The organism is Billgrantia lactosivorans (genome assembly GCF_003254665.1).
GTDB classification, from domain to species: domain Bacteria; phylum Pseudomonadota; class Gammaproteobacteria; order Pseudomonadales; family Halomonadaceae; genus Halomonas; species Halomonas lactosivorans.
Map to the genome: position 1 here is coordinate 55,243 of NZ_QHGY01000003.1, position 111,006 is coordinate 166,248.

Annotated in this window: 107 protein-coding genes and 2 tRNA genes (1 of these 109 only partly in view); 48 read left to right on the forward strand and 61 right to left on the reverse strand. The window is 66.8% G+C overall.

Annotation, left to right across the window (positions count from 1 at the left end):
* From DIS04_RS08670 to ispB, 6 genes are all read right to left on the reverse strand, one after another.
* Positions 1-174: the start of a sensor domain-containing diguanylate cyclase gene (locus DIS04_RS08670; RefSeq protein WP_111413369.1), read on the reverse strand. Its footprint begins 1,158 nt before the window's first position; only the first 174 of its 1,332 coding nucleotides appear in the window; its start codon is at positions 172-174; the stop codon falls past the left edge of the window.
* 175 nt (positions 175-349) lie between these two features.
* Entirely contained in the window at positions 350-2,611 is a 2,262-nt protein-coding gene (locus DIS04_RS08675; protein WP_218938144.1) for a putative bifunctional diguanylate cyclase/phosphodiesterase, read from the reverse strand.
* Between the two features lie 55 nt (positions 2,612-2,666).
* A complete protein-coding gene (locus DIS04_RS08680) occupies positions 2,667-3,092 on the reverse strand; it encodes a type 2 periplasmic-binding domain-containing protein (protein ID WP_111413370.1) in 426 nt (141 codons plus the stop codon).
* Between the two features lie 10 nt (positions 3,093-3,102).
* Positions 3,103-4,338, reverse strand: coding sequence for a porin (locus DIS04_RS08685; RefSeq protein WP_111413371.1), 1,236 nt, complete (start codon positions 4,336-4,338; stop codon positions 3,103-3,105).
* 244 nt (positions 4,339-4,582) lie between these two features.
* Positions 4,583-4,659, reverse strand: a tRNA-Pro gene (locus DIS04_RS08690).
* A gap of 108 nt (positions 4,660-4,767) precedes the next feature.
* Positions 4,768-5,775 (reverse strand): octaprenyl diphosphate synthase, encoded by a 1,008-nt coding sequence (gene ispB / locus DIS04_RS08695; protein WP_111413372.1) that lies wholly within the window; start codon positions 5,773-5,775, stop codon positions 4,768-4,770.
* A gap of 290 nt (positions 5,776-6,065) precedes the next feature.
* On the opposite strand from ispB, the gene rplU reads away from it, so the two are divergent.
* The 16 genes from rplU to DIS04_RS08775 all read left to right on the forward strand — a co-directional run bounded on the left by rplU (position 6,066) and on the right by DIS04_RS08775 (position 20,737).
* On the forward strand, positions 6,066-6,377 hold the full coding sequence (gene rplU / locus DIS04_RS08700) for a 50S ribosomal protein L21 (RefSeq protein WP_111413373.1): 312 nt from the start codon (positions 6,066-6,068) through the stop codon (positions 6,375-6,377).
* A 32-nt stretch (positions 6,378-6,409) separates the two neighbouring features.
* Positions 6,410-6,667 (forward strand): 50S ribosomal protein L27, encoded by a 258-nt coding sequence (gene rpmA / locus DIS04_RS08705; RefSeq protein ID WP_111413374.1) that lies wholly within the window; start codon positions 6,410-6,412, stop codon positions 6,665-6,667.
* 84 nt (positions 6,668-6,751) lie between these two features.
* Positions 6,752-7,939, forward strand: a complete 1,188-nt coding sequence (gene cgtA, locus DIS04_RS08710) for an Obg family GTPase CgtA (protein ID WP_111413375.1) — start codon at positions 6,752-6,754, stop codon at positions 7,937-7,939.
* A 51-nt stretch (positions 7,940-7,990) separates the two neighbouring features.
* Positions 7,991-9,127: a glutamate 5-kinase gene (proB, locus tag DIS04_RS08715; RefSeq protein ID WP_111413376.1), complete on the forward strand. Its 1,137-nt coding sequence runs from the start codon at positions 7,991-7,993 to the stop codon at positions 9,125-9,127.
* A 197-nt stretch (positions 9,128-9,324) separates the two neighbouring features.
* On the forward strand, positions 9,325-9,591 hold the full coding sequence (gene rpsT, locus DIS04_RS08720) for a 30S ribosomal protein S20 (RefSeq protein WP_111413377.1): 267 nt from the start codon (positions 9,325-9,327) through the stop codon (positions 9,589-9,591).
* A gap of 237 nt (positions 9,592-9,828) precedes the next feature.
* Positions 9,829-11,352 carry a murein biosynthesis integral membrane protein MurJ gene (gene murJ, locus DIS04_RS08725; RefSeq protein WP_179951251.1) on the forward strand — a complete coding sequence of 508 codons (1,524 nt, stop codon included), beginning with the start codon at positions 9,829-9,831 and terminating at the stop codon, positions 11,350-11,352.
* A 105-nt stretch (positions 11,353-11,457) separates the two neighbouring features.
* The gene (gene ribF / locus DIS04_RS08730) at positions 11,458-12,516 is read left to right on the forward strand and encodes a bifunctional riboflavin kinase/FAD synthetase (protein WP_111413379.1); all 1,059 of its coding nucleotides are present in this window, start codon (positions 11,458-11,460) and stop codon (positions 12,514-12,516) included.
* 10 nt (positions 12,517-12,526) lie between these two features.
* Positions 12,527-15,361, forward strand: coding sequence for an isoleucine--tRNA ligase (ileS, locus tag DIS04_RS08735; RefSeq protein ID WP_111413380.1), 2,835 nt, complete (start codon positions 12,527-12,529; stop codon positions 15,359-15,361).
* Positions 15,354-15,884 carry a signal peptidase II gene (gene lspA, locus DIS04_RS08740; RefSeq protein WP_111413381.1) on the forward strand — a complete coding sequence of 177 codons (531 nt, stop codon included), beginning with the start codon at positions 15,354-15,356 and terminating at the stop codon, positions 15,882-15,884. The genes ileS and lspA overlap by 8 nt, the downstream gene beginning before the upstream one ends.
* A 47-nt stretch (positions 15,885-15,931) precedes the next feature.
* Positions 15,932-16,378, forward strand: coding sequence for an FKBP-type peptidyl-prolyl cis-trans isomerase (gene fkpB, locus DIS04_RS08745; protein ID WP_111413382.1), 447 nt, complete (start codon positions 15,932-15,934; stop codon positions 16,376-16,378).
* Between the two features lie 187 nt (positions 16,379-16,565).
* Positions 16,566-17,543: a 4-hydroxy-3-methylbut-2-enyl diphosphate reductase gene (gene ispH / locus DIS04_RS08750; RefSeq protein ID WP_111413383.1), complete on the forward strand. Its 978-nt coding sequence runs from the start codon at positions 16,566-16,568 to the stop codon at positions 17,541-17,543.
* Positions 17,544-17,709: 166 nt separating this feature from the next.
* Positions 17,710-18,123, forward strand: coding sequence for a type IV pilin protein (locus DIS04_RS08755; RefSeq protein WP_281270182.1), 414 nt, complete (start codon positions 17,710-17,712; stop codon positions 18,121-18,123).
* Positions 18,124-18,130: 7 nt separating this feature from the next.
* Positions 18,131-18,565, forward strand: a complete 435-nt coding sequence (locus tag DIS04_RS08760) for a GspH/FimT family pseudopilin (RefSeq protein WP_111413705.1) — start codon at positions 18,131-18,133, stop codon at positions 18,563-18,565.
* 8 nt (positions 18,566-18,573) lie between these two features.
* Positions 18,574-18,981, forward strand: a complete 408-nt coding sequence (gene pilV / locus DIS04_RS08765) for a type IV pilus modification protein PilV (protein ID WP_111413384.1) — start codon at positions 18,574-18,576, stop codon at positions 18,979-18,981.
* The gene (locus tag DIS04_RS08770) at positions 18,978-19,577 is read left to right on the forward strand and encodes a PilW family protein (RefSeq protein ID WP_111413385.1); all 600 of its coding nucleotides are present in this window, start codon (positions 18,978-18,980) and stop codon (positions 19,575-19,577) included. Before pilV ends, DIS04_RS08770 begins: the two co-directional genes overlap by 4 nt.
* Before the next feature lie 29 nt (positions 19,578-19,606).
* On the forward strand, positions 19,607-20,737 hold the full coding sequence (locus DIS04_RS08775; protein WP_111413386.1) for a pilus assembly PilX family protein: 1,131 nt from the start codon (positions 19,607-19,609) through the stop codon (positions 20,735-20,737).
* Positions 20,738-20,799: 62 nt separating this feature from the next.
* Here the strand turns inward: DIS04_RS08775 and DIS04_RS20840 are convergent, their stop codons facing one another.
* The gene (locus DIS04_RS20840; RefSeq protein WP_281270183.1) at positions 20,800-20,925 is read right to left on the reverse strand and encodes a hypothetical protein; all 126 of its coding nucleotides are present in this window, start codon (positions 20,923-20,925) and stop codon (positions 20,800-20,802) included.
* Between the two features lie 150 nt (positions 20,926-21,075).
* Here DIS04_RS20840 and DIS04_RS08780 point away from each other — a divergent pair, with 150 nt between their 5' ends.
* Positions 21,076-22,317 (forward strand): cation:proton antiporter domain-containing protein, encoded by a 1,242-nt coding sequence (locus DIS04_RS08780; protein WP_111413387.1) that lies wholly within the window; start codon positions 21,076-21,078, stop codon positions 22,315-22,317.
* Positions 22,318-22,520: 203 nt separating this feature from the next.
* Here DIS04_RS08780 and DIS04_RS08785 read toward each other — a convergent pair whose 3' ends face one another.
* The 3 genes from DIS04_RS08785 to DIS04_RS08795 form a co-directional block, all read right to left on the reverse strand.
* Positions 22,521-22,850 carry a hypothetical protein gene (locus tag DIS04_RS08785; protein ID WP_111413388.1) on the reverse strand — a complete coding sequence of 110 codons (330 nt, stop codon included), beginning with the start codon at positions 22,848-22,850 and terminating at the stop codon, positions 22,521-22,523.
* A 295-nt stretch (positions 22,851-23,145) separates the two neighbouring features.
* Complete coding sequence (locus tag DIS04_RS08790; protein ID WP_111413389.1) at positions 23,146-24,393, reverse strand: ribonucleotide-diphosphate reductase subunit beta; 1,248 nt, start codon at positions 24,391-24,393, stop codon at positions 23,146-23,148.
* 195 nt (positions 24,394-24,588) lie between these two features.
* Positions 24,589-27,483, reverse strand: a complete 2,895-nt coding sequence (locus tag DIS04_RS08795; RefSeq protein WP_111413390.1) for a ribonucleoside-diphosphate reductase subunit alpha — start codon at positions 27,481-27,483, stop codon at positions 24,589-24,591.
* 351 nt (positions 27,484-27,834) lie between these two features.
* On the opposite strand from DIS04_RS08795, the gene DIS04_RS08800 reads away from it, so the two are divergent.
* Both DIS04_RS08800 and DIS04_RS08805 read left to right on the forward strand, forming a co-directional pair.
* The gene (locus DIS04_RS08800) at positions 27,835-28,548 is read left to right on the forward strand and encodes a winged helix-turn-helix domain-containing protein (RefSeq protein ID WP_111413391.1); all 714 of its coding nucleotides are present in this window, start codon (positions 27,835-27,837) and stop codon (positions 28,546-28,548) included.
* 3 nt (positions 28,549-28,551) lie between these two features.
* Positions 28,552-30,189 (forward strand): ATP-binding protein, encoded by a 1,638-nt coding sequence (locus DIS04_RS08805; RefSeq protein ID WP_111413392.1) that lies wholly within the window; start codon positions 28,552-28,554, stop codon positions 30,187-30,189.
* On the opposite strand, the gene DIS04_RS08810 is transcribed toward DIS04_RS08805, so the two are convergent.
* Positions 30,176-31,090, reverse strand: a complete 915-nt coding sequence (locus DIS04_RS08810; RefSeq protein ID WP_111413393.1) for a LysR family transcriptional regulator — start codon at positions 31,088-31,090, stop codon at positions 30,176-30,178. The two genes, DIS04_RS08805 and DIS04_RS08810, sit on opposite strands and share 14 nt — an antisense overlap.
* A gap of 97 nt (positions 31,091-31,187) precedes the next feature.
* Between DIS04_RS08810 and metE the strand changes: the two genes are divergently transcribed.
* Both metE and DIS04_RS08820 read left to right on the forward strand, forming a co-directional pair.
* Complete coding sequence (metE, locus tag DIS04_RS08815; RefSeq protein WP_111413394.1) at positions 31,188-33,485, forward strand: 5-methyltetrahydropteroyltriglutamate--homocysteine S-methyltransferase; 2,298 nt, start codon at positions 31,188-31,190, stop codon at positions 33,483-33,485.
* Between the two features lie 102 nt (positions 33,486-33,587).
* Positions 33,588-34,313, forward strand: a complete 726-nt coding sequence (locus tag DIS04_RS08820) for an MliC family protein (RefSeq protein ID WP_111413395.1) — start codon at positions 33,588-33,590, stop codon at positions 34,311-34,313.
* 11 nt (positions 34,314-34,324) lie between these two features.
* Here DIS04_RS08820 and DIS04_RS08825 read toward each other — a convergent pair whose 3' ends face one another.
* Positions 34,325-34,984 (reverse strand): helix-turn-helix transcriptional regulator, encoded by a 660-nt coding sequence (locus DIS04_RS08825; protein ID WP_111413396.1) that lies wholly within the window; start codon positions 34,982-34,984, stop codon positions 34,325-34,327.
* A 134-nt stretch (positions 34,985-35,118) separates the two neighbouring features.
* Between DIS04_RS08825 and DIS04_RS08830 the strand changes: the two genes are divergently transcribed.
* Positions 35,119-35,697, forward strand: coding sequence for a superoxide dismutase (locus DIS04_RS08830; protein WP_111413397.1), 579 nt, complete (start codon positions 35,119-35,121; stop codon positions 35,695-35,697).
* A gap of 178 nt (positions 35,698-35,875) precedes the next feature.
* Positions 35,876-36,484, forward strand: a complete 609-nt coding sequence (locus DIS04_RS08835; RefSeq protein WP_111413398.1) for an FMN-dependent NADH-azoreductase — start codon at positions 35,876-35,878, stop codon at positions 36,482-36,484.
* A 3-nt stretch (positions 36,485-36,487) separates the two neighbouring features.
* Here DIS04_RS08835 and DIS04_RS08840 read toward each other — a convergent pair whose 3' ends face one another.
* On the reverse strand, positions 36,488-37,555 hold the full coding sequence (locus tag DIS04_RS08840; protein WP_111413399.1) for a metal-dependent hydrolase: 1,068 nt from the start codon (positions 37,553-37,555) through the stop codon (positions 36,488-36,490).
* A 33-nt stretch (positions 37,556-37,588) separates the two neighbouring features.
* Entirely contained in the window at positions 37,589-38,125 is a 537-nt protein-coding gene (locus DIS04_RS08845; protein ID WP_111413400.1) for a DNA-3-methyladenine glycosylase I, read from the reverse strand.
* Between the two features lie 92 nt (positions 38,126-38,217).
* On the opposite strand from DIS04_RS08845, the gene DIS04_RS08850 reads away from it, so the two are divergent.
* The 3 genes from DIS04_RS08850 (at position 38,218) to DIS04_RS08860 (ending at position 39,692) form a co-directional block, all read left to right on the forward strand.
* On the forward strand, positions 38,218-38,703 hold the full coding sequence (locus tag DIS04_RS08850; protein WP_111413401.1) for a DUF411 domain-containing protein: 486 nt from the start codon (positions 38,218-38,220) through the stop codon (positions 38,701-38,703).
* Positions 38,704-38,728: 25 nt separating this feature from the next.
* A complete protein-coding gene (gene gloA / locus DIS04_RS08855; protein WP_111413402.1) occupies positions 38,729-39,169 on the forward strand; it encodes a lactoylglutathione lyase in 441 nt (146 codons plus the stop codon).
* A gap of 67 nt (positions 39,170-39,236) precedes the next feature.
* Positions 39,237-39,692: an META domain-containing protein gene (locus DIS04_RS08860; RefSeq protein WP_111413403.1), complete on the forward strand. Its 456-nt coding sequence runs from the start codon at positions 39,237-39,239 to the stop codon at positions 39,690-39,692.
* Positions 39,693-39,743: 51 nt separating this feature from the next.
* Here DIS04_RS08860 and DIS04_RS08865 read toward each other — a convergent pair whose 3' ends face one another.
* The 10 genes from DIS04_RS08865 to DIS04_RS08910 form a co-directional block, all read right to left on the reverse strand.
* Positions 39,744-40,478 (reverse strand): phosphatase PAP2 family protein, encoded by a 735-nt coding sequence (locus tag DIS04_RS08865; protein ID WP_111413404.1) that lies wholly within the window; start codon positions 40,476-40,478, stop codon positions 39,744-39,746.
* Positions 40,479-40,558: 80 nt separating this feature from the next.
* Positions 40,559-41,341 carry a 3-hydroxybutyrate dehydrogenase gene (locus DIS04_RS08870; RefSeq protein ID WP_111413405.1) on the reverse strand — a complete coding sequence of 261 codons (783 nt, stop codon included), beginning with the start codon at positions 41,339-41,341 and terminating at the stop codon, positions 40,559-40,561.
* A 22-nt stretch (positions 41,342-41,363) separates the two neighbouring features.
* Complete coding sequence (locus tag DIS04_RS08875; RefSeq protein WP_111413406.1) at positions 41,364-42,734, reverse strand: TRAP transporter large permease; 1,371 nt, start codon at positions 42,732-42,734, stop codon at positions 41,364-41,366.
* A 49-nt stretch (positions 42,735-42,783) separates the two neighbouring features.
* On the reverse strand, positions 42,784-43,380 hold the full coding sequence (locus DIS04_RS08880; RefSeq protein ID WP_111413407.1) for a TRAP transporter small permease subunit: 597 nt from the start codon (positions 43,378-43,380) through the stop codon (positions 42,784-42,786).
* A gap of 78 nt (positions 43,381-43,458) precedes the next feature.
* Positions 43,459-44,562 carry a TRAP transporter substrate-binding protein gene (locus DIS04_RS08885; protein ID WP_111413408.1) on the reverse strand — a complete coding sequence of 368 codons (1,104 nt, stop codon included), beginning with the start codon at positions 44,560-44,562 and terminating at the stop codon, positions 43,459-43,461.
* Between the two features lie 271 nt (positions 44,563-44,833).
* Positions 44,834-46,234 (reverse strand): sigma-54 interaction domain-containing protein, encoded by a 1,401-nt coding sequence (locus DIS04_RS08890; protein WP_111413409.1) that lies wholly within the window; start codon positions 46,232-46,234, stop codon positions 44,834-44,836.
* A gap of 57 nt (positions 46,235-46,291) precedes the next feature.
* Complete coding sequence (locus tag DIS04_RS08895) at positions 46,292-49,141, reverse strand: valine--tRNA ligase (RefSeq protein WP_111413410.1); 2,850 nt, start codon at positions 49,139-49,141, stop codon at positions 46,292-46,294.
* A 378-nt stretch (positions 49,142-49,519) separates the two neighbouring features.
* Positions 49,520-49,960, reverse strand: coding sequence for a DNA polymerase III subunit chi (locus tag DIS04_RS08900; RefSeq protein WP_111413411.1), 441 nt, complete (start codon positions 49,958-49,960; stop codon positions 49,520-49,522).
* Between the two features lie 167 nt (positions 49,961-50,127).
* Positions 50,128-51,189 carry a branched-chain amino acid aminotransferase gene (locus DIS04_RS08905; protein WP_111413706.1) on the reverse strand — a complete coding sequence of 354 codons (1,062 nt, stop codon included), beginning with the start codon at positions 51,187-51,189 and terminating at the stop codon, positions 50,128-50,130.
* 168 nt (positions 51,190-51,357) lie between these two features.
* The gene (locus DIS04_RS08910; protein WP_111413412.1) at positions 51,358-52,878 is read right to left on the reverse strand and encodes a leucyl aminopeptidase; all 1,521 of its coding nucleotides are present in this window, start codon (positions 52,876-52,878) and stop codon (positions 51,358-51,360) included.
* 117 nt (positions 52,879-52,995) lie between these two features.
* On the opposite strand from DIS04_RS08910, the gene lptF reads away from it, so the two are divergent.
* The 5 genes from lptF (at position 52,996) to bfr (ending at position 56,621) form a co-directional block, all read left to right on the forward strand.
* Positions 52,996-54,075 (forward strand): LPS export ABC transporter permease LptF, encoded by a 1,080-nt coding sequence (lptF, locus tag DIS04_RS08915; protein ID WP_111413413.1) that lies wholly within the window; start codon positions 52,996-52,998, stop codon positions 54,073-54,075.
* On the forward strand, positions 54,075-55,139 hold the full coding sequence (gene lptG, locus DIS04_RS08920; RefSeq protein ID WP_111413414.1) for an LPS export ABC transporter permease LptG: 1,065 nt from the start codon (positions 54,075-54,077) through the stop codon (positions 55,137-55,139). Before lptF ends, lptG begins: the two co-directional genes overlap by 1 nt.
* A gap of 37 nt (positions 55,140-55,176) precedes the next feature.
* Positions 55,177-55,668 (forward strand): RDD family protein, encoded by a 492-nt coding sequence (locus tag DIS04_RS08925; protein WP_111413707.1) that lies wholly within the window; start codon positions 55,177-55,179, stop codon positions 55,666-55,668.
* 89 nt (positions 55,669-55,757) lie between these two features.
* Complete coding sequence (locus DIS04_RS08930; protein WP_111413415.1) at positions 55,758-55,964, forward strand: (2Fe-2S)-binding protein; 207 nt, start codon at positions 55,758-55,760, stop codon at positions 55,962-55,964.
* Positions 55,965-56,138: 174 nt separating this feature from the next.
* Positions 56,139-56,621, forward strand: coding sequence for a bacterioferritin (gene bfr, locus DIS04_RS08935; protein WP_111413416.1), 483 nt, complete (start codon positions 56,139-56,141; stop codon positions 56,619-56,621).
* 77 nt (positions 56,622-56,698) lie between these two features.
* Here the strand turns inward: bfr and DIS04_RS08940 are convergent, their stop codons facing one another.
* From DIS04_RS08940 to DIS04_RS08960, 5 genes are all read right to left on the reverse strand, one after another.
* Positions 56,699-56,923, reverse strand: a complete 225-nt coding sequence (locus tag DIS04_RS08940) for a DUF1653 domain-containing protein (protein ID WP_111413417.1) — start codon at positions 56,921-56,923, stop codon at positions 56,699-56,701.
* Positions 56,924-56,938: 15 nt separating this feature from the next.
* A complete protein-coding gene (tcdA, locus tag DIS04_RS08945) occupies positions 56,939-57,793 on the reverse strand; it encodes a tRNA cyclic N6-threonylcarbamoyladenosine(37) synthase TcdA (protein ID WP_111413708.1) in 855 nt (284 codons plus the stop codon).
* Between the two features lie 31 nt (positions 57,794-57,824).
* Positions 57,825-58,592 carry a pseudouridine synthase gene (locus DIS04_RS08950; RefSeq protein ID WP_111413418.1) on the reverse strand — a complete coding sequence of 256 codons (768 nt, stop codon included), beginning with the start codon at positions 58,590-58,592 and terminating at the stop codon, positions 57,825-57,827.
* Positions 58,593-58,674: 82 nt separating this feature from the next.
* Complete coding sequence (locus DIS04_RS08955; protein ID WP_111413419.1) at positions 58,675-59,973, reverse strand: Glu/Leu/Phe/Val family dehydrogenase; 1,299 nt, start codon at positions 59,971-59,973, stop codon at positions 58,675-58,677.
* A 154-nt stretch (positions 59,974-60,127) separates the two neighbouring features.
* Positions 60,128-61,558 (reverse strand): hypothetical protein, encoded by a 1,431-nt coding sequence (locus DIS04_RS08960; protein WP_111413420.1) that lies wholly within the window; start codon positions 61,556-61,558, stop codon positions 60,128-60,130.
* A 177-nt stretch (positions 61,559-61,735) separates the two neighbouring features.
* Here DIS04_RS08960 and DIS04_RS08965 point away from each other — a divergent pair, with 177 nt between their 5' ends.
* Entirely contained in the window at positions 61,736-62,401 is a 666-nt protein-coding gene (locus DIS04_RS08965) for an SDR family oxidoreductase (RefSeq protein ID WP_111413421.1), read from the forward strand.
* 2 nt (positions 62,402-62,403) lie between these two features.
* On the opposite strand, the gene DIS04_RS08970 is transcribed toward DIS04_RS08965, so the two are convergent.
* Complete coding sequence (locus tag DIS04_RS08970; protein ID WP_111413422.1) at positions 62,404-62,946, reverse strand: phosphatase PAP2 family protein; 543 nt, start codon at positions 62,944-62,946, stop codon at positions 62,404-62,406.
* On the reverse strand, positions 62,918-64,081 hold the full coding sequence (locus DIS04_RS08975) for a glycosyltransferase family 4 protein (RefSeq protein ID WP_111413423.1): 1,164 nt from the start codon (positions 64,079-64,081) through the stop codon (positions 62,918-62,920). Before DIS04_RS08975 ends, DIS04_RS08970 begins: the two co-directional genes overlap by 29 nt.
* A gap of 183 nt (positions 64,082-64,264) precedes the next feature.
* Here DIS04_RS08975 and aceK point away from each other — a divergent pair, with 183 nt between their 5' ends.
* The 3 genes from aceK (at position 64,265) to DIS04_RS08990 (ending at position 67,645) form a co-directional block, all read left to right on the forward strand.
* On the forward strand, positions 64,265-66,010 hold the full coding sequence (gene aceK / locus DIS04_RS08980; protein WP_111413424.1) for a bifunctional isocitrate dehydrogenase kinase/phosphatase: 1,746 nt from the start codon (positions 64,265-64,267) through the stop codon (positions 66,008-66,010).
* Positions 66,011-66,043: 33 nt separating this feature from the next.
* On the forward strand, positions 66,044-66,775 hold the full coding sequence (locus tag DIS04_RS08985; RefSeq protein ID WP_111413425.1) for an SIR2 family NAD-dependent protein deacylase: 732 nt from the start codon (positions 66,044-66,046) through the stop codon (positions 66,773-66,775).
* Between the two features lie 93 nt (positions 66,776-66,868).
* Complete coding sequence (locus DIS04_RS08990; RefSeq protein WP_111413426.1) at positions 66,869-67,645, forward strand: tRNA-uridine aminocarboxypropyltransferase; 777 nt, start codon at positions 66,869-66,871, stop codon at positions 67,643-67,645.
* A 7-nt stretch (positions 67,646-67,652) separates the two neighbouring features.
* Here DIS04_RS08990 and DIS04_RS08995 read toward each other — a convergent pair whose 3' ends face one another.
* Positions 67,653-69,083, reverse strand: coding sequence for a sensor domain-containing diguanylate cyclase (locus DIS04_RS08995; RefSeq protein WP_111413427.1), 1,431 nt, complete (start codon positions 69,081-69,083; stop codon positions 67,653-67,655).
* Positions 69,084-69,263: 180 nt separating this feature from the next.
* On the opposite strand from DIS04_RS08995, the gene DIS04_RS09000 reads away from it, so the two are divergent.
* Positions 69,264-69,698 (forward strand): transcriptional regulator, encoded by a 435-nt coding sequence (locus DIS04_RS09000; protein WP_111413428.1) that lies wholly within the window; start codon positions 69,264-69,266, stop codon positions 69,696-69,698.
* On the opposite strand, the gene DIS04_RS09005 is transcribed toward DIS04_RS09000, so the two are convergent.
* From DIS04_RS09005 to def, 7 genes are all read right to left on the reverse strand, one after another.
* A complete protein-coding gene (locus DIS04_RS09005; RefSeq protein ID WP_111413429.1) occupies positions 69,695-70,939 on the reverse strand; it encodes a TraB/GumN family protein in 1,245 nt (414 codons plus the stop codon). The genes DIS04_RS09000 and DIS04_RS09005 overlap by 4 nt on opposite strands.
* 79 nt (positions 70,940-71,018) lie before the next feature.
* Positions 71,019-72,467 carry a TrkH family potassium uptake protein gene (locus DIS04_RS09010; protein ID WP_111413430.1) on the reverse strand — a complete coding sequence of 483 codons (1,449 nt, stop codon included), beginning with the start codon at positions 72,465-72,467 and terminating at the stop codon, positions 71,019-71,021.
* Between the two features lie 43 nt (positions 72,468-72,510).
* A complete protein-coding gene (gene trkA, locus DIS04_RS09015) occupies positions 72,511-73,884 on the reverse strand; it encodes a Trk system potassium transporter TrkA (RefSeq protein ID WP_111413431.1) in 1,374 nt (457 codons plus the stop codon).
* Positions 73,885-73,997: 113 nt separating this feature from the next.
* The gene (locus DIS04_RS09020) at positions 73,998-74,204 is read right to left on the reverse strand and encodes a dodecin (RefSeq protein WP_111413432.1); all 207 of its coding nucleotides are present in this window, start codon (positions 74,202-74,204) and stop codon (positions 73,998-74,000) included.
* 35 nt (positions 74,205-74,239) lie between these two features.
* On the reverse strand, positions 74,240-75,589 hold the full coding sequence (rsmB, locus tag DIS04_RS09025; protein WP_111413433.1) for a 16S rRNA (cytosine(967)-C(5))-methyltransferase RsmB: 1,350 nt from the start codon (positions 75,587-75,589) through the stop codon (positions 74,240-74,242).
* Entirely contained in the window at positions 75,589-76,575 is a 987-nt protein-coding gene (gene fmt / locus DIS04_RS09030) for a methionyl-tRNA formyltransferase (RefSeq protein WP_111413434.1), read from the reverse strand. Before fmt ends, rsmB begins: the two co-directional genes overlap by 1 nt.
* 105 nt (positions 76,576-76,680) lie before the next feature.
* Complete coding sequence (gene def, locus DIS04_RS09035; RefSeq protein ID WP_111413435.1) at positions 76,681-77,193, reverse strand: peptide deformylase; 513 nt, start codon at positions 77,191-77,193, stop codon at positions 76,681-76,683.
* Between the two features lie 181 nt (positions 77,194-77,374).
* Between def and DIS04_RS09040 the strand changes: the two genes are divergently transcribed.
* The 5 genes from DIS04_RS09040 (at position 77,375) to aroE (ending at position 82,041) form a co-directional block, all read left to right on the forward strand.
* A complete protein-coding gene (locus DIS04_RS09040; RefSeq protein ID WP_111413436.1) occupies positions 77,375-78,478 on the forward strand; it encodes a LysM peptidoglycan-binding domain-containing protein in 1,104 nt (367 codons plus the stop codon).
* Positions 78,479-78,522: 44 nt separating this feature from the next.
* Complete coding sequence (gene dprA, locus DIS04_RS09045; protein WP_111413437.1) at positions 78,523-79,593, forward strand: DNA-processing protein DprA; 1,071 nt, start codon at positions 78,523-78,525, stop codon at positions 79,591-79,593.
* An 81-nt stretch (positions 79,594-79,674) separates the two neighbouring features.
* Positions 79,675-80,232, forward strand: a complete 558-nt coding sequence (gene tsaC / locus DIS04_RS09050) for an L-threonylcarbamoyladenylate synthase type 1 TsaC (RefSeq protein ID WP_111413438.1) — start codon at positions 79,675-79,677, stop codon at positions 80,230-80,232.
* A gap of 70 nt (positions 80,233-80,302) precedes the next feature.
* Positions 80,303-81,232 carry an oxygen-dependent coproporphyrinogen oxidase gene (hemF, locus tag DIS04_RS09055; RefSeq protein WP_111413439.1) on the forward strand — a complete coding sequence of 310 codons (930 nt, stop codon included), beginning with the start codon at positions 80,303-80,305 and terminating at the stop codon, positions 81,230-81,232.
* Positions 81,229-82,041 (forward strand): shikimate dehydrogenase, encoded by an 813-nt coding sequence (gene aroE, locus DIS04_RS09060; protein ID WP_111413440.1) that lies wholly within the window; start codon positions 81,229-81,231, stop codon positions 82,039-82,041. Before hemF ends, aroE begins: the two co-directional genes overlap by 4 nt.
* A gap of 28 nt (positions 82,042-82,069) precedes the next feature.
* Here the strand turns inward: aroE and DIS04_RS09065 are convergent, their stop codons facing one another.
* Together DIS04_RS09065 and DIS04_RS09070 are read right to left on the reverse strand one after the other, a co-directional pair.
* A complete protein-coding gene (locus tag DIS04_RS09065; RefSeq protein ID WP_111413441.1) occupies positions 82,070-82,330 on the reverse strand; it encodes a hypothetical protein in 261 nt (86 codons plus the stop codon).
* 50 nt (positions 82,331-82,380) lie between these two features.
* Positions 82,381-83,181, reverse strand: coding sequence for a M48 family metallopeptidase (locus tag DIS04_RS09070; protein ID WP_111413442.1), 801 nt, complete (start codon positions 83,179-83,181; stop codon positions 82,381-82,383).
* A gap of 105 nt (positions 83,182-83,286) precedes the next feature.
* On the opposite strand from DIS04_RS09070, the gene DIS04_RS09075 reads away from it, so the two are divergent.
* The gene (locus tag DIS04_RS09075; RefSeq protein ID WP_111413443.1) at positions 83,287-84,156 is read left to right on the forward strand and encodes an ATP-binding protein; all 870 of its coding nucleotides are present in this window, start codon (positions 83,287-83,289) and stop codon (positions 84,154-84,156) included.
* Here the strand turns inward: DIS04_RS09075 and DIS04_RS09080 are convergent, their stop codons facing one another.
* The 15 genes from DIS04_RS09080 to trmJ form a co-directional block, all read right to left on the reverse strand.
* A complete protein-coding gene (locus DIS04_RS09080; protein ID WP_111413444.1) occupies positions 84,157-84,795 on the reverse strand; it encodes a hypothetical protein in 639 nt (212 codons plus the stop codon). It abuts the gene before it with no gap.
* Positions 84,796-84,911: 116 nt separating this feature from the next.
* Positions 84,912-86,315 carry a ribosome biogenesis GTPase Der gene (gene der, locus DIS04_RS09085; RefSeq protein WP_111413445.1) on the reverse strand — a complete coding sequence of 468 codons (1,404 nt, stop codon included), beginning with the start codon at positions 86,313-86,315 and terminating at the stop codon, positions 84,912-84,914.
* Positions 86,312-87,478, reverse strand: a complete 1,167-nt coding sequence (gene bamB / locus DIS04_RS09090; protein WP_111413446.1) for an outer membrane protein assembly factor BamB — start codon at positions 87,476-87,478, stop codon at positions 86,312-86,314. The genes der and bamB overlap by 4 nt, the downstream gene beginning before the upstream one ends.
* Complete coding sequence (locus tag DIS04_RS09095) at positions 87,475-88,119, reverse strand: YfgM family protein (RefSeq protein WP_111413447.1); 645 nt, start codon at positions 88,117-88,119, stop codon at positions 87,475-87,477. The genes bamB and DIS04_RS09095 overlap by 4 nt, the downstream gene beginning before the upstream one ends.
* Positions 88,120-88,153: 34 nt before the next feature.
* A complete protein-coding gene (gene hisS, locus DIS04_RS09100) occupies positions 88,154-89,446 on the reverse strand; it encodes a histidine--tRNA ligase (protein ID WP_111413709.1) in 1,293 nt (430 codons plus the stop codon).
* Positions 89,447-89,492: 46 nt separating this feature from the next.
* Entirely contained in the window at positions 89,493-90,608 is a 1,116-nt protein-coding gene (ispG, locus tag DIS04_RS09105) for a flavodoxin-dependent (E)-4-hydroxy-3-methylbut-2-enyl-diphosphate synthase (RefSeq protein WP_111413448.1), read from the reverse strand.
* A gap of 5 nt (positions 90,609-90,613) precedes the next feature.
* On the reverse strand, positions 90,614-91,609 hold the full coding sequence (locus DIS04_RS09110; RefSeq protein WP_111413449.1) for a RodZ domain-containing protein: 996 nt from the start codon (positions 91,607-91,609) through the stop codon (positions 90,614-90,616).
* A gap of 31 nt (positions 91,610-91,640) precedes the next feature.
* Positions 91,641-92,366, reverse strand: coding sequence for a type IV pilus biogenesis/stability protein PilW (gene pilW / locus DIS04_RS09115; RefSeq protein WP_111413450.1), 726 nt, complete (start codon positions 92,364-92,366; stop codon positions 91,641-91,643).
* 133 nt (positions 92,367-92,499) lie between these two features.
* On the reverse strand, positions 92,500-93,624 hold the full coding sequence (gene rlmN / locus DIS04_RS09120) for a dual-specificity RNA methyltransferase RlmN (protein WP_111413710.1): 1,125 nt from the start codon (positions 93,622-93,624) through the stop codon (positions 92,500-92,502).
* A 76-nt stretch (positions 93,625-93,700) separates the two neighbouring features.
* The gene (ndk, locus tag DIS04_RS09125; protein ID WP_111413451.1) at positions 93,701-94,126 is read right to left on the reverse strand and encodes a nucleoside-diphosphate kinase; all 426 of its coding nucleotides are present in this window, start codon (positions 94,124-94,126) and stop codon (positions 93,701-93,703) included.
* Positions 94,127-94,340: 214 nt separating this feature from the next.
* Positions 94,341-94,667 carry a HesB/IscA family protein gene (locus DIS04_RS09130; protein ID WP_111413452.1) on the reverse strand — a complete coding sequence of 109 codons (327 nt, stop codon included), beginning with the start codon at positions 94,665-94,667 and terminating at the stop codon, positions 94,341-94,343.
* A 36-nt stretch (positions 94,668-94,703) separates the two neighbouring features.
* A complete protein-coding gene (locus DIS04_RS09135) occupies positions 94,704-95,852 on the reverse strand; it encodes an aminotransferase class V-fold PLP-dependent enzyme (protein WP_111413453.1) in 1,149 nt (382 codons plus the stop codon).
* Between the two features lie 40 nt (positions 95,853-95,892).
* Positions 95,893-96,363: a Fe-S cluster assembly transcriptional regulator IscR gene (gene iscR / locus DIS04_RS09140; RefSeq protein ID WP_111413454.1), complete on the reverse strand. Its 471-nt coding sequence runs from the start codon at positions 96,361-96,363 to the stop codon at positions 95,893-95,895.
* Positions 96,364-96,493: 130 nt separating this feature from the next.
* Positions 96,494-97,360 carry a serine O-acetyltransferase gene (gene cysE / locus DIS04_RS09145; protein WP_111413455.1) on the reverse strand — a complete coding sequence of 289 codons (867 nt, stop codon included), beginning with the start codon at positions 97,358-97,360 and terminating at the stop codon, positions 96,494-96,496.
* A gap of 89 nt (positions 97,361-97,449) precedes the next feature.
* Positions 97,450-98,289 carry a tRNA (cytosine(32)/uridine(32)-2'-O)-methyltransferase TrmJ gene (gene trmJ / locus DIS04_RS09150; protein ID WP_111413456.1) on the reverse strand — a complete coding sequence of 280 codons (840 nt, stop codon included), beginning with the start codon at positions 98,287-98,289 and terminating at the stop codon, positions 97,450-97,452.
* Positions 98,290-98,490: 201 nt separating this feature from the next.
* Here trmJ and DIS04_RS09155 point away from each other — a divergent pair, with 201 nt between their 5' ends.
* Entirely contained in the window at positions 98,491-99,285 is a 795-nt protein-coding gene (locus DIS04_RS09155; RefSeq protein ID WP_111413457.1) for an inositol monophosphatase family protein, read from the forward strand.
* Positions 99,286-99,406: 121 nt separating this feature from the next.
* Here DIS04_RS09155 and secF read toward each other — a convergent pair whose 3' ends face one another.
* From secF to queA, 5 genes are all read right to left on the reverse strand, one after another.
* Complete coding sequence (gene secF / locus DIS04_RS09160; protein ID WP_111413458.1) at positions 99,407-100,333, reverse strand: protein translocase subunit SecF; 927 nt, start codon at positions 100,331-100,333, stop codon at positions 99,407-99,409.
* 22 nt (positions 100,334-100,355) lie between these two features.
* The gene (gene secD, locus DIS04_RS09165; RefSeq protein ID WP_111413459.1) at positions 100,356-102,206 is read right to left on the reverse strand and encodes a protein translocase subunit SecD; all 1,851 of its coding nucleotides are present in this window, start codon (positions 102,204-102,206) and stop codon (positions 100,356-100,358) included.
* Between the two features lie 148 nt (positions 102,207-102,354).
* The gene (gene yajC, locus DIS04_RS09170) at positions 102,355-102,684 is read right to left on the reverse strand and encodes a preprotein translocase subunit YajC (protein WP_111413460.1); all 330 of its coding nucleotides are present in this window, start codon (positions 102,682-102,684) and stop codon (positions 102,355-102,357) included.
* A gap of 92 nt (positions 102,685-102,776) precedes the next feature.
* Complete coding sequence (gene tgt / locus DIS04_RS09175; RefSeq protein ID WP_218938156.1) at positions 102,777-103,895, reverse strand: tRNA guanosine(34) transglycosylase Tgt; 1,119 nt, start codon at positions 103,893-103,895, stop codon at positions 102,777-102,779.
* A 75-nt stretch (positions 103,896-103,970) separates the two neighbouring features.
* Complete coding sequence (gene queA / locus DIS04_RS09180; RefSeq protein ID WP_111413462.1) at positions 103,971-105,011, reverse strand: tRNA preQ1(34) S-adenosylmethionine ribosyltransferase-isomerase QueA; 1,041 nt, start codon at positions 105,009-105,011, stop codon at positions 103,971-103,973.
* A 136-nt stretch (positions 105,012-105,147) separates the two neighbouring features.
* Between queA and DIS04_RS09185 the strand changes: the two genes are divergently transcribed.
* The 5 genes from DIS04_RS09185 to DIS04_RS09205 all read left to right on the forward strand — a co-directional run bounded on the left by DIS04_RS09185 (position 105,148) and on the right by DIS04_RS09205 (position 110,748).
* Positions 105,148-105,234: transfer RNA gene (locus tag DIS04_RS09185), tRNA-Leu, on the forward strand.
* Positions 105,235-105,396: 162 nt separating this feature from the next.
* A complete protein-coding gene (locus DIS04_RS09190; protein WP_111413463.1) occupies positions 105,397-106,614 on the forward strand; it encodes a tyrosine-type recombinase/integrase in 1,218 nt (405 codons plus the stop codon).
* A gap of 176 nt (positions 106,615-106,790) precedes the next feature.
* On the forward strand, positions 106,791-106,979 hold the full coding sequence (locus DIS04_RS09195; protein WP_111413464.1) for a helix-turn-helix transcriptional regulator: 189 nt from the start codon (positions 106,791-106,793) through the stop codon (positions 106,977-106,979).
* A gap of 159 nt (positions 106,980-107,138) precedes the next feature.
* Positions 107,139-108,902, forward strand: coding sequence for an ATP-dependent nuclease (locus tag DIS04_RS09200; RefSeq protein WP_111413465.1), 1,764 nt, complete (start codon positions 107,139-107,141; stop codon positions 108,900-108,902).
* The gene (locus tag DIS04_RS09205) at positions 108,895-110,748 is read left to right on the forward strand and encodes an ATP-dependent helicase (protein ID WP_111413466.1); all 1,854 of its coding nucleotides are present in this window, start codon (positions 108,895-108,897) and stop codon (positions 110,746-110,748) included. Before DIS04_RS09200 ends, DIS04_RS09205 begins: the two co-directional genes overlap by 8 nt.
* Positions 110,749-111,006 lie beyond the last annotated feature (258 nt).

Consider the following 111,006-nt stretch of genomic DNA (forward strand, 5'->3'; position numbering starts at 1 on the left):
GCGCCCCTCGCTATCGGTGATCGCCGTGGCGGCCGGGCTCTGCTCGACGGCGATGTGGAGCTGGTAGTATTTGGCACGCAGCGTGTCCAGATCGCTGCCGGCCCACTGGGGGGTGGGCATGGCGGCGGCATTGCCGGCCTTGCCATGCACAGCCTCGAGCTCGCTGTTGTTCACGAGCGCCCTCCGTACGAGTAGGACTTGTTCTGGGGCAAGTCTCTTATGGATATGCTTGAGCCGTGGGCCTGATCAGTACGCCCTGCGGCCGACCGCGCAGCATAGCGTCTTTTCGCGACACGTTCACGCTGAAGTTGGGAATCGCCGGCAGAAGCAGAGGTGGCGCGCGGGGACACTAGGAAGTGGATTCGCTGCCAAACCACTTTTTCATCGACAGCGCGGCTTCCTCGGCCGGCTGCGGTTCGTGCATGTAAAACCCCTGAATCTGATCGCAAGCATGACGACGCAGGTACTCTACATGCGCTGCCGACTCGACGCCTTCGGCGACGACCGTCAGGCCCAGGTTCTTGCCGAGGTCGATGATGGCCTCCGTGAGGCTGCGGTCGCCGGCGTTGTCGAGAAGGTCATGGATGAACGAGCCGTCTATCTTGATCGTGTCGAGAGGAAACGCCTGCAGCTTGGAGAGCGAGGAGTAGCCGGTGCCGAAGTCATCGATCGCGATGCGCACACCGATTCCTCTCAGCTCCTGCAGGACTCTGACGGCTTTTGGCATGTCCTGCATCATCATGCTCTCGGTGATCTCTACTTCGAGCAATTCGGGGGCCATGCCGCTGGCCTGAAGCGCACCCTTGATGTCTCTGAGCAGACCATCGTCGAGGAACTGACGGGCCGAGAGATTGACCGCCATGCTCAAAGCCGGGAAGCCGGCCTTCTGCCAGGCGACATTCTGTCGGCATGCCGTGTAAATGACCCAGCGGCCGATGGGCACAATGAGGCCATTTTCTTCCGCCAGCGGTATGAACTGCTTGGGCAGTATCGGCCCGAGTTCCGGATGTTGCCAGCGAAGCAGCGCTTCCATGCCGATGACGCGGCCGCTCGCCATGTCGAGTTTCGACTGGTAGTAAAGCAAGAGCTCTTGACGCTCCAGCGCCTTGCGCAGGCTCGACTCGAGAGCCAGTCGCTCCAAGGAATCCGTCTTCAACTGCTCGGAGTAGTACTGGGCATTGTTCTTGCCCTCTTCCTTGGCGTGATACATCGCCACGTCAGCATGCTTTATCAGGGTTTGCTCGTCCTCGCCATCGGCGGGATAGCGAGCAATGCCGATGCTGACCGTGATACGAAACTCCTGGCCCACCAGTGTGAACGGGGTACTGACGGAGGCAAGGATCTTGTCGGCAACCTGGTTGATCTGGTTCGGCTCCGTGATCTCCGGGAGCAGAATGACGAACTCGTCACCACCCAGCCGGGCGACGGTGTCGCTTTCCCGTACCGCGCGGCCAAGTCGCTGGCTGACCTCCCGAAGCAGCTCATCCCCCGTGTCGTGGCCAAGCGAGTCGTTGATCGCCTTGAATCGGTCCAGATCGAGAAAGAGCAGCGTCAACGGCTTGTCGTAGCGGCGAGCGTGCTGCATCCCTTTGGTCAACAGGCGGCTGAAGTAGGCTCGGTTCGGCAGCCCCGTCAGGTTGTCGTGGAAGGCAAGATATTCGGCACGCCTGGCGTGGTCCAGGCGCTCTTCGAGTACCTTGGTCTGGGCCCTGCGGAGCTTCCAGCTCAGCCGGCCGAGCAGTGTCAGTACGGCGAGCGCAACGCAGCTGACCAGCATCGCGCGCCAATAGTAGGTGTGCCGAAGCTCAGCGGCGGCGGCCATCTGCTCGTTCTGGGAGAGACCGACGACGATGGCGATCGGAAACTCGAACAGGGGCCTGGCCACCAGGTAACGCGGCACGCCGTCCCATTCGCTGATGCTTACCCGGGCGGGCTGTTCGAGGCCGCTGTTGCCTTCCAGCAGATGTGCATAGTCGATCTGTTCACCCGTATGCACCGTTTCGCCGGTACGGCGAACCAGAAAAATTCCCTCTTCCCCTGCCAGGGCCAGTACACCTTGTTTTTCCAGCGTATCCGGCTCGTAGCCGCTGACGAAGTACTCTGCACTGACGAGCACGGATACCCAGCCCGGCGCTTGCTGTCCGTTTTCAGACAGGCTTCGGTGGAAGGCCAGCCTGCTGTCCTGCGCGGACGTGGCCTGATGGTGAAGCTCGACCCTCAGGCCCTCCTGCCCAGCAACGGGGGTCGTGTCATTCGTGTGCGAGGGCCCGTGCGTGCTGGCGATGACGTTGCCCTCGGCATCGCTCAGGCGGACCTCGAACAGCAAAGCGGGAGGGAGCATGTCCTGCTGGCTCAGTTCATCCAGGACGACCTGCGGCGGGCGTTCGTCGAGACTGTAGCGCACCAGCTTGAGGGTGGTATCGATCTCGCGCAGCGCCCGGACGACCTGGGCCTCGTAGGTCCCCGCCATGTCTGCGGCCAGTACCGCCGCCCGGCGGTCGGCAGCTGACTGCTCCCTTGCGGCCAGGTTCCACGTGACCAGCCAGATGGCTGCCAGCGCCAGCAGGGCGAGGCCCATGAAGAGAGTGCCGGGCTCGACGAGGCGATGCATCCAATGCCGCCTGGTGAAGGGTGGGCCCGTAGCGGTGCCGGCGTCTGAGGCGTATTCAATCAATGGCCACCACCCGCAGGCGCTCGTCGACGTAGGCGTCGTCCAAATAGCCGATGGCAGTGGCCTGCCCCGCCACGAAGTCGGCCATGGCTTGGTGATCTGCCAGGCTGCGTGGTGGCTGGCCGCGGCCGGTGAAGATCAGGCGCGACCAGTGCATCTTGATTTGGGCGGGCGTCTGGCCCAGATAGTTGCGATAGAACGCGACGTAAGCCGGGGAGTTTTCGCGCTGGTCCACTGGCATGGCGGGTTGCCCGCCATGGAAGCGGTTGGTCCGGCCCAGGTAGATGTCGGCCAGCTCGCTGCGGGTGAGGGTGCTCACTGGGCTTTGGGCGGAAACCACCACCACGGCATCGGCCAGGGCAAGGCTCGATGCCAGACCGACGAGCAGGATGCAGCCGATCTTCGTGAGTCGCGAAGGCATTCTTGTCTCCTCAGAACACGAAGTCGAGCGCTAGGCTGAACAGATTGACCGAACCGCCAGGCTCGTAGCCTGGCTGCGAGTTGACCAGGTAGCCGCGCGATCCCCCCTCGTGATTCATGTGGTCGAACTGGGCCTTGACCGCCATGTTGCTGCTGAAATCCCAGCGTACGCCGATAGACACGCTTTCTTGCTGTGGCTGCCCCTGGAGCATGGAGTTGAGCATCGCATCCAGTGGTTCGCTGCCGGGCTGTGATAGGCCCGGGGTGGATGTCTTGCTGAGAATGCGCTGACTGGCATATGTCAGATAGGGCGTGAAGGCGCCCAGGCGGTAGCCACCGGATATGTACCAGCCGCGGTTATCCGCCAGGAAGGTGCGGCTGCCGGTCTGGGTCCATTCGCCCATCACGAACCAGTTGCCGGGATCGTAGCGAGCCCCCAGGCTGATGGCTTCAAAGGTTTTGCCATCGACATTGTAGCGATCGGCAATGGCATCGCCTTCAGGGCCAAACAGTCTGAAGGCATCGAACAGCGGGTTGAAATCCTCAATGCTCAGGCGGTAATGGCTGTAGGCGGCAAAGAGGCTGATGCTGCCCTGCTCCACGGTATTGCTGATCGTCAGCCCTTCCCGGGCGCGTGCCTCGGCCGTGGCTCGGTCCATCGTTGCATCGATGTAGGGAAAGGTGGCATCACTTTGCCCATAGGTGGCCCGAAGCGTGTTGGTGACGCTGGCGATACGGGAGCGGTAGCTGACGTCCACGCCGTCAGCGCTGGAAACCGGTATGGTGCGATAGACTTCCAGTGGGGGGCGGATCCAGGGCGTCGCGTAGCCTACCTTGCGATACTCTGAATTCATGAAGACCGGAAGTATGACGCGGCCGACTCTCAGGCTCAGGTCGGGAGTCACATCGAAATTGATGTTGGCCCACTCGATTGCCGGCCGGAATTGGCCATCGTACTGCTGCTCGGTGACGACCTGCACCACGCTCGAGAGGCGAGGCGTAAGGTTGGCAGAAAGCTGCAGGCCCAGCCGGCTGTCGACCTCGGCACTCCAGTCACTGGTACGGCCGGCCCCTCTGGGCATAAGCATGCTCGAAACGAAATCTGCCTGGTCCTCGCTGGAGTGCACCACGCCAAGCGTACCGAAGCCATTCAGGGCCAGCGAGGGGGTATTCGCTTGTGCGGCAAGGGGAAGCCCGTATGCCAGCACCAGCGAAGTGAGGAGAGCAAGAGGTAGCTTTCTCGACATATGGGAGACCACGCGCGTGGGCGGTGATACATGGCCGCCTCCGAGAGGTGGCGGAAGGCTGATCGAATGATTGACTTCGCAGGCAGGAGAGGTGCGTCTCTGCTTTCTTAAGCGAGCTATCGGCAGGGGAACGAAAAACTTGAGCTCGGAGGGGCGTAAGTTGATGACGAACGCGCGGCTGTCTTCACTACGCAAAAACCGCTACCCGGCATGATCCGTAAGTAGCGGTTTTTACTGAATACTCTGGTCGGAGTAGCAGGATTCGAACCTACGACCTCTGCCTCCCGAAGGCAGCGCTCTACCAAGCTGAGCTATACTCCGTTGCTGCTCTCGAGCTGGCGCGACAGGCCGCTCGAGGCCGGCCCTGCTGGGGTCGACGGATGGGCATTATACGCAAAACCTTCGGCCTTGCAAGCCCCGCGGTGGTGCTCAGTTCTGGCGCTCCACCGCCAGTCTGGCCAGGTCGGCCATGCTGTCGCGGTAGCGGCTGGGGGGCAGGAAATCGAGCTGCTCCAGCGCCTTGGCCGACATCTCTTCCGCCCGTGCGCGAGTGTAGTCCAGCGCGCCGGTATCGCGCACGATGGCGAGCACCTCGTCCAGCCGCTCGAGACCGCCCTGGCGGATCGCCTGGCGGATCGTCTTGGCCTGGTCGGCGGTGCCGGCGGCCATGGCCTGGATCAGCGGCAGGGTCGGCTTGCCTTCGGCCAGGTCGTCACCCACGTTCTTGCCCATGGCGGTGGCATCGCCCTGGTAGTCGAGCAGGTCGTCGACGAGCTGGAAGGCCAGCCCCAGGTAACGGCCGTAGTACTGCAGCGCCGCCTCCTGCCGCGGGTCGGCTTCGGCCAGCACCGCACCGCTGTGGGTGGCGGCCTCGAACAGCATGGCGGTCTTGCCCTGGATGGTCTCGAAGTAGACTGCCTCGTCGATGTCGGGGTTGCCCACGTTGGTCAGCTGTTGCACCTCGCCTTCGGCGATGACGCAGGTGGCGCCCGAGAGTATCCCCATGATCTTGAGCGAGCCGATCTCCACCATCATCTGAAAGGAGCGTGAGTAGAGGTAGTCGCCCACCAGCACCGAGGGGGCGTTGCCCCAGGCGTCGTTGGCGGTGGCGCGGCCGCGGCGCATGTGGGATTCGTCGACCACGTCGTCGTGCAGCAGGGTCGAGGTGTGCATGAACTCGATCAGCGTGGCCAGCGAGATGTGCTTGTCGCCCTGGTAACCCAGCGCACGGGCGGCGAGCAGAACCAGCAGAGGGCGCAGCCGCTTGCCGCCGCTGGCGATGATGTACTGGCCGATGGTTTCCACCAGCGGGACCCGCGAGGCCAGCTGGTCCATGATGGTGCGGTTGACCGCGGCGAAATCGTCGGCAACCGCCGCATGGAGCGACGAGGCGGGGGCGTTGCTGTCGGGCGGGCGGGTCGAGGCGTTGGCTGGCATGGGGGTATCATCGAGCTGTTGGGCCGAGATGCCGGAAAGTGGCGGAGGGCCTTGGGTTGCGGTCATGCTATGGCCCCCCCATGGGGGCGTCAAGCTGTGCCGCGGTGCGCCTAGACGCGGCCCATCCGCGGGTGGCCGACGAGCACAGCGGCGGCTTGAATGGCGTGCCGGGCGCGGTTATAATGCGCGGCCCACTCATCACGCTCCCTGTCAGATGGCTGCCGAAAGGGGCGCCACTCGAAGCAGGCCGATGAAGAGCCAACCCCGATGAGTTCTGGAGGGATACGCACATGTACGCAGTAATCAAGAGCGGTGGCAAGCAGTACCGCGTTCAGGAAGGCCAGACGCTCAAGCTCGAGAAGCTGGAGATTCCGACCGGCGAGACCGTCGAGTTCGACCAGGTACTGCTGGTTGCCGATGGCGATGACGTGACCGTCGGCGCGCCGCTGGTCGACGGTGCCAAGGTGGCGGCCGAGATCGTCTCCCACGGCCGTGGCGAGAAGATCCGCATCATCAAGTTCCGTCGCCGCAAGCACCACATGAAGCGTCAGGGCCACCGTCAGTGGTTCACTGAAGTCAAGATCACCGGGATTTCCGCCTAAGCGGCTTCCCCTTAACGAGCGAGGACTTTGCAATGGCTCATAAGAAGGCAGCCGGTTCTACCCGTAACGGCCGCGATTCAGAATCCAAGCGCCTTGGTGTCAAGCTGTACGGCGGCCAGGCCGTCACCGCAGGCAACATCATCGTGCGCCAGCGCGGCACCCGCTTTCACGCCGGTACCGGCGTCGGTGTCGGCCGCGACCACACCCTGTTCGCCCTGAGCGACGGCGTGATCAAGTTCGAGACCAAGGGTCCGAAGAACCGCAAGTTCGTCAGCGTCGTCTCTGCCTGAGAACGCACGAACCGGTAAATGGAAGGCCCCGCTCAGGCGGGGCCTTCTTGTATCATGGCGGCAGAGACCGTCGGGAGAGTGACAATGCAGTTCGTCGACGAAGCCTCGATCATCGTGGAGGCCGGCAGGGGCGGTAACGGCTGCCTCAGCTTCCGCCGCGAGAAGTATGTGCCCAAGGGAGGGCCCGATGGCGGCGACGGCGGGCATGGCGGCAGCGTCTACCTGGTGGGCGACGACGCCCTCAACACGCTGATCGACTTCAAGTATCAGCGCTTCTACCAGGCAGAGAGCGGCCGCCCCGGCCAGGGGCGGCAGATGAGCGGCCGGGCCGGCAGCGACCTGGTGGTCAAGGTGCCGGTGGGCACCACTGTGATCGACGAGGACACCCTCGAGGTGATCGCCGACATCACCGAGATCGGCCAGCAGGTGCTGGTGGCCCAGGGCGGTCGCCGCGGGCTCGGCAACATCCACTTCAAGTCGTCGACCAACCGCGCGCCGCGCAAGACCACGCCGGGCACCGACGGCGAGCGGCGAAACCTGCGCCTGGAGATGAAGGTGATGGCCGATGTCGGCCTGCTGGGCATGCCCAACGCCGGCAAGTCGACCCTGATCCGCTCGGTCTCCGCGGCCAAGCCCAAGGTGGCCGACTACCCCTTCACCACGCTGGTGCCCAATCTTGGCGTGGTGAAGCTGGGTCTGCACGAGCACTTCGTGATGGCCGACGTGCCGGGGCTGATCGAAGGCGCCTCGGATGGCGCCGGGCTGGGGCTGCGCTTCCTCAAGCACCTGACGCGCACCCGGCTGCTGTTCCACGTGGTCGACGTGGCGCCGTTCGACGAGTCCGATCCGGTCGAGGTCGCCCGTGCCATCGCCCATGAGCTCGAGCAGTTCTCGCCGACCCTGGCCGAGCGCCCGCGCTGGCTGGTGCTCAACAAGCTCGACCTGGTGCCGGAAGAGGAGCGCGAGGCGCGTGTGCAGGCCATCGTCGAGGGCCTGGCCTGGGAGGGGCCGGTGTTTCGTATCGCGGCGATCAGCGGCGAGGGCACCGACGCCCTGGTGCAGGCGGCGCATCGCTGGCTCACCGAGCAGCGCCGGCTCGAGAACGAGGACGAGGAGGCCGCCGAGCGCGAGCGCGAGATGCGTGAGCGCATGGAGGCCGAGGCAGTGGCGCGCACCGAGGCGCGGCTGGGCCGCCGGCGCAAGCGCAGCGATCAGGACGACGATGATTTCGATGACGATGACTACGACGTCGAAGTCGAATATGTAGAGTGAGGCGCTCAGTTTCTCTGGGTTTGAGGTTCAGCCTTGTTGGAGAGTGAACAGGTGAGCAACGAGCGGGTTCCGGGTCGCGATGCGCTGCGTGGCGCTCGCCGGGTGGTGGTGAAGATCGGCAGCGCGCTGCTGACCAACGACGGTCGCGGGCTCGACGAGGCGGCGATCGGCGGCTGGGTGGACCAGATCGCGGCCCTGCATCGGCAGGGCTGCGAGGTGGTGCTGGTGTCGTCGGGCGCCGTGGCGGCCGGCATGGTGCGCCTGGGCTGGCAGGCCCGGCCTTCGGCAGTGCACGAGCTTCAGGCCGCCGCCGCGGTGGGCCAGAACGGCCTGACCCAGTGCTACGAGCACCACTTCGCCCGCCATGGCCTGCTCACCGCCCAGGTGCTGCTGACCCATGACGACCTCTCCAACCGCAAGCGCTACCTCAATGCGCGCTCGGCACTGCGCACCCTGGTCGACCTGCGCGTGGTGCCGGTGATCAACGAGAACGACACCGTGGTCACCGACGAGATCCGCTTCGGCGACAACGACACCCTGGGCGCGCTGGTGGCCAACCTGCTCGAGGCCGAGGTGCTGGTGATCCTCACCGACCAGGAGGGGCTGTACGACGCCGATCCGCGCCACAGCCCGGCGGCCACGTTGATCCACGAGGGGCGGGCCGGCGATCCGTCGCTGGCGGCGATGGCCGGCGGTGGTGGCGCGCTGGGGCGCGGCGGCATGACCACCAAGGTCCAGGCGGCGCGCCTGGCGGCACGCTCGGGTGCCGTCACGGTGATCGCCAGCGGTCGCCAGCCCGAGGTGCTGAACCGGCTGATCCAGGGCGAGCGGCTGGGCACCCTGCTGTGCCCGGAGGAGGCGCCGATCGCGGCGCGCAAGCGCTGGCTGGCCGGCCAGCTGCAGGTGCGCGGCAGCCTGACCCTGGATGCCGGGGCGGTCAAGGTGCTGCGCGGCAGCGGTTCGAGCCTGCTGCCAGTGGGCGTCAAGGCGCTGTCGGGCGACTTCGTGCGCGGCGACATGGTGCTGTGCCTCGACGAGCAGGGCGAACGGGTCGCCAAGGGCCTGGTGAACTACGGCGCCGACGAGGCGCGCCGCATTCTCGGCCAGCCGAGCCATCAGATCGAGGCGATCCTGGGCTACATGGAGGCGCCCGAGCTGATCCACCGCGACAACCTCGTCGTGCTGTGAGGGACGCTTTGCGCGGCCTGTAGCATGACGCCCGGCACCTGTGGTAGGATGCGCCATCCTCTCAGACACGGCCCGTCGGCAACCTTCGCGTTGACGCAGTGGCCAGGCCGGCAGGAAAGCGAATTTTCCAGGCCGGACAAATCGTTATCGATGCCGCCCCCGATCGGGCGGCGTTAAAGTTTTCCAGGAGACAGTCAGTGGCAAACAGCAAGCAAGCCCGCAAGCGTGCCCGTCAGGCGGAAGGCCGCCGTGTTCTGAAGGCGAGCCAGCGCGCCATGGTGCGTACCTACGTCAAGCGCGTGATCAAGGCCATCAACGGCGGCGACCACGCCGCGGCGATGACCGAGTTCCAGAAGGCGCAGCCGGTCATCGACCGCATCGCCGACAAGGACGTGCTCTCCAAGAAGAAGGCTGCCCGCCTGAAGAGCCGCCTGAACAAGCGAATCAAGGCGCTGGCGGCGTAACGCCGGACGCCTGGAGGCACCGCGAACGCTCATCGATTCGATGCCAGCGAGTCGCGCTCCCGAAAAACCGGCCACGGCCGGTTTTTTTGTGCTTGATGACGGGGTGCCCCGTCGTGAACGAGCCTGGCGAGGAAGGGATAGGTGACGGAACGCGAGCAGTTGCCCGAACCCGGGCCATCGACCCCGCCCAAGGTGGCCGACGACGACCGGGCGGTTGCGCCCAAGGCCGGCGGCCTGATGCGCTCCGGCCTGGTGGTCGGTGCCATGACACTGCTGTCGCGGGTCATGGGGCTCACGCGCGACGTGGTAGTGGCGACCCTGTTCGGCGCCGGCAGCGGTGCCGATGCCTTCTTCGTCGCCTTCAAGATCCCCAACTTCATGCGCCGACTGTTTGCCGAGGGCGCCTTCAACCAGGCCTTCGTGCCGGTGCTTTCCGAGTACGCCACGCGTGGCAGCAAGCGCGAGGTGCGCGAGCTGCTCGATGCCGTGGCCGGCAGCCTTACCGCGGTGCTGGCGCTGATCACGGCGCTGGCCATGCTCGCCGCGCCCTGGCTGGTGTGGGTCTTTGCCCCCGGCTTCGGCCGCGACCCGGCCAAGCTGGCGCTCACCGCCGACATGCTGCGGCTGACCTTCCCCTACCTGCTGCTGGTCTCGCTCACCGCCTTCGCCGGCAGCGTGCTCAACACCTGGAACCGCTTCGCCGTGCCGGCCTTCACCCCGGTACTGCTCAACCTCTCGCTGATCGGCGCCGCCGTGCTGCTCACGCCCTTGATGAGCGAGCCGGCCATGGCGCTGGCCTGGGGCGTGCTGATCGCCGGCTGCGCCCAGCTCGCCTTCCAGGTGCCGTTCCTGGCGCGCCTGGGGCTGATGCCGAGGCCGTGGCCCAACTTCGCCCACAGCGGGGTGAGGCGCATCCTGGTGCTGATGGCCCCGGCGCTGTTCGGGGTCTCGGTGTCGCAGATCAACCTGCTGCTGGACACCGTGCTGGCGTCGCTACTGGCGCCCGGCAGCGTCTCCTGGCTCTACTATTCCGACCGCCTGGTCGAGCTGCCGCTGGGCGTGTTCGGTATCGCCATCGGCACGGTGATCCTGCCGGCGCTTTCCAAGCGCCACGCCGAGCAATCGGGCGAGCACTTCGCCGCGATGCTCGACTGGGCGGTGCGCGCCGTGCTGCTGCTCGGCTTGCCGGCGGCGCTGGCGCTGGCGATCCTCGCCGAGCCGCTGCTGATCTCGCTGTTCCACTACGGCGCCATGACCGAACACGACATCGCCATGGCGGCGATGAGCCTGCGCGCCTACGCCTTCGGCCTGGTCGCCTTCATGCTGATCAAGGTGCTGGCGCCGGGCTTCTTCGCGCGCCAGAACACCAAGACGCCGGTGAAGGTCGGCATCATCGCCATGGTCGCCAACATGGTCTTCAACCTGATGCTGATCTGGCCGCTGGCGCATGCCGGCCTGGCTCTGGCCACGGCGCTGTCGGCGTTCCTCAATGCCGGGCTGCTGGGTTGGCTGCTGCGCCAGCAGGGGGTGCTGGTGTTCCAGCCCGGCTGGGGCCGCTACGCCGTGCAGCTGGTCGGCGGCTGCGCGGTGATGAGCGTGGGGCTGGCCTGGCTGGCCCCGGACTGGCAGCAGTGGCTCGGCTGGGGCGTGCGGGTGCGGGTGCAGTGGCTGGCACTGCTGGTGGTCGCCGGCGCGGCGGTCTACTTCGCCTGGCTGGCGGCCTGGGGTGTCCGGCCGCGGCATTTTCGCATGAAGGGATAGGGCCCTGCTGGCTCGCGCAAGGGCGGCCGGCTGTCATGGGGGGCCAGGTTCGCTATAATCGATGCCTTTCTTTATTTCAACCCGACGGGGCATGGCGACGACTGGATGGAAGTCATTCGAGGACTGCACAATCTGCGCGACGAGCATCGCGGCTGCGTGGCCACCATCGGCAACTTCGATGGCGTGCACCGCGGCCACCAGGCGATTCTCGACCAGTGCCGCGAGCAGGCCTCGAAGCTGCGCCTGCCGGTCACGGTGGTGGTGTTCGAGCCGCAGCCACGGGAGTTCTTCGCCGGCGACCAGGCGCCGCCGCGGCTGACCCGCCTGCGTGAGAAGGTGCGCCTGCTGGGCGAAAGCGGCGTCGACTACGTGCTCTGCCTGCCGTTCAACGAGCGGTTGCGAAGCCTCACCGCGGTGGAATTCATCGACCGCGTGCTGGTCGAAGGGCTGGGCGTTCGCCACCTGGTGGTGGGCGACGACTTTCGCTTCGGCTGCGATCGCAGCGGCGACTTCAACCTGCTGGCGGAGGAGGGCGAAAGGCGCGGGCGCGAGGGTTACAGCGTCGAGCACACGCGGACCTTCACCCTCGACGACGAACGGGTCTCCAGCACCCGCGTGCGCACCCTGCTGGCCAGCGGCAACTTCGCCCAGGCGGCGAGGATGCTGGGGCGGCCCTACAGGCTGGGCGGGCGCGTGGTCGCCGACCAGAAGCTGGGACGGACCATCGGCGTGCCCACCGCCAACCTGCCGCTGCCGCGCCTGCCGCTGGCGCTGCGCGGGGTCTATGCGGTGGTGACCGAGCTGCCCGCCGGGCTGCGCTGCGAGGGAGTGGCCAACATCGGCTGGCGGCCCACGCTGGGCAGCGACCGGCCGGTGCTCGAGGTGCACCTGTTCGACTTCGACGGCGACCTCTATGGCCAGCGGCTCACGGTGTACCCCTGTGCGCGGTTGCGCGGCGAGGTGAAGTTCGACGACTTCACCGCGCTCAAGCAGCAGATCATGGCCGACCTGGCCCGCGCCCGTCGGTTCTTCGCCAACCCGTGTCCCGTGGCCAGGGAGCTTGGCCTGGCAGACGACTCTCTTCCACTGGCATCGGCGCCGCTGGCGCGCGAAGCCGCGAATTTCGAATCCTCGGCGGGACCTTCCGCCGACCACGACGGCTGACTCCCTGGATATGAGCGACTACAAGCACACACTGAACCTGCCCGAAACCGACTTCCCCATGCGCGGCAACCTGCCTCGGCGCGAGCCCGGCCGGGTGGCGCAGTGGCAGGACATGAAGCTCTACCAGCGCCTGCGCGAAGAGCGCCGCGGCCGCGAGGTCTTCGTGCTGCACGATGGCCCTCCCTACGCCAACGGCAGCATTCACATCGGTCACGCCGTCAACAAGATCCTCAAGGACATCATCGTCAAGTCGAAGAGCCTGGCCGGCTTCGATGCCCCCTACGTGCCCGGCTGGGACTGCCACGGCCTGCCCATCGAGCACAAGGTGGAGACCACCCACGGCAAGCACCTCGAGCCCGAGCAGGCCAGGGCGCTGTGCCGCGAGTACGCCGCGGCGCAGATCCAGACCCAGCTCGTCGACTTCGTGCGCCTGGGCGTGATCGGCGACTGGGACAACCCCTACCGCTCGATGGACTATGCCAACGAAGCGGGCGAGATCCGCGCGCTCGCCGACATGGTCGCGGCGGGCTACGTGTTCAAGGGGCTCAAGCCGGTCAACTGGTGCTTCGACTGCGGCTCGGCGCTGGCCGAGGCCGAGGTGGAGTATCAGGACAAGAAATCCGACGCCATCGACGTGGCCTTCCCGGCCGCCGACGAGGCCAGGCTGGCCGCGGCCTTCGGCCTGGCCGAGCTGACCAAGCCCGCCGCCATCGTGATCTGGACCACCACGCCCTGGACCGTGCCGGCCAACCAGGCGCTCAACGTGCATCCCGAGTTCAGCTACGCCCTGGTCGATACCGGCGAACGCCTGCTGGTGCTGGCCGAGGAACTGGTCGAGTCGTGCCTGGAGCGCTACGAACTCGAAGGCGAGGTGATCGCCACCGCCAAGGGGCAGGCGCTCGACCTGATCGAGTTCCGCCATCCGTTCTACGACCGTCTCTCGCCTGTCTACCTGGCCGACTACGTCGAATCCGAGGTGGGCAGCACGGGTATCGTCCACTCGGCCCCGGCCTACGGCGTCGACGACTTCGTCACCTGCCGCGCCCACGGCATGGACTTCAGCGAGATCAAGAGCCCGGTGCAGGGCAACGGGGTCTACGCCGACGATCTCCCGTTCTTCGGCGGCCAGATGATCTGGAAGGCCAACCCGCTGATCGTCGACAAGCTGCGCGAGGTCGGTGCGCTGCTGGCGCACAAGGTGATCACCCACAGCTACATGCACTGCTGGCGCCACAAGACCCCGGTGATCTACCGCGCCACGGCGCAGTGGTTCGTGGGCATGGACGTCAAGGGCACGGACGGGCGCACCCTGCGCGAGCGGGCGCTGGAGGGTATCGAGGCGACCCAGTTCACCCCGGCCTGGGGTCAGGCGCGGCTGCACGCCATGATCGCCAACCGCCCCGACTGGTGCATCTCGCGCCAGCGCAACTGGGGCGTGCCGATCCCGTTCTTCCTGCACAAGGCCAGTGGCGAGCTGCATCCGCGTACCGTCGAACTGATGGAGGAGGCCGCCAAGCGCGTCGAGCGCGAGGGCATCGACGCCTGGTTCCGCCTCGATCCGGCCGAGCTGCTGGGCGACGAGGCGGCCCAGTACGAGAAGGTCACCGACACGCTGGACGTGTGGTTCGACTCCGGCACCACGCACCGTCACGTGCTGCGCGGCTCGCACCCCCACGGCCACGAGAGCGGCCCGCGTGCCGACCTCTACCTGGAGGGCTCCGACCAGCACCGCGGCTGGTTCCACTCGTCGCTGCTGACCGGCTGCGCCATCGACGGCCATCCGCCGTACCGCGGCCTGCTCACCCACGGCTTCACCGTCGACGCCCAGGGGCGCAAGATGTCCAAGTCGATGGGCAACGTGGTGGCGCCTCAGGAGGTGATGGACAAGCTGGGCGCCGACATCCTGCGCCTGTGGGTCGCCTCCACCGACTATTCCGGCGAGATGGCGGTCTCCGACGAGATCCTCAAGCGCACTGCCGACGTCTACCGGCGCATCCGCAACACCGCGCGCTTCCTGCTGGCCAACCTCAACGGCTTCGATCCGGCCCGCGACAGCGTGGCCTTCGGCGACATGCTGGCACTGGACCAGTGGGTGGTGGACCGCGCCGCCCAGCTCCAGGCGCGCATCGAGACGGCCTATGACGAGTATCGCTTCCTCGACGTCTACCAGCAGGTTCACACCTTCTGTTCGCGGGAGCTGGGCGGGTTCTACCTCGACGTGATCAAGGACCGCCAGTACACCACCCAGGCCGACTCCCTGGCCCGGCGCAGCTGTCAGACGGCCCTCTACCACGTGGTCGAGGCACTCTCGCGCTGGGTGGCGCCGATCCTCTCCTTCACCGCCGAGGAGATCTACGAACACATCCCCGGCGCCAAGGGCGACAGCGTGCTGCTCGAGAGTTACTACGAAGGGCTCGACACTTTGGCGCCGGACGCCGAGCTGGGACGCGAGTTCTGGGAACAGGTGCTCGAGGTCAAGCAGGCGGTCAACAAGTGCCTGGAAGATGCGCGTAACGCCAAGGTGATCAAGGGCAGCCTGGCCGCCGAGGTGACCCTGTTCGTGGACGACGAACTCCATGCCACCCTGGCCAAGCTGGGCGAGGAGCTGCGCTTCGTGATGCTCACCAGCGAGGTGCGCCTGGCGCCGCTGGCGGAGGGCCAGGAGGCCGAGGCCACCGAGCTCAGCGGCCTGAAGGTGGCCGTGGCAACGAGTCCGCACCAGAAGTGCGAGCGCTGCTGGCACCACCGCGAGGACGTGGGCAGCCACGCCGAGCATCCCGACCTCTGTGGCCGCTGCATCAGCAACCTGCCGGAGGGGCCCGGTGAGACTCGCCACTATGCGTAACAGCCAGGATGACAGCGGCGCCGCGGTGCCGCCGATGCGCCGGCCGCTGCGCTGGCTGTGGCTGGCCGTGGCCGTGGTGGCGCTGGACCTCGCCACCAAGGCGCTGATGTCGAGCCTGCTGAGCTATGGCCAGCCGGTGGAGGTGCTGCCGTTCTTCAACCTGACGCTGCTGCACAATACCGGCGCGGCCTTCAGCTTTCTCGCCGGCCATCCCGGCTGGCAGCGCTGGTTCTTCGCCCTGGTCGGCGTCGGCGCCTGCATCGGCCTGACGATCTGGATGAGCCGCCTCAAGGCCGACGAGAAGCTGCTCGGCGCGTCGCTGGCACTGGTCATCGGCGGTGCGCTGGGCAATCTCTACGATCGCCTGGTGCACGGCTACGTGGTCGACTTCCTCTCGTTCCATGTGGCCGGCTGGTACTACCCGGCGTTTAACGTGGCCGACATCGGCATCACCGTGGGGGCCGTGGGCCTGATCTGGGAATCCCTCTTCGAAGGGCGCAAGCAGGCCCGGCGGCGAGGCTGAGGCCGCCTGCTATGCTGCGGGCAAGACATCACCGAGCGAGAGCAACGATGAGCGAATACCGCATCGACGAGGGCATGGAGGTGACCCTGCACTTCACCCTCAAGCTGGAGGACGGCACCGTGGTCGACTCCACCCGCGAGAAGCAGCCGGCCACCTTCCAGATGGGGGACGGCAACCTGCCGCCCGGCTTCGAGTACCCGTTGAAGGGCATGAGCGGCGGCGATAGCGGCAGCTTCGAGATCACCCCCGAGCACGGCTTCGGCCAGCACAACCCGCAGAACGTGCAGATGCTCAGCCGCGACGACTTCGACGAGATCGAGCCCGAGGTGGGCACGGTGATGTCCTTCGCCGACCCGGCCGGCGGCGAGCTTCCGGGCGTGATCATCGCCGTCGGCGAGCGCAACGTGGAAGTGGACTTCAATCATCCGCTCGCCGGCCGTACCCTGACCTTCGAGGTCGAAGTGCTGGATGTAAGGCCCGCGCAGACGCATTGAGTGGTTAGCTCGATGCACGACTGCCTGAAGGGCGTCGGGGGCAGGTCGTAGCGGAGGTCTTTTGCCAGGGAAGGCAAAAGTAGCGCCCAAGATGGGGTCACGGCGCCTCCGCACAGACCTGCCGCCGAGTTAGCCCTGACTTGAAATACCATTACTGGATGCCTCGACGCATCAAGGCGACGTAACCATGCAAGCTAACTCCGTGCGAATCCGACTGGCCAACCCCCGCGGCTTCTGTGCCGGCGTCGATCGTGCCATCGAGATCGTCAATCGTGCGCTGGACGTCTTCGGCCCGCCCATCTACGTGCGACACGAGGTGGTGCATAACCGCTTCGTGGTCGATACCCTGCGCGAACGTGGCGCCATCTTCGTCGAGGAACTCGACGAGGTGCCCGACGACGTCATCGTGATCTTCTCCGCCCACGGCGTGTCGCGCGCGGTGCAGGAGGACGCCGAGCGGCGCGGTCTCAAGGTCTTCGACGCCACCTGCCCACTGGTCACCAAGGTGCACATGGAAGTCCTGCGCTACGCCAGGCGCGGCCAGGAGTGCATCCTCATCGGTCACGCGGGCCATCCGGAGGTCGAAGGCACCATGGGCCGCTACGACACCTCCCACGGTGGGAACATCTATCTGGTGGAGGACGAGGAGGATGTCGCACGCCTCGAAGTGAAGGATCCCGCCCGGCTCGCCTTTGTCACCCAGACCACGCTCTCCATGGATGACACCGCCCGGGTAATCGACGCCCTGCGCGAGAAGTTCCCCGAGATCCAGGGGCCACGCAAGGACGACATCTGCTACGCCACCCAGAACCGCCAGGACGCCGTACGCGAGCTGGCTGCCGGCTGCGACCTGCTGCTGGTGGTGGGCAGTCCCAACAGCTCCAACTCCAACCGCCTGCGTGAGCTGGCCGAACGGGTCGGGACCCCGGCCTACCTGATCGACGATGCCAGCCAGATCGACCCCGCCTGGCTCGAGGGGGTCGGGGCGGTGGGTATCACGGCGGGCGCGAGCGCGCCGGAAGTGCTGGTCAAGGGCGTGATCGAGCGGCTGCAGGAGTTGGGCGCCCAGGCGCCGGAAGAGTTGGCCGGCCGCGCGGAAACCATCACCTTCTCCATGCCTCGCGAGCTGCGCGAGCGCATGATCGCCAGCGATTCGCTATCCTGAGGAAAAGGGGCGTAATACGACACCACCCGATGGCATGAGTTTTCTCATGCTATGTGACACTATCAAGCTGGGGCCTGCCCCGGCTTTTTTCATGAGGTATCTAGCGGGCCAGGTTGGCATGATACATACTGAAACCAAGTGTAACCATTCAGCGGAGGAGTGCCGTGTGACGACTCACGCCCGCCCGGCTTCTGGGTGGCCACGGCATGGCCCCCGCCGGCACGCTCGCGGCTTCACCCTGATCGAGCTGATGATCGCCGTGGCCGTGATCGCGATCCTGGCCTCGATCGCCGTGCCGAGCTATCGCGGCTATGTAGAGCGGGCGACGCGCACCGATGCTCATGCCGGGCTCATGGAGGCGGCCGGCCAGCTTGAGCGCTGTTACACGGTCAACAGCTCCTATGCGGCATGCAACGTAACGTCGCCCTCGCCCGATGGGAATTACTCGATCGCCGTGACGCCTACCGCTACCACCTACACTCTCACCGCTGAACTGAGGAGCGGCCGTGGCCCCGACGGCTGCTCGGGCAATATGACCCTGAACCATCAAGGGGTGAGAAGTCCTACGGACTGCTGGTAGCTGAACGATGAAGAGTGCCGGTTTCTCACTGATCGAATTGCTGGTCACGATCGCCGTGATGACGATCGTGGCGACCATTGCCGTGCCGGGCTTCCAGGGCATGCTGGCCAACAACCGGCTGGCTGCCGACTACAATCTGGTGCTATCGGGGCTGAACCAGGCGCGCAGCGAAGCCATCAAGCGCCGTGAGGACGTGAGGTTCCGGGTGACACAATCCAGCCCTTGGGAGTACCGGATTACCACGGTCGACGACAGCGACATTGCGATTCGCTCAGGGCGGGGAAGTCAGGTCAGCCTTACCCGCACTGTCATCACCTTCAATTCGCTGGGACGGCGTGCGGACTGCTCGGCCGACTGTGACATCAGCGTCGACCATAGCGATGCTGGCAATCTCGACCTGCGGGTGAGCACCACCGGCCGTATCGGCAAGCCGACGAGTTGAGGAGCGCCATGAGACGTCACGCACAGTCAGGGTTTACGCTCATCGAAGCGCTGATTGCCGTGCTGGTGCTCTCCATCGGCCTGCTCGGAGTGGCGGCCATGCAGCTCAGGGCGCTGCAGAGTGCGCACATGGGCTACCAGCGGGCGGTGGTCAGCCTGGCGGCGATCGATGCCCAAGAGCGGGCGTGGGCGGACCTGTCCCGGGCCTCTCCCGCTGGTTGTCCTGCCACCAGTGCCTTCGAAAGCGGCTGGGCGGACCAGTGGTTTGGCGACCTCCTGGCGGATACCGGCGAGAGTGGGATAAGCAGTATGGGGGATTGCCAATACACGGTCAGTATCGAGTGGGAGGAGGAGCGTTACGCTGCCAGTGAGAGCGATGAGCCGTTCGTCTACCAGTTCAGGTTACCCGAGCTATGAGGCGAGGCATCGTGGCGAACGGGCGGCAGGCGGGCTTCACCCTCATCGAGTTGATGGTGGCGCTGGTGATCGGTCTTGTCATCATTTTAGGTGCCGGGCAGCTGTTTCTCGTGGGAATCCAATCATTTCGTCAAATCGAGCTGCTGGGCAACAAGCAGGCGGCGCTGACCTTTGCCACGGAGACCTTGGTTCGCGACATTCGCCGAGCCAATCTCGACCCCGCTACTGGCGAGCCCGAGATCCGTTTCGCCGACGGTGAGCTGAGGGTCGAGTTCACCAACAATGGCGACACGGGCGATTGCAGCGACGGAAGCATGGTCGTGCGGATCTACCGCCTGAGCAATGCCGCCGTCAGCGCCAGCGAGGGATGGTCGCTGAACATGGGGCAGCGTTGCGGCGCCGATCCCACCGGGTCCGATTTCGAGCCGCTCGTCACCGGATTTGCCGACGGCGGCTTTGGTCGCGACGAAGACGAGACGGACGAGGCCAATGGCGTCTGGGTTGTAGAGTTCAAGTTGATCAAGAGCCGGGAGGACGCAAACGAGACGGACGATTTTGCGTTTCGAGCCGTCAACCGAAACGAGGCGATAGACTAGCCTGGCCTCTTGAAGAGGTAGGAGTCCACATGAGACAAGAACGCGGAGCCGCCCTGGTCGTCGTCCTGTCGATGCTGTCTGGCGCCTTGATGCTGGGGCTGTCGGGCATCCAGTCGTCTCTGATAGACGAGCGCCTCGCGGGTAACTACAAGGCGGCGGCCGAAGCCCAGATGGGCGCGGAAAAGGCGATTTCGACCGGCTGGGGGGAAAACGGCAGCGGAGTGAGCGTCAGCGACTTCGATACCACGCGGACCCTCGCCGAGGTCGAAGCTTACAGCTGGGCTGAGTTCACGGCGTTGGGTAACATTTCCGCCAATGCCTGCAGTGGCAATATCGCGTGTCACTACTACCCGCTTCGCGATGGAAGCGACTACTTCATTGCCGGCATGGGCGCCGTAGTCAGCGAGGGCAGTCTCGTGGCAGTGAGCCATCCCGTGCTCGCCCGCGTCGAGTTCACGCCAGGGCCAAATCCCGCTTTCACCAACGGCCTGCTCAGCGCCGATTATATTCTGGTCACGGGCCAATCCACCGTCATGGGCAATGTTCATTCCAACGGCACCGTCGACATCTCCCTGCAAAGCGGATCAGAAGCGACAGTGACCCAAGGTACCGATCAAATGGTCGAGGTCCCGCTCCCGGGAGAGAGGCCCGATGGAGAGGACACAAGCACGTGCGAGGAGCATCCCGAGCCGCACTGCTACAAGAGCTATGACCCTACGGTCTTCGATGAGTACCGGGAGCGTGAGGGCGCCATCAACACCTGCAGCATCGATATCGACGCGCTGGACGACGGTGACACCATCTTCTGCGACGGAGACCTGGAAGTTCAGGGAGGTTCCGTCGAGGACAACCGGGTAACGCTGGTCGCCACGGGTAACGTCAGCATGAACGGTGCCAGCTCGAGCGGCGGCACCGGCAGCGACATTGGCCTGTTCGTCATCGCCGGTCAGGACATCGAGTTCAACGGCAACACGGACAACTATGGCGTGTTCTGGGCTGGCGGCTATGTACGCCAGAACGGTAATTCCAGCCTGTATGGCGCGATCGTGGCGGGCACCTACATTCGCAGCAATGGCGGCATCGATTTCATCAGCCTCGACAGCGTGACCAACCCGGATACGTTCATACCCGCCAATCCGCGGATCGTGGCCTGGCACTGAGCGAGGCCGCGGGCATCTCTCGGCTTCGGCGCCATGCTCTCCTGCAGGAGAGGCACGGCAACTCAGGACTCGGAGGGCTTGCGATAGTGCCCGGGCACGGTGACCCGTTCGCCGTTGGGCAGCTCGCGTACGTGTGTTGGCACGTAGATTCGCTTGATGACGCTTCTGCTGGACTTGCCGTTCGACATGCTCGACTCCTTGTCCGTTGAGGGCCGCATCCACTTTACGCCAGCGACGTTTCGCCGTGCAATCCTGTCCATCGAGGCGCCCCGGTTTTACGTCTGGCGCCGGGTTGCCTAGTGTAGGGGAAGGAATGGGGTACCGCGGAAGGAGCCGGGATGGAGCCGTTGAACATCGCGCTCACGGTGGTGGGCGGGCTGGTGCTGGTGGTCGGCCTGCTGTCGAGCCCGTTGGACCGCTCGTGGCTCTCCGCGCCCCTGTTCGCCTTCCTCATCGGTGTGGCGCTGGGACCGCATGGCCTGGACGCTCTCGATCCGATGGCATGGGGCGACGGGAAGCGGCTTCTCGAGCAGACGGCGCGGCTCACGCTCGGCATCAGCCTGATGGGCATTGCGCTGCGCTTGCCGCCCAATTTCCCCTTCGTCCACTGGCGCTCGTTGCTGCTGCTGCTGGGCATCGCCATGCCGGTCATGCTCCTGGTCAGTTCGCTGCTGACCTACTGGGTGCTGGGCCTGCCCCTGCTGCTGGCCCTGCTGGTCGGTGGCACCGTCTGCGCCACCGACCCGGTCGTGGCCTCTTCCATCGTCACCGGCGGGGTGGCCAAGGAGAACCTTCCCGAGGGGTATCGACATCTGCTTTCCGGCGAGTCCGGCGCCAACGACGGCCTGGCCTACCCCTTCGTATTGCTGCCGATCCTGCTGCTCTCGCTGCCCCCCGGCGATGCCTGGACGGACTGGTTCGGCAGGATCTGGTTGTGGGAGATCGGTGGGGGGACACTGATCGGGATCGCGCTTGGCTGGACGGCAGGTCGGGCCCTGCAGTGGTCGGAGGCGCGCGGGTTTCTCGATCAGCCTTCGTTTCTCTCCATCACCCTGGCCCTGACCCTCCTGGTGCTGGGGCTGGGCGAGCTGCTGGGCACCAACAGCATCCTGGGCGTGTTCGCCGCCGGCCTGGCCTTCGACCAGGAAGTCGGCGGCAAGGAGCGTGGCGAGGAAGATAACGTCCAGGAGGCGGTCAACATCCTGCTGACGATGCCGGTCTTCGTGCTGTTCGGGCTGATTGCGCCCTGGGCCGAGTGGCAGGCGCTGGGCGTGCAAGGGGCGCTGTTGGCCCTGCTCGTGCTGCTGTGTCGCCGCCTGCCCGTCATCCTGCTGCTGCGCCCCTGGCTGCCGGCGCTGCGCGACTGGCCGATCACGCTGATCATGGGCTGGTTCGGTCCGATCGGCGTATCGGCGCTCTACTATGCCACCCTGATTTCGAGCCGTTCCGGCTACGACCTGGCCTGGACAGCTGGCTCCCTGGTCGTGATTGCCTCGATGGTGGCCCATGGCATCACTGCGACGCCGTTCGCCAATCGCTACGGCCACTGGCAGCGCCGCTATCGCAGCGAGGCGCGCTAGCCTGCTGCCTCGGCCGGTCGCCCGCACCGGCAATCGGCCGCGCCTCGTATCAATGCAACCCGGCCAGCCCGCTGTCCTTCCTCCAGTCGGTTTCCAGGACGGGCCTCCTTGCCTCATCGTGGTGGCGTGCTGCCCGGGCGTAGGTGGCAGCGGCCTCGGGACAGCGCCAGCTCAGCCGCCGCATGAGCAAGTCGGGTTCCGGCTCAATGGTACCGGCTGGGCAGGCGCGTGAAGCGCACCGGGGGGCTGTACTTCTCGCTCGCCGGTGCCCGCTCGGGCGCGGGGCGAACCCGCCAGCCCCGCGAGCTCGCCCACTCCTTGAGTTCGCGGTAGTCGAGCAGCGGATAGTCGCGGGTATAGGGGTTGGGAGCGGACGAAGGGAAGGCGAATGCCACGTGCGGGTAGCGGGCCAGGGCGTCCTCGCTGTTATGGGCGGCCAGCGCCAGGTCCAGTGCGTGCTGCCATGCCTGGGAATCGCGCGGGGCACGCGCTTCGCTGAGGCGGGCGTTGTCGTTGGCGTAGAAACTTCCCATGACGTTTACCTCACTTCGAAATCGTTGAAGGTTGCAGCCAGGCTTGCCGAAGGGCAGGGCTCATTGCGGCGGCGAGCGGCGATGAGGCTTGACGGGGACCGTCTTGGGTCCAGGCTTGGGCGAGGACCTGGCGGGTCGGGAAGGGGTAGAACGACGATGTGGCTTCACGGAAACGCGTTTTCTGGACATGACGCACCTCTTGGTTGGCTGTCGGGTTACTACATGACGGCGTTCCACTCCTGTTACTGCTCGGTAATTGCCCCGCCCGGCCCTGGGCGGGGCACATGTACATGACTCAGTCCCAGCTCAGCGCGCCGCCGACCTGATACTCGGTGACGCGGGTCTCGAAGAAGTTCTTCTCCTTGCGCAGGTCGATGATCTCGCTCATCCAAGGGAAGGGGTTCTGCGCCCCGGGGAACTGTTCCTTGAGGCCGATCTGGGCCAGGCGGCGGTTGCAGATGAAGTGCAGGTACTCCTCCATGATCGCCGCGTTCATGCCCAGCACGCCGCGCGGCATGGAGTCGCGGGCGTAGGCGATCTCGAGCTCGGTGCCCTCGAGGATCATCTGGGTCACCTCGTCCTGGAACGCGGGCGTCCACAGGTGGGGGTTCTCGATCTTGATCTGGTTGATCATGTCGACGCCGAAGTTGAGGTGCATCGACTCGTCGCGCAGGATGTACTGGAACTGCTCGGCGACGCCGGTCATCTTGTTGCGCCGGCCCATGGAGAGGATCTGGCTGAAGCCGCAGTAGAAGAAGATGCCTTCGGTCACGCTGTAGAAGGCGATCAGGTTGCGCAGCAGCTCCTGGTCGGTCTCGGGGGTGCCGGTGTTGAAGTCCGGCCGGGCCAGCGACTGGGTGTGCTTGAGGCTCCAGGCCGACTTGGCGGCGACCGAGGGCACCTCGCGGTACATGTTGAAGACCTCGCCCTCGTCCATGCCCAGCGACTCCACGCAGTACTGGTAGGCATGGGTATGGATCGCCTCCTCGAAGGCCTGGCGCAGCAGGTACTGGCGGCACTCGGGATTGGTGATCAGGCGGTACAGCGCCAGCACCAGGTTGTTGGCCACCAGCGAGTCGGCGGTGGAGAAGTAGCCCAGGCTGCGCATGACGATGCGCCGCTCGTCCGCGCTCAGGCCCTCCTGGCTCTTCCACAGCGCGATGTCGGCGTTCATGTTCACTTCCTGGGGCATCCAGTGGTTGGCGCTGCCGTCCAGGTACTTCTGCCACGCCCACTCGTACTTGAAGGGCACCAGCTGGTTGAGGTCGGCGCGGGCGTTGATCATCTGCTTGTCGTCGACCTCTATGCGCGCCGCGCCCATCTCCAGCTCCTCGAGGCCGGCGGCCACGTCGAGCTCCTCCAGCGACCTGCGCGCCCGCGCCAGGCGGTCGCTCTCGGCCACCTTGTAGCTGCCGCTGCTTTCCTTTACCTCCCCGCCTGGGGCAGCCGCGGGCTGCGGCTTGGCGGCAGGGGCCGGCGCGGCCTTGGCCGGCTGCTCGGCGACGGAAGTCTCGTCCTCGTGGAATTCGTCCCAGTTCAGCATTTCACTTTACCTCGGGTTCTTTTGGGAGCCGGAAATGAGTTCACCGCTCTAGGCTCACTCCGGGGGCAAGCCTACGAGGAGGCGCTGTAAACCCATCCCTGGGCGCTACCGACGCCATCCATGGCGTAGGACCTCCTCTCCGGCTTGCCCCCGGCGCCTCTCGCTTCGCCGGCGGCAATGCGTGTCGGGTCAGGCTTACTGGCAGGCCTCGCAGCCCAGATCATCGATATCGCTCGCCGAAGGCGCGCGTGAGCCGCTGCCCGCCTTGCCGGTAAGGAAGTCCTCCACGCCGCGCGGCTCGCGGGCGGGTGCGGCAGCAGGAGCCGGCGCGGCCGAAGGCGCCTGGTTGCTCACCGCGTTGAGGGTGCCGCGATCCACGGTGGACTTCTCCACCGAGGTGGCGCCCAGGGCGCGCAGGTAGTAGGTGGTCTTGAGGCCGCGGAACCACGCCATGCGGTAGGTCACGTCGAGCTTCTTGCCCGAGACGCCCTTGATGTAGAGGTTCAGCGACTGCGCCTGGTCGATCCACTTCTGGCGCCGCGCGGCGGCCTCCACCAGCCATTTCGGCTCCACCTCGAAGGCGGTGGCGTACTTGGCCTTGAGGTCGTCCGGGATGCGCTCGATGGGCTGGGCCGAGCCGTCGTAGTACTTGAGGTCGTTGATCATCACCTCGTCCCACAGGCCGCGCGCCTTGAGGTCGTGGACCAGGTAGGCGTTGACCACGGTGAACTCGCCGGAGAGGTTCGACTTGACGTAGAGGTTCTGGTACGTGGGCTCGATCGACTGCGACACGCCGCAGATGTTGGAGATCGTCGCGGTGGGGGCGATGGCCATCACGTTGGAGTTGCGCATGCCCTGCTCGGCGATCTTGCTGCGGATGCGTTCCCAATCCTGGGTGGCGCCGGTGTCCACCTCGATGTACTTCTCGCCGCGCTCTGCCACCAGCTTCGCGATCGAGTCGATGGGCAGCACGCCCTGGCTCCACAGCGAGCCCTCGAAGCTCGCGTAGCGGCCGCGCTCAGCGGCGAGGTCGCTGGAGGCCTCGATGGCGTGGTAGCTGACCAGCTCCATGGAGCGGTCGGCGAACTCGACGGCCGCCTCGGAGGCGTAGGCGATGTCCTGGGCGTAGAGGGCGTCCTGGAAGCCCATGATGCCGAGCCCCACCGGGCGGTGCTTGAAGTTGGAGTTCCTGGCCTGGGGCACCGCGTAGTAATTGATGTCGATGACGTTGTCGAGCATGCGCACGGCGGTGCGCACGGTCTTCCTGAGCTTTTCGGCATCGAGCCTGCCGTCGACGACATGCTGGGCCAGGTTGACCGAACCCAGGTTGCACACCGCGATCTCGTCGGCGCTGGTGTTCAGGGTGATCTCGGTGCACAGGTTGGAGGAGTGCACCACGCCGGCGTGCTGCTGAGGGCTTCTCAGGTTGCACGGATCCTTGAAGGTGATCCAGGGGTGGCCGGTCTCGAACAGCATCGAGAGCATCTTGCGCCACAGGTCCTTGGCGCGCACGCGCTTGAACAGCTTGAGCTGACCCGAGCGGGTCATCGCCTCGTACTCCTCGTAGCGCTGCTCGAAGGCGGCGCCGTAGAGGTCGTGCAGGTCCGGGCAGGTGGCGGGCGAGAACAGCGTCCACTCCTTGTCGTCGAACACGCGCTTCATGAACAGGTCGGGCACCCAGTTGGCGGTGTTCATGTCGTGGGTGCGGCGGCGATCGTCGCCGGTGTTCTTGCGCAGCTCGAGGAACTCCTCGATGTCGAGGTGCCAGGTCTCGAGGTAGGCGCACACGGCGCCCTTGCGCTTGCCGCCCTGGTTGACCGCCACCGCCGTGTCGTTGACCACCTTGAGGAACGGCACCACGCCCTGGCTCTTGCCGTTGGTGCCCTTGATGTAGGAGCCCAGCGCGCGTACCGGGGTCCAGTCGTTGCCCAGGCCGCCGGCCCACTTGGAGAGCAGGGCGTTGTCGCGGATCGCGCTGTAGATGGCGTCGAGGTCGTCGGGCACGGTGGTCAGGTAGCAGCTGGAGAGCTGGCTGCGCACGGTGCCCGAGTTGAACAGCGTCGGCGTGGAGGCCATGTAGTCGAAGCTGGAGAGCAGCTCGTAGAACTCGATGGCGCGTGCCTCGCGATCATCCTCGTTCAGCGCCAGGCCCATGGCCACGCGCATGAACATCACCTGGGGCAGCTCGTAGCGTACGTCGTCGCGATGAATGAAGTAGCGGTCGTAGAGGGTCTGCAGGCCCAGGTAGGTGAAGGCGTTGTCGCGGGTGTGGTCCAGCGCTGCGCCGAGGCGTTCGAGATCGAACTCGGCGAGCGCCGGGTCGAGCTGCTCGAACTCGATGCCCTTGGCCACGTAGGCCTGGAACGCCGGCGGATAGAACTCGGCCATCTCGCCGAAGGTGGCCTCCTCGGCGACGCCGAGGAACGACAGCGCCTCGCGGCGCAGGCTATCCTGCAGCAGGCGCGCGGTGACGTAGGTGTAGTTGGGTTCCTTCTCCACCAGGGTGCGCGCGGTCATCATCAGCGCCTGGGAGACGCCGTCCACCGAGACGCCGTCGTAGAGGTTCTTCAGCGACTCCTCGACGATGCGGTTGGGATCGACGTTCTCGAGTTCCGCGCAGGCGTCGAATACCAGCGTCTCGATGCGGCCCAGGTCGAGCGGACGGCGGCTGCCGTCGGCCAGGGTGACATTGAGCGTGGGGTGCGGCTTCTCGATCTCGGCGCCGGCGGCGGCCCGGGCGCGGGCGTGCTCCTCGCGGTAGAGCACGTAGGCGCGCGCGACCTTCTGCTCGCCGGCGCGCATCAGCGCCAGCTCGACCTGATCCTGGATGTCCTCGATGTGGACGGTGCCGCCGTCCGGCATGCGACGCAGGAAAGCGCCTGCGATGGCCTGGCTGGCCTGTTCCACGAAGTCGCGGACCCGCGAGGAGGCGCTGACGTTGTCGCCCTCCACGGCGATGAAGGCCTTGCGCATGGCCACGGCGATCTTGCCGGCATCGAAGGGCACCACATCGCCGTTGCGCTTGATCACGCGGAGGGTTTGCGGAGCCGTGAGCGACAGGTCGGTCGGGTCGGGGGTCTGGAGTTCCATGAGCCGTTGATCCCTTCTGCGTGGGGAATGGGGTCGGGGGCGACGAAGGCATTGACAGCCGAAGCAAGGCTTGCTAGATGCACATCATCTTGTGTCTTTCTCTTTTGAGAACACAAGATAGTGTGCTTTTACGCCCCCTTCAAGTGGATAACCTGTGGGTGAGCTGTGACTCGACGGGGGGCATCCTTTGGGTTGTGACGCAAGACCGGGCTATGCTTCGCTGGCAAGCTGCAAGGACGCGAAATGTCATGAAAGGCAGGCGAAAGAGCCTATTTCGGGTATCCTTGATCTGTGAATTGGCGGGACAGGGTGTCCCGAGTGATAACGAAGCCCAGCACGGGGATGACTAGGATGGATGACAACCTGGAAAGCAGCGACATGGAACACGTGCTGATTATCGAGGATGACGTGCGCCTGGCCGAACTCACCCGCGACTACCTCGAATCCAATGGGTTCAAGGTCACGGTGGAGGCCGAGGGTTCACGGGGTGTCGATCAGATTCTTACGCTGCAGCCGGATCTGGTGATCCTCGATCTGATGCTGCCCGGGGAGGATGGATTGTCGATCTGTCGCCGGGCCAGGCCCGACTACGCCGGGCCGATCCTGATGCTGACCGCCCGCACCGACGACATGGATCAGGTGCTGGGGCTGGAGATGGGGGCCGACGACTACGTGCCCAAGCCGGTTCAGCCCAGGGTGCTGCTGGCTCGCATGCGGGCGCTACTGCGGCGGGCGGAGAACGCGGAGCCGTCCGGCGAGGCCCGGCTCACCTTCGGCAATCTGGAGATCGACAGCGCCACTCGCGAAGCCTGGCTGCAGGGCGAGCGCATCGACCTTACCAGCGCCGAGTTCGATCTGCTGTGGCTGCTGGCGAGCAATGCCGGCCGAGTGCTCACGCGGGAGGAGATCTTCAGCGACCTGCGCGGCATCAAGTACGACGGCCAGGACCGTTCCATCGACGTCCGGGTGTCCCGGATTCGCCCCAAGATCGGCGACGATCCCAACCATCCGCACCGGATCAAGACAGTACGCAGCAAGGGCTACCTGTTCGTCAAGGATGCGTGAAGCATGCAGCGGTTCCTGGCCGATGGCTCCTTCCTGCGCGTCTATCTGGCCCTGGCCCTGGCACTGCTGCTGACCTTCGGCCTGGCCCTGATGGGCCTGGCCCTGGTCGATCGGGTGCGCGTCGAACAGTACCGCGAACAGCTGGCCGAAGCGCCGTTGCAACTGCTCACCTGGCGTGTGGCGGCGCTGCCGGCCTACGAGCGTGGCGACTGGCTGACCCAGCAATCGGACGTGCTCAACATGCGCCTGTCGCTGCGCGAGCCGGGGGACGCCGATCTCGGCTGGTTCGAGCGCCGGCGGGTGCAGCGCGGCCGAGTGCTGGTGAAGGTGCACGAGGACGGGGATTGGCGGCTCTATCGGCGCCTGCCGCGCGAGGCGCGTATCCTCGAGGCGCGTCTTTCCGGGCTCAATGAGAGCCAGCTGCGCGGCCTGGCACAGATGCTGGGGGACTGGCTGGCCGAGGTCGACGGCGAGGCTCGCCGGCGGCGACTCGAGAGCGTGACCAGCGAGGCCTTGCCGGTCAGCCTCAGCGACCTGGCTCCCGAAGGGCTCGACAGCCACCAGCTCACCCGCCTGCGCGACGGCGAACTGGTGATTCGCCTGATGCCGGGACACTGGGCGTTGACCATCTACCTCGCCGTGCCGGCTGACGACGGCTCCCGCCAGTGGCTGTCGATCGGCCCGGTCTCGGCGCTCGAGCCCACTCCCATCTCGCTGCTGCTGCTGGTGCTGGTGATCATGCTCGGCGTACTGGCCGCGATCATCTACCTGATCGTGCGTGGCGTGGAGGGGCGCCTGGCACGGCTCGAGCTGGCCGCGGGGCGCATCGCCAGCGGTCGCCTCGATACCCGGGTGAAGGTCGATGCCGGCGGTTTCATCGGCCGGGTCGGCATGGCCTTCAATGCCATGGCGGCCCAGGTGCAGTCGCTGCTGCGCTCGCAGCAGGAGATGATCCGCGCGGTCTCCCACGAGCTGCGCACCCCGGTGGCACGCATCCGCTTCGCCATGCAGATGGTCGAGGACATGACCGACGACCCCGCCATTCACCGCCAGCTGCACGGCATCGACGGCGACATCGAGGAGCTCGACCAGCTCATCGACGAGATCCTCACCTATGCGCGACTCGACAGCGGCATCCTCAACGGGGCCGAGCTGGAGCGCACCCAGGTCGACTGTCGCGCCATCGCCGAGCGGGTCATCGAGACCCTGGCCCCGTTGCATGCGCACCTGCGCCTGGCGCTGGCGCCGGGAGACGAGGTCGAGGTACAGGCCGATCCGCGCTACCTGCAGCGGGCGCTGCAGAACCTGGTGGCCAACGCCTGTCGCCACGCACAGTCGCGGGTACTGGTGCGGATCACGCTGGAGTCGCGGCTGGTGCGTCTGGACATCGAGGACGACGGGCCCGGGGTGCCGGTCGGCGAGCGGCAGGCGATCTTCAAGCCCTTCGCCCGGCTCGACGACAGCCGGACCCGGCGCAGCGGCGGCTACGGCCTGGGGCTCTCCATCGTGCAGAAGGTCATGGCCTGGCACGGCGGCAGCGTGGTGGTCGACGACAGCCAGGAGCTGGGCGGGGCGCGCTTCTCGCTGCTGTTGCCGCGGGTGCCGGCCAGCAAGGCCAAGCTGCCGGTCAAGCCGGCTTGATACCCTCGAGCACGGCGAAGGAGGTCTCGCGCGCCGTACGCAGGAAGTCCTCCATCCACGGCTGCTCGCGACTCTCCTCGCGAATGGCCGCGTACAGCGTGCACCACATCCCCGCCTCGCCGAGCCCCACCGCCTTCACGTAGTCGCGCTCCAGGTACTCCGTCAGCGCCCAGTTGGGCAGCGCGCAGACGCCGCGGCCGCTGGCCACCAGCTGCATCATCATTACCGTGAGCTCGGCGGTGCGGATCTCGCGCGGGCGTACCCCGGCGGGATCGAGGAACTGGGTGAACACGTCCAGGCGGGCATGCTCCACGGGGTAGGTGATCAGGGTTTCCTCGGCAAGGTCGTCGGGCACGACGAAGTCGCGCTCGGCCAGGCGATGCTGGCGGGCCACGGCCAGCAGCCCCTGGTAGCGGAACAGCGGCTCGTAGTAGACCCCGGCCAGCGGCTGCGGGTCCGCGGTGATGACCAGGTCGAGCTGTTCGCGGGCCAGCGCCGGCAGCGGGTCGAAGTGATGTCCGCCGGGGATGTCGATCTCCACTTCCGGCCAGTGGTCGCGGAAGTGGTCGATGGTCGGCATCAGCCACTGGAAGCAGCTGTGGCACTCGATGGCCATGTGTAGGCGCCCCGGCTCGTGGCCGATCAGCCGGGCCACGTCGCGCTCGGCCATGCGCACCAGCGGCAGCACCTGCTCGGCCAGTGACAGCAGCCGCTGGCCGGCGCGGGTGAACTCCACCGGCCGTGTCTTGCGCACGAACAGCGCCGTGCCCAGGCGCTCCTCCAGATCCTTGATCTGGTGCGACAGCGCCGACTGGGTCAGGTGAACCCGCTCGGCGGCTTCCACCAGCGAGCCGGCATCGCGCAGGGCGACCAGGGTGCGCAGATGGCGAAGTTCTATCATGAGCCTATTTCAAGTTGAACGTTAATTTATTTAGTTTGATTCAATCTGGTGCGACGGCGAGACTCTGCGACATCATTCATGCGCAGAGGGACTTATCATGACATTAGCTCATGTGCTTGGCTATCCGCGAATCGGCGCCGGTCGCGAACTCAAGCGCGCCGTCGAGGCCTACTGGCGCGGCGAACTCGATCGCGACGGCCTCGAGGCCGCAGGCCGCGAGCTGCGTGCGCGCCATTGGCAGGCGCAGCGCGACGCCGGCCTCGACCTGGTCACCGTGGGCGACTTCGCCTTCTACGATCAGGTGCTCAACGTCACCGCGCTGGTGGGGGCCGTGCCGGCGCGCTTCGCCGCCGAGGCGGAGGTCGCCAGCGGCGAGGTCGACCTCGACACCCAGTTCCGCATGGCTCGCGGGCGTGCCCCCAGCGGCACGCCGGCCGCCGCCTGCGAGATGACCAAGTACTTCGACACCAACTACCACTACCTGGTCCCCGAGCTGCACGAGGGGCAGCGGTTCCGGCTCGCCAGCTCGCGGCTGTTCGACGAGGTGGCCGAGGCGCGAGCGGCGGGGCATCCGCTCAAGGTGGCGCTCACCGGGCCGTTGACCTGGCTGTGGCTGGGCAAGGGCCGCGAGCCCGGCTTCGATCGCCTGAGCCTGCTCGAGGCGCTGTTGCCGGTCTATGCCGAGATCCTCGCGCGGCTGGCCGCTCTGGGGGTGGAGTGGGTCCAGCTCGACGAACCGGCGCTGGTGCAGGACCTGCCGGTCGCCTGGCGCAACGCCTTCGAGCTCGCCTACAACCGCCTGCGGGCCTCCCCGGTCAAGCTGCTGGTGGCCACCTACTTCGGCGCGCTGGGCGACAACCTGCGGCTGGCCGTGGGCCTGCCGGTGGACGGGCTGCACATCGACACCGTGCGCGCTCCCGAGCAGTTGACCGCGGTACTCGACAACCTGCCGGGGTACAAGGTGCTGTCGGTGGGGGCCATCGACGGGCGCAACGTCTGGCGTGCCGACCTGGGTGCCCTGCACGAGCGCCTGGCCCACGCCCGCATGCGCCTGGGCGAGCGGCTGTGGCTGGCGCCCTCCTGCTCGTTGCTCCACGTGCCGGTGGATCTCGACGCCGAGCGGGAGATCGACGAGGAGCTCGCCAGCTGGCTCGCCTTCGCCCGCCAGAAGCTCGACGAGACCGTGACCCTGGCGCGGCTGCTGGGCAACCGTGCCGGTGCCGAGGACCGCGCCCGGGTCGCTGCCGCCACGGCGGCGCTGGATGCCCGGCGCGCCTCGCCGCGGCTGCATCGGCCCGCGGTGGCCGAGCGGCTGGCCCGGGTCGGCGACGCCGAGCGCTCCCGCGACAACCCCTACCCGGTCAGGGTCCGGGCCCAGCGTCGGGCGCTGGACCTGCCGCTGTTCCCGACCGCCACCATCGGCTCCTTTCCGCAGACACCCGAGATTCGCGCCGCCCGCCGCGCCCACAGGAGCGGCGAGCTGGGTCGCGAGGCCTACGAGGCGAGGATGCGCGACGAGATCGCCGATGCCGTGCGCCGCCAGGAGGCGCTGGGGCTCGACATGCTGGTCCACGGCGAGGCCGAGCGCAACGACATGGTCGAGTACTTCGGCGAGCAGCTGGACGGCTACGTCTTCACCCGCCATGGCTGGGTGCAGAGCTACGGTTCGCGCTGCGTCAAGCCGCCGATCATCGTCGGCGACGTGACCCGCCCGGCGCCGATGACGGTGGCCTGGAGCCGCTATGCCCAGTCGCTGACCTCGTGCCCGATGAAGGGCATGCTCACCGGGCCCGTGACCATGCTGCAGTGGTCCTTCGTGCGTGACGACCAGCCGCGCGAGGTCACCTGCCGGCAGATCGCCCTGGCGCTGCGCGACGAGGTGGCCGATCTCGAGGCCGCAGGCATCCCGGCGATCCAGATCGACGAGCCGGCGCTGCGCGAGGGGCTGCCGCTGCGCCAGGGCGAATGGCAGGGCTACCTCGACTGGGCGGTGGAGTGCTTCCGCCTGACCGCCTCGGTGGCCCGCGACGCCACGCAGATCCACACGCACATGTGCTACTCGGAGTTCAATGACATCATCGCCGCCATCGCGGCGCTGGATGCCGACGTCATCACCATCGAGACCTCGCGCTCCCACATGGAGCTGCTCGACGCCTTCCAGGACTTCGCCTATCCCAACGAGATCGGCCCGGGCGTTTATGACATCCACTCGCCCAACGTGCCCGAGGTGGCCTGGATGGTGCAGCTGATGGAGAAGGCGGCCGAGCGCATTCCCGTCGAGCGGCTATGGGTCAACCCCGACTGCGGCCTCAAGACCCGCGGTTGGGCCGAGGTGGAGCCGGCGCTGGCCAACATGGTCGAGGCGGCCCGCGAACTGCGCCGCCGCCACGCTTGACGCCAACGGCGCGCCGCGTTCGCGTCGCGTGAGACGGGCACCGGGCGAGAAGGCGCCGGTGCCTGGTATGCTGTGGCCGTTCGTCCCTCTCAAGGAACCGCCATGCCGCTTCACTTCCTCGCTTCTCTCCGCCCGGCCCTGTTGCTCGCCGGCTCGCTGCTGCTGGGCGGCTGTGCCGCGTCCTCCGTCGATGGGCCACGGCCCGTGGACAAGGTCGACAGCACGGCGCCGCTGCTGCCCTCGATGCTGTTTCCCGGCGGTGCCGAGCGCTTCGAGGCCTGGCGCTGCACGCCGCAGCAGGACCTGGTAACCGCCTTCGGCGAGCGCGAGCTGCGGCTGTGGTCGGCGCATGGCGCCTATCGGCTGGCCCCGGCGGTGGTGGCCAGCGGGGCACGCTATCAGCAGGGCGATCTCAGCTTCTGGTCGAAGGGCGGTGAGGCCACCGTGGAGAGCGGCAACGGCCGTCTCGACTGTCGTGCCGCCATGGCCCGCCCCCCCCTGACCCGTGAGCACCGCCCCGGGGTGATGTTCCATGGTCGCGGCAACGAGCCAGGCTGGAACGTCAACCTGGCCCACGACGCCCCCGAGCTGGCCCTGGTGCTCGACTACGGCGCACGGGAAATGACACTACCCTACCGGGTCACCGAGATGGACAACGCCAATGGCCGGGTGACGCTCGCCAGCGGCCAGGCCGGGCAGCCCTTCGAGCTGCGCCTGGAGGCGCGCGCCTGCTTCGACGACATGAGCGGCGAGCCGTTCCCGGCCCGGGTCACGCTCACCTTCGAAGGACAGACCTATCGGGGCTGTGGCCAGGGCGTCGCCCCCTAGAAAAAAGCGGACTATGGCTCTCTGATGCGGTAGACGCAGCGCCGCGCGCCGGCCAGGACGTGGTCGGTGCGCTCGACGCTGACGTCCTCTCCCAGCACGGCACGAAACACCTCGAGTTCGGAGCGGCACAAGTCCGGGCAGGTGCTGGCGGCCTGGCAGATCGGGCAGTGGTTCTCGATCAGCAGCAGGTCGCCGTGCTCCTCGCGCTGCCATTCGGCCATGTACCCTTCGCGGCTGCGGATCTCGGCCAGGCGTTCGACACGCGTCTCGAGGTTCGTGGCATCGGCCAGTGCCTGGCGATAGAGGGCCAGGGTCTCGTCCTGGCGCGCCGCGACCAGGCGTGCCAGCGCCGCGTCGCCGAGGGTGTCGCGCACGCTGAGAATCAACCGCGAGGCGAGGTCGGCGTGACCATCGGGAAAGCGGGCGTGGCCGGCCTCGCTGAGCCGCCATTCGATCACCGGCCGCCCAACGCCGCCGGGCAGCGGACGCTGGGTCACCAGCCCCAGCCGTGCCAGCTTGTTGAGCTGCTGGCGGGCATTTTCCCCGCTGGTGCCGAGCATCTCGCCCAGGGCGGCGGCCGGTTGGGGGCCGCGCGTCTTGAGCAGCTGCAGCAGCCGCTCGGCGCTGTCCGTCGGGGTGGCGCGGGTTTTTCCATCGCGATTGCTTGACATAAGGACGGCTGGAATTAATCTAGTGATTCCTTGGAAAAATAGCGGCGGGGCAGCCACGAGGCAAGTCGGGAGCCATCGGACGCGCCCTGGACACGCTCCGCCATCCCACCGTGAAAAGCAAGGAGCCATCTGACATGGCATTCGAACTGCCGGCACTGCCCTACGAGAAGAACGCCCTCGAGCCCTATATCTCCGCCGAGACCCTCGACTACCACTACGGCAAGCATCACCAGGCCTACGTCACCAAGCTCAACGAGCTGACCGACGGTACCGATGACGCCAACAAGTCCCTCGAGGAGATCATCAAGTCCTCCTCCGGCGGGCTGTTCAACCAGGCGGCCCAGGTGTGGAACCACACCTTCTACTGGCACTGCCTCGCGCCCAACGGTGGCGGCGAGCCGACCGGTGCGCTGGCCGAGGCGATCAATGCCAAGTTCGGCTCCTTCGCCAAGTTCAAGGAGACCTTCAACGCCAACGCGGTGGCCAACTTCGGCTCCGGCTGGACCTGGCTGATCAAGACCGCGGACGGCGGCGTCGACATCGTCAACACCAGCAACGCCGATACGCCCATCGCCCATGGCCAGACGCCGCTGCTGACCATCGACGTGTGGGAGCATGCCTACTACATCGATTACCGCAATGCGCGTCCGAAGTACCTGGAGAATGTCTGGAGCGTGCTGAACTGGGACTTCGTTGCCCAGAACTTCAGCTAAGGCATGCGCGGCGCCGCGGGCCAGGCCTGCGGCATCTCGACAGGCCCCGCCATTGGGCGGGGCCTATTGCTGTCATAAACTTTCGTATTTTTCGAATGTCTTGCGCAAAACTATGCGCTTTTAATGGTAAAAATTGTACGTAACATGGCGATCAACACTCACCCCCAGGGAGATCGTCATGGCTACTCGCATTCTTCTCGTCACCTCTTCCATTCTCGGCGAACAGGGGCAGTCCAATGCCCTGGCCAGCCACCTGCGCCAGCGTGTCGCCGGACGCGACGAGCTGAGCCTCACCCACCGCGACCTCGCCGTCGAGTCGCTGCCCCACCTGGGGCTCGAGGAGCTCTCCAGCTGGCAGGTCGCAGCCGAGCAGCGCTCCGCCGAGCAGCAGGTGCTGGCGGAGCGCTCCGACAGCCTGATCGAGGAACTCCGGTCGCATGATGTGCTGGTGCTGGCGGTGCCGATGTACAACTTCGGTATCCCGTCCCAGCTCAAGGCCTGGTTCGACCGCGTGATGCGCGCCGGCGTCACCTTCCGCTACACCGAGCAGGGCCCCCGGGGGCTGGTCGAGGGCAAGCGCGCCGTCCTCCTGGCCGCCCGCGGCGGCCAGTACGCCGGCACCGAGCTGGATACCCAGACGCCGCACTTGAAGGCTATGCTGGGCATGATCGGCATCGGCGACGTCTCGGTGGTCTTTGCCGAGGGGCTCGCCATGGGCGAGGGGCGCCGCGACGCCGCGCTCAAGGAGGCTCGCCAGGCCATCGACGCGCTGGTCGAGACGCTGTAGGGTTCAGCAGGCGTCGGGCACCTCGGCGACCCAGCGCTTGGCGACGAAGCGGCTGGTACACAGGGGGGGCCGTGCCTCGAGCATGCGCTCCCCCAGGCGGCTCAGCGCCTCCAGGTCGGCGCGAGCATCCGTGGCGACCAGCTCGGTGACCCCGAGCGGTTGCCATGTCTCGCGGTCGCGCACCGCCAGGGCATAGCTGAAGGCATAGAAGCCGGGGAAGCCCAGCCGCAGGTCGGTGGCTACCAGGGTCTCCCGCCCCGCCTGCTGACGCACCTCGTATCGCAGGAAGGGGCCGGCGAACCAGTCCAGGCGCCGGCCCTTTTCCGTTGACAGCGCGACCGCCTCGAGTTCGCCGCCGCGGCGAAAGGTCTCCACCACCGGCGGCGTGCCGCCGTCCAGCAGCCCCACCAGCATTTCGTGATGACGATCGCCGTCGATGACCGTCGCCCGCCACAGCAGCGTATTGAACGGAGTGGGCTGCACCAGCCGCGGCGCCTGCTCGAGACCGTGTTCGGCCAGCACCGGCGCGAGGCGATGCTCGACCACGCCCTTGGCGGTCATGGCGAAAGCCAGGTAGGCGCAGGAGAGCGCCAGGGCCCAGGCGGGGCCGCGAAGGCCGTTGCCGGTGGCCATGGCGAAGGCGAAGCCCACCAGCAGCGGCAGGGTATAGAGGGGATCGATGATGAACACCACCGGCCAGGCGCTGGGGCGCACGTCGAGCGGCCACCAGATCTGCGTGCCGTAGGTGGTCAGCGCGTCGAGCAGCGGATGGGTGACGAGGCACAGCAGGAAGAAGGCCCACCAGCGCCCGAGGGAGATGTCGCGGGCCGGGGCGAAACGCCGGGCGAGAACGGCCAGCAGCGTACCCAGCCCGCTAAGCACGAACAGCGAGTGGCTGAAACCGCGGTGTTCGGTGACGTTGGCCACGGCATCGCCGTAGTCGAGGACGACATCGAGATCCGGCAGCGTGCCCAGCGCCGCGCCGATCAATACCGCCTTGCGGCCCAGGCGGCGGCCCAGCACCGCACCGCCCACCGCCGCGCCCAGCGCCGCCTGCGTCAGGGTATCCATGCGCTAGGCCCTCCTCGAGGTGATGAGCCGGCTTCAGGCCGTGCGCCAGGCGGGGCCGCAGGCGAGAATGCGTTGTTGAACGGGACAGTCGTGGCGATGAGCCCCGGGCAGGTAGCCGGTGCTCATCAGGAACTCGCCGACGATCTCAGGGCCGGTGAAGCGGAAGGTGCGACGGAACAGCGTGACCCAGTCGGCCAACGGCAGCGGGTGATGATGCTCGAGCCAAGCGGCGAAGCTGTCATGTTCGTCGCGCAGCCGCTGGATCACGCCGGCGTTGTGGATGGCCGCCTCGACCTTGAGTCGGTTGCGGATGATGCCGGCATCGGCGAGCAGGCGCTCGCGGTCGGCGTCGCCGTAGGCGGCAACCCGATCGACATCAAAGTTGTCAAAGGCACACCGGAACGCCTCGCGCTTCTTCAGCACCGTCAGCCACGACAGGCCGGCCTGGTTGATCTCCAGCACGAGGCGCTCGAACAGCGCCGTGTCGTCACCGACCGGGAAGCCGTACTCGTCCGCGTGGTAGGGGCCATGCCAGGGGTGGCCCGGGGCCAGATCGCAGTAGTGCGCCATGTCAATTCTCTTTCCCTTGGGTATTGGCAAGTCGACGGCAGCTTGTCACGATTCCACTCGCAAGGCGACGCAACGCATCAGGAGCCGCTGACATGAAGATCCTACTCGCAAACCGAAAGACCCGGAAGGCAGCGCTTCTCTCCGCCCTGGCGGGCGTGTTGCTGGCAGCCCATCTCACCGTTTCCACCTCCCTGGCCGCGCCCGTGGTCGAGATGTACCAGGACCCCGACTGCGGCTGCTGCTCGGCCTGGGCCGAGCATCTCGAGGAGGAGGGCTTCGAGGTGCGCCGGCACGAGAGCGATGACATGCGCGCGGTCAAGGTCGAGCATGGCGTCACGCCGGAGCTCGCCTCCTGCCACACGGCGCTGGTCGAGGGCTACGTGATCGAGGGTCACGTGCCCGCCGACGACATCAAGCGGCTGCTCGAGGAGGAGCCTGACGTGGCGGGGCTGGCCGTTCCCGGCATGCCCCACGGCTCGCCGGGGATGGAGACGGGGCGCTACGATGACTACGCCGTGCTGACCTGGCGCCACGAGGATCGGACGCCGTCCATCTTCAACGAATACACCCATGACTGATCGAGACACGGCACAAGGAGGGCTCATGCAATACCTGCACACCATGGTTCGCGTCAGTGACCTGGACGCGTCGCTGCACTTCTACTGCGACCTGCTGGGGCTGAAGGAAGTCCGGCGCAAGGAGAACGAGAAGGGGCGCTTCACGCTGGTGTTCCTGGCCGCCCCCGAGGACGAGGCGCGCTCCGCCGACCTCAAGGCGCCGGAACTGGAGCTGACCTACAACTGGGACCCGGAGACGTACTCCGGCGGCCGCAACTTCGGCCACCTGGCGTATCGCGTCGACGACATCTATGCCCTCTGCGAGCGCCTGCAGGCGGGGGGCGTGACCATCAATCGGCCGCCACGCGACGGCCACATGGCCTTCGTGCGCAGCCCCGACGGCATCTCCGTCGAGCTGCTGCAGAAGGGCGAGGCGCTGCCGCCGCGGGAGCCCTGGGCATCCATGCAGAACACCGGCTCCTGGTAGCAGCCGGCGTCCCCTTGTGCCTGGCCGTGCGGCGTTGAATTCAGCCCAACAGAGAAGAAGAAATTTCATGTTGAAGACGCTTGTGGCCCGCCTGGGCCTGATGACGGCCGCCGTCGCCCTGCTGGCGGCGTGCGGCAGCCAGCCCTCCGAACCGACGCGCCAGGAGGGCGAGCGGGTCGCCAGCGACCACCCGGTGGTGGGCCAGCGCTGGAACCTGCTGCTGGTAGGGACCGACGAGCGGCTCTCCATGCCCGACACGCCGCACTTCGTCGTGTCGCCCGAGGGTCGCGTGAGCGGCAGCGACGGCTGCAACAGCCTGAACGGCCGGGTCAGCCTCGGCGAGGGCAACCGCATCGAGTTCAGCGAGCTTGCCACCAGCCGTCGGGGATGCCCCCAGCTCGAGGATGCCAAGCGGGTCACCGCCATGATGGAGAACGCCTACCGCTTCCTCATCGATCACGACCGCCTGGTGTTCTTCGGGCCGGACCAGCGGGTACTGGGCGGCTGGAAGAAGGCCGACTGACGCAACGGTGGCGCTGCGCGTGACGCAACGCCACTCCTGCGTGACGGTAAATCATCGGCCTGACAGGGCACGTTTTGCCCGGATCAGTCCGCCCGTGATCGCCTGTGCCAGCCCCGGGCCCAGCGGCGTGAGGAGGATCCACGGCGCCACGATCAGGTTGATCGCCAGCGCGGCGAAGAAGATGTCGCTGAACCAGTGGGCGCCGCTGAGGATGCGCGGGGCGCTGAGCAGGACCGCGAACAGCGCGCTGACCAGAGCGACGCGCCGCCCGGCGAAGCGCCACATGAAGGCGCTGAACAGGAACAGGTTGATCCCTTGAGCGCCGGGGAAGCTGCTGCCCGAGCTGTCCTTGGTGGCAAAGTCGACCCGCTGCGTGACCAGGTTGACATTCTCGTAGACCACGGTGGGGCTGGGATGGGTGTAGGGCACCGCCATGCGCACCCCCTGGGCGATCAACACCGCCGACAGCAGCATGGTGAAGCCGATGCCGGCCCAGCGCAGCAGGCGCTCCTGGCGCTGCGGGTCACGGCTCATGGCCCACAGGTAGATGGCCAGCAGCACCAGCAGGCTGGCCACGTCGAACACCCGGTTGTTGAGCGCGGCGACGAACAGTACCCACGCCTCGTTGCCCTCCGCCAGCCAGGCGTTGGTGGTGAAGAAGACGGTGTCGTCAAGCTCGGTCCAGAACAGCACGCTGGGCGAGAGCCAGGACCACACCATCAGGGTCCCCAGCAGGTTGAAGAGCAGGATTCGGCCCGGGGCGAAGGTCGGCTCGATGTGGGGCATGAGGGGGCACGCACGATGTCAGTGACGATGCCCCATTCTAACGTAAGGAAAGGTTACGGAACAGCGTTCCTTAACGGGCGCTACTGCATGTGCCAGCCGTGGCTCGCGACCACCGACTGACCCGTCAGCGCCGCCGAGGGGAAGGCGGCCAGGTGCACGGCCACTTCGGCGATATCCTCGAGCGTGGTGAACTCACCGTCGACGGTATCCTTGAGCATGATGTCGCCTATCACCGCCTCCTCCGAGATGCCCAGCGCCTCGGCCTGCTCGGGAATCTGCCTGTCCACCAGCGGCGTGCGCACGAAACCGGGGCAGATCAGGTTGGCGCGCACCCGGTGTGCCGCCCCCTCCCTGGCCACGCTGCGGCAAAGCCCCAGCAGACCATGCTTGGCGGTGACGTAGGGCGCCTTGAGCGGCGAGGCGAGCTTGCTGTGCACCGAGCCCATGTAGAGCAGGCAGCCGCCCTGCTCCTGCCGGTACATCTGGCGCAGGGCGGCGGCGGTGACGAGGAAGGCACCATCGAGGTGCACCGCGATCACCTTGCGCCAGTCGGCGAAGGCCAGGCTGTGCAGCGGTTCGATGTGCTGGATGCCGGCGTTGGCGACGACGACGTCCAGCCCGTCCCAGCGCGCGACCAGGCTCGCCACGCCGGCGTCCACCGCGGCCTCGTCGGTGACGTCCATGGCCAGCGCCATGGCCTGGCCGCCACTTTGGCGAATTTTCTCCACTGTCGTCTCGGCGGCGGCCAGGTCGAGGTCGGCCACCGCGACCCTGGCGCCCTCGCGGGCAAAGCGCTCGGCGATAGCGCGGCCGATGCCGCCGGCGGCCCCGGTGATCAGCGCGGTCTTGTCGAACAGTTGCATGGGTATCCTCCGGGGCGAAGGCTCAGCGCCCGCCATAGATCTCGTTGGGGAGCCAGGTCGCCAGCGGGGCGTAGAAGAACACCAGCGCAAGACCGAGCAGCTGGATGGCGACGAAGGGGGCGACCCCGAGGTAGATGTCCCGGGTGGTGATCTCCGGCGGACAGACGCCCTTGATGTAGAACAGCGCGAAGCCCACCGGCGGGGTCAGGAACGAGGTCTGCAGGCAGATGGCGAAAAGCATCGCGAACCACAGCGGATCCACCCCCAGGCTCATGATCACCGGTGCCACCAGCGGCAGGATGATCAGGGTGATCTCGACCCAGTCGAGGAAGAAGCCGAGCAGGAAGACCACGGCGAGGATGGTCAGCACGATGCCGGTCTCGCCGAAGGGCAGGCCGGTGAGGGCGAAACGTACCACGTCGTCGCCACCCAGCCCGCGCAGCACGGCGGCAAACACCGTGGCGCCGATGAAGATGGCGAAGATGAAGGCCGTGGTGCGGCTGGTCTGGTAGAGCGCCTGGCGCAGGGTCGTCGGGTTGAGCCGGCGGTTGGCCAGGGCCAGCAGCATGGCGCCCAGGGCGCCCACCGCGGAGGCCTCGGTGGTGGTGGCGAAGCCGGTGAAGATCGAACCGAGCACCGCCAGTATCAGGCCCAGCGGCGGCAACACCGCCCAGAACACCTGCAGGAAGGCGCGCGCGTCGAGCGGCTCGCGGTCCCTGGGCGCCGGCGCCAGGTCCTTGTCGAGATAGGCGGCGACCAGGATGTAGGCGACGTAGAGCACGCCGAGCATCACGCCGGGGACCAGCGCGGCCATGAACAGCCGCCCCACCGAGGCATCCGAGGTGCCCATGCGGTCCGCCATCAGCACCAGCATGATGCTGGGCGGTACCAGGATGCCCAGGGTGCCCACCGAGCAGGCGGTGCCCACCGCCAGCGACTTGTTGTACCGGGCGCGCATCATCGGCCCCAGCGACAGCATGCCGAGCAGCACCACCGAGGCGCCGACGATGCCGGTGGAGGCGGCCAGCAGCACGCCGACGATCACCACGGTCACGGCATAGCCGCCGCGCAGCCCGCCGAGGATGCGCACCAGCGAGGTGACCAGGCGCTCGGCGATGCCCGAGCGATCGAGCATGATGCCCATGAAGATGAACAGCGGCAGCGCCACCATCAGCTCATTGGCGACGATGCCGTAGATGCGGCGGTCCAGCACGCCGATGGTACCGCCCCAGGAGAACCACAGGTCGGCAGCGGCGAATTCCACCAGCACGTGGCCGATGACGGCGAAGACGAAGCCGACGCCGGCCAGCGACCAGGCCACCGGGAACCCCAGCAGCAGCAGGCCCATGAAGCTGGCGAACATCGCCAGCACGAGAAGTTGTTCCAGTCCCATAATCGATCTCGCTAGATGAACGTGGCGTATTCCAGGGAAGGCGTGACGCCTAGTGCCGAGGTGTGCTCTGGCGAGTGCACCGGGGAACATCGAACAGCAGCGTGGAGCAGCGCATCGCGCGGGAGAGCAGCGCCACGGCCACCAGCGTCAGGCCGATGGGGATCAGGGTCTTGATGATGAAGCGGTAGGGCAGGCCGCTGGGCGCCTGGGAGCTCTCCGCACGCTGGAAGGCGCGGTAGGCATACTCGAACAGCCCCTCCGCCATCAGGTAGAGGATCGGCAGGGCCAGCAGCACGATGCCCGCCAGCTCGATCCAGGCCTGGGTGCGCAGCGAAAACTTCTCGCGGATCACGTCGACGCGGACATGGTCGTCGCTGACCACGGCGTAGGCCAGGGTCAGGATCATGGTGGCGCCGAACAGGTGCCAGGACAGCTCCTCCACCGCGATCGAGCCACGGCCGAGGAGGAAGCGGTTGACCACGTTGGTCAGCACCACCGCCATGGTGGCCAGCCACAGCCAGGAGATGGCGCGGCCGAAGCGCAGGATGGCCATGTCGAGGCGATGGCTGAGGCGGTTGGTGGGCAGCTCCGGCGCGGAGTGGCCCGCCGGGCCCTGAGATGGACCGGCCGAATCATTGACGCTCATGGAGTGACTCCGAGGTGTTGAGACGAATGCCGGCCGCCACCGTGCGATGGCGGCCGGGATTCAGAACGGCTTGAGGTATCAATCCTCGAGATTTTCCGGCGCATAGTAGGAGCGCGGCAGGTGGCCCTTGACGTGCCAGTTGCCGTGCAGCTTCATGAACTCGCGCTGGCTGTCGAGCACGCGGCCGAACATCTCATCCTCGGCGGCGATCTCGGCCTGCACCTCGTCGGTCACCCGGCGCAGTTCGCCGAGGATCTCGTCGGGCAGCACCTGGGCGTTCACGCCCTCCTCCTCGAAGTCGCGCAGCGCCCGGGGCGTCTCGATCTCGCTCTCGGAGTAGCCGTAGAGGGTGGCGGCGCGGCAGCCCATGTCGAGCATCGCCTGGGTCTGCGGCTCCAGCGCCTCCCAGCTCTCCTTGTTGACCAGCAGGTGGGCGGTGGTGAAGGTCTGGTGCCAGCCCGGCATCACGTAGTTCTGCACGATCTCCTGCATGCCGAGAATGCGATCCACCGCCGGGGCCGAGAATTCAGTGGCATCGATGGTGCCGCGCTCCATGGCCTGGTAGAGCTCGCCGCCGGGAATCATGGTGACCGAGGCCCCCAGGCGCTCCAGCACGCGGCCGCCGATGCCGGCGAAGCGGATGCGCAGGCCGTCGATCTGGTCGAGCGACTCCAGCGGCTCGGCGAACCAGCCGGCGGCTTCGGGACCGATCATGCTGCACAGCAGCGGCTGGACGTCGTACTCGGCATAGATCTCCTCGAGCAGTTCCCTGCCGCCGCCGAAATAGTGCCACGCCAGGTAGGCGGGCGGCTCCATGCCGAACGGCGCGCCGGCAAACAGCGGCAGGGCGGGGATGCTGCCCTGGTCGTAGCCGACCCAGGTGAAGCCGGCGTCGTAGCGGCCCTCGGAAACGGCATCGAGGATCTCGAACGGCGGGATCAGCTCGCCCGGCTCGTAGTAGCGCAGGGTGATGTCGCCTCCCGAGGCCTGCTCCAGCGACTCGCTGAGGAAGCGCACCGGGGTGCTCAGGCCGACCAGGTGTGACGGGAAGGCGATGGGAACCTGCCAGCGCACCTGCTCCTGGGCCTGGACGGTTGCTGTGGTACCGGCCAGCAGGGCAGCGGCGGCCACGCCGAGAGTGAGCGGACGAAGCCGGATGGCGAGAGACGATGAGGATGGCATGAAAGCTCCTTGTGCGTTGTTGTCGTCGCAACGCCTTGAGTGGCGTTGTCGCTATGCATGAGCCATGGCGCACCCGCCAGCGAACGGATCGCGCATGCGCCATGCACTGGCGCGTGCATTGCACGTGCCATGCCATTTTTCCTTTTCTCTTAAACTTCAATGAGTTGATGTAATGAAGGGGAAGGGGGTGGAACGGAGGTGTCCGGTTTGTCGGACACTGCTGCGACCATGGTCGAAGCGCCTCTGTCCAAAAAACCGGACAATTGACCGGTTATCCGGACAGTCTGGCCAGTTTCTCGTAGAGTACCGAGCGAGGGATGCCCAGCATGCGGGCCGCGCGTGACTTGTTGCCGTGGCAGGCGGCCAGGGCATCGTGCAGGGCACTGCGCTCGGCGGCGGCCACGACTTGGGCCAGTGGACGTACGGCGGAGGTGGGGGGCGGGTGGCGCGTCGCGCCGGTAGCGTGGGGCAGGGCAGCGCGCAGCTCCGGCACGTCGATGATGCCGCAGGCTTCGTTCAGGGCCAGGGTCTGCTCGAGCACGTTGCGCAGCTCGCGGATGTTGCCCGGCCACTCGTGCCGCTGCAGCAGCGCCACGGCTTCGGCGGTGATCTCGGCACGGGGCTCGCCGCTCTCCGTGGCGATCCGGCCGAGCAGCGTCTCGCACAGGATGCCCAGGTCACCGAGCCGCTCACGCAGCGGCGGGACCTGGATGCGCAGCACGTTGAGCCGATAGTAGAGGTCGGCGCGGAAGCTGCCCTCGGCCACCATGGCCTCCAGGTCGCGACTGGTGGCGGCGATCACGCGCACGTCGATGCGCTTGATCTCGTTGGAGCCGAGGGGCTCGACTTCTCCTTCCTGCAGCGCGCGCAGCAGCTTGGCCTGCAGCGCCAGCGGCATGTCGCCGACCTCGTCGAGGAACAGGGTGCCGCCGTCGGCGAGCTGGAACTTGCCCTGGCGGGTGCGCTTGTCGGCGCCGGTATAGGCGCCCGGGGCGACACCGAAGAATTCCGCTTCCAGCAGGTTCTCGGGCACCGCTGCCACGTTCACTGCGACGAAGGGGCTGACGCCGCGCGGGGAATCGCCGTGAATGGCCTGGGCCAGCACCTCCTTGCCGGTGCCGGTCTCGCCCAGCAGCAGTACCGGCGTGGCTCGCGCGGCGGCCAGCCGGGCACGGCGCTTGACCTCGAGCACCGGGGGGCTGGCACCGACGAAGTCGGCCAGCGCGTAGCGCGAGCCGCGGCTTGCCAGGGCGCGCCGGGCCACCGCCAGGTCGTGCTGCAGGCGGCGGTACTTGCCGATCAGCGGCGCCAGCGGGCCCAGTTCGTCGAACACGATGAAGGCCACCGCGCCGTTGACCCGGCCGCTGGCAGGATCGTGCAGCGGCAGCCGCGTGACCACCAGCTGGCGGGCCTGGTACTCCATGATGTCGAGCAGGATGGGGCGGCCGCTGCGCACCACCTCGGGCATGCGGGTGTGCGGGATCACCTCGCCCACGGGCCGGCCGATCACGCTGGCCGGATCGTCGATGCCCAGCAGCCGGCAGTAGCAGGCGTTGATCCAGATGAGGCGGCTCGCCTCGTCGACCAGGATCGCCCCGGCGCTGTTGCGCTCGAGCAGTGGAAACAGCGGGCGGATCGCCTCGAGCGTCAAGCCTTGGCCATGGGCTGCCATGGAACTCTCTTCCCGAGGCATTGGCGTCGTCTCCCGGCGGCGGTGTCGGGCCGCTAACTAGAGCGCGGCGATCTTGTCGCGCTGCTCGAGCAGCAGGGTGCGGGCGGCCTGGTACTCCTTGAGCTTGCCGCGCTCCTTCTCGACCACCGCCTCCGGCGCCTTGGCGACGAAGCTCTCGTTGGAAAGCTTGTTCTCGATGCCGCCGATCAGCTTGTCCTGCTTGTCGATCTCCTTGGCCAGGCGGGCGAGCTCGGCCTCCTTGTCGATCAGGTCGGCCATCGGCACCAGCACCTCCATGTCGCCGACCAGCTGGGTGGCCGAGAGCGGCGCCTCGTTCGGGTCGTCGAGCCAGCGTGCACTTTCCAGCTTGGCCAGCTTGGCGAGGAACAGGCGGTTGGCCTCGAGGCGCTCGCGATCCGTCGCCGAGCCCTTGGTCAGCAGCACGTCGAGCGGCTTGCCCGGGGCGATGTTCATCTCGGCGCGCACGTTGCGCACCGCCACGATCACGCCCTTGAGCCACTCGATGTCGCGGGTGGCGGCCTCGTCGAGCTTGTCGTGCTCCGGCTGCGGCCAGGGCTGGCTCATGATCGACTGGCTGCCGTCACCGCTCGCCTTGCCCGCCAGGGGGGCCACGCGCTGCCAGATCTCCTCGGAGATGAACGGCATCATCGGGTGGGCCAGGCGCAGGATGGCTTCCAGCACGCGTACCAGGGTGCGGCGGGTGCCGCGCTTGGCCGCCTCGCTGGCACCTTCGTCCCACAGTACCGGCTTGGAGAGCTCCAGGTACCAGTCGCAGTACTCGTTCCAGACGAACTCGTAGAGCGCTTGCGACGCGTGGTCGAAACGGTACTCCTCCATCGCCTTGGTGACCTGGGCCTCGGTCTGCTGCAGGCGCGAGACGATCCAGCGGTCGGCCAGCGACAGCTCGACGTCGCCACCTTGCGCGCCGCAATCCTGGCCCTCGGCGTTCATCAGCACGTAGCGCGAGGCGTTCCACAGCTTGTTGCAGAAGTTGCGGTAGCCGTCGAGGCGGCCCATGTCGAACTTGATGTCGCGCCCGGTGGTGGCCTGGGAGAGGAAGGTGAAGCGCAGCGCGTCGGTGCCGTGGGGCTCGATGCCCGCGGGGAACTCGTCGCGGGTGGCCTTGGCGATGGCCTTGGCCTTCTGCGGCTGCATCATGTTGCCGGTGCGTTTCTCGAGCAACTCGTCCAGGGTGATGCCGTCGATCAGGTCGATGGGGTCGAGCACGTTGCCCTTGGACTTGGACATCTTCTGGCCCTGGCCGTCGCGCACCAGGCCGTGGACGTAGACGGTCTTGAACGGCACCTCGTCCATGAACTTCAGCGTCAGCATGATCATCCGCGCGACCCAGAAGAAGATGATGTCGAAGCCGGTGACCAGCACGCTGGAGGGGTGGAAGGTCGCCAGCTCCGGCGTCTTCTCCGGCCAGCCGAGGGTGCCGAAGGTCCACAGCCCCGAGCTGAACCAGGTGTCGAGCACGTCCTCGTCCTGGGTCAGGGCCACGTCGGCGTCAAGGCCGTGCTTGTCGCGCGCCTCGGCCTCGCTGCGGGCGACATAGACGTTGCCCTCGGCGTCGTACCAGGCGGGAATGCGGTGGCCCCACCACAGCTGGCGCGAGATGCACCAGTCCTGCAGGTCGCGCATCCACGAGAAGTACATGTTCTCGTAGTTCCTGGGCACGAACTGGATGTCGCCGTTCTCCACCGCGGCGATGGCGGGCCCCGCCAGGCTTTCCACGGCGACGAACCACTGGTCCGTGAGCAGCGGCTCGATGACGTCGCCCGAGCGGTCGCCATAGGGCAGGGTGTTGTTGACCGTCTCGATCTGCTCGAGCAGGCCGGCGGCCTGCATGTCGGCGACGATCCGCTGGCGCGCCTCGAAGCGATCGAGGCCGGCGTAGGCGGCGGGCAGGCTCAAGTCGATCTCGGGCAGCGGGCGGCCCTGGATGTCGAAGGCCTCGGCCTGGGGCAGGATCGCCGCGTCCTGGGTGAAGACGTTGATCAAGGGCAGGCCGTGGCGACGACCCACCTCGTAGTCGTTGAAGTCGTGGGCCGGGGTGATCTTCACGCAGCCCGAGCCCTTCTCCATGTCGGCGTGCTCGTCGGCGACGATGGGGATGCGCCGGCCGACCAGCGGCAGCTCGACGAACTTGCCGATCAGCGAGGCGTAGCGCGGGTCCTCGGGATTCACCGCCACGCCGGTGTCGCCGAGCATCGTCTCGGGGCGGGTGGTGGCGACGACCAGGTAGTCGAGGCCGGCGTCGGTCGTCACGCCGTCGGCCAGCGGGTAGCGGAAGTGCCAGAACTGGCCCTGCTGCTCGCGGTTCTCGACTTCGAGATCGGAAATCGCGGTGTGCAGGGTCGGGTCCCAGTTGACCAGGCGCTTGCCGCGATAGATCAGGTCCTCTTCGTAGAGCCTCACGAAGACTTCCTGCACCGCCTGGTAGAAGCCGTCGTCCATGGTGAAGCGCTCGCGCGACCAGTCGACGCTGGCGCCCATGCGGCGCAGCTGGCGGGTGATGTGGCCGCCGGACTCGTGCTTCCACTCCCACACCTTGTCGATGAACGCTTCACGGCCGAGGTCGTGGCGGCTCTTGCCCTCCTCGGCGGCGACCTTGCGCTCCACCAGCATCTGGGTGGCGATGCCGGCGTGATCGGTGCCCACCTGCCACAGGGTGTTGTGGCCCTGCATGCGCTTCCAGCGGATCAGCGTGTCCATGATGGTGTCCTGGAACGCATGGCCCATGTGCAGGCTGCCGGTGACGTTGGGCGGCGGGATCATGATCGAGTAGGGTTCGCCCTCGCCCGAGGGGGCGAAGCGGCCGTCGGCCTCCCAGCGCTCGTACCAGCGGGATTCGATCTGCTCGGGTTGGTAGGTCTTGTCCATGGGGCGTTCCGGGTCCAGAAATGATCGCCGCCGGGTCGTGGGCCGGGCGGCGGGAAGTCGTCGAAAGCGTGCGAAAAATGGGCTCGATTATAGCGCGATGGGGCGCTTGGCGTCAGCCAGACGTGAACGGACGGATCGGTACAGCCTCTGAGGGGCGCCGGGGGCAGGGCGAAGAGGAGGTCTTTTGCCATGGGTGAGGAGCACTGCTCCGAACGGGCTGGCCATGGATGGCCAGCCCCGGCCCTGCGAGTGGAGCAGGATGCGAGAGCGAAGCAGGGCAAAAGTAGCGCCCAGGGAAGGGTTCACAGCGCCTCCTCGCAGTCCCTGCCCCCGGATCAGCCCCGGTATAGGCAGCCTCCCGTAACCCTGGGACGGGACTCACCCCTTGAGCTGATGGGCCTTCACGGGATAGCCGCGCTGCTTGTAGGTCTGCCAGCACTCGCGCTTGGCGACGAGCACCTGCTGGTGCTGGTTGATGATCTCGGCGACCCGTTCGAAGCGCGAGAACCACTCGGGGATGCCCGGGTCGAGGTTGAGCAGGGCCATGGGCGCTTCGGCGCTCGGCTCGGGTGGGTGCTCCCAGCCGATGGTCACCGCCACGCTCTCGGCCATCTCGCTGCCGAGCAGGGCGTGGGGCAGGTAGGCGTCGGGGCGAAAGGTCCACAGCCGTTCGTCGAGATCGGTGGCCATGGCCTCGTCCTCGGCGTGCAGGTGCAGCCGGAAGCCCTTGCCGGCAATGGTCTCGGCCAGGCGGCAGGCGAAGTCGAGCCGTGCCTCGAGGGTAGTATCCGGCAAGATGTAAAAGTCGACCTGGGTCATGGGGCTCTCTGACCTCGGTGGCAGAGGGGCTCTGTCGTCGACAGGGTTACGAGGAGGCGCTGTGAACCCATCCCTGGGCGCCACTTTTGCCTTCCCTGGCAAAAGACCTCCTCTTCACCCTGTCCCCGACGCCCCTCGTCGAGGGAGGTGGTCTTGCGAAAAGTTGCTCAGACCAGCTTGGTCAACCAGCCATGTGTATCTTCCGCGCGGCCATACTGCAGGTCGAGCAGCTTGGCGCGCAGGCGCTTGGCCACCTCGTTGCCTTCATCGGGCATGCGGATGGTGTCGTCTTCGCTGATCAACTGGCCCACCGGGGTGATCACCGCCGCGGTACCGCAGGCGAAGACCTCGGTGATCTCGCCGGAAGCCACGCCCTCGCGCCATTCGTCGATGCTGATGGCCCGCTCTTCCGCGGTGAAGCCTTCGTCGCGGCCCAGGGTAAGCACCGAATCACGGGTCACGCCCTCGAGGATGGTGTCGGTCAGGCGCGGCGTGACCAGGCGGCCATCCTTGTAGACAAAGAACAGGTTCATGCCGCCCAGTTCCTCGATCCACTTGTTCTCGGCGGCGTCGAGGAAGGCGACCTGGCCGCAGCCGTGCTTCTCGGCTTCCTTCTGGGCGGCCAGCGAGGCGGCATAGTTGCCGCCGCACTTGGCGAAGCCGGTGCCGCCGGGAGCGGCGCGCTTGTAGTGCGAGGAGAGCCAGATCGACACCGGGGCGATGCCGCCCTTGAAGTAGGCGCCAGCGGGGGAGGCGATGACGTAGTAGTCGACCTCCCTGGCCGGGCGCACGCCGAGGAACTTCTCGCTGGCGATCATGAAGGGGCGCAGGTAGAGGCTCGATTCGTCGGCCTCGTTGCGGGGTGTCGGCACCCAGGCGTGGTCCTGGGCGAGCAGCGCCTTGAGCGAGCCGATGAAATCCTCGTCGCTGAGCTCGGGCAGCGCCAGGCGGCGGGCGCTGCGGCGGAAGCGCTCGGCGTTCTTCTCGGGACGGAACGACCACACCGAGCCATCGGCGTGGCGGTAGGCCTTGATGCCCTCGAAGATCTCCTGGCCGTAGTGCAGCACGGCGGCGGCCGGGTCGAGAGTCAAGGGGCCGTAGGGGCGCACCTCGTGGCCATGCCAGCCGGCGTTTTCCGTCCAGCGTACATGGGCCATGTGGTCGCTGAAGTAGTGGCCGAAGCCGGGGTTGGCGAGGATGTCGTCGCGAATGTTGGCTGCCGTGGGCATGGCGCTTGGCAGCAGGTCGAAAGTGGCGTTGGGCACGGCAAAAGGGTCTCCGCTAAGCCGGTGTCTCCGGCGTGTTCTTGGGCTTCCAGGGCGCCCCGGGCCGGCCGACACGGGGCGCAATGCGTCAGATGTAACGGTTGCCGGCGGCAATGGCAACCTCGGGCGGCGTCAGGCGTCTTTCTCGACCAGGCGCGTCTCCTCCTCGCGGTCGAGCAGGTACTGGGTCAGCAGGCCCACGGGGCGGCCGCTGGCGCCCTTCTGCTTGCCCGAGGTCCAGGCGGTGCCGGCGATGTCGAGGTGCGCCCAGGGGAACTTGTCGGCGAAGCGCGAGAGGAAGCAGGCGGCGGTGATGGTGCCGGCCGGGCGGCCGCCGATGTTGGCCATGTCGGCGAAGTTGGAGTCGAGCTGCTCCTTGTACTCGTCCCACAGCGGCAGGTGCCAGGCGCGATCCCAGGCGGCCTCGCCGGCTTCGAGCAGATCCAGTGCCAGGTCGTCGTCGTTGGCGAGCAGGCCGGTGGCGTGGTGGCCCAGGGCGATGATGGCCGCCCCGGTGAGGGTGGCGATGTCGACCACGCTGGCGGGCTCGAAGCGCTCGGCGTAGGTCAGCGCGTCGCACAGCACTAGGCGACCCTCGGCGTCGGTGTTGAGCACCTCGACGGTAAGCCCCTTGAGGGTCTTGATGATATCGCCGGGCTTGGTGGCGCGGCCGTCGGGCATGTTCTCGGCGGCGGCGACGATGAACACCAGGTTGAGCTTGGGACGGATGCCGAGCGCCGCCTTGGCGGTGCCGAACACGCTGGCCGCCCCGCACATGTCGAACTTCATCTCGTCCATCGCCTCGCCCGGCTTGAGCGAGATGCCGCCGGTATCGAAGGTGATGCCCTTGCCCACCAGGACGTGGGGCGCCTCGTCGGCGCTCTCTGCGCCCTGGTACTTCATGACGATCAGCCGCGAGGGCTGTTCGCTGCCGCGGCCCACCGAGAGCAGGCTGTGGGCGCCAAGTTCCTCCAGCGCCGCCTCGTCGAGGATCTCGACCTCGAGCGCCCCGCCCGACTCGCGGCCGAGCTGTTCGGCCTGCTCGGCCAGATAGCTCGGCGTGCAGACGTTGCCCGGCAGGTTGCCCAGGGTGCGGGTATAGGCGACCCCCTGCCCGATGGCGTCGCCGATGCGGGCGCCCTCGCGGGCCTCGCCGGCGGTATCGCCGTCATTCAGCAGCAGGGTGACCTTTTCCAGCCGTGGGCGCGGGGCCTTCTCGGACTTGAATTCGTCGAAGCGATAGACCGCGCGCTGCGCGGCCTCGGCGGTCATGCGCGCCTTCCAGCCCACGCTGCGCTCGGCTACCGGCACGTCGGTGAAGGCCACCGCGACGTCCTCGGCCGGCAGCCCGGCGACGGCGATGAAGGCGGCATCCAGGGCCTTGAGGAAGGCGCGCTCCTGGCACTTCTCGCGCTCGCCCAGCCCCACCAGCATCAGGCGATCCGCGGAGAGGCCGGGGGCGAAGGGAATCAGCTGCACGTTGCCCAGCTTGGCATCGAAATCGCCGCGCTCGATCAGCTGGCCGATCAGCCGCTCGCTGGCGTCGTCGAGCTTGGCGGCGGCAGGCAGCAGGTCGCCGTCCTTGAATACCGGGACCACGAGACAGGCCGCTTCGGCCTTGGCGGGATTGGCCGTCTGAACTGGGAATTCCATGGTGACTCCACAAGACAAGCGATGGGGGATTCTGGATAATGCCGGCACGGCTCCAGGCCACTGCCGAATCACCCAAGTGTACTCAAGGCATGGCGCCATTGCATGGAAGACCGCTGCATGATCATCTTTCGGTACCTGACCCGAGAAATTCTGCTCACCATGGCCGCCGTCGCCGGCGTGCTGCTGCTGGTCATCATGGGCAGCCGCTTCATTCGCTATTTCTCCGATGCCGCGGAGGGCGACATTCCCGCCACCATCCTCGGCACCCTGATGCTCTACCATCTGCCCGGCTTTCTCGAACTGATACTGCCGCTGGCCTTCTTTCTCGGCATCCTGCTGGCCTATGGGCAGCTCTACCTCAACAGCGAGATCACCGTGCTGGTGGCCTGCGGAATCAGCCCCGCGCGCCTGTTCCAGGTCAGCCTGGTGCCGGCGACCCTGGTGGCGGTCGCCGTGGGGCTGTGCAGCCTGTGGCTGACCCCCGCCGGGGCGGTGCACAACGCCGTGATGCTCGAGGAGCAGCGCAGCCAGCTCGACTTCACCGCCCTGGCCCCGGGGCGCTTCCAGGACTTCGGCGGCGGTCGCACCGCCTACACCGAAGCCTTCAACGACGACGCCAGTCGCATGCAGGAGGTTTTCATCAGCGAACGCCAGCGGCGCCGCGACGGCACCCCGGAAACCGCCGTGACCCGGGCCGGCAGCGGCTACCAGACCGTCGATCCCGATACCGGCAGCCGTTTCCTGGTGCTGGCGGACGGCGAACGCTACAGCGTCGAGCCGGGGCGCTTCGAGGCCGAGCGGCTGGAGTTCGAGACCTATGCCGTGCGGCTCTCGCTCGGCGGCGAGCAGCGTGAACTGGAGTCGGCGGAGTATGCCACCACGGCCGAGCTGCTGGATGACGACTCGGCGCGGGCCCAGGCCCAGTTGCAGTGGCGCCTTTCGCTGCCGCTGATGGTGTTCATCCTGACCCTGATGGCGATGCCGCTCTCGCGGGTCAACCCGCGCCAGGGGCGGTTCGCCAAGCTGTTGCCGGCGATCTTCCTGCACATCTGCTACCTCAGCCTGCTGCTGGCGGCGCTGGATGCCATCGGGCGCGGGGCGCTGCCGACGGCGATCGGCATGTGGCCGATCCATCTCGTCTTCCTGGCGCTCGGCGTGGCGCTGCTGATGCACAACCAGCGCAGGGGGATGCGCTGATGCTGACGGATCGTCTCGACCGCTACATCGCCCGCAACGTGCTGGGCGCGATCCTCGTCGTCCAGGTGGTGCTGCTCGGCCTCGACCTGGTGATCACCTACATCAACGACCTGGAAGACGTCGAAGGCAACTACGGTGCCCTCCAGGTGCTGCTCTACCTGCTGATGCGCCTGCCCTGGCGCTTCTACCAGTATGCCCCGGTGGGCGTGCTGATCGGCGCGCTGATCGGCCTGGGCAGCATGGCCTCGAGCAACGAACTGACGGTGATGCGCGCCGCGGGCCGTTCGTTGGCGCGCATCCTGTGGGGGGTGATGAAGCCGATCATCCTGGTGGTGGTCACGCTGCTGCTGATCGCCGAATTCGTCAGCCCCCGCACCGAACAGTTCGCCAGCGCCTGGCGCCTGGAGCAGATGCAGGGGGAGGGGGCCCTGCTGACCCAGAGCGGTGGGTGGCAGCGCGAGGGTGACAGCGTCTATCGTTTCGGCGCCATCCGCGCCGACGACACGGTACTCGACCTGACCCGCTACGTCTTCGACGACCGTCGGCTGCGCGAGGCCGTGCAGGCGGCACGCGCCTCCTGGAAGGACGATCGCTGGGTGCTCGAGGAAGTGAGAATCACGCGCTTCGATGACGACCGCACCGAGGCCGAGTCGCACGCGCGGCTGGAGTGGGAGACGAGCCTGACGCCCGACCAGCTCAATCGGTTGCTGCGCGACGTCGACAGCCAGGCGCCCAGCGAGCTGTGGGCCTACTCGCGCTACCTGCTCTCCCAGGGACAGCAGGCCACCCAGCCGCTGCTCTACTTCTGGCAGAAGCTCCTGCTGCCGTTGACCATGGCCTCGCTGGTGCTGGTGGCGGCATCGTTCGTGTTCGGCCCGTTGCGCACCGTGGCCGCCGGCACGCGAGTGTTCTACGGCGTGATCGTCGGGCTGTCGTTCAAGTACCTGCAGGACCTGCTGGCGCCGGCCTCCACCGTGTTCGGCTTCTCGCCGGTGTGGGCGGTGCTGGCGCCGACCCTGCTGTGCGTCGCCCTGGGGGGCTATCTTCTGCGGCGCTCGGGCTAGCGATTTCGCCGGCGTGGGCCTGAAACGAGAGACGATGATGCAACGACAATTCGATCAGCTCGACGATGTGTGGCCGGCAGGCCTCGGACGGCGCCTGGGTGCCATGCTCTACGACGCCTTGCTGGTGATCGCGATCTGGATCCTGCTCGCCGTGCTGCACGTGGTCTTCGTGCGCCAGGTGCTGGGCCTCGGCGCCGACGAGGTCGGTGCCGGCTCGCTTCAGCGATTCACGCTGCAACTGCTGCTGGTGGCGGGGGCCTTCCTGTTCTTCGCCTTCTCGTGGATGCGTGGCGGCATGACCCTGGGCATGCAGGCCTGGCGCCTGCGCGTGCAGACCCGCGGCGGTCGTTCGATCACCCTGCGCCAGAGCCTGGTGCGCTTCCTGGTGGCCTGGCTCTCGCTGGCCGCCTTCGGGCTCGGCTACCTGTGGGTGCTGTTCGACAGCGAACGTCGCAGCTGGCCCGACATCGCCTCGAATACGCGGGTGGTGGTGCTGCCCAGGGCGAGCCGTCGCCAGTCGTCGGCATGACCCTGGTCAAAAAATGGACGATTCCCTCTTGCGATATGCTATGCGAATCATTTACATTAACTATCGTAAGCACAGCGAGGTGGATGTCGATGTACGTATGTCTTTGCAAGGGCGTCTCAGACCGCAAGATTCGCGAGAGCGTCGAAGGCGGCGCCCGTAGCTGGCGCGAGGTTCAGGAGCAGACCGGCTGCGGTACCCAGTGCGGCAAGTGCGCCTGTGTCGGCAAGACCATCGCCCGCGAAGCGATCAAGGCCGAAGTGATGGCCTCGGCCAATGACCTCGCCTACGCCGTCTAGTTTCCGGGCACCCGGCCCGCCGTTGCCAATCTCTCTCATTCTTGTTGCCATTAAATCCAACCGACTGTCTCGGTTGGATTTTTTGCGTCATTGGGCTGATACTGCCTATGATGATTCGCTGAGCGTCACGCAACGACAAGGCCCAAGGCCGCGACGAGAGAAGGGAGAAAGGCAATGAAAGGCGATGCCAAGGTCATCGAGTACCTCAACAAGGCCCTCGGCAACGAGCTGGTGGCGATCAATCAGTACTTCCTGCATGCCAAGATGTACAAGGACTGGGGCCTCAAGGCGCTGGCCAAGTGGGAGTACGACGAGTCGATCGACGAGATGAAGCATGCCGACAAGCTGATCGAGCGCATCCTGTTCCTCGAAGGCGTGCCCAACCTGCAGGACCTCGGCAAGCTGCACATCGGCGAGAACGTGCGCGAGATGCTCGAGAGCGACCTCAAGATCGAGCACGACGGCCGTAACGACTACATCGAGGCCATCGCCTACTGCGAGCAGGTCAAGGATTACGTGTCACGCGACCTGTTCCGCCATATCCTCGCCGACGAGGAGGAGCACATCGATCATATCGAGACCGAGCTCGGCCTGATCGACAAGGTCGGCATCGAGAACTACATGCTGCGCCAGATGCAGGAAGCCGGCGACGAGTGACGATTGCGCTTTCCGCGTTTGCCAACGGCACCGACACTCGTCGGTGCCGTTTTCGTTAGCCGCCGCGGGTCGCTGAGCTAGAAGGCCTTTTCCAGGTCGAAGCGCGGTACCGGCTCGCCGCGCACCTCGACGGTCTCGGTGAACATGGCGAGGGGCCGTACCCACAGGCCGTAATCGCCGTACAGGGCGCGATAGGCCACCAGCAGCTCCTCGGTCTCGCTGTGGTGGGCGACGCCGAGCACCTCGTAGCGGTTGCCCTTGTAGTGGCTGTAGATGCCGGGAACGGGGTGTGGGTGAGACATCGCTTGGGCTCCAGGTCAGGGGGGCGTGTCGTGGTCGGCTGTCGCCTGGGCGGCCTGCCTGGCCAGGCGGGCGAGCACCCGCGAGGCGGCGACGAAGCCGAAACCGCCGGTCACGAAGGTGGCTGCGCCGACGCCGGAGGCGCAGTCGAGCCGGGTCGATTCGCCGTTGGCGGGTTTCTGCAGGCAGACCTCGCCATCGGAACCCGGGTAGACCAGCTGCTCGTCAGAATAGACGCATTCGACGGCGAAGCGCCGCTTGGGATTGCGCGAGAAACCGTGGTCCCGGCGCAGGCGCGCGCGCACCTTGGCCAGCAGCGGGTCGTGCTCGGTGCGGGCGAGATCCGCCACCTTGATGCGCGTGGGGTCGGTCTGGCCCCCGGCAGCGCCGGCCACGATGATGGGCAGCTTGCGCCGCCGGCACCAGTGGATCAGCGCGGCCTTGGCGACCACGCTGTCGATGGCGTCGACCACGTAGTCGGCATCCTCGGGGATGCGCTGCGCCAGGTTGGTCGGGGTGACGAAGGCGGTATCGGCGGCGACCTCGATGCCGGGCTGGATCGCCCGGCAGCGCTCGGCGAGCACGTCCACCTTGGGGCGACCGATGGTGCCGTCGAGGGCCGGCAGCTGGCGGTTGACGTTGGAGACGCAGACGTCGTCGAGGTCGATCAGCGTCAGCCGGCCGATGCCCGAGCGTGCCAGCGCCTCCACCGCCCAGCTGCCGACGCCGCCCACGCCCACCACCACCACGTGCGCGCGGCGGAAGCGCTCGAGGGCACGGGCGCCGTAGAGGCGTCGGATGCCGCCGAAGCGGAAGTCGTAGTCATCCTGGGCGGTCGGCGCGGCATCGTGGGGCGGAAGGGGTGCGGTCATGGTGGCGTATCGCATCTCGGGGTCGGGGAAGTCAGGTCGTGGCAGGCGCGGCGGCTTCCAGGCAGTGGGCGCTGTCCGACGGCAGGTGGCCGGCCCAGCCGAAGCGCCCGAACAGGTCCGTCATGGTGGCATCCAGGGCGCAGCTCAAGGTCAGCCGATGGCCGCCGGCGGGATGGTCGAAGCTCAAGCCTACCGCGGCCAGCAGCAACCTCGGGCAGTCCAGGCGTTCGGCGAAGAAGCGGTTGTGGTTGCCCTTGCCGTGCTTGGCATCACCGACGATCGGATAGCCGCGCCGCGACAGGTGGCGCCGAATCTGATGTCGCCGCCCGGTGAGCGGTCGCACCTCCATCAGCGAATAGCGGCTGGTGGGGTAGCGATCCACCTGCAGCGGCAGCTCCACGCTATCGAGCCGCCGGACCTCGGTAATGGCTTCCAGCGCCGGCATCTCGGCCTTGGGGCGGCTGCCGTCCTCCTCGCGCAGCGCGTAATCGAGCCGCTCACGCGTCGGGCCGATGCCGCGCACCACGGCCAGGTAGCGCTTGGCGACCCGCCGCTCGGCGAAGGTCTCCCCCAGTCGGGCCGCGCTGGCCGCGTCGAGGGCCATCACCATCACGCCCGACGTGGGGCGATCGAGGCGATGCACCGGATAGACGCGCTGGCCCAGCTGGTCGCGCAGCCGCTGCAGCAGGAACTCGCCGGCACCGCCTGCCAGCTTGGAGCGGTGTACCAGCATCCCCGCGGGCTTGTGTACCGCCACCAGATGTTCGTCGCGGTGGAGCAGGGTCAGGGGGTCCGTCATGACGCGCGACCGTGTTCGCAAGGGGGCGCCATTGTCGCCCCCTGGCGTGCTGCTTGTCACCTGTGCGGCGGCGCGGTCCCGCCTACTCGCTGTCCTGGCAGTTGCCGCGTAGCAGGATGGCCCGGGCGATACGCTCGATGCCCTGGCGATACGCCGCCTTGCGATAGGAGATGCCCTCGTCATCGGCACGCTCGAAGACGAGCCGGCTCTGGCGCTCCAGGCGTTCGGCCAGGCGCGAGTTGACCTCCTCCTCGGCCCAGCGCTCGCCGCTGCGGTTCTGCACCCATTCGTAGTAGCTGACGATCACGCCGCCGGTATTGGCCAGCACGTCGGGCAGCACCGGTACGCCCCGCTTCTCGAGGTATGCATCGGCATGGCTGGTGACGGGGCCGTTGGCGATCTCGAGCAGGGCGGCGGCTCTGAGCTGTTCGACGTTGCCCTCGTGGACCTGGTTCTCCAGCGCCGCCAGCACCAGCACGTCCACGTCCAGGGTCAGCAACTCGTCGCGCTCCAGGCGTTCCACGTCCTCGGCGATACACACCGAGTCGTCGCAGTAGACCATGTCGTGCAGGCGCTGGTTGTGCGTCTTCTGCGCCATGATCGGGTCGGGGTCGAGGCCTTGGCGGCTGTGGATGGCGCCCTTGGAGTCGGACACCGCGACAATGCGGTAGCCACGCTCGCGGGCCAGGCGGGCGAAGTGGTAGGCGGCGTTGCCGAAGCCCTGGATGGCCAGGGTGGCCTCCTCGGGCCGGCGCCCCTCGCGGGCGGCCCACAGGTCGAGCACGTGCAGCGCGCCGCGGCCGGTTGCCGCGACACGGCCGAGCGAACCGCCCAGCTCCGGCGGCTTGCCGGTGATGGCGGCGGGCACCTTGCCGCGGGCGAGATGGTCGAACTCGTCGGCCATCCAGCCCATCACCGTGGGGTTGGTGTTCACGTCCGGCGCGGGAATGTCGCGGTCGGGTCCCAGGATGTCCGCGATGGCGCGCACGTAGCCCCGGGACAGGCGCTCGAGTTCCAGCTTGGAGAGCTGCTTGGGGTCGACCTTGACGCCGCCCTTGCCGCCGCCGTAAGGCAGGTCCGCGACGGCGCACTTCACCGCCATCCAGAAGCTCAGGGTGGTCACCTCCTCCTGGCTGACATCGGGATGGAAGCGGATCCCGCCCTTGGCCGGGCCCAGTGTGTCGCTGTACTGCACGCGCCAGCCGGGGAAGACCCGGAGGCTGCCGTCGTCCATGCGCACCGGCACGCTGACCTGCAGGGCCAGGTTGGGCTGCATCAGGCGCTCCCTGGCGTCATCGTGCACGTCGATGGCGTCGAATACCTGCTCCAGGCGCGAGCGAGCGTCGTCGAACAGGTTGGCATGATCCTTTTGCCCTGACATCGGCTTCCTCCTGATGGCGTGTTCCTGATGTGCCTGATCAGCGTAGCAGCCCCTGGCCGCCGAGGTGCGGCCTGGCATGGCGATGCGGGATGTCGGGCCCGGGAGGGGCGGCCCGGCGCCGCCCGTCGTCGGGCCCGGTGCAGGCGTGGCGGGCCTAGTCGCGATGCAGCTGCAGGGTATAGCTGCCGCTCTCGCTACTGCCGTAGGCGCGGGCGGTGGCACGGTAGCTGCCCGGCTCCAGGCGGCTGCTGATGCGTGCGTTCAGGTCACCGGCACCGTCGTCGTCGCGCAGGGACAGCCCCTGACCGTCGAGCTCGAGGTAGGCGTCGAAATCCTCCGAGAGCAGGTCGAGACGATAGTTGCCGGCTTCCTCGACCACCAGCTCGTAGTAGTCGCGGACGCCCGACTCCAGCCAGGATCGCACCGGCGTGTCGATCTCCAGCTGGCCGTTGCTCGGCAGCTCGTCGATCGCGGTGGCGCTGGCGCGCAGCTCGAACAGGCCGCTGCCATGACCGCCATGGCTGCGCGCGGTGACGCGATAGCTGCCGGCCCCGAGGGGAGAGTGGAGGCGGGCGTTGAGTTCTTCACCGCCGTCGTCGTCATTGACTAAGAGGTCGTCCCCCTGCAGTTCGAGATAGGCGTCGAAGTCGGACGAGAGCATGTCAATGGTCACGGCGGCAGGCGCGTCGAGGGTGAACTCGTAGCTGAGCGACTCGCCGCTGTACCAGCCCTGCAGCGGCTCGTCGAACCGAAGTTCGCCGCTGTTGCGCAGCGCTTCGCCATCGGCCTGGGCGTGGGGGCCGAGGACCAGGGTATAGAGACCGCCCTCCTGTTCGTAGGCGGCCCGTGCGGTCAGGCGATATTCGCCCGGCTCGAGGAAGTCGGCGATGCGGGCATCGAGATTGCCGGCGCTGTCGTCGTCCTCGCGGCGATAGCCGTTGGGCCCCTCCAGCACCAGGTAGGCGTCCACGTCGCTGGAGCGCATCTCGATCTGGTACAGGCCGCTCTCCTCGATCGTCACGGCGTAGGTGTCGCCCTCGTCCTGCAACCAGCCGTCGGCCCGCGAGGGCATCTCGAGCGTGTCGCTGGTGGTGAGCTCGAGCTCCCGGCCGGTCAGCGTGAAGGGACCGTAGCTGTGCTTGTCGTGGCCGCTGACCACCAGCTGGTAGTCGCCGCTGGTGTCGATGCGGCGCCGCAGCGTGCCGGCCACGGCCGCGTCGTAGTAGGCGGGATCGGCGCTGGTGGCGAGCAGCTGCTCTTCGTCGTCGTAGAGCGCGAGGGTGCCCTGCAGGGCACCGCCGAGCTCGATCTCGACCAGCGCACCCGCCTCGAGAGGCAGGCTGAAGCGCTCGAAGCGGCTGCCATCCTTGCCGTTGAGCTCGCTGGCGGAGGTGATCTCGCCGCGCAGGCGTTCACCGAGCTGCAGCGTGGGCAACGAGGCGGCATCGGCTGCGGTTTCGGCCTCGGCCGCCTCGATGATCGGGGCCGCAGGCGTTGCGCGGTCGGGCAGTTGCCAGCCGACGGCCAGGCCGAGGGCAGCGCCACCCAGGGCGGCAAGGGTAACGGTAGAGGCGCGATTGGCCATGAAAGCGTCCTTGTTCGATGGCAGGCATCGGTGAATGGGGCACGGAAAGGGCATTACATTGCGTAACCATTATATGGCTGCCGTTACGTTGAAGGAAATGTGCCGAATCGGCACTTGCACTTCGCGCCTCGGGCACCACACTGGAGGGCGTCCGTCCCACCAGAAAAAGGAGTCATCATGGCTTCCAGGGTACTGATTACCGGTGCCAATCGCGGCATCGGCCTGGCACTGGCCCGGCACTACCATGATCAGGGCTGGCAGGTGGTCGGCGTGTGCCGTAGCGCTTCGGTGGAGCTCGCCGAGGTCGCCAACCAGGTGATCGAAGGCGTCGACGTGACCCGGCCGGAGGACGTGGCGAGCCTCGCCGAGGCCGTCCGCGGGCAGCGCCTGGACCTGCTGATCAACAACGCCGGCCTGCTGCACGACGAGTCGCTGGGCTCGCTCGATTTCGACACCATCCGCGAGCAGATGGAGGTCAACGCCTACGGCCCGCTACGGGTCACCGAGGCGCTGCTCGACAACCTCGCCGCCGGTAGCAAGATCGCCAATGTCACCAGCCGCATGGGGTCGATCGCCGACAACGACTCCGGCGGCCGCTACGGCTACCGTGCCTCGAAGGCGGCGCTGAACGCCTTCGGCAAGTCGTTGGCCATCGACCTCAAGCCGAAAGGCATCGCCGTCGCCCAGCTTCATCCGGGGTATGTGCAGACCCGCATGGTCGACTTCGGCGGGCTGATCCCTCCAGAAGAGGCCGCCGCCGGCATTGCCGCGCGCATCGAGGCGCTGACGCTGGAAACCAGCGGCGGCTTCTGGCACAGCAACGGCGAGGCGCTGTCCTGGTAGCCTCAGCCGGCCAGGGCGAGGCTGGCCTGGGCAAAGGCATAGCCGATGGCGGCCCCGGCGGCGACGTCGCTGATGTAGTGCAGTCCGAGCCCAACCCGGGAGAGCGCGATGAGCAGCGCCAGCGGGCATAGCAGCGGCAGCAGCCAGGGCGCATGGGCCGCGGTCAACGCGCAGAACATCACCGCGTGCATGGTGTGCCCGCTGGGAAAGCTGTAGCGGTCGCGGGCCGGTTCGTCGCAGCGAATGAGATTGACGAAGGTGATGAAGGGGCGCTCGCGGCACAGGCGGGTCTTGATCAGGCGGTAGACCATGACGGCGGCGAGCCCCGTCGCCGCATACTGCGCGAAGAAAGCGAGGCCGGCCCGGGGCTGGAGCAGCGGCTGGGCGGCGATCAGCAGCACCCACGCCGGCCAGTCGCCCACGCGGCTGGCCAGGCGCAGGATGGCGAGCCAGGGGGCATAGAGGCTCAGGCTGGCGAATCGTTGGCACAGCCGCCACTCCAGCAGGTCGAGGCGGTCAAATACCGCAAGGGCGCGTGGTCGCATGGTTCACCTCCCGGGCTTGCTCGAGTGCGGACAGGAACGTGTCGGCAACCACCGGCCAGCGACACGCCTGGCTGCGCAGGCGTGCGGCGCGCCCCAATTGAGCGTAGCGGGCCGGCTGCCGGCAGAGCGCCACGGCCGCCTCGCGAAAGGCCTCGGCATCGCCGGCGGGCACGGTCACGCCGTTGATCCCGCTGTCGATCAGCTCGGCGGCGGCGGCGTGGCGGTAGGCCACCACGGCCAGGCCGCTGGCCATGGCCTCCGGCACCACGTTGCCCCAGGTCTCCGACAGCGAGGGAAACAGGAACAGGTCGGCGCTGGCGTAGTGTCTGGCCAGCGACTCCGCTGGGATGAAGCCGGTAAAGTGCACCTCGGGCAGCGCCTTCTCGAGCGAGCGACGCGCCGGGCCGTCGCCGACGACCACTTGGGCCATGTCGGGGCGCGCGCTGCGCATGGCGTGCAGGGTATCGCGCAGCAGCGTGAGGTTCTTCTCGGCCGCCAGGCGGCCGACATGCAGCGCCACGGGGCGATGGTCGTCGACCCCCCAGCGACGACGCAGCTCGGCGCAGCGCAGCGCGGGATCGAGGCGCCGGTGGTCGATGCCGCGACCCATCACCGCGAGGCCCCGGAAGCCCTGCCGGGAGAGCTCGTCGGCCTGCCGGCGGGTGGGCACCAGGGTGGCCTGGCAGCCGTTGTGGAAGTGGCGCAGCGCGTGCATCAGGGTCGGGGCCAGCCAGGCAACGCCGTAGTCGGCGCAGTAGTGGTCGAAATTGGTGTGCCAGCCGGCCACCAGCGGGATGCCCATGCGCCGCGCCACGCGCCGCGCCGACCAGCCCAGCGGCCCCTGGGTGGCCAGGTAGACCACGTCGGGGCGCTGCCGCCGCCAGAGCCGCTGGATGCGCCGCGCAGCGGGCATGCCGAGGCGCACGGCACGATAGCCCGGGATCGCCATGCCCGCCACCCGCAGCTCGGCCTGCATCCCCGGGGTGCGTCGCGGGGCGTTGGCGTCGGCCGGGTGGGGCCGGATGAGCTGCAGCGACATGCCGCGCGCCAGCAGCTCCTGGCTCAGCTGCGTAAGGGTATGGGCGACGCCGTTGATCTCGGGCGACCAGGTCTCGCTGACCAGACAGATTCGCATGGCATCCTCGCAGCCGGGGGCTTGAGGGCGAGCATGCCAGCCGTGGATGACGGCGCGGCGACAGGCCGGTGATGAAAGCGTGACGCGGGGCGTGTCGTCGGACTACAGCGCGCCCCACCATGGTCGGCTCGCGCCGCCGCCGAGAATTGGCGAAGCTGTAGGCCAAGCTGCCCGGAGTCCGCCATGAAGCATTCCCCCGCCTATCGCCTCGCCGCCACCATTCTGCACGGTTTCGACGAGTACCGTACCCGCTTCAAGGAGATCACCGCCGATGCCAGCCGGCGCTTCCGCGATGCCGCCTGGCGCGAGGCGCAACAGGCCTCGGCCGAGCGCATCAACCTCTACGAGGAGAAGGTCGGCGAGACCCTGGGACGGCTCCAGCGCGCGCTGGACGAGGATGACCTGACCCACTGCGAGTGCTGGCGCGAGGCGCGCAACCACTATGCCGAGCTGATCAGCGAGCGGCTCGACTACGAGCTGGCCGAGACCTATTTCAACTCGCTGTTCTGTTCGATCTTCCACCACCGCCACATTCGCAACGACTGGATGTTCGTCTACAGCTCGCGCGACGCGGCGGCACACCACTCGGGGCTCGAACCGTGTCGCAGTCGGCGCGTCGCGGGCGACTGGGAGGCTGCGGTCCGCTGGGCGCTGGCCGAGGCGCCCTTCGAGACGCCCTTCGAGGCCCCGGCGCGTGACGCGCGGCTGGGCGGCGAGTTTCTGCGCGGCCATCTGCCGCGGACGATCCTCGACGCCCCGGATGCCGAGATCGAGCTGCTCAAGAGCGTGTTCTACCGCAACAAGGGCGCCTACCTGGTGGGGCGGATCCGCGGCGACGGCGAGCAGGTGCCGCTGGTGCTGCCGATCCTGCACGAGCAGGGCGAGGGGCTGCACCTGGATACCGTGCTGATCGAATCGGACGAGGTGTCGATCATCTTCTCGTTCACGCGCGCCTACTTCCAGGTCGAGGTGCAGGTGCCGGGCGAGTTCGTCGGCTACCTGCAGCAGCTCATGCCCGACAAGCCGGCGGGCGAGCTCTACTCGGCGATCGGCTTCTTCAAGCACGGCAAGACCGAGTTCTTCCGCGCGCTCAACCGCCAGGTGGCCAAGCGCGAGGACCAGTTCGTCATCGCCCCCGGGGTGCGCGGCATGGTCATGGCGGTGTTCGTGCTGCCCTCGTTTCGCACCGTGTTCAAGATCATCAAGGACCGCTTCGACCCCTCCAAGGAGATGAGCCACGACACCGTGCGCGAGAAGTACCGGCTGGTGAAGCGCCACGACCGGGTCGGGCGCATGGCCGATACCCAGGAGTTCTCCAACTTCATCGCGCGCAAGGATCACTTCTCCCCGGAGTGCCTCGAGCACCTGCTGGAGGTGGCGCCATCCACCGTGCAGCTCCGGGGCGACAAGGTGATCATCAAGCACTGCTACACCGAGCGCATGATGACCCCCCTCAACCTCTACCTGGAGCAGATCGGCGAGGCCGAGACCCGCGCGGTGCTCAAGGACTACGGCAACGCGATCAAGCAGATGGCCGCGGCCAACATCTTTCCCGGCGACATGCTGCTGAAGAACTTCGGCGTCACCCGTCACGGCCGGGTGATCTTCTACGACTACGACGAGGTGTGCTATCTCACCGAGTGCAACTTCCGCCACATTCCAGAGCCGATGTACCCGGAGCAGGAGCTGTCCGGCGAGCCCTGGTACTCGGTGGGCCCCAATGATATTTTTCCCGAGGAGTTCGGGCCCTTCCTGTTCGCCGACCTCAAGCTGCGCAAGCTCTTCTACCAGCTGCACCCGGAACTGTTCGACGCCGACTACTGGAAGGGGCTGCAGCAGGCGATCGTCGACGGCCGCGTGATCGACGTCTACCCCTATCGCAACAAGCAGCGCTTCAGCGCCAGCGAGGAGAATGGCCTGGTCTACTAGCCCCCGGGGCGCGCGCGAGGCATGAGGAGACGTATGGCAGACGACAGCCCCCACCTGGTGGTCTTCACCGGCGCCGGCATCAGCGCCGAGAGCGGCATCCAGACCTTTCGCGCCGCCGACGGGCTGTGGGCCGAGCACCCCATCGAGGAGGTCGCCACCCCCCAGGCCTGGCGGCGCGACCCGGCGCGGGTGCTGCAGTTCTACAACCGGCGCCGCGAGCAGGTGCGTCGGGCGCGCCCCAATGCCGCCCACAGGGCGCTGGCGGCCCTCGAACGGCAGGGCTTTCGCGTCAGCATCATCACCCAGAACATCGACGACCTGCACGAGCGCGCCGGCTCGCGCCGCGTGCTGCACCTGCACGGCGAGATCCTCAAGGCGCGCTCCACGGTGGATGCCCGCATGCAGTATCCCTTGCCGCGCGGCGGTATCGAGCTGGGCGACATCTGCGACAAGGGCAGCCAGCTGCGCCCCGACGTGGTGTGGTTCGGCGAGGGCGTGCCGCACTTCCCGGAGGCCTGCGGCATCGTCGGCGAAGCCGACCTGCTGCTGGTGGTAGGCACCTCGCTGGCGGTGATGCCCGCGGCCTCGCTGCTCGAACACACGCCGCTCGACGCCCCCAGCGTGCTGGTCGACCCCGAGGCCGATATCCTGGCGCCGCCCGGCGTGACCCGCATCCGCCAGCCTGCCGCCAAGGGCGTGCCGGCGCTGGTACGCCACTGGCAGCGCGAGGGACGGCTGTGGGTGCCGGAGACCCTGCTGGGCTGACGGCGGCGCGGCGACCTGCTGCGCTCGCCGGCTTATCGCATCCCGCCCCGGGCATGCTAGAATGCCGCCCCCGTCGCCCCTGGATACGTGATCATGCTGGAAGAGACTTGCCGGGCCGGCCTGGCTGGACGCGACCCCACGCGCGGGCTGGCGCACGATCCCGCAACGGGGCATCCCCGCCCGCCGCGACGCGAGTTCAAGGCGCGGGGCAGCTTCACCGAACGCTGCCCCGGCTGCCAGCTGCCGGTGCTGAACTGCCTCTGTCCCTATCGGGCCAGCGCCGGGAGCGAGGCGCGCGTGTGGCTGCTCACCCATCCGCTCGAGCACCACAAGCCGACCAATACCGGGCGCCTGATCCGCGACGTGCTGCCCGCCACCGAAGTCTTCACCTGGTACCGCACGGCGCCGGACGCCCGGCTGCTGGCGCTGCTCGACGATCCGCGCTTCGCGCCCTTCGTGATCTTCCCCGACGACCAGCCCGACTATGCCGAGCGGGTGGTGGGCATGGAGGCGGTGGGCGAGGTCAAGGCTGGCGGCAGGACGCCGGTATTCATTTTGCTCGACGGCACCTGGCGTCAGGCGCGCCGCATCTTTCGCAAGAGCCCCTATCTCGACCGACTGCCGGTGCTGCCGCTGGCCACCGCGCGCCTGACCCGCTACCGGCTGCGCAAGCCGGCGTCCCTGGCCCACCTGTGCACCGCCGAGGTGGCGGCCGAGTTGCTGCGCCAGAGCGGCGACGGCGAGGCGGCCCAGGTGCTGGACGACTACTTCGACGCCTTCAACGACAGCTATGCCGCCAGCCGACGCTACGAGAAGCTCGAACGGCCGACCCCGGCGATGCGACGGCTAGTGGCATACCGCGCCGGCTAGCGGGGGATCAAGCGTCGCTGTCCTGGGTGCGCACGCGGGCGCGCCCGGCTCGCTTGGCGCGGTACATGGCATGGTCGGCGCGCTGCACCAGCCTCCGGGTGGTGTCGCCGGGTAGCCGGACCGCGACGCCGAAGCTGGCGCTGACGTGACCCACGGGGTCGATGTGGCTCTGGGCGAGATCGTGGCACAGCCGCCAGGCCAGTTCCCGCGCCTGTCGCATGTCGCAGCCGGGCACGACGACGATGAATTCCTCGCCGCCCCAGCGCCCCAGGTGATCGCCGTCTCGCAGCTGCGACTGGACGGCCCGGGCCACTCGGCGCAGTACCCGGTCGCCCACCTCATGGCCATGGTTATCGTTGATCGCCTTGAAGTGGTCGACGTCGAGCATGAGCAGTGCCAAGGGGGTACCGTTCCTGCCGGCCGTTGCCAGCTCGGCTTCGAGCACCTGTTCGATACGCTGGCGGTTCGCCACCTGCGTCAACGGGTCGGTGTAGGCCAGCCACTGGAGCCTCGTGTTGCGTTCGTGAAGCAGGCGCTGACGCTGGCGGGTCTCGCGCTTCTCATGCAGCAGCGCCTCGCGCAGCGTGGCCAGCTGGATCAGCTGCTGGAGCAGGTGCCGGATGGGCGGGGCGAGGTGGCGCGGCCGGCGGTCCAGACATATCACCAGGCTTCGGCCGGGGGGCGTCTCGCCGAGATCGAGGATCAGTGCCGCACGGGCCTGGCGAGCGGCCAGCCAGGCCCGCAGCGGAGATGGCGGCAGGCACAGCGGGCAGCCCGACAGGTCGGGTAGCGGGCCCGCTGCCGCCAGCAGTTCGCTCGGCTCCGCCTGGCTGTCGATCAGCATCAGCGGCGAGCTGGTGCAGCGGTCCACGTCGATGGGAAAGGGCTCGTGACGGCAGCCCTGCTGGCCCAGCCGGATGCTGCGCCCGCCATACTCATGGCTATGGAGGAGGCAGGTTTCGAAACCGGTCAGCGCGTGCAGCGCTCCCAGCAGGTGATGGTAGAGCTCGTTCACGCAGTCGGCCCGGGCGATGCGCAGCCCCCAGGCGTAGCCGAGGCCCGCCAGCTCATCGTCCATCCCCTCGTGGGGCTCGACTTCGAGGATCACGTGGCGCCCTGCTCTCTGCGTGGAGAGGTAAAGATGGCGTGAGGTAACCTGCGCCTGGCCAGCGGGGATCGTGAAGCCGGGCGCACCCGAGGCCAGCGCCCGTGCCACGCCCGCCACGGTGTCGCCACCCAGCACCGCATCGAGGGGCTGGCCGAGGGCTGCGGCGGGCGACTGGCCGAAGAATCGAGCAAGATTGGCGCTGGCCAGGCGCACCCCCCGCCCATCGCTGTCAAAGGCAATGAGGCAGCCATGCGGCTGCACCGCCTCGCAGGTCGGCGGTGCCGAAGGGCTGATGCTCGCCTCGAGTTCCCTTTCAAGCGAGTCCGGCATGGCGGGCTTCCTGTGGTGCAGCCGGCAGCCAGGGTTTGGCTGCCGCCCCTATCACGTGGCATGCCGGCCGGGAGGTGGGTACGCCACATGCGGGTCCTGACACGAAAGTAAACCATCGGTTGTGCTGATAGATCAACTGCGGTTCAACTGCGAGTCCGACGCGCGCGGCACATTCCACTAATGAACGAGAAGATCGCCTTTGCCGAACGGCTGGCCGCCGCCATGCGCGCCGCCGGCTACGAACCGCGCCCCGCTGTGCTCGAGCGGGAATTCAACCTGCGCTATTGGGGCAAGCCCGTCACGCTGCAGGGCGTACGGCGCTGGCTATGCGGGGAAACCCTGCCGCAGCAGGAGAAACTGCAGGTGCTGGCCGAGTGGCTCGGCGTCGAGCCACAGATGCTGCGCTTCGGCGATGGCGGCGGCAACCGGGTCGGCGAGCCGCGCGCTACCTGGGACGCCTCGATCAGCGCCGAGGAGCGGCGCGTGATTCAACGCTATCTGACCCTGCCGGTGGAGCAGCGCAAGGTGGTGGCCCAGGTCATCGAGGCCTTCGTCCGCGCCGAACGAGGCGGCACGGGGGAAGGCCAGGCTGGCGATGGCGGCGTCGAGCCCTAGGCTGCGGTGCCCATCAGCGCCCCGGCGATGCGGAAGCCGGCAATCCAGGTGCCGGCGGCCGAGCCCAGGGTGGCGAACAGGAACACCAGCAGCGTGCGCGACACCCGGTTGCGCCACCAGCCCCTGAGCTCGGTGACGTCATGGCGCAGGGTCGAGAAGTCGCGCACCTTGGGCTTGCGCAGCCACAGCTCGACCCCGGCGGCCACGAAGCCGGCGCCGATGGTGGGGTTGAGCGAGGTGAGCGGGGCGGCGAAGACCGTGGCCACCACCGTGAGCGGGTGGGCCAGGGCGGCCAGCGTGGCGACCCCCGACAGCACGCCGTTGATGAGGAACCACTCGGCGACCAGTTGCCAGCCGAGCTCGGTGTTGCGCGAGAAGCCGATGACGAAGCCGGTGATCACCAGCGCCGTGATCAGCCACGGCAGGGCGCGCCAGATCTTGGACGGCGGCGGGGTGGCTTCCAGGGCCTGGCGTTCGACGGCGGGTTCGGCGGGCAGCGGGGCATCGAAGTGCTCGACCATGCCCTTCATGTGGCCGGCACCGATCACCACCAGCACGTGGCGGAAGCGCCCCGGGGGGGCCTGTTCCGCCAGCCGCAGCACCATGTAGCGGTCGCGCTCGGAGATCAGCGGGGTATAGAGCGCTTCCGATTCGGCGGCGAACTCGCTGAAGGTCGACTCCAGCACGTCGCCCTCCTTCAGGCGCTCGATCTCCTCGGGCTTGATCTCCTGGCGCGACATCACGCTGCCGAGCAGGCCGGTGAACAGCGACATGCGCTGCCACCATGGCACGTTGGCATAGATGCGCTTTAGCGTGATGCCGACGTCGCGATCGATCAGCAGCAGCGGCAGGTCGTGGCGGCGGGTCTCCTCCAGCGCGGCGCGCATCTCGGCGCCCGGTTCGATGCCGGACTGCTCGGCGACGCGCTGCTGGAAGGCGCCCAGCGCCAGGTTGGCGGCGACCATGCCGGCCTTGCCCCGGCGGAAGATCTCGAACAGGTCCTGCTGGGCGAGGGCATCCGGATTGCTGAGATTTTGATGGCGCGCGTCGCACAGCTCGATGGCCACGGCGTCGAAGTCGCCGGAGCGGATCAGCCGGCGCACGTCATCGGCGCTTTCGGCGGAGACATGCGCGGTGCCCAGCAGGGTGTAGCGGGTGCCGCCCACTTCGACGACGCGATGGGGGCCGCTGAAGGCGCCTTCCTGGCGCGGATCGGTCACGGGGTCCTGGGAGTCGGTCATGAACGCTCGGGAGGCAGGGAGTGAAGAGCCGATTATCCACGAAGCCGGGCGGTGTACCAAACCCGGCGACGGTCTCGGCTCATTTTCTCCAGAAGGCGGGCGTGAACAGCACCAGCACGGTGAAGATCTCCAGGCGGCCGAGCAGCATCGCCACCACCAGGATCCACTTGGCGAGGTGGGGCAGGTCGCCGTAATGCGCCGCCGCCTCGCCGAGGGCGGGGCCCAGGTTGTTCAGGCAGGAGGCCACCGTCGACCAGGCGGTGACCTGGTCGACGCCGGTGGCCATCACGCCCACCAGCATCAGGAAGAACAGCATCAGGTAGGCCGAGAAGAAGCCCCACACCGCCTGGGCGATGCCGTCGGGCACGCTCACCTTGCCCACCTTGACCGCAATCACCGCGCTGGGGTGGATCAGTCGCATCACCTCGCGTATGCCCTGCTTGAGGATCAGGATGATGCGGATCACCTTCATGCCGCCGCCGGTGGAGCCGGAGCAGCCGCCGACGAAGGCGGCCATGAACAGCAGGAACGGCAGTGCCCCCGGCCAGGCCGAGAAGTCGTCCACGCCGAAGCCGGCGGTGGTGGCGACGGAGACGGCCTGGAACAGCCCATGGCGCAGGCCGAACTCGGTGTCGTAGGTGCCGGTCAGCCATAGCGAGACGATGGCGATGACGCTGAGCCCGGTGAGGAAGATCAGCAGGAAGCGCGCCTCGGGGTCGTGCAGATAATGGCCCAGCTGCCTGCCGCGCCAGGCCACGAAGTGCAGGCTGAAACTCATCGCCGAGATGACCAGGAAGAACACGCAGATGAGTTCGATGAGGGCACTGTCGAAGTAACCGATGCTGGCGTCATAGGTGGAGAAGCCGCCGATGGCCACGGTGGAGAAGCTGTGGCCCAGGGCGTCGAACCAGTTCATGCCGGCGACCCGATAGGCCAGGAAGCAGGTCAGCGTCAGCGCGGCGTAGATGTACCACAGCGCCTTGGCCGTCTCGGTGATGCGTGGGGTGAGCTTGGAGTCCTTCAGCGGGCCGGGGATCTCGGTGCGGTAGAGCGCCATGCCGCCGACGCCCAGCGTCGGCAGGATCGCCACCGCCAGCACCACGATCCCCATGCCGCCGAGCCACTGCAGCTGCTGCCGGTAGTAGAGCACCGATTCGGGCAGGAACTCGATGCCGGTGATCACGGTGGCGCCGGTGGTGGTCAGCCCCGAGAACGATTCGAACACCGCATCGGTGGGCGCCAGGGCGGCGTCCCCGGTCAGCATCAGCGGCAGCGAACCGAACAGGCCGAGCACGCTCCAGAACAGCGCGGCGATCAGGAAGCCGTCGCGCACGCGCAGCTCCTTGCGGGCACGGCGGTTGGGCAGGTACATCACCAGGCCGGTCATCACGGTGATCAGGATGGCGATGACGAACGCTTGCCACTGGCCGTCGCCGAACAGCAGCGAGACCAGGATCGGGGGCACCATGGTCAGGCTGAACATCATCAGCAGCAGGCCGAGGATGCGCAGGATGACTCGCAGACTCATCGGGCGGCTTGCCCTGCGTCGCGGCGTGTGAGCGGAGTCGCCATCAGAAGAACGTCAGCCCGACCTGGAACAGGCGCTCGACGTCGCGGATGCGGCGCTTGTCGATCACGAACAGGATCAGGTGATCGCCCGACTCCACCACCACGTCGTCATGGGCGATCAGCACCTCCTTGCCACGCACGATGGCGCCGATGGTGGTGCCGCGGGGCAGGTCGATCTCGCCGATGGCGCGCCCCACCACCTTGGACGACTGGGTGTCGCCGTGGGCGATGGCCTCGATCGCCTCCGCCGCGCCGCGCCGCAGCGAGTGCACGTTGACGATGTCGCCGCGGCGCACGTGGGTCAGCAGGCTGCCGATGGTGGCCTGCTGGGGCGAGATGGCGATGTCGATCTCGCCACCCTGCACCAGGTCGACGTAGGCGGCGTTGTTGATCAGGGTCAGCACCTTCTTGGCGCCCATGCGCTTGGCCAGCATCGACGACATGATGTTGACCTCGTCGTCGTTGGTCAGGGCGCAGAAGATGTCGCACTCCTCGATGTTCTCCTCTTCCAGCAGGCGCTTGTTGGTGGCGCTGCCATGCAGCACCACGGTGCGGTTGAGGCGCTCGGAGAGGACGGTGCAGCGCTCCAGGCCGTGCTCGATGATCTTGACCTGGTGGCTGTGCTCGAGATGCTCGGCGAGGCGCTCGCCGATGTTGCCGCCACCGGCGATCACCACTCGGCGGAAGTCGCGGTCGACCCGGCGCAGCTCGCTCATCACCGCGCGGATGTCGCGCCGGGCGGCGATGAAGAACACCTCGTCGTCGGCCTCGATCACGGTGTCGCCGCGCGGGATGATCGGGCGGTTGCGACGGTAGATGGCCGCCACCCGGGTATCGACGCTGGGCATGTGGCGACGCAGGAAGCCGAGGTCCTGGCCGACCAGCGGGCCGCCGTAGTAGGCCTTGACCGCCACCAGCTGCACCAGACCGCCGGCGAACTCCAGCACCTGCAGCGCGCCGGGATGCTCGATCAGGCGGCGGATGTGGTCGGTGACCACCTGTTCGGGGCTGATCAGCACGTCGATGGGGACCGCCTCGTGTGCGAACAGCCCCTTGCGGGTGAGGTAGGCGGTGGCGCGCACCCGGGCGATCTTGGTCGGCGTGCGGAACAGCGTGTGGGCGACCTGGCAGGCGATCATGTTGACCTCGTCCTGGCTGGTCACCGCGATCAGCATGTCGGCGTCTTCGCAGCCGGCCTGGCGCAGCACCACGGGATAGGAGCCGTGTCCCACCACGGTGCGAATGTCGAGCCGGGTGTGCAGCTCGCGCAGGCGTTCGCCGTCGGTATCCACTACCGTGATGTCATTTTCCTCGCGGGCCAGGTGCTCGGCCAGCGTTCCGCCGACCTGCCCGGCGCCCAGGATGATGATCTTCATAAGCGGTCAGACCCGTCAAACGACTCTGCGACGCCGTATGGCGCCGCAGCATTCGTGGCTAGCATAAACCAGCCGAAGGGGATGTAACAGGTGCGTGTGGGGCGAGGTCACCGTCAGTCCAGGGTGAAGCCCACCTTGAGCGTGACCTGCCAGTGGCCGACGCGGCCGTTCTCGATGTGGCCGCGGGTATCCACGACCTCGAACCAGCGCATGCCGTGAAGGGACTGCGAGGCCTTCTCGAGGGCCCGCTGGACGGCGTCCTCGATGCCCTTCTCGGAGGAACCGGTCAGTTCGATATGCTTGTAGACATGGTCGCTCATGGGTGCTCCTTGCTCATGTGAACGATGGGGCGGGTTCAACCCCGCTTCCTCAGTCTGGCATAAAAGAAGCCATCATGACTCTCGGGCTGCGGCAGCAACTGGCGACCGGGGCCGACCACCCGGCCCCAGCCCACCCCCTCCGGCGTGGTGACGCTGGCATCGGGGGTGCGCTCGAGGAAGGCGCCGACCTGCTCGTCGTTCTCCTCGCGCAGCACCGAGCAGGTGGCGTAGAGCAGCGTGCCGCCCGGCCGCAGCAGCGGCCAAAGATTGTCGAGCAGGCGCGCCTGCAGCGCGGCCAGCCTGGCGATGTCCGAAGGGCGCCGCAGGCGCTTGATGTCGGGGTGACGGCGGATCACGCCGGTGCCCGAGCAGGGGGCGTCGAGCAGGATGGCATCGAAGAGCGAGCCGTCCCACCAGTCGCGAACGGTGGCGTCGGCATGCACCAGCGTGGCCGAGAGGCCGAGTCGCTCCAGCGTCTCCTCGACCCGGGCCAGGCGCACGGCATCGCTGTCCAGCGCCAGCAGCTCGATGTCGAACAGCTCGAGCAGGTGCGCCGTCTTGCCCCCCGGGGCACAGCAGGCGTCCAGCACGCGTCCGCCGGGGCGTGGTGCCAGTGCCGGACCGAGCAGCTCGGCGGCGAGCTGGGCGGCCTCGTCCTGCACGCTGACGTCGCCCTCGGCGAAACCGGGCAGCGCCTGCACGTCGCAGGGCTTTTCCAGCGTCAGGCCGTCGGGCGAGTGGGCGCACAGGCGCGCCTCGATGCCGCTCTCCAGCAGCTTCGCCAGGTACGCCTCGCGGTCGCCGCGGCGGCGATTGATGCGCAGGGTCATGGGGCCCGGCTGGTTGTTGGCCTCGGCGATGGCGCGCCAGTCGTCGGGCCAGGCCTGGCGCAGCGCCTTGAGCAACCAGCGGGGGTGCAGCAGCGCCACCGCCGGGTCCTGGTCGACCTCGGCCTGCAGCGCCGCGGACTCCCGGGTCAGCCGCCTCAGGCAGCCGTTGAGCACGTGGGTCGCCCACTCCTTGCCCAGCTGGCGCGCCGCTCCGGCGGTCTCGCCCACCGCCGCGTGGGCCGGGATGCGCAGGTAGAGCAGCTGGTAGATGCCCAGCAACAGCAGCGCCTGGACGTCGGCGTCGCGCGCCTTGAAGGGGCTCTTCAGCAGGCGCTCGGCGAGCGCCTCCAGGCGCGGCAGGGTGCGGCACACGCCGTAGCACATCGCCTTGAACAGCGCGCGGTCGCGGATCACCACCTGGTGGTCGTCCAGGTCGTTGAGCGACCCCTTGCCGGTGATCACGGGAACCAGGGCGCGAGCAGCGGTGGCACGCACCGCCTGGCCACCGTCCTGGACGTTCTTGCCGGCGCGGGAGGAGGGAGTGGAGCGGTGCATCAGACGCTCTCCTCGGTGGCATTGCCCAGGCGGCGCCCGGCAAGCAGGCGTTCGTCACGCGCATTGAGCAGGTCGCGGGCCGCCAGCGGCCTGCCGCCGGGAAGCTGCGCCCGGATGACCCGCAGCACCTCGTCGCCCTGCGGGCCGCAGGCGATGCGCAGGGCGTCGGCCTCGGGGGGCAGCAGGGTGCCCGGCGGCGCGGCAGGCTCGTCGTCGTGGCGGCCGGCGGCTTCTGCCATCAGCAGCCGCAGCCGCGCGGCGCCGCAGGTACACCAGGCCACCGGCCAGGGGTTGAAGGCGCGCACCCTGGCGGCAAGCTCGCTGGCGGGTCGGAAGAAATCGAGTTCGGCCTCGGCCTTGGTCAGCTTGGCGGCGTAGGTCACGCCCTCCTGCGGCTGAGGTATGGCGGTAAGGCCTTCGCCAGCCAGCGCGTCGAGTACCTCGACCAGCGCCTCGCCGCCGAGCGTGGCCAGGGTGTCGTGCAGTTCGCCGCCGGTCGTCGTCGCGGTGATCGGTGTGCGCCGCGTGAGCAACATGGCGCCGGTATCGAGCCCGGCGTCCATCTGCATGATGGTGACGCCACTCTCGTCGTCGCCGGCCTCGATGGCGCGCTGGATCGGTGCCGCGCCACGCCAGCGCGGCAGCAGCGAGGCGTGGACGTTGAGGCAGCCGAGCCGGGGAATGTCGAGTACCGCCTGGGGCAGGATCAGGCCATAGGCCACCACCACCATGATGTCCGCCTCGAAGGCGGCGAGCTCGGCCTGGACCGCGGCGGACCTGAGGGACTCGGGTTGGCGGACGGGCAGGTCATGCGCAAGGGCCAGCGACTTGACCGGGCTGGCGGTCAGCTTGCGGCCTCTTCCCGCCGGCCGGTCGGGCTGGGTGTAGACGGCCACCACCCGGTGGCGGCTCTGCAGCACGGCGGTCAGGCTGGCGGCGGCGAAGTCGGGGGTGCCGGCGAAGATGACGCGCAGGGAACGGGACATGAGTCGAGCCTTGCCAGTGAACGGTTGCCTCATCTTAACGGAGGCAGGCCCAAACGACGAAGGCCGACGTGGAATGCGTCGGCCTTCGCTGCATGCGGCGAGAAATCAGGCGGTCTGCATCAGCTTGTGGCGCTTCTGCATCTTCTTGAGCACACGGTCGCGCTTGAGCGGCGAGAGGTAGTCGACGAACAACACGCCCTCGAGGTGGTCGCACTCGTGCTGGATGCAGTGTGCCAGCAGGCCGTCGGCCTCGAGTTCGTAGGGCCTGCCGTCGCGGTCCAGCGCCTTGAGCTGTACCTTGAGTGCCCGCGGCACCTCGGCATAGTACTCGGGAATCGACAGGCAGCCCTCGGACATCAGCTCGCGCTCTTCGCCGATCGGGGTGTACTCGGGGTTGATCAGCACCAGCGGGTGGGCGCGGTCGTCGCTGACGTCCATCACGATCACGCGACGGTGCACGTCGACCTGGGTGGCGGCAAGGCCGATGCCGGAAGCGTCGTACATGGTCTCGAGCATGTCGTCGACCAGCCGGCGCACCTCGTCGTCAACCGCTTCGACCGGCGCTGCCTTGGTGCGCAGCCGCTCGTCGGGAAATTCGAGGATCGTCAATTTGGCCATGGCGTTGGAACCACCGTTATGCTGTCATTCGGGAATTGCCCCTATTCTAGGGGGCGGCGGGCCACGGGGAAACCGCCGGCACGCATATCAATTCAATAGCATTGGACTATAGCATGGCACGCCGGTTCCCGGCGTGGGTGGCCGCGAGTCGGGCCGGCAGCGTCGAGGGCAGGGGGAAGGGATGGACGAGATTGCGAAGCGGCGGCAGGGCGGCTCGCCGAGGCGGGCGCGGAGGTGGGGAGGCGCTCTGGCGCTGCTGCTGGCGGCGACGCTGGCCCACGCCCAGGGGCCGAGCTGGGAGCAGGGTCTGCGCAGCGACGCCCCGGAGCGCTACACGGTGGTGCGCGGCGACACCCTGTGGGACATCTCGGGTCGCTTCCTGCGCCACCCCTGGCAGTGGCCGGAGGTGTGGCAGGTCAATCCGCAGATTCGCAATCCGCACCTGATCTATCCCGGCGACGTGATCACCCTCCACGACTGCGATGGCCGCCCGTGCCTGGGGCTCGAGCGCGGCCAGGGCGAGGTGCGGCTCTCGCCCGAGGTGCGCCGGATCCCGCCGCGCGAGGCGATCGAGCCGATCCCGCTGGAGCGGGTACGGCACTTCCTGCGCGACCACCGCGTGGTCGACGACCCCGAGGCGCTGGAGGAGCTGGCCTACGTGGTGGCCGGCAACGACCGGCGCATCATCAGCGGCGCCGGCGATCGCATCTACGCCCGCGGGGAGCTGCCGAGCGGCCAACGCTTCGGCATCTATCGCGTCGGCGATCGCTACCGCGACGCCGCGACCGGCGAGACGCTGGGCCTGGAGCTGATCGGCATCGGCCGTGCCCGGGCCGAACGCAGCGAGGACGGCATCGCCCTCATGGAGATCCTCTCCGCCAGCCAGGAGGTGCGCAACGACGACATCGTGCTGCCGCTGGAAGAGCGCGAGCTGACCCGCGAATTCATGCCCCGTGCGCCGGAGCACGACGTCGACGGCAGCATCCTTGCCGTGCCGGGCGGCGTGCGCTTCATCGGCCGGCTGCAGGTGGTCGCGCTGGACCGCGGGCGTCGCGATGGGCTCGAGACGGGCCATGTCCTCCAGGTCGAGCAGCAGGGCGAGCGCGTGGTCGACCCGCGCACCGGCGAATCGCTGCGCCTGCCCGGCACCGACGCCGGACTGGTGATGGTCTTCCGGCCCTACGAGAAGATGAGCTTCGGCCTGGTGATGCAGGCCAGCCGCTCGCTGGAGGTCGGCGATCGACTGCACAACCCCCGTCGCGGGGTGGGGGTGGCGCAGCGGTGAGCGAAGCGCAACGCAGGCCGAGCCGGGCTGACTGGCTGGCGCTGATGCGGCTGCCCGGCATGGGCGCCGCGCGACTGGCGGAGCTGCAGGCCGCCGACCCGGATTGGCCCGCCGGCTGGCTGGCGCGGCTGCCGCACCAGGCGGCCACGGCGCTGCGGCTGTGGCTCGACCACCCGGCCCGCAGCCCGCTGGCCCGGGAGGTGGAGGCCGACCTGGCCTGGCTCGCCGCCGCTCCCGGGCGTCACCTGCTGCATCCGGGGCATCCCGCCTGGCCGGCGCTACTGGAGCAGATCGGCGACCCGCCGCCGGTGCTCTGGGCGCTGGGGGATCTGGAGGCGCTGTCGCCCCCCCGCCTGGCCATCGTCGGCTCGCGTCGTCCCACCCGCGAAGGGCTGACCAACGCCGCGGCCTTCGGTCGCGAGCTGGCCAGCCGCGACTGGTGCGTCGTCAGCGGCCTGGCGCTGGGCGTCGACGGGGCCGCCCAGCAGGCCGCGCTGGAGGCCGGCGGGCGCAGCGTCGCGGTGCTCGGCTGCGGCGTCGACGTGATCTACCCGCCGCGCCATGCGCGGCTCTACCAGCAGCTGCTCGACCGTGGCGGGCTGGTCCTGTCGGAGCACCCGCCCGGCACGCCGGCTCGCCCGGCCTTCTTCCCGCGTCGCAACCGTATCGTCACCGGCCTCTCGCTGGGCGTGCTGGTGGTGGAGGCGACCGAGAAGAGCGGCTCGCTGGTCAGCGCCAGGCTCGCCGTCGAGCAGAACCGCGAGGTCTTCGCGCTGCCCGGCTCGATCCACAACCCCCAGGCGCGCGGCTGCCTGCGGCTGATCCGCCAGGGGGCGGTGCTGGTGCGCCACGTCGACGACATCCTCGAGGAACTGACCCAGTGGGCGGTGTCGAACCCCTCCCTGCCCGCGGGGCAGGCGGCGGGCTCGGCGGAGGCGGCCAGCGGCGATCCGCTGCTGCGCTGGCTGAGCGACGCCCCGTCTCCCCTCGATGCTCTGGTGAACCTGACCGGCCTGGGCGTGCCCGAGTGCCAGCGGCGACTGCTGGAGCTCGAGCTCGAGGGGCGGGCCGCCCAGGCGCCCGGGGGCTGGGTGCGCCTGCCTGAAAACGCCTAGGCGTGCTAGCATGGGGCCTTCTTCGACAAGACCGCCATGCCGCGTCTCGGCGGTCGTCATGCGACACACCGGCAGGAGACCATGACCGTGGCCGAATCGCTCGATGCCGCCGTTGCCGCGCTGCGTGCCGGCGGCGTGATTGCCTACCCCACCGAGGGCGTGTGGGGCCTGGGCTGCGATCCCGACAATGACGAGGCCGTGGCCCATCTGCTGCGGCTCAAGGCGCGCGACCCGGCCAAGGGGCTGATCCTGGTGGCGGCCTCCATCCAGCAGTTCGCGCCCTGGCTCGAGGGCCTGGCGCCGGAACTGCATGCCCCGCTGGTCGCCAGCTGGCCGGGCCCCCATACCTGGCTGGTTCCCCACAACGGGCGCACCCATGCGCTGGTGCGCGGGGCCCACGACTGCGTGGCGCTGCGGGTCAGCGCCCACCCCGGGGTGGCGGCGCTGTGCCGCGCCTTCGGCGGGCCGATCGTCTCGACCTCGGCCAACAGGGCCAATGAGCCTTCGGCCATGAGCGCCGCCGAGGTACGCCAGATCTTCGGCAACGAGCTGGACGCTATCGTCGAGGGCGAGCTGGGCGGGCTCGACCGACCCAGTACCATTCGCGACCTGCGCAGCGGCCGGGTCCTGCGCGCCTGAGGACGGCACGGGCGGCGGCGTCACCCGGCCAGGCGGCGCTGCCACGGCCACGACGACAGCGAGGAGCAGCATGGCGCACGCCAATCTCGACACGGTGAAGGACTACCTGCTCGACCTGCAGGACCGCCTCTGCGCCGGTCTCGCCGCGGAGGACGGCGGCGCCGACTTTCGCGAGGAGAGCTGGCAGCGCGAGGCCGGCGGCGGCGGCCGCTCGCGGGTGATCGAGCATGGCCGCGCGTTCGAGAAGGGCGGCGTCAACTTCTCCCACGTCCACGGCGACCGGCTGCCGCCCTCGGCCACGGCCGCCAGGCCCCAGCTCGCCGGGCGCGGCTTCCATGCGGTCGGGGTCTCCTGGGTGCTGCATCCCGAGAACCCCCACGTGCCCACCAGCCATGGCAACGTGCGCTTCTTCATCGCCGAGAAGGCGGGCGAGGCGCCGGTGTGGTGGTTCGGCGGCGGCTTCGACCTGACCCCCTACTACCCGGTGCACGAGGACGTGCTGCACTGGCACCGGGTGGCACGCGACGCCTGTGCGCCCTTCGGCGCCGACGTCTACCCGCGCTTCAAGGCGTGGTGCGACGAGTATTTCTATCTCAAGCACCGCGAGGAGACCCGCGGCGTGGGCGGGCTGTTCTTCGACGACTTCAACGAGTGGGACTTCGACGCCAGCTTCGCCTTCCAGCGCGCCGTGGGCGACGCCTTCCTCGACGCCTACCTGCCCATCGTGCAGCGTCGCCGCCACACCCCGTGGGGCGAGCGCGAACGCGACTTCCAGCTCTACCGCCGCGGGCGCTACGTGGAATTCAACCTGGTATGGGACCGCGGCACCCTGTTCGGGCTGCAGAGCGGCGGGCGCACCGAGTCGATCCTGATGTCGATGCCGCCGCTGGCGCGCTGGGAGTACGGCTGGCAGCCTGAGCCGGGCAGCGCCGAAGAGGTGCTGTATCGCGAGTATCTGCGCCCCCGCGACTGGCTGGGGGAAGAGGAACCTGACCCATGACTGACCGCTACTGTGTCTTCGGCAACCCCGTCTCGCACTCGAAGTCGCCGGCGATCCACGCCGCCTTCGCCGAGCAGACCTCCGAGGACATCGAGTACAGCGCCATCGCGGCGCCGCTGGACGACTTCGCCGGCGCCTGGCGCAGCTTCGCGGCCGACGGCGGGCGCGGGGCCAACGTCACCGTGCCGTTCAAGGAGGCGGCCTTCCGGCTCTGCGACACCCTGAGCCAGCGTGCGCAGCGTGCCGGGGCGGTGAACACCCTGCTCCTCGGCGACGACGGACAAACCCGCGGCGACACCACCGACGGCATCGGCCTGGTGCGCGACCTCGAGCGGCATGGCGTGGTCCTGGCCGGCGCCCGGATCCTGGTGCTGGGGGCGGGTGGCGCGGTACGTGGCGTGCTCGAACCGCTGCTGGCGGCGCATCCGGCGAGCCTGCTGGTGGCCAACCGCACCGCCGAGAAGGCCGCGACGCTGGCCGCCGACTTCCGCGACCTGGGGCCGATCCGCGGCGGTGGCTTCGACGCCGTGGCCGGCCCCTTCGACCTGGTGATCAACGGCACCAGCGCCAGCCTGGCGGGCGACCTGCCGCCGCTGCCGGACGACCTGTTCGCCGCCGGGGCCACGGCCTACGACATGATGTACGCTGCCGAACCCACCGTGTTCCTGCGCTGGGCCGCCGCGCGTGGCGCGCGCGCCGTCGATGGCCTGGGCATGCTGGTGGAGCAGGCCGCGGAGTCGTTCTTGCTGTGGCGCGGCAGGCGCCCCGACACCGGCCCGGTGCTCGAGGCGCTGCGGCGATCGCTCTAGCCGCCGCCGGGGCGAGCCCCGCGAGGGTTCAGCGCCGCTTGACGTAGAGCCCCAGCAGGCACATCACCACGCCGGCCAGCGACAGCAGCATGCCGCCGTTGACCAGCCAGGGGTGGCGCTCCACCCAGGGCACGAAGGGCTGGGACGACTCGCGGCACTCGCCTGCCAGGTAATCCCAGTGGCCGTTTTGGATCAGCGCGCATTCGCGCACGTCGCTGAGTTCCCAGAAGTAGACGCCCATCAGCACCAGGATGGGCAGGATCAACAGCAGCAGTCCGAGTCTCAGCATTCGTCTTCCTATCGGCGCCGCTCCCTGGCGGCGCCGTCATGGGGGTGTGTTCAGGGGCGCGGGCAGTTCGGCTGCCGCCCCGCCTGACGCGCCTGCTCGTAGCGCGCCAGGGCGTTGTCCATCTCCGCCTGCAGGCCCTGCATGCGCTGGCCGTGGCTGGGGTGGGTGGACATCCACGCCGGCGGACGGGCGTCGCCCTGGGCGCTCATGTTCTCCCACAGCGCGACGCTGGCGCGCGGATCGAAGCCGGCATCGGCCATCAGGCGCAGGCCGATCACGTCGGCCTCGCTCTCGTGGCGGCGCGAGAAGGGCAGCAGGATGCCGTATTGGGCGCCGAGGCCGAGCGCGCCCATCAGCTGTTCCCCGCCCGGGCCCTGCAGCCCGGCGGCCGAGGAGAGCACCGACAGGGCGAGCTGGGTCGAGCTCTGGGTGGAGACCCGCTCGTTGGCATGCCGCGCCAGCACGTGGCCGATCTCGTGACCGATCACCGAGGCGAGCTGGTCCTGGTCGGTGGCGATGTCGAGCAGGCCGGTGTTGACGCCCATGTAGCCCCCCGGCAGGGCGAAGGCATTGGCCTGCTCCGCTTCGAACACGCGGATCTGCCACTCCTGGTTGCGCTCCTCCTCGGGGAGCGCGGCGACGATGGCCTCGGCCACGCACTGGGCGTAGCGCTGCTGGGCCTGGCCGGCCGGAGGCAGGTCCTGCTGGTACTGCTCGAAGGCCTCCTGGCCCATCTGGTTGAGCTGCGCATCCGACATCAGCGTGAGCTGCTGGCGTCCGGTCGGCGAGGTGGTACAGGCGGTCATGGCCAGGGCCAGCGTGGCCACGGCAGCACAGCGAATCCAGCGCATGTTCGATTCCTCGTTAGGTCAGATCCCTTGAGACCCTGGACGGGGGTGACGGTTCGCCACAAGATACCCTGAACGTTCACCAGGGCAAAGTCCAAGGAGATGCCGATGGATGCCGAGCTCAGCCGACGCCTGAACCGCCTGCTGGATCACGTGGAGCACTGGCTGCCGCCTGCCCCGCCGGAGGTCGACTGGAGGCGCGACGTGGCCGCGCTGTGGCAGCGCCATGTGCTGGGAGGCCGGCTGCTGCCGGTGCCACCTCGCGATGCCCTGTCGCTCGACGACCTGCTGGGCATCGAGCGCCAGAAGCTGGCCCTGATCGACAACACCCGCGCCTTCCTGCAGGGGCTGCCGGCCAACCATGCCCTGCTGTGGGGCTCCCGCGGCAGCGGCAAGTCGTCGCTGATCCGCGCCCTGCTCAACAGCCTGGCGGCGGAAGGGCTGCGCCTGGTGCAGGTCGACCGCCACGACCTGGCCGGCCTGCCCCTGCTGGTCGAGCAGCTGCGCGAGCAGCCGCACCGCTTCGTGGTCTACTGCGACGATCTCTCCTTCGAGGGCCACGACGATGCCTACAAGGCGCTCAAGAGCGTGCTCGACGGGGCGCTGACCGGCCCGCCGGAGAACGTGCTGCTCTACGCGACATCAAACCGGCGCCACCTGCTGCCCGAATCCATGGCCGACAACGAGGGCTCGCGGCTGGTGGGCGAGGAGCTGCACCACGGCGACGCGGTGGAGGAGAAGATCTCGCTCTCCGACCGCTTCGGCCTGTGGCTCGGCTTCTACCCCTTCAACCAGGACACCTACCTGGAGGCCTGCAGCCACTGGGTCACGCAGCTGGGCAGTGCCGAGGACTGGAACGCCGAGGCTCGCGCCGAGGCGATCCGCTATGCCACCCTGCGCGGCGGCCGCAGCGGCCGGGGTGCCTGGCAGTTCGCCTGCCACTGGGTCGGGCGCCGCCGGCTGCACGCCGCCGACTGATCAGCGCTGAGGGGTCAGCTCGCCCTCCTGGCCCACGGCAAAGCGCAGCGTCGGCGTCCACAGCCCGGCCGGCAGGGTCACGCCGAGCCCGCGCAGGCTGCCCGGGGTGATGGCAAGCTCGCTGCCGGTGGGCAGCTCGCCCCGGCTGGCCAGCTGGGTGGCGAGTTCCACCATCGGCGCCAGGCGGCGGCTGTCGCTGGCCAGCACGTCGAAGGCCACCGGCAGGCGCAGCTTGGTGTCGTCGCCGGAGGTCAGCGTCACGTCCTGCCGGTAATCGTCGCTGACCGGCTCGGCGCCGGGCACGTCCAGGGTCCAGCGAAAGCCCGACATCTCCACCGGCGGCATGCCGATCGGCAGCGCCAGGCCCATGGCCAGGGTGGCCTGCACCGGCAGGCTGCCCATGCCCAGGCTCGAGGTCACCAGCGAGGCGATGTCGCTGGTATCCAGGCCGGCCTGGATCGAATAGGGGCCGATGCGAACGTCCTCGATGCCGAGCGAGGTCACCGCGAGGCGGAAGGCGAACAGCCCGGTCTGGGGAAGCGCCAGGCAGCCGGTGAGCAGCATGGCCAGGCCCAGCGGGGCGAGCAGGCGCCAGCGGCGCCGCGGTACGACGTGGGACAATACGCGATTCGGGAACATCGGCTCCTCCTGATGGACGAAGCGAGGCAGTCAAACGGGGTGGATGACAGGGTCGGCCAGGGCGGCCTACCGGGTAGCGGTGCCCGGCCTCGGCGGCCGGGTCACTTGGACAAGGATCAGCGGCGTTTGTTGCGGGCGGCGCGGGTGCGCCCCAGTTCACGCTTCTTGGCCTTCTCCCGGTCGCTGGCGCCGGCCAGTGGATCGAACGGGTTGCTGCCGGAGCGGAACTCGAAGCGAATCGGCGTGCCCTTGACCTTGAGCACCTTGCGGAAGGTGTTGGTCAGGAAGCGCTTGTAGGCCTCGGGCAGGGCCTCGGTCTGGTTGCCGTGGACCACGATGATCGGCGGATTGCTGCCGCCCTGGTGGGCCATGCGCAGCTTGATCCGGCGGCCCTGTACCAGCGGCGGCGGGTGCTGGCTCACGGCATCCTGCAGCAGGGTGGTGAGCCGGTTGGTCGACCAGTGGCTGTTGGCCGAGGCGAAGGCGCGCTCGATGGAGGGGTAGAGATCGCCCACGCCGGTGCCGTGCAGCGCCGAGATGAAGTGCAGGTCGGCGTAGTCGGCGAACCCCAGGCGGCGCTTGATCTCGGCGCGCATCTTCTCCTTGGCTTCGCTCTCCAGGCCGTCCCACTTGTTGACCGCCAGCACCAGGGCGCGGCCGGTGGTCAGCACGTAGTCGAGCAGGTGCAGGTCCTGCTCGACCAGGCCGCTGCGGGCGTCGAGCACCATGATCGCGACGTGGCACTCCTTGATCGCCTCCAGGGTCTTGATGATCGAGAACTTCTCGGCGATCTGGCTGACGTTCTTGCGCCGCCGCACGCCGGCGGTGTCGATCAGCACGTAGGGCTTGCCGCGCCGCTCGAAGGGGATCTCGATGGCGTCGCGGGTGGTGCCGGCCTCGTCGAACACCACCACCCGCTCCTCGCCGAGCAGGCGGTTGACCAGCGTCGACTTGCCCACGTTGGGCCGCCCGATCACGCCGATGCGGATTCCCTTGGTGCCGGTATCCGCCGGCAGGCTCGGGTCGCGTTCGGGAAAGGGCGCGAGCACTTCCTCGATCAGCGCGGTGACGTTGCGGCCGTGGGCGGCGGCAATGGGGTGGGGATCGCCGAGCCCCAGCTGCCAGAAGTCGGCCATGGCCGAATGCTCTTCCAGACCGTCGGTCTTGTTGACCACCAGCCAGGTCTTCTTCTGGTTGACCCGCAGGTGGTTGGCGATGGCCTCGTCGGCCACGTGCAGCCCGGCCCGGGCGTCGACCAGGAACAGCACGATGTCGGCCTCGTCGATGGCCGCCAGCGACTGCTCGGCCATGGCCGCATCGATGCCCTCCTCGTCGCCGCTGATGCCGCCGGTGTCGATCACCGTGTAGGCCTTGTCGCCGAGCATGCCGTTACCGTACTTGCGGTCGCGGGTGAGCCCGGGGAAGTCCGCCACCAGGGCGTCACGCGAGCGGGTCAGGCGGTTGAACAGGGTCGACTTGCCCACGTTGGGGCGGCCGACCAGGGCAATCACTGGGGTCATCGCTTGATGTCCAACGCCTCGAGGCGCCCGCTGTTGGCCAACACGTAGATGCGGTTGGATTCGGTGACCGGGCGCACGCTGATCCCCGAGCCGTCGATCCGGGTCCGCGCGGTGAAGTCGCCGCTCTCGACGTCGAGCAGGTGCACGTGGCCCTCGAAGTCGCCCAGCACCAGGTTGCCGTCGGCGAAGGCCGGGGCGGTCAGCCAGCGGCCCTCGAGGTCGCGGTTGCGCCACACCTCCTCGCCGCTGCGCGCATCGAGGGCGATCACGTGGCTGGCCTCGTTGACGGTGAACAGGCGGTCGCCGACCAGCACCGGGGTCTGGTAGCTGGAGTGCTCGCGCTCCCACAGGACCTCGCCGCTGGGCGCTTCGAGGGCCACCAGGCGGCCGTTGTAGCTGGTCACGAAGAGCCGCCCGTCCGGGGTCAGCACCGGCTGGCCGCCCAGGTCGACCATGCGGTCGATCTCGCTGCGCCCGCGGGGCACGGCGATGCGCCGCTCCCACAGCGGCTGGCCGCTGCGGTTGTCCAGGGTGACCAGGCGGCCGTTGGCGAAGCCGGCGAAGGTGACCGGATCGATCACCGTGGGCGTGCCGGTGCCGCGCAGGGTGAGGGCGGGTTCGGTGGTGGTGTGGACCCAGCGCTCACGGCCGGTGAGCCGGTCCAGTGCCGTGACGGTGCCGTCGACGCTCTGCACGATGAGCAACTCGTTGTTGGGTTGCGGCGCGGCGAGCACCTCGCTGGAGACACGGGCGCGCCAGCTCACCTCGCCGTTCGACTGGCTTACCGCCAGCACCTCGCCGTTGCGGGTGCCAAGGTAGACCTGCCCGGCCACGGCGGTCAGGCCGCTGGAAACGCCGACCTCGAGGTCGGTCTGCCAGCGGCGCTCTCCGCTACGGGAATCCAGCGCCATGACCCGGCCGCGTTCGTCGGCGGCATAGATCACGCCGTTGTCGAGCGACGGCGCGATCGGGTAGGTGGCGCGACCGAGCCCCTTGCCGACCTGCTCGCGCCAGTCGGTATCGAGTTCGGCGCGGGCATCGAAGCGCTTCAGCTCCTTGGGGCTGTAGCGCGGCTCGGCCTTGTTGGCACAACCGGCCAGCAGGGCGAGGGCGAGGGCGGCCGTCAGGGCGAGGTGGAACTTGCGAGCGAGCGTCATCTTCATAGCGTGGCCTCTTCGGCGCCCAGGTCGTCGAGCTTGAGCTGGACGCCATAGATCGGCTGGTTACGTTGTTCGGCGACCGCCAGGGCCTCTTGCCAGGCCTGGCGGGCTTCGTCGTCGCGGCCCAGGGCGTGCAGCGCGTCGCCGCGCACGTCGGCCTGCTGCGCGGCCAGGGCCGCAGGAACGTCACGCGCCAGGGTATCGAGCGCGGCCTCGGCGTCGCCGTCGGCCACCTGCAGCCGGGCCAGGCGCACCCGCGCCAGGCCCTGAAGGTAGGCGCGCCCGCTGGACTCGATCACGGCCTCGAGGGCGCGTCGCGCCTCGCCCAGGTCACCCTCTTCCACGGCGAGGCCGGCATCGATCAGGCGCGCCAGGTCGGCGTAGAGGGTGCGGCCGTGGCTGTCGGTGATCTCCTCGACCAGGCCTCGGGCATCGGCGGTCTCGCCGTCGTCGGCCAGGTTGACCAGCTCCTGATAGCGCATCGAGGCGGCCTGCGCCTGGTTGTCCTGATAGTTCTGCCAGGCGTTCCAGCCGACCACGCCGGCGATGGCGATGGCGACCCCGGCGATCAGCGAGGTGCCGTTCTCCTTCCACCAGCGCTTGATGGCTTCCAGCTGCTCTTCTTCGGTTCTCAGCTCCGCCACGGGCGGTCTCCTTTCACAGCGAAATGCGGTACGGTCAGGCCGGTGCGTCGCCCAGCAGCGAGGCGAGGGTCGCGACCAGGGCCTCCTGGGCCAGGCTCTGCTGCTCGCGCTCCTCGCGCAGGAACTTGAGCGTGGCGCGGCCCTGGGCCAGTTCGTCCTCGCCCAGCAGCAGTGCCAGGCGGGCGCCGCTCTTGTCGGCCTTCTTGATGCGGCTCTTGAAGCTGCCGCCGCCGCAGTGCAGCTGCAGGCGCAGCGCGGGCAGCTCGCTTCTCAGCCGCTCGGCGAGCAGCATGGCCTGGGCGGTGGCGCCATCATCCATGGGCAGCACGTAGAGGTCCAGCTCGCCCAGCGCCGATTGGGGCACCAGTTCCAGGGTCTCGAGCAGCAGGATCAGCCGTTCGATGCCCATGGCGAAGCCGACCGCCGGGGTCGGCTTGCCGCCGAGCTGCTCGACCAGGCCGTCGTAGCGGCCGCCGGCGCACACGGTGCCCTGGCTGCCCAGCGCGGTGGTGGTCCACTCGAACACGGTGCGACAGTAGTAGTCGAGGCCGCGCACCAGGCGCGGGTTGATCACGTAGTCGACGCCGGCGGCCTCGAGCAGGGCGGTGAGGCCCGCGAAGTGCTCGCGGGAGGCGTCGTCGAGGTGATCCATCAGCCGCGGCGCGTCGGCCAGCATCGGCGCCATGTCCGGGTTCTTGGAGTCGAGGATGCGCAGCGGGTTGCTCGACAGGCGGCGCAGCGAGTCCTCGTCGAGCTGGTCGCGGTGCTGCTCGAAGTAGGCCACCAGCCGGTCGCGGTAGGCGGCGCGTGCCTCGTTGGAACCCAGCGAGTTGAGCTCCAGGGTGACGTGATCGATGAGCCCGAGCTCCCGCCACAGGCGCGCCGAGAGCAGGATCACCTCGGCGTCGATGTCCGGCCCCTCCAGCCCGAAGGCCTCCAGGCCGACTTGGTGGAACTGCCGGTAGCGCCCCTTCTGCGGCCGTTCGTGGCGAAACATCGGGCCCTGGTACCACAGCCGCTGGGTCTGGTTGTGCAGCAGGCCGTGCTCCATGGCGGCGCGCACGCAGCTCGCGGTGCCTTCGGGGCGCAGGGTCAGGCTGTCGCCGTTGCGATCGTCGAAGGTGTACATCTCCTTCTCGACGATATCGGTGACCTCGCCGATGGAGCGGGCGAACAGGGCGGTCTGCTCGACGATGGGCGTGCGAATCTCGGCATAGCCGTAACGCCGCATCAGTGCCTGGACGGTGCCCTCGAAATACTGCCACAGGGCGGACTGCCCAGGCAGCAGGTCGTTCATGCCACGAATGGCCTGGATCTTCTTCTTGATGCTTTCGGGCTTGCTCAACGGTTGCTCCTTGAGGGTCGACGGCGGATCAGGCCTCGCGGGCGATCACGTCCTTCTCGGCCTGTTCCTTCTCGCGCACCTTGGCGCGGATCAGGGCCTCGAGGTCGTCGACCAGGTGTTCATTGCGCAGCTTGGACGCTGGCTTGCCATCGATGTAGACGAGGTTGGCGGGGCTGCCGCCGGTGAGGCCGATGTCGCTCTCCTTGGCCTCGCCCGGGCCGTTCACCACGCAGCCGATCACCGAGACGTCGAGCGGCGTCATGACATCCTCGAGACGCTCCTCGAGGGCATTCATGGTGCCGATCACGTCGAAGTTCTGGCGCGAGCAGCTGGGGCAGGCGATGAAGTTGATGCCCTTGCTGCGCAGGCGCAGGCTCTTGAGCATGTCGTAGCCGACCTTGATCTCCTCCACCGGGTCGGCGGCAAGCGACACGCGGATGGTGTCGCCGATGCCGTCCATCAGCAGCATGCCCAGGCCGATGGAGGACTTGACGGTGCCCGAGCGCAGCCCGCCGGCCTCGGTGATGCCGAGGTGCAGCGGCTGCTCGATCAGCTTGGCCAGCTGGCGGTAGGCGGCCACGGCCATGAACACGTCACTGGCCTTGACGCTGACCTTGAAGTCTTGGAAATCGAGGCGGTCGAGGTGGTCGATGTGGCGCATCGCCGACTCCACCAGCGCCTCGGGCGTGGGCTCGCCGTACTTGCGCTGCAGCTCCTTCTCCAGCGAGCCGGCGTTGACGCCGATGCGGATCGGGATGCCGTTGTCGCGGGCGGCGCCGACCACGGCGCGCACGCGATCCTCCTTGCCGATGTTGCCGGGGTTGATGCGCAGGCAGTCGACGCCGAGCTCGGCGACGCGCAGGGCGATCTTGTAGTCGAAGTGGATGTCGGCCACCAGCGGCACCCTGACGCTCTGCTTGATGCGGCCGAAGGCCTCGGCGGCGTCCATGCTCGGCACCGAGACGCGCACGATGTCAGCACCGGCGGCCTCCAGCCGCTCGATCTGCGCCACGGTGGCGGCCACGTCCAGGGTGTCGGTATTGGTCATGCTCTGCACCGAGATCGGGGCGTCGCCGCCGACCGGCACCTGGCCGACGTGGATCTGCCGCGACTGGCGGCGAACGATGGGCGATGGGGAATGCATAGGCATCACTCTCCCAGGGTGAAGCGGGCGACGTTGTTAGCCCCGGCGCGTGCGGACAGATCGACGCGCTCGCCTGCCCAGTTCAGCTCGACGGCGGAGGCGTTGCCGATGGTCAGGCGAAAGGGGGGCTCCCCTTCGACGGTGGCCGTGGTGCCGGGTTCCTGAAGGCCGACGAAAACTCGCCGATTGTTGGCGTCGAAGATCTCGGTCCAGGACTGCTCGTTGAAGGTCAGTTCCATCACGGTGCGGTCGGCGGCCTCGGGTACCTCGGCAGCCGCCGGCTCCTCCTCGGCGACGATGTCCTGTGCCTCGGCGCCGGCTTCGTCCTCCTCGGTGGTGGTCTCGCCCTCGGCGGCGGGCTCGCCCTCGCCGGCCTGGGAGAGCAGCGCCTGGGCGCCGGTGGGGTCGACCTCGCTGGTGGAAGGCGGCGAGGCTTCGTCGTCGAGCGGGTCGACCCCCTCCTCGGGCATGGGCGGCAGGGCCTCATCGACCTCGGATTGCGGCTCCTCCTCGATGGTGGTGTTGCCATCCAGCGTCTCGACCGAGACCGGGCCGCTGGCGTCGACCTCGGGGGGCTCGTTGCCGTCGCGGCTCTGCCACCACACCAGCGTCAGGCCGATCAGCCCGGCGATGACCAGCAGGGTTACCAGCTTGAACAGCCAGGCGCCGATGCGCGAGGGCGGCTTGGTGACCTGCACCGGGGTCACCCGCTGTTCGCTCTCCTGGCTGCCGAAGCGCTCCGCATAGGCTTGCAGCACGGGGCGGTCGTCCATGCCCAGCAGGCGGGCATAGGCGCGCAGGTAGCCGCGGCGATAGGCGGCGACCGGCACCTGCTCGTAGCTGTCCTCCTCCATGCCGGTGACGACGGCGGGGCGGAGGTTCAATGCCGTGGCGACTTCCTCGCGAGTCAGCCCCTGCGTTTCACGCTCTCGGCGCAGCATCTCCCCGGGGGAGGCCGAGGACGTGACGCCGACGGCATCGATATCTTGGTTGTCGCTCATGGCTGAGCATCCTTCGTCTAGAGTCGTTGGTCTAAGGTGCGTCACGCTGGGTATCGGCGCCGGGGGTGACGGTCGTGTTCGATGCGCTGTCCGCGATGCGCTGGGCCAGCGCTCGAGCGTCCGGCGTCATGCCGGCGAGCCCGACGAAGAGTTCCAGCTGCTGCTGGGCGCGCTCCGGGTTGCCCTGCTCCAGCTCCAGCGCGGCGAGGGTGAAGTAGCTCCTCGGATTGCGCGGATCGAGGCTGCGGGCCCGCTCCAGGCTGTGTCTCGCCTCTCCGATCTCGCCCAGTTCCCAGCGGCACTGGCCCAGGTTGGCGAACAGCTGGGCGCGGTTGGCGTAGCGGGTGTCCCGCGAGGCCTGCTCGAGCTGCTCGCAGGCGCGTCCCACCTGGCCGTGTTCGTAGAGAAACGCGGCATAGTTGTTGCGCGCGCGGCTGTTGCCGGGGTCCGCGGCGATGGCGCGCTGGAACATCTCGTCGGCCTGCTCCCGCTCGCCCTGGCGCTGGTAGACGACGGCCATCGCCTGCAGCGCCTCGGGATCGTCGGGAGAGCGCTCCAGCGCGCGGTTGAGCGCCGCCATGGCGCGCGGCAGGTTGCCGCGCTCCAGGTACGCCATGCCCAGCTCGGTCAGGGCATCGGCCGGGTCCGCGTCGCCTTGCTGCTCGGCCTGGCTGGCGCAGCCGGAGAGCCACAACGAGGCGACCACCATCGCTACCAGCGGCATGCGTCGGCTTGGCAGATAGGGAGTGCGCGTCATGGCATCCTCATGGTCGGCCCCTGTCGGGCTGTCGATGTCTCGCATGACCGGTGCCGTATGGCACTGGCCAGGGACGAAAAAAGCCTGTCCATCAAAGCGCCGTGACGGGTTGAAGTCAAGGCGGCACCCCGCTTCAGTCGGCGTCGATCTGGATCGAGCGGATATAGCGCTCGTGGCGGCGCGTGCGGTCCTTCACGCGCCCCACCAGCTGGCCGCAGGCGGCATCGATGTCGTCGCCGCGGGTGCTGCGGATCGGCGCCGTGTAGCCCAGTTCGTAGAGCCACTGCTGGAAGCGCATCACCTGGTTGCGCGACGGCTTCTCGTAGCCGGAGTGGGGGAATGGGTTGAACGGGATCAGGTTGATCTTGCACGGCAGCTCGCGCAGCAGCTCGGCCAGCTGCGTGGCGTGCTCCTGCTGGTCGTTGACGTCCTTGATCACCGTGTACTCGATGGTGACCATGCGCGTGTCGTCGCACTTGGCCAGGTAGCGCTGGCAGGCGTCGAGCAACGTGCGGATGTTGTACTTGCGGTTGAGCGGCACCAGCTCGCTGCGCAGCTCGTCGGTGGCGGCGTGCAGCGAGATGGCCAGGCTCACGTCGAGCTCGTCGCCGAGCCGGTCGAGCATCGGCACCACGCCCGAGGTCGATAGCGTCACGCGGCGCTTGGACAGCCCGTAGCCGTTGTCGTCGAGCATCAGCTTCATCGCCGGCACGACGTTGTCGTAGTTCATCAGCGGCTCGCCCATGCCCATCATCACCACGTTGGTCACCGGGCGGTTGGCGGTGTCCTTGCGTGGGCCCACGCTGCGCTGGGCGACCCATACCTGGCCGATGATCTCGGCGGCGGTGAGGTTGCGCTGGAAACCCTGCTTGCCGGTGGAGCAGAAGCTGCAGTCGAGCGAGCAGCCCACCTGGGACGACACGCACAGGGTGCGGCGCTTGCCGTTGTCGGCGGGGATCAGCACCGTCTCCACGTAGCTGCCATCCTCCACTTCCAGCACCCACTTGCGCGTGCCGTCGCTGGAGGTCCCTTCGTAGACCACCCCGGGGCCCCGGATCTCGGCCACCTCGGCGAGCCGCTGGCGCAGCGCCTTGGAGAGGTTGGTCATGGCCTCGAAGTCGTCGCAGCCGTCGTGATGAATCCATTTCATCACCTGGGCGGCACGGAACTTCTTCTCGCCGATGGAGAGGAAGAAGGCTTCCATCTCCTCGCGAGTCATGCCGAGCAGATTGGTACGTTGGGCGGTGGTGGCGGTCATGGCATCACGCAGGTCGGGGAGGGACGAGGGCGGGGGCAGGAGCGCCCCCGCGAAGTGCACGCTTGGCCGAGGTGGCTCAGCGCGGGCAGATCTCGTCCGCGTTGAAGAAATAGGCCACTTCGCGCTCGGCCGAGGCCGGCGAGTCGGAGCCGTGCACGGCGTTGGCGTCGATGGTCTCGGCGAAGTCGGCGCGGATGGTGCCCGGCGCGGCTTCCTTGGGGTTGGTGGCGCCCATCAGGTCGCGGTTCTTGGCGATGGCGTCGTCGCCTTCCAGCACCTGCACCACCACCGGGCCAGAGGTCATGAAGCCCACCAGGTCCTTGAAGAAGGGACGCTCCCTGTGTTCGGCATAGAAGCCGCCGGCCTGCTCCTCGGAGAGGTGCAGCATCTTGGCGGCGACGACCTTGAGACCGGCCTTCTCGAAGCGCGAGATGATCTCGCCGATGGCATTCTTGGCGACGGCGTCGGGCTTGATGATGGAAAGGGTGCGTTCGGTTGCCATGGGGCCTGTCTCCATTGAGGTACGTATGAGGATAGCGCCACGCAATACCTGCCCGGGTGGGGAGGGTACGACGCGGCGCTACGGATCTAGAGGCGCTCGCCCCGCATGCCGAGGGTGCGGCACGCGGCGAATCAGCGCGTGAAAACTGTGGGCGCAGAGTATACCGCTGCCGGCGGGCGTTGAACAATCGTCGCCGAGGCGGTGGGGGGCGGCATCAGACGGTGAAGCTCTCGCCGCACCCACACTGGTCCTTGACGTTGGGGTTGTTGAAGCGGAAGAACCGGTTGAGCCCCTCCGAGACGTAATCGACCTCGCTGCCGTCGAGCATCTCCAGGGCCTCGGGGGCGACGAAGACGGTGACGCCGTGCTCCTCGAACACCGCGTCGTCATTGGCGGCCTCGTCGGCGAAGTCGAGAACGTAGCTGTAGCCGGAGCAGCCGCTGGGCTTGACCGAGACCCGCAGGCCCAGGCCGTGGCCGCGCTCCTCGAGCACCCGCTGGATCTGCTCGGCGGCGTTCGTGGTAATCGACAGATGCGCCATGGTCATTCTCCTGCAGCGAAAGTGGGTAGGCGACGACTAGCGTCGCAGGCCTGGAAGGGCATGGCGCAGGGCCTCGAGCGTCGCGTCGATGTCGGCCTCGGTGGTGAAGCGGCCGAAGCTGAAGCGCAGCGAGGCCAGGGCCAGCGCGCGCGGCACGCCGATACCCTTCAATACATAGGATGGCTCGACGCTGGCGGAGTTGCATGCCGAGCCGGTCGACAGGGCGATGCTGCGCAGCGCCATCAGCAGCGATTCGCCGTCCACGCCCTCGAAGGCCAGGTTGAGGATGTTGGGAACCGCCACCTCGATCGCGGTGTTGCGATGAATGCCGTCCAGCTCCGACAGCCCGTCGAGCAGGCGGTTCCGCAGCGCCAGGATGCGCGCCTGGTCGGCCTCGCCCTCGGCCGCGGCCAGGGCGAAGGCCTCGCCCATGCCGACGATCTGGTGCGTGGCCAGGGTGCCGGAGCGCATGCCGCGCTCGTGGCCGCCGCCGTGGATCAGGGGTTCGAGGCGGATGTCGGGGCTGCGCCGCACGAAGAGCGCGCCGATGCCCTTGGGGCCGTAGGCCTTGTGGCCCGAGAGCGACATCAGGTCGACGCCGAGGCGGCCCACGTCGAGGTCGATGCGGCCCACGCCCTGGGCCGCGTCGACATGCAGCGCGGCGCCACCGGCATGGGCCACCTCGGCCAGCGCCGCCAGGTCGTGGATGCAACCCAGCTCGTTGTTGACCGCCATCAGCGACACCAGCACGGTGTCGGAGCGCAGCGCGTCGCGCAACTGCTCGGGGGTGACCCGGCCATCGGCGCCCGGGGTCAGCCAGGTCACCTCGAAGCCTTCCTGCTCCAGCGCGGTGGCGGTGTCCACCACCGCCTTGTGCTCGATGATCGAGGTGACGAGATGCCGGCCGCGTTCGCGGTTGGCGCGCATGAAGCCGATCAGCGCCAGGTTGTCGGCCTCGGTGGCGCCGCTGGTCCAGACGATCTCGCGCGGATCGGCCGCGATCAGGTCGGCGACCTGGCGGCGCGCGCTCTCCACCGCCTGCTCCGCCTGCCAGCCGAGCATGTGGCTGCGCGAGGCGGGATTGGCATAGACACCATCCAGGGTGAGGTGGCGCTGCATCACCTCGGCGACCCGGGGGTCGACCGGAGTGGTGGCGGCGTAGTCGAGATAGACGAGGGCGCTCATGGTCTCGCGGAAACCTCCAGTCTGTGCCTCGGCCGGGCGATCACGGCGAGGAGGTCAGGATGGTATTGTCGTCGTGGCGGCTGCGCTGGCGCGAGGCGATGCGGCGCACGTCGCCGTGCTCGACCAACTGGCCGAGCGTGATGCCGTCGAGGAAACCGCGAATCTGCTCGGAGAGGTCGCACCACAGATGGTGGGTCAGGCAGGTGTCGCCCTGCTGACAGTCCGACTGCCCCTGGCAGCGGGTGGCGTCGACCGATTCGTCGACGGCATCGATGACCCGCGACACCGAGATCTCGCTGGCCGGCAACGCCAGCAGGTAGCCGCCGCCCGGGCCGCGCACGCTGTTGACCAGCCCGGAGCGCCGCAGGCGGGCAAACAGCTGCTCCAGGTAGGGCAGGGAGATCTCCTGGCGGCGCGAGATGTCGGCCAGGCAGATGGGTCCCTTGTCCGCGTTCAGGGCCAGGTCGAGCATGGCGGTGACGGCATAGCGTCCCTTGGTAGTCAAACGCATGGCGGGCTCTTCAGGCGCATCGGGAAGCCTACCCCGGGCCCGTGGTCGGGGCCGCGAGGTCAGCGAGCGCTCGCCGCAGGCGGCGAGCCGTGGATCGATTCGCCATTATGGTAAAGCCTGAGTGTTGAGGTCAACCATTCCCCCGCGGGGTATCCGGCCCGCCTTGATCTCGGTCATGTTCGCCGGCGGAGCCGGCGGTGGGGCCGCAGCAGGCGTCGACGTCGGAGAGGATGTCGGCGAAGTCCTCGTCGCGCAGCGCCGGCAGCTTGCCCTCGCGGTAGCTGGCGTCGAGCTTGCGCAGGGTGGAGCACATGCGCTCGATGCGCTCGTCCACGGCGTGCATGTGGTCGAGCATGGCCTGGATCGAACGCGCCACCGGGTCGGGCATGTCCTCGCTCACGCCGTAGGCGTCGAAGCCGAACTTGCGCCGCATCGCCTCGCGGCGCTCGGGGTCGATCTCCAGCGCCTCGTCGGTGTCCGGCTCGGCGCGCTTGACGATCTTGCCGGGGATGCCGACCACCGTGGCGCCGGCGGGCACCTCCTTGGTCACCACCGCGTTGGAGCCGACCTTGGCCCCGGCGCCGACGGTGAAGGGGCCGAGGATCTTGGCCCCGGCGCCGACGATGACGCCGTCGCCCAGGGTCGGGTGGCGCTTGCCCTTGTGCCAGCTGGTGCCACCCAGCGTCACGCCCTGGTAGAGGGTGACGTCGTCGCCGACTTCGGCGGTCTCGCCGATCACCACGCCCATGCCGTGGTCGATGAAGAAGCGGCGGCCGATCCTTGCCCCGGGGTGGATCTCGATGCCGGTGAGCCAGCGCGAGAAGGTCGACAGCGTGCGGGCCAGCCACTTGAGCCCCCTGCGCCACAGCCAGTGGGCGAGGCGATGGAGCAGCAGCGCGTGCAGCCCCGGGTAGTTGGTCAGCACTTCCAGAAAGTTGCGCGCCGCCGGGTCGCGGGCGAATACGCTATTGATGTCCTCGCGCAGTCGTTGAAACATGCAGCGGTCCTTGGTGGCGGTGAGGCGGCCGGGGCAGCGGGGAAGCGGGTTGTCACAGAGCCATCATATGGGGGCGCAACGGGTCGCGTTCAAGACGTTCGCCGCGAGCTGCCCAGGCGAGGGCGCTCGCTCGGACGAGACTGCGCGCCGGCGTCGTCGCCCTCGTCCAGGCTGCCTGATGGCCCCGGAACGCACTTCTCCGTGGCCGAGAGGATGCCGCGCAGGATGTTGAGCTCCATGCGCTCGGGGCGGGCGCGCAGGGTGAAGCGGCGCAGCCGGGCCATCAGCTGGCGCGGCGTCGCCGGGTCGTGGAAGCCGATCGCGACCAGGGTGCGTTCGAGATGGGCGAAATAGTGCTCCAGTTCCGCATGGCTGGCCAGCGGCTGCTGCGCCTCCTGCGCCTCCTCGTCCTGGGCTTCCGGCCGCCCGCCGGTGGCGAGCCAGGCCAGCCGGCACTCGTAGGCCAGGACCTGGACCGCGGCGGCCAGGTTGAGCGAGCTGAAGTCCGGGTTGGTGGGAATGTGCACGTGGGCGTGGCAGCGCTGCAGCTCGGCGTTGGAGAGCCCGCTGTCCTCGCGGCCGAACACCAGTGCCACCCGTGCCTCGGGCTCGGCGAGCTCACGCGGCAGGCGGTCGCCCAGCTCGCGCGGCGAGAGCATCGGCCACGGCAGGGTGCGCGAGCGAGCGCTGGCGCCCACCGCCAGGGTGCAGTCGGCGACGGCATCATCGAGAGTGTCGACGACGCGGGCGGCGTGCACGATGTGATCGGCCCCCGAGGCGCGCGAGATGCTCTCGCTGGTCAGCGGCTGGCAGCGCGGCGCGACCAGCACGAGGTCGGCGAGCCCCATGTTGTGCATGGCGCGCGCGGTGGCGCCGACGTTGCCGGGGTGGCTGGTGCCGATCAGCACGATGCGGAGTCGGTCGAGCATGCGGGACTGCCTCTGCCGTTGGGGGAATGCAGGAGTATCGTGAAGGGGCAAGTCTAGCATGCCGCTGCGCGGCAATGGCGCCGGTGCGGCGACTCTGCTAGGATGCGCGCCATGCGCACGGCCGCGTGCGCCACGTTCGAACCGGGCTTCGCGTTCGAACTCGCCCGTTCTTTAACATCACCGACGCTCCAAGGCCCGATCATGCATCCGATGGTCCAATTTGCCCTGCGCGCCACGCGCAGCGCCGCCGAACAGTTCCTGCGCATTCGTGAGCGCATCGAGAACGCTCACGAGGAACACAACCTCGAGCGCCTGCTCGAGGACACCGCCCGCAATGCCGAGACGCTGATCGTGCGTCAGCTCAACCGCGGCTACCCCCTGCACGGGGTCATGGGCCGCTTCACGCCCCACCGCGCCGGCGAAGGCGAGGGCCGGGACGTCGAATGGCGCATCGAGCCCTTCCATGGCTACTCGAGCCTCGGCGTGGCCGGCAGCGGCTTCGCCCTGTCGGTGGTATGCCTGGTGAAGGGTCGCCCGGAGCATGCGGTGGTGATCTGCCCCTTCAGCGACGACGAATACCTGACCAGCCGCGGCCGCGGTGCCCAGCACAACGGCAAGCGCATCCGTGTGCCCAAGGCCAGCGCCATCGTCGGCGCCCGCGTGGCGATGAGCCTGCCCGAAAGCTGGCAGCGCTCGCGCCATCTGCCCGCCTACCTGACCCTGATCCAGCAGCTCGGCCCCCAGGTCGAGACCCAACTGGCCACCGGCAGCGGCCTGCTCGACATGGCCGAGCTGGCGGCGGGGCGGGCCGACGCCGCCTTCGTGCTGGGGCTGGAGGAGCAGGACCGCCTGGTTGGCACGCTGCTGCTGAAGGAGGCCGGGGCCCTGATGGGCACGCCCGACGGCCAGCCCAGCGTGGAAGCGGAAGGCCAACTGATGGCCGCCGGCCCGCGCCTGTACAAGGCGCTGGTGCAGCAGCTCAAGCCGCACTTCTAGGCACCAGCCCGGGCCGAAACGATACCGCCCCCGCAGCTTGGCTGCGGGGGCGGTTTGCGTTACGGCTCCTGGACACCGCCGGCGCCCGAGCTACCGAGCGCAGCGAGCCATGGGGTCCTGCCTAGGGCAGCTGCTCCTCCTCCTCGTCGGCCTCCTTCTTCGGCGGTATCAGGTCCTTGCGCTCCAGGTGCACGGTCAGCAGCAGCGCCGCCGCCACGTAGATGGAGGAGAAGGTGCCCACCACGATGCCGAGGATCAGGGCGATCGAGAAGTAGTGGATCATGTCGCCGCCGAGCACTAGCAGCGCCAGCAGCACCAGCAGCGTGGTGCCGGAGGTCGCCAGCGTGCGCGACAGGGTGAGGTTGATCGCCTCGTTGAAGATCGCCGGCATGTCGTCGATGCGCGAGGTGCGGATCGTCTCGCGGATGCGGTCGTAGACGACGATGGTGTCGTTGAGCGAGTAGCCGATCACCGCCAGCAGCGCCGCCAGCACGGTGAGGTCGAACTCCATCTGGAACAGCGAGAAGACGCCGACCACGACGATCACGTCGTGGATCAGCGCCAGCAGCGCGCCGATGGCGAACTTGTACTGGAAGCGGAAGGCAACGTAGAGCATCACGATGCCCAGTGCCACCAGCAGCCCCAGGCCGCTCTGGTCGCGCAGCTGCTCGCCGACCTGGGCGCCGACGAACTCGGCGCGCACCAGCTCCACGGCGTCGCCTTCGGCGCGCAGCAGCTCGACCACGCGATCGCCCACCTCGGCATCGAAGGCCTGCTGCAGGCGGATCAGCACCTCGTTGGAGGCGCCGAAGGTCTGTACCGAGACATCGCGGAACTCGGCGGCCTCTAGGGTCTGGCGCACCGCGTCCAGCGACGGGGCGACGGCATAGCGAACCTCGACCAGGGTGCCGCCGGTGAAGTCCAGCCCCAGGTTGAGCTGCTGGAACAGCAGCGAGGCGATCGACACCAGGAGCATCAGGCCGGAGATCGCGAAGGCGATCCGCCGCTTGCCCATGAAGTCGAACTGTCGGTTGACGAGGGTCTTCATAACCACCTCAAGTTGGTGAGCCTTAGATCCAGAGCTTCTTGACCGGCTTGCCGCCGAAGGTGAGGTTCACCATCGCGCGGGTCACCATCAGGGCGGTGAACAGCGAGGTGAGGATCCCCAGCGACAGGGTCACGGCGAAGCCCTTGACCGGGCCGGTGCCGATCGAGAACAGGATGATCGCCACCAGCAGGGTGGTGATGTTGGCGTCCACGATCGAGCTGAAGGCGCGTTCGTAGCCGGCATGGATCGCCTGCTGCACCGAGAGCCCGCCGCGCAGCTCCTCGCGTATGCGCTCGAAGATCAGCACGTTGGCGTCCACCGCCATGCCCAGCGTCAGCACGATGCCGGCGATGCCGGGCAGCGTGAGGGTGGCGCCGAGCAGCGACATGGCGGCCACCAGCAGGGTCAGGTTCAAGGCCAGGGCGAGGTTGGCGAAGATGCCGAACACCTTGTAGCGGATCAGCATGAACAGCACCACCAGCAGCAGGCCGATCTGTACCGACATGAGGCCGCGCTCGATGTTCTCGGCGCCGAGGCTCGGGCCGATGGTGCGCTCCTGGACGAAGTAGATCGGGGCCGCCAGCGAGCCGGAGCGCAGCAGCAGGGCCAGGTCGGCCGCCTCGGTGGGCGAGTCGAGCCCGGTGATGCGGAAGCTGTTGCCCAGCGCGCTCTGGATGGTGGCCAGGCTGATCAGGCCGCGCTCGGTGTAGGGCTCGCGGACCGTGACCTCCTCGCCGTCCTCCATCACCGTGCGCTCGCGGGTCTTGTGCTCGATGAACAGCACCGCCATGTTGCGCCCGATGTTGGTGCGGGTGGCGCGGTTCATCAGCGTGCCGCCGGTCCCGTCGAGGTTGATGTTGACCTGGGGACGGCCGTTCTCGTCGAAGTTGCGGCTGGCACTGGAGACGCTGTCGCCGGTGATGATCACGTCGCGCATCAGGTCGGCGGTGCGATCGGGGTCGTTGCGGAAGGGGAAGGTCTCGGTCTCGGCGTCCGGGGTGTCCGGGCGCGCCTCGAGGCGAAACTCCAGGTTGGCGGTGGCGCCCACCACCCGCTTGGCGGCCACGGTGTCCTGCACGCCGGGCAGCTCGACGACGATACGATCCGGGCCCTGGCGCTGCACCAGCGGCTCCGCCACGCCCAGCTCGTCCACCCGGTTGCGCAGGGTGGTGAGGTTCTGGTTGATGGCGTAGTCCTCGATCTCGGCCACGGCCTGATCGGTGAGCGTCATCACCAGCAGCGAGGCGCGCCCGTCCTGCTCGCTGGCGTAGTCGAAATCGTTGAATTCACGGCTGATCAGCCGGCGCGCGTTGTCGCGATCCTCTTCGCTGGCGAAGGTGATGGTCAGGGTGCGGCCATCGACATCGGTGCCGCGGTAGCGGATGCGTTCGCTGCGCAGCTGCTCGCGCATGGCGCTGGCGTTGACCTCCAGGCGCTGGGTCAGCGCTGCCTCCATGTCGACCTCGAGCAGGAAGTGCACGCCGCCGCGCAGGTCCAGGCCCAGTGTCATGGGGGAGGCGGAGAGGCTCTGCAGCCAGGCGGGGGTCGATTCGGCGAGGTTGAGTGCGACGACGTAGTCGTCGCCGAGCTGCTCGGCGATCAGGTCGCGCGTGCGCAGCTGGTGGTCGGCGTCGTCCAGGCGAATCAGCACGCTGGCTTCCTCGCGCTCGATGGCCTTGATGTCGATGTCGGCATCGCGGAGGGACTGCTGGACGCGCTCGAGCTGAGCCTCATCGAGGGTGGAATCACCCTGGGCGCTGCTGATCTGAACCGCCGGGTCCTCGGGAAAGAGATTGGGCAGCGAGTAGAGCAGGCCGACGAGCAGCACGATGAGTATCAGCAGATACTTCCACAAGGGATAACGGTTGAGCATGGGAGCCCTGCCTAGGTTGCGTAAAGAAGGCTACGGGACGGCAGTGCGGCCGAGTGCCCGACCCGCGAGGGAGGGGCACCCGGCCGCCATGCGACCCCCGCCGTTACCCGGCTCGGGGAGCCGCCGGCAAGGGCGAGGAGCATCGACGTCAGATGGACTTGATGGTGCCCTTGGGCAGCACGTTGGCCACGGCATTCTTCTGTACGTTGACTTCGGTGTTCTCGGCGATTTCCAGGGTGAGGAACTCGTCGCCCACCTTGGTGATGCGACCCACCAGGCCGCCGCCGATCACCACCTCGTCGCCCTTGGACAGGCCGCCGACCAGCTCGCGGTGCTGCTTGGCACGCTTGGACTGCGGGCGCCACAGCAGGAAGTAGAAGATCAGCACGAAGCCGACCAGCATGACGATCTGGGCGATGCCGCCGCCCGCGGCACCGGCGTCCTGGGCCATGGCCGGGGAGATGAAGAAGTCCAGCATGAGAAGCGTATCTCCTGAGAAGGTAAGTTGGGTCGCGAATGAAAACACTGCTGACCGCCGCCGGCGTCTTGGCCGATGCCGACGGCCGGCTGTCAATCTGGTGCGTCAGGTACCGGCAGCCCCCGCTGCGCATAGTAGCCTGCCACGAAGTCAGCCAATGTACCCGCTTCGATGGCACCGCGCAAACCGGCCATCAGGCGCTGATAATACCGCAAGTTGTGGATCGTATTGAGCATCGAGCCGAGCATTTCGCCGCAGCGATCCAGGTGGTGCAGGTACCCCCGCGAGAAGTGCCGGCAGGTGTAGCAGTCGCACTCCTCTTCCAGCGGGCGGGTGTCGTGGCGATGCCTGGCGTTGCGGATCTTGATCGTGCCCGCGGCGGTGAACAGATGGCCGTTGCGCGCGTTGCGGGTGGGCATCACGCAGTCGAACATGTCGACCCCGCGGCGCACGCCCTCCACCAGGTCCTCGGGCTTGCCCACGCCCATCAGGTAGCGCGGGGTGTCCTCGGGCATCCACTGCGGCAGGTAGTCGAGCACGCGGATCATCTCCTCCTTGGGTTCGCCCACGGAGAGACCGCCGATGGCCAGGCCGTCGAAGCCGATCTCGAGCAGGCCGTCCAGCGAGCGGCGACGCAACTCGGGGTACATGCCGCCCTGGATGATGCCGAACAACGCCGAGGGCGAATCGCCATGGGCCTCGCGGGAACGCCGGGCCCAGCGCAGCGAGCGCTCCATGGAGAGCTCGGCCTCCTGCTCCGTGGCCGGGTAGGGCGTGCACTCGTCGAAGATCATCACCACGTCGGAGCCCAGCGAGCGTTGCACCGCCATCGACTCCTCGGGGCCCATGAACACCTTGGCGCCGTCCACCGGCGAGCGGAAGTGCACCCCCTGCTCGGTGATCTTGCGCATCTCGCCCAGCGAGAAGACCTGGAAGCCGCCGGAGTCGGTGAGGATGGGGCCCTGCCACTGGGAAAAGTCGTGCAGGTCGCCGTGGGCCTCGATCACCTCGGTGCCGGGGCGCAGCCACAGGTGGAAGGTGTTGCCGAGGATGATCTCGGCACCGATCTCCTGCACCGAGGCGGGCGTCATGCCCTTCACCGTGCCGTAGGTGCCCACCGGCATGAAGGCCGGGGTCTCCACCGTGCCGCGGGGGAAGGTGAGGCGCCCGCGCCGCGCCCGGCCGTCGCTGGCCAGCCGCTCGAAGGACATGAAGCATTGGTTACGCATGGATATCGATCTCGATCGTGGCGAGGCGCGCCGAGCCGAGCCGGCGCGCCAGGGCGGTCAGGGATTCCGGCGGGTCAGGAACATGGCGTCGCCATAGCTGAAGAACGCATAGCGCTCGGCCACGGCCGCGCGGTAGGCCGCCATGGTGGTTTCGTAGCCGGCGAAGGAGGCGACCAGCATCAGCAGGGTCGACTCGGGCAGGTGGAAGTTGGTGATCAGGCCGTCCACGCAGCGCCAGCGGTAGCCGGGATAGATGAAGATATCGGTCTCGCCGCTGAACGGGGCGATCTCGCCGTCGGAGCCGGCCGCACAGGCACTCTCCAGGCAGCGCACGCTGGTGGTGCCCACCGCGATCACCCGGCGTCCCGCGGCCCGCGCGGCGCGCACCTTGTCGCAGGCCGCCTCGCTGACCTCGATCCATTCGCTGTGCATGCGATGCTCGCGAATGTCCTCGGCGCGCACCGGCTGGAAGGTGCCGGCGCCCACGTGCAGGGTGACGAAGGCGCTCTCGACGCCGGCTTCGGCCAGGCGTTGCAGCAACGGCTCGTCGAAGTGCAGCCCGGCGGTGGGGGCGGCCACGGCGCCGTCGCGGCGGGCATAGACGGTCTGGTAGCGGTCGCGGTCGGCGACCTCGTCGGCGCGGTCGATGTAGGGCGGCAGCGGCATGTGGCCATGGCGCTCCAGCAGCTCGATCAGCGGCGTGTCGCCGAGAAAGCGCAGCTCGAACAGCGCCTCGCGACGGCCCTCGACCACCGCGCGCACGCCGCCCTCGAGGATCAGCTCGGTGCCGGGCTTGGGCGACTTGCTCGAGCGGATATGGGCCAGCCCGCGGTGGGCGTCCAGCGGCCGCTCCAGCAGCATCTCCACCTTGCCGCCGCTGGCCTTGTGGCCGTGCAGCCGCGCCGGGATCACCCGGGTGTCGTTGAATACCAGCAGGTCGCCGGGCGCGAGCAGCCCCATCAGGTCGGTGAAGCGGCGGTGGGCCAGCGCACCACTCTCGCCGTCCACGCAGAGCAGGCGGCAGTCGCTGCGCCGCTCGGAGGGATAACGGGCGATCAGCTCCTCGGGAAGCTCGTAGTGGAAGTCGGCGCGCTGCATGCAGGTGGGTCCGCAAAAGGTCGAAACGGGCGGCTGGCGGGCAGCCGCAGACAGCCGGCAAGGATACCGAAAAACGCCCTGCGCGTCAGGCCTTCCGATTGACCTGCCACACCGGCCACGTATAATGCTCGGCGCTGCCGGCGTGGCGGAATTGGTAGACGCAGCGGATTCAAAATCCGCCGCACGCAAGTGCTTGTCGGTTCGAGTCCGACCGCCGGTACCACATTTACTTCCCAGGTTTTCCCAAGCCTTTCCAGAATCGCTGTAAACTCCCGGTTTTCAGCGAGTTTCTTATCCCAGCCTTTCCCATGATGCCTCTTTACATCCCAGAATTTTGGGGATATCAGTGGGGGTATGTCTTGATGCCTTGCGCCCAGGTACCCCCATGAAGCTGACTGCTACCGCCATCAAACAAGCCAAACCCGCTCAGCGCGATTACAAGATGAGTGACGGTAAATCGTTGTATTTGCTTGTAAAAAAGAATGGGTCAAAATACTGGAGACTCAAGTACCGTTCCTTGGGCAAGGAAAAATTGCTGGCGCTGGGGGTGTATCCTGAAGTCTCGCTGGCTGAGGCCCGTCGTGTGGCCAGTGAGTCACGGGAGCTCATTCGACAAGGCATCGATCCACTGGAATACCGAAAGCAGCGCCAGCAACAGAATGTGGACAACGCCCGCAACAGTTTCAAGGCGATTGCTCATGAGTGGTGGAGCCATGAGCAAGGCCGCTGGGAGAAAGGGCATGCTCAGAGGGTGTGGAAGTCGCTAGAGGTTGATATGTTCCCATACATTGGGAATAAGCCTATCACAGCGATTACACCACCCGAGGTATTAGCTGCCATTCGGAAGGTTGAGGCCCGGGGAGCCCTGGACGTGGCGGGTCGCGTGTTGCAGAGGACATCAGCAGTATTTCGTTTCGCCGTGCAGACGAGCAGGGCATCCGTGAACCCTGCTGCTGAACTGAAGGGGGTGCTCACCAAGCGCCGTGTCCAGCACCGTCCTGCCTTGCCCCGTGATGAGCTCCCAGAGTTCCTGAAGCAATTGGATGAATATCATGGTCACCCGGTGACTCGCCTTGCCTTGAAGCTGCTGGTGCTGACCTTTGTTCGTAGCGGTGAACTGCGCGGAGCTCGCTGGGATGAGTTTGACCTAGCCAACCGCCTCTGGCGCATCCCTGGCGAGCGTATGAAAATGAGTGTTGAGCATCTGGTTCCATTGTCTCCACAGGCTATCAATGTGCTCAGGGAGCTCAATGCGATAACAGGTCAATACGACCTGGTATTTCCAAGTGATCGCAACCGCCATAAGTCGATGAGCGAGAACACATTGCTCTATGCTATGTACCGCATGGGGTACAGGTCTCGTGCTACACCACATGGATTTCGAGCGGTGGCATCATCGATCCTCAATGAAGCAGGATTTAACCCCGACGCCATTGAACGCCAGCTAGCTCATATCGAACGTGACCAAGTGCGAGGGGCCTACACGCATTTAGCCAAGTACATGGACGAACGCAAGCACATGATGGATTGGTACTCTGACCATCTTGATCAGCTCCAAGCGGGCACCGCAAATGTGGTACCGCTGCGGAAAAATGTTGTTTGAATCCAATTCCATAGATGTTTGAATTGTATTACAGCGATTGAATCCAATTCTAAAAAAATTGTCTTGGCAACCTAGTTTAGGGTTGCTAGCGTATAAGTGCTGTTGCATCATAGGAGGTCAGAGTTTAGAGAAGTGTAGTTTGCTTCCACTCTCTGACACATAGGGAGTTTCTGTTGATGAACAGGCTTATTAAAAGAAAAGTGGTTTTGGAGAAAACTGCTCTTAGTAATTCTTCACTTTATAGGTTGATTGCTTCTGGTGACTTTCCGCCGCCAATACAGCTTGGGGCGCGTTCAGTTGCTTGGGTGGAGTTTGAGGTGGAAAAGTGGATTGAGGGTAAGATGAGCTTATCCCGATCCTCGTGAATAGAAGTTATCACTATATTTAATTTTGACATTGCGGCTGCTTCGAAAGAAGTGGCCATTTTTCATTTATTGAAGAATTGCCTAGCTTTTGCTATTTTGTTTCCTGAGCATGGCGGGCGTGAAATAACACAAATACTATAGGGCGCAGGGAGGAGAGGGATGTCTATTCTTGTAAGCATGGTCCGCGTTTCAGGGTTTAGAGGCATTGAGAATTTTGAGATTGAGCTTGGAAAGACTACTGTTCTGACAGGCATGAATAATGCAGGGAAGACTTCCCTCTTAAAATCTCTGCAATTGGCATTAGCTGGCCGGCAATCCTTAACCAATGATGATTTATATATCAAAGGGAATAGTGCTGCTGAGAAAATTGTTATTGATACTCTAATTGTTCCTGTTGATGAGGCAGGTGCTCGCGTTAATGACTTTGGTGAAGATTGGGAAATACTTTTTACTACTGATAGAATAAGAACAGATGGTGAGCAAGATTTCATACCACTAAGGACAGTAGCCCGCTTTGATCCGGTTAAAAATTCCTTTGATTATGAGCAATTCATAATGCAGGTTTGGCCACCGTTCTTCGAGGGTGGTGTTTACTGGCATGAAACGCCTGATGGATCTAAGTCAAGGTTTTCTTTTGACGAAATTCCATTTTTCCTTGTGGATGCACAGCGGGATATTTTAGAAGACACAAAGTTAAGAAACTCGTATCTCGGGAAAATGCTATCTCGGGTAGAATACTCTGACGATGATGTGTTTGAAATTGAAGAGCAAATAAGAAGTTTGAACGAAAGAGCAGTAGAAGGAAGCGACATACTTAGGGGTATAAAGCTGGCGTTGAGCGAGCTAGATACCGCAATGAGCTCAAGCAGCGATGGTGTTGAAATTACTCCATTCACTAAAAAGATACGTGATTTAAGCAAGGGGCTGACAATATACTATGCTGATGGAGAAGATAGTTTTTCAATGGAATACCATGGCATGGGAACTCGAAGCTGGTCTTCTTTGTTGACGCTTAAAGCTTTCATTAACTTGCTCAGTAAAAGCTCGGTACGTGAAGGCATGGTTTTTTTCCCCATCGTAGCAGTGGAAGAGCCTGAGGCGCACTTGCATCCAAATGCTCAAAAGAAAATATATAAGCAGATTGCTGATATTGAAGGGCAGAAAATAATTTCCACTCACTCGCCATATATAGCCGCTTCTTCGTGCTTGGCAGAGGTGCGTAGCTTTTACAAAGATGATGTTTTGAGATGTGGAAGAATTAATACTGAGGAGTTGACTTCTGAAGAAGCTAGAAAAATATCTCGCCAGGTAGTGAGTAGTAGAGGCGAAATGTTTTTCTCTAAGTTAATAGTGTTCGTTGAAGGAGAGACTGAAGAGCAGGCGCTGCCAATTTTCTTTGACTTCCACTTTGGAGTCTCCCATGTCGAAATGGGGGTTGATTTCGTTTCTGTCAATAGTTATACGGCTTATTTGCCTTTTTTAAGGTTTTCTGAGGGGTTGAACATCCCTTGGCTGATTTATAGTGATGCAGAAGAAAGTGCAAAAAAATCTGTGTCGAAGCAATTAAAAAAGATTGGGAAGAGTGAGGATGAAGTTGGTAATTTTGTTGTCTTTGTTGATGATGGTAATGACTTCGAGAGGCAGCTAATCCAAGATGGCTATACTGAAGAAATCAAACAAGCCATTGCTTCTTTTGATGTCTACCAAACGGAACAGCATAGAAATGCAAGAGAGGAACAAAGGCTCGCTGAGATAGCGGCCTATACCAACGATGAGCTTTACGGTATCATAACGTCTGATAAAACCAAGTACGGCCCAGTTTTAGCCGAACTTATAGTGCGAGGTGGTAAAGCCCTTCCGCCTAAAATCATCGACCTTTTTTCTAAGGTAAGGTCGGTTCTTGGGAGTCAAGACAATGCATAGCTCTGTAGAATTGTCACCACAACAGAAAGCAATTGTTTTTGCCGAGAACGGTCCAATTTATGTTAAGGCTAGTGCGGGAAGTGGTAAAACAAGAGTGCTAACTGAGAGAGTCAGATTCTTGTTGGGAAAGACAAATAAAAAAATTCTTGCTCTCACTTTTACCAATAAGGCAGGTCAAGAAATAAAGGAAAGACTTTCGGAAATAGAAGACATTGAAAAAAGATCCTTTATAGGTACCTTTCATGGGTTTTGTCAATCTGTTTTAGAAAATCATGGCAATTTAATTGGCTATATGACAATGCCTCACATATTTGAAGATGAGGCTGATAGACTTGAGTTGATTGAACAGGCTGTCAATCAGGTTGCCACATACGCTTCAACTTATAAGGGTATGTCAGCTAAAGATAAAAAAGACTTTCGTTATCGGGCATTGGCTTTTATATCTAAAGTCAAGCGCGGCCTGATTAGCGAGGAAGATATTGGGAATCACACTGATAACGAGAATACAATATTGCTGTATAGAAATTATCAGGATATTTTGCGCTCGTTAGATGCAATTGATTTTGATGATTTGTTGTTATGTGCCTATAAGGTTCTAACTAGTTACCCAAAAGTTGCCAGGCTTTATCAGCGTAGCTTTTATGCAATTTGCGTTGATGAAGCTCAGGATTTAAATAACGCGCAATATAATTTCTTGCGTGCCGTGGTGAATCCTGATGAGCCTAATATAATGTTGGTGGGAGATCCTAATCAATCAATTTTTCACTTTAACGGCTCCTCTCCGGACTTCATGGATGTAAATTTTGTTCGTGATTTTTCGCCAGAGGTAATTGAACTTACTGAAAACTACCGTTCATCTATTGCAGTTCTGGATGCAGCTAGAAAGTTAGTTCCAGAAGCAGAATATTACGAAAGAATGGTTAAGCCGGGGGTTTTTGAGCTGCATGCTGCTGAGAACGAAAAAATAGAGGCAGAGTGGGTTGCTAATAGAATTTTCGATATCGTTAGCGCTGGAAAGTATGATGATATAGAAGGGCAAGTAACTTACGAAAGAATTGCTGTGCTGGCTAGAAACAAATATCTTTTTAAGCCGCTTGAGGAAAGCCTTACAAAAGCGGGGTTGCCATTTTATTATAAGATGACGCCCGGCGCTGTTAAGTTTGAGTCTAGATTGCTATATGTGTTTGACTTGGCTATGCGCCTGAAGCTCAATCCCCGAGATGATTTACACAGATCTAGGCTTTTTAAAGAGTTGGGAGTGGATTGCGCGGAGCAGTTGCATGTAGAAGATATTACTGATCTTGTTGATGGCAATGAGATGAAACAGGCTCTTGAGCTTGTGTTATCTCTAAAGGATGATGGCAGCAACCTGAAGAAGTGCTTAGAAGAATTCAAATCTAAAGTTATTGTGGGTGATGACAATGAAAGGGCTATGGTTTATAATGATGTGGATGAGCTTTTAGTTCATTGGGTAAATTACGCCAAGCAGACTGGTAATAAGTCGCTTCATAAGTTTAAGAATGCAATGGCGCTGGGCCAGACTCATCCTTTGACACAGCATTCAGGTGTCACTTTGAGCACGGTCCACACTATGAAAGGTCAAGAGTTTGATGTTGTGTTTATTATTGGGCTTGATGACGAAACCTTTCCTGATTATCGAGCAGTGCGAAAAGGGGGGGTGGAGCTTACCCAGGAAAAAAATAACCTCTATGTGGCTTTCACACGCTCTAAAAGGTGGCTTTTTGCAACATGGCCTGAAAATCGATTAATGCCGTGGGGAGACTACAAGAGGAGGAGTGTGTCAAGGTTTCTAAGAGATTTTGATAGCAAAAAAATCTCGGCTTAGTTTTGGATTTTGTGAGCTATAAAAATTGAAAGTGCATTTGGCGTCATCACAACTTGGTGGTGGCGCATTTTTATCTTTTTAAATATTTTCCATGAAAATTGCTTAGGTCCCACTGTATAACGCGCTCTTTGCCGCTAGTGATTTCTTTTGTGATGTATTCGCAGGCCCCTTTAATATCGTAAATTTCTTTGCACCAGCTTTTCTTATCCGGGCACGATTTTACGATGTTTGCTGTTGAGCTATCTGCTTCTTCCCAGC

Coding starts and splice junctions, on each gene's coding strand:
- DIS04_RS08675 (WP_218938144.1), bottom strand. CDS start 2,611: ATGCATCGCCTCGTCGAGCCCGGCACTCTCTTCATGGGCCTCGCCCTG.
- DIS04_RS08680 (WP_111413370.1), bottom strand. CDS start 3,092: ATGCCTTCGCGACTCACGAAGATCGGCTGCATCCTGCTCGTCGGTCTG.
- DIS04_RS08685 (WP_111413371.1), bottom strand. CDS start 4,338: ATGTCGAGAAAGCTACCTCTTGCTCTCCTCACTTCGCTGGTGCTGGCA.
- ispB (WP_111413372.1), bottom strand. CDS start 5,775: ATGCCAGCCAACGCCTCGACCCGCCCGCCCGACAGCAACGCCCCCGCC.
- rplU (WP_111413373.1), top strand. CDS start 6,066: ATGTACGCAGTAATCAAGAGCGGTGGCAAGCAGTACCGCGTTCAGGAA.
- rpmA (WP_111413374.1), top strand. CDS start 6,410: ATGGCTCATAAGAAGGCAGCCGGTTCTACCCGTAACGGCCGCGATTCA.
- cgtA (WP_111413375.1), top strand. CDS start 6,752: ATGCAGTTCGTCGACGAAGCCTCGATCATCGTGGAGGCCGGCAGGGGC.
- murJ (WP_179951251.1), top strand. CDS start 9,829: ATGCGCTCCGGCCTGGTGGTCGGTGCCATGACACTGCTGTCGCGGGTC.
- ribF (WP_111413379.1), top strand. CDS start 11,458: ATGGAAGTCATTCGAGGACTGCACAATCTGCGCGACGAGCATCGCGGC.
- ileS (WP_111413380.1), top strand. CDS start 12,527: ATGAGCGACTACAAGCACACACTGAACCTGCCCGAAACCGACTTCCCC.
- lspA (WP_111413381.1), top strand. CDS start 15,354: ATGCGTAACAGCCAGGATGACAGCGGCGCCGCGGTGCCGCCGATGCGC.
- fkpB (WP_111413382.1), top strand. CDS start 15,932: ATGAGCGAATACCGCATCGACGAGGGCATGGAGGTGACCCTGCACTTC.
- ispH (WP_111413383.1), top strand. CDS start 16,566: ATGCAAGCTAACTCCGTGCGAATCCGACTGGCCAACCCCCGCGGCTTC.
- DIS04_RS08760 (WP_111413705.1), top strand. CDS start 18,131: ATGAAGAGTGCCGGTTTCTCACTGATCGAATTGCTGGTCACGATCGCC.
- pilV (WP_111413384.1), top strand. CDS start 18,574: ATGAGACGTCACGCACAGTCAGGGTTTACGCTCATCGAAGCGCTGATT.
- DIS04_RS08770 (WP_111413385.1), top strand. CDS start 18,978: ATGAGGCGAGGCATCGTGGCGAACGGGCGGCAGGCGGGCTTCACCCTC.
- DIS04_RS08775 (WP_111413386.1), top strand. CDS start 19,607: ATGAGACAAGAACGCGGAGCCGCCCTGGTCGTCGTCCTGTCGATGCTG.
- DIS04_RS20840 (WP_281270183.1), bottom strand. CDS start 20,925: ATGTCGAACGGCAAGTCCAGCAGAAGCGTCATCAAGCGAATCTACGTG.
- DIS04_RS08780 (WP_111413387.1), top strand. CDS start 21,076: ATGGAGCCGTTGAACATCGCGCTCACGGTGGTGGGCGGGCTGGTGCTG.
- DIS04_RS08785 (WP_111413388.1), bottom strand. CDS start 22,850: ATGGGAAGTTTCTACGCCAACGACAACGCCCGCCTCAGCGAAGCGCGT.
- DIS04_RS08790 (WP_111413389.1), bottom strand. CDS start 24,393: ATGCTGAACTGGGACGAATTCCACGAGGACGAGACTTCCGTCGCCGAG.
- DIS04_RS08795 (WP_111413390.1), bottom strand. CDS start 27,483: ATGGAACTCCAGACCCCCGACCCGACCGACCTGTCGCTCACGGCTCCG.
- DIS04_RS08800 (WP_111413391.1), top strand. CDS start 27,835: ATGGATGACAACCTGGAAAGCAGCGACATGGAACACGTGCTGATTATC.
- DIS04_RS08805 (WP_111413392.1), top strand. CDS start 28,552: ATGCAGCGGTTCCTGGCCGATGGCTCCTTCCTGCGCGTCTATCTGGCC.
- DIS04_RS08810 (WP_111413393.1), bottom strand. CDS start 31,090: ATGATAGAACTTCGCCATCTGCGCACCCTGGTCGCCCTGCGCGATGCC.
- metE (WP_111413394.1), top strand. CDS start 31,188: ATGACATTAGCTCATGTGCTTGGCTATCCGCGAATCGGCGCCGGTCGC.
- DIS04_RS08820 (WP_111413395.1), top strand. CDS start 33,588: ATGCCGCTTCACTTCCTCGCTTCTCTCCGCCCGGCCCTGTTGCTCGCC.
- DIS04_RS08825 (WP_111413396.1), bottom strand. CDS start 34,984: ATGTCAAGCAATCGCGATGGAAAAACCCGCGCCACCCCGACGGACAGC.
- DIS04_RS08830 (WP_111413397.1), top strand. CDS start 35,119: ATGGCATTCGAACTGCCGGCACTGCCCTACGAGAAGAACGCCCTCGAG.
- DIS04_RS08835 (WP_111413398.1), top strand. CDS start 35,876: ATGGCTACTCGCATTCTTCTCGTCACCTCTTCCATTCTCGGCGAACAG.
- DIS04_RS08840 (WP_111413399.1), bottom strand. CDS start 37,555: ATGGATACCCTGACGCAGGCGGCGCTGGGCGCGGCGGTGGGCGGTGCG.
- DIS04_RS08845 (WP_111413400.1), bottom strand. CDS start 38,125: ATGGCGCACTACTGCGATCTGGCCCCGGGCCACCCCTGGCATGGCCCC.
- DIS04_RS08850 (WP_111413401.1), top strand. CDS start 38,218: ATGAAGATCCTACTCGCAAACCGAAAGACCCGGAAGGCAGCGCTTCTC.
- gloA (WP_111413402.1), top strand. CDS start 38,729: ATGCAATACCTGCACACCATGGTTCGCGTCAGTGACCTGGACGCGTCG.
- DIS04_RS08860 (WP_111413403.1), top strand. CDS start 39,237: ATGTTGAAGACGCTTGTGGCCCGCCTGGGCCTGATGACGGCCGCCGTC.
- DIS04_RS08865 (WP_111413404.1), bottom strand. CDS start 40,478: ATGCCCCACATCGAGCCGACCTTCGCCCCGGGCCGAATCCTGCTCTTC.
- DIS04_RS08870 (WP_111413405.1), bottom strand. CDS start 41,341: ATGCAACTGTTCGACAAGACCGCGCTGATCACCGGGGCCGCCGGCGGC.
- DIS04_RS08875 (WP_111413406.1), bottom strand. CDS start 42,734: ATGGGACTGGAACAACTTCTCGTGCTGGCGATGTTCGCCAGCTTCATG.
- DIS04_RS08880 (WP_111413407.1), bottom strand. CDS start 43,380: ATGAGCGTCAATGATTCGGCCGGTCCATCTCAGGGCCCGGCGGGCCAC.
- DIS04_RS08885 (WP_111413408.1), bottom strand. CDS start 44,562: ATGCCATCCTCATCGTCTCTCGCCATCCGGCTTCGTCCGCTCACTCTC.
- DIS04_RS08890 (WP_111413409.1), bottom strand. CDS start 46,234: ATGGCAGCCCATGGCCAAGGCTTGACGCTCGAGGCGATCCGCCCGCTG.
- DIS04_RS08895 (WP_111413410.1), bottom strand. CDS start 49,141: ATGGACAAGACCTACCAACCCGAGCAGATCGAATCCCGCTGGTACGAG.
- DIS04_RS08900 (WP_111413411.1), bottom strand. CDS start 49,960: ATGACCCAGGTCGACTTTTACATCTTGCCGGATACTACCCTCGAGGCA.
- DIS04_RS08905 (WP_111413706.1), bottom strand. CDS start 51,189: ATGCCCACGGCAGCCAACATTCGCGACGACATCCTCGCCAACCCCGGC.
- DIS04_RS08910 (WP_111413412.1), bottom strand. CDS start 52,878: ATGGAATTCCCAGTTCAGACGGCCAATCCCGCCAAGGCCGAAGCGGCC.
- lptF (WP_111413413.1), top strand. CDS start 52,996: ATGATCATCTTTCGGTACCTGACCCGAGAAATTCTGCTCACCATGGCC.
- lptG (WP_111413414.1), top strand. CDS start 54,075: ATGCTGACGGATCGTCTCGACCGCTACATCGCCCGCAACGTGCTGGGC.
- DIS04_RS08925 (WP_111413707.1), top strand. CDS start 55,177: ATGCAACGACAATTCGATCAGCTCGACGATGTGTGGCCGGCAGGCCTC.
- DIS04_RS08930 (WP_111413415.1), top strand. CDS start 55,758: ATGTACGTATGTCTTTGCAAGGGCGTCTCAGACCGCAAGATTCGCGAG.
- bfr (WP_111413416.1), top strand. CDS start 56,139: ATGAAAGGCGATGCCAAGGTCATCGAGTACCTCAACAAGGCCCTCGGC.
- DIS04_RS08940 (WP_111413417.1), bottom strand. CDS start 56,923: ATGTCTCACCCACACCCCGTTCCCGGCATCTACAGCCACTACAAGGGC.
- tcdA (WP_111413708.1), bottom strand. CDS start 57,793: ATGACCGCACCCCTTCCGCCCCACGATGCCGCGCCGACCGCCCAGGAT.
- DIS04_RS08950 (WP_111413418.1), bottom strand. CDS start 58,592: ATGACGGACCCCCTGACCCTGCTCCACCGCGACGAACATCTGGTGGCG.
- DIS04_RS08955 (WP_111413419.1), bottom strand. CDS start 59,973: ATGTCAGGGCAAAAGGATCATGCCAACCTGTTCGACGACGCTCGCTCG.
- DIS04_RS08960 (WP_111413420.1), bottom strand. CDS start 61,558: ATGGCCAATCGCGCCTCTACCGTTACCCTTGCCGCCCTGGGTGGCGCT.
- DIS04_RS08965 (WP_111413421.1), top strand. CDS start 61,736: ATGGCTTCCAGGGTACTGATTACCGGTGCCAATCGCGGCATCGGCCTG.
- DIS04_RS08970 (WP_111413422.1), bottom strand. CDS start 62,946: ATGCGACCACGCGCCCTTGCGGTATTTGACCGCCTCGACCTGCTGGAG.
- DIS04_RS08975 (WP_111413423.1), bottom strand. CDS start 64,081: ATGCGAATCTGTCTGGTCAGCGAGACCTGGTCGCCCGAGATCAACGGC.
- aceK (WP_111413424.1), top strand. CDS start 64,265: ATGAAGCATTCCCCCGCCTATCGCCTCGCCGCCACCATTCTGCACGGT.
- DIS04_RS08985 (WP_111413425.1), top strand. CDS start 66,044: ATGGCAGACGACAGCCCCCACCTGGTGGTCTTCACCGGCGCCGGCATC.
- DIS04_RS08990 (WP_111413426.1), top strand. CDS start 66,869: ATGCTGGAAGAGACTTGCCGGGCCGGCCTGGCTGGACGCGACCCCACG.
- DIS04_RS08995 (WP_111413427.1), bottom strand. CDS start 69,083: ATGCCGGACTCGCTTGAAAGGGAACTCGAGGCGAGCATCAGCCCTTCG.
- DIS04_RS09000 (WP_111413428.1), top strand. CDS start 69,264: ATGAACGAGAAGATCGCCTTTGCCGAACGGCTGGCCGCCGCCATGCGC.
- DIS04_RS09005 (WP_111413429.1), bottom strand. CDS start 70,939: ATGACCGACTCCCAGGACCCCGTGACCGATCCGCGCCAGGAAGGCGCC.
- DIS04_RS09010 (WP_111413430.1), bottom strand. CDS start 72,467: ATGAGTCTGCGAGTCATCCTGCGCATCCTCGGCCTGCTGCTGATGATG.
- trkA (WP_111413431.1), bottom strand. CDS start 73,884: ATGAAGATCATCATCCTGGGCGCCGGGCAGGTCGGCGGAACGCTGGCC.
- DIS04_RS09020 (WP_111413432.1), bottom strand. CDS start 74,204: ATGAGCGACCATGTCTACAAGCATATCGAACTGACCGGTTCCTCCGAG.
- rsmB (WP_111413433.1), bottom strand. CDS start 75,589: ATGCACCGCTCCACTCCCTCCTCCCGCGCCGGCAAGAACGTCCAGGAC.
- fmt (WP_111413434.1), bottom strand. CDS start 76,575: ATGTCCCGTTCCCTGCGCGTCATCTTCGCCGGCACCCCCGACTTCGCC.
- def (WP_111413435.1), bottom strand. CDS start 77,193: ATGGCCAAATTGACGATCCTCGAATTTCCCGACGAGCGGCTGCGCACC.
- DIS04_RS09040 (WP_111413436.1), top strand. CDS start 77,375: ATGGACGAGATTGCGAAGCGGCGGCAGGGCGGCTCGCCGAGGCGGGCG.
- dprA (WP_111413437.1), top strand. CDS start 78,523: ATGCGGCTGCCCGGCATGGGCGCCGCGCGACTGGCGGAGCTGCAGGCC.
- tsaC (WP_111413438.1), top strand. CDS start 79,675: ATGACCGTGGCCGAATCGCTCGATGCCGCCGTTGCCGCGCTGCGTGCC.
- hemF (WP_111413439.1), top strand. CDS start 80,303: ATGGCGCACGCCAATCTCGACACGGTGAAGGACTACCTGCTCGACCTG.
- aroE (WP_111413440.1), top strand. CDS start 81,229: ATGACTGACCGCTACTGTGTCTTCGGCAACCCCGTCTCGCACTCGAAG.
- DIS04_RS09065 (WP_111413441.1), bottom strand. CDS start 82,330: ATGCTGAGACTCGGACTGCTGCTGTTGATCCTGCCCATCCTGGTGCTG.
- DIS04_RS09070 (WP_111413442.1), bottom strand. CDS start 83,181: ATGCGCTGGATTCGCTGTGCTGCCGTGGCCACGCTGGCCCTGGCCATG.
- DIS04_RS09075 (WP_111413443.1), top strand. CDS start 83,287: ATGGATGCCGAGCTCAGCCGACGCCTGAACCGCCTGCTGGATCACGTG.
- DIS04_RS09080 (WP_111413444.1), bottom strand. CDS start 84,795: ATGTTCCCGAATCGCGTATTGTCCCACGTCGTACCGCGGCGCCGCTGG.
- der (WP_111413445.1), bottom strand. CDS start 86,315: ATGACCCCAGTGATTGCCCTGGTCGGCCGCCCCAACGTGGGCAAGTCG.
- bamB (WP_111413446.1), bottom strand. CDS start 87,478: ATGAAGATGACGCTCGCTCGCAAGTTCCACCTCGCCCTGACGGCCGCC.
- ispG (WP_111413448.1), bottom strand. CDS start 90,608: ATGCATTCCCCATCGCCCATCGTTCGCCGCCAGTCGCGGCAGATCCAC.
- DIS04_RS09110 (WP_111413449.1), bottom strand. CDS start 91,609: ATGAGCGACAACCAAGATATCGATGCCGTCGGCGTCACGTCCTCGGCC.
- pilW (WP_111413450.1), bottom strand. CDS start 92,366: ATGACGCGCACTCCCTATCTGCCAAGCCGACGCATGCCGCTGGTAGCG.
- rlmN (WP_111413710.1), bottom strand. CDS start 93,624: ATGACCGCCACCACCGCCCAACGTACCAATCTGCTCGGCATGACTCGC.
- ndk (WP_111413451.1), bottom strand. CDS start 94,126: ATGGCAACCGAACGCACCCTTTCCATCATCAAGCCCGACGCCGTCGCC.
- DIS04_RS09130 (WP_111413452.1), bottom strand. CDS start 94,667: ATGGCGCATCTGTCGATTACCACGAACGCCGCCGAGCAGATCCAGCGG.
- DIS04_RS09135 (WP_111413453.1), bottom strand. CDS start 95,852: ATGAGCGCCCTCGTCTATCTCGACTACGCCGCCACCACTCCGGTCGAC.
- iscR (WP_111413454.1), bottom strand. CDS start 96,363: ATGCGTTTGACTACCAAGGGACGCTATGCCGTCACCGCCATGCTCGAC.
- cysE (WP_111413455.1), bottom strand. CDS start 97,360: ATGTTTCAACGACTGCGCGAGGACATCAATAGCGTATTCGCCCGCGAC.
- trmJ (WP_111413456.1), bottom strand. CDS start 98,289: ATGCTCGACCGACTCCGCATCGTGCTGATCGGCACCAGCCACCCCGGC.
- DIS04_RS09155 (WP_111413457.1), top strand. CDS start 98,491: ATGCATCCGATGGTCCAATTTGCCCTGCGCGCCACGCGCAGCGCCGCC.
- secF (WP_111413458.1), bottom strand. CDS start 100,333: ATGAAGACCCTCGTCAACCGACAGTTCGACTTCATGGGCAAGCGGCGG.
- secD (WP_111413459.1), bottom strand. CDS start 102,206: ATGCTCAACCGTTATCCCTTGTGGAAGTATCTGCTGATACTCATCGTG.
- yajC (WP_111413460.1), bottom strand. CDS start 102,684: ATGCTGGACTTCTTCATCTCCCCGGCCATGGCCCAGGACGCCGGTGCC.
- tgt (WP_218938156.1), bottom strand. CDS start 103,895: ATGTCCTTCGAGCGGCTGGCCAGCGACGGCCGGGCGCGGCGCGGGCGC.
- queA (WP_111413462.1), bottom strand. CDS start 105,011: ATGCAGCGCGCCGACTTCCACTACGAGCTTCCCGAGGAGCTGATCGCC.
- DIS04_RS09190 (WP_111413463.1), top strand. CDS start 105,397: ATGAAGCTGACTGCTACCGCCATCAAACAAGCCAAACCCGCTCAGCGC.
- DIS04_RS09195 (WP_111413464.1), top strand. CDS start 106,791: ATGAACAGGCTTATTAAAAGAAAAGTGGTTTTGGAGAAAACTGCTCTT.
- DIS04_RS09200 (WP_111413465.1), top strand. CDS start 107,139: ATGTCTATTCTTGTAAGCATGGTCCGCGTTTCAGGGTTTAGAGGCATT.
- DIS04_RS09205 (WP_111413466.1), top strand. CDS start 108,895: ATGCATAGCTCTGTAGAATTGTCACCACAACAGAAAGCAATTGTTTTT.